Consider the following 115,343-nt stretch of genomic DNA (forward strand, 5'->3'; position numbering starts at 1 on the left):
ACTGTAGGCAAAAGTGTTTATTTCTAATTGTTAAAACAAAGTTGATTGGAACGGAAGGTGCGAGACTCCTGCGGGAAAAGCGTGTCTAAGGGAGACCCCACAGGCGCAAAGGCGCCGAGGAGGCTCCCTGACCGCCCGCGGAAAGCGAGTGCCTGGAGTGGAAATCAACGTTCGAATTTTTACAACCCCTCAAAAAAACTGTAGACAAACTCGATTTTCATCGAGTTTGTCTACAGTCTGAAACCTCTCCCAATATAGGAGAGGTTTTTTGTTTTTTCTTGATTTTACCTATAAATGAAGAAGGGTCATCTATCCTTACTGAAAAGCCCGCATTTATTTCAAGTGGTGGCAGAATTAACATGCTTGCTACTAAGTTCCCGCCTAGTAGAGCTGATACATGTAGCTGTGCCATGTAACAAGAACTTGATGGTGGACTATTTAACCGATATGGCAATGCCTTAAATTAAGCGATGTAGCTTGTGTGTTATTTCAGCAAATTACCTTTGTCTGAATAATGGACTGAGTTTTTTTATATTTGATTGGATGATATTAATGTTAACTAAGGATTCTTCATATATTTAATCGAAGGATAACTTTATTAAAGGATAATTATTTTTGTATTCATAAAGAAGAACAGAAACTATGTTTTTTTTGTTTTTATCTTTTTTAAAATTGACATTGATAATCATTTTCATTAAACTGATATTATTAGACTAATAAGGGGAGTATTTTAATGCGACCAGCTATTAACACACAGTCTTTATCGCTCGGTTATGGTGAAAAATTAATTATAAATGAAATGAATATAGAAATACCTCATGGGGAGATCACCGTATTCATTGGTGCAAATGGATGTGGGAAATCAACGCTTCTTCGTTCGGTTGCCCGTTTGTTAAAGCCTCAATCCGGTTCAGTTTTACTTGAGGGAAAAGCTATTTCTTCCATGTCATCGAAGGATGTAGCAAGGAAGATGGCGATTCTTCCACAATCGCCTATTGCCCCTGAAGGACTTACGGTCTATCAACTTGTTAAACAAGGAAGATATCCATATCAAAGCTGGTTGAAGCAGTGGAGCTCTTTGGATGAGGAAAAAGTTCAAAAGGCAATTGAAGCAACGAACCTAACAGAATTGAAGGATCGGGCGGTCGATGAATTATCAGGAGGTCAGAAGCAAAGGGCCTGGATAGCGATGACCCTAGCGCAGGATACGGACATCATTTTATTGGATGAACCGACTACATATCTTGATATGGCACATCAAATCGACATTTTGGACTTATTATTCGATTTGAATGAATCTGAGAATCGAACAATTGTGATGGTGCTTCATGATTTGAATCTGGCTTGCCGCTATGCGGATAATCTGATGGCTCTTAAAGATGGAGCGATATATGATCAGGGACGGCCAGAGGATATTATCACTCCTGAAATGGTTCATCAAGTATTCGGAATGAAGTGTAAAATTTCGTTTGATCCGATTTTTGGCAGCCCAATGTGTATCCCGTTTGGAAAGGGGCGTTATGCCCAAAGTCAGGTAAAAGCGCTGGCCAATGCATAAACTTTCTTCTTCTATAGAAAAAGAGCTGCAAACGTATCGGATTTCCCTCAAAGATGAAGCTCAAGTTTCCAAGTCGTTTGATCATATTGATGGGTTGCTTCAGTATGCACAGGCCCGGACTGGAGCGGAAACGACAAGAGTTGCAGCCTCAATGTGGTTCAGACGTTATGCCTTTTTTGTTACGGCACAATTGTACATGATCAGCAAGCATCGGCTCACTTGGAATGGTACACTTCAGGACATGGGTGTCTTGGATAATCCCGAAGATAAGAATTGGTTGCCAAACTTTTGGCTGAAAAATAACAGTTGGAGAGATGTTTCGGAAAAGGATAGCCCTTTAGCACTCAAATCCATATTAAGCAGGTTTGGTGCGGAAGCTATTCTTCCACTTTCTAAAGCTACTAAAATATCGAAACTTGTACTCTGGGAGAACATTTGGGGCTATACGGTATGGATGTATGCCGAGTTACTGAAACAGCCAGATATAAAAACACGAGTTGAAACGGACATTGAAAGGCTGCTTGAAGATGAGATTTGGATGAATATAGAAAGGCATTCACCATTTAAACGATTCATTGGAGAAAAAACCATTCCTGAGTCCATGAATCCTTATAAACGAGTGACATGCTGTTTATATTACCAGATTGACGGTCAGGAAAAATGCTCATACTGTCCGAATAAGAACTGTTGAATAGATAATCATAAGAAAACCAGGCTTTGACTTCGAGCCTGGTTTTCTTATGGGATGAAAAGTTTCATCTGTCCAGTCTTTTTCTTTCGGGTTGTCTATCACTTATTATAGAAACTAAACGCATTAAACGGGTTGATATGTTATAATGTTGATATTTAATTGAACGGAGGCAGTCGCATGGGAAATGGGATTATTCACTATGGAATTGGTGAAGTAGTAGATATATATATGTATATTAAAACGAGTACAAAGGCGGTTGCGAGTAATGGAAAGCCGTTTTTAACACTGATTTTGTCTGATAAAACTGGGGAGATTGAGGCTAAGTTATGGGATGTCTCCGAGACTGATGAGAAAACATACAGTGCAGAAGCTACGGTGAAAGTGCAGGGGGAAGTCCAGAATTATCGAGGACGAAGCCAATTGAAGATCCGTAATATTAGACTTACTGCGGATGCTGATGGCATCACAAAAGCGGATTTGATTCAAACGGCACCTTTAAGTCAGGATGAAATGATGGAAACGATTACTCAATTCATTTTCGAAATGAGGAACCCAAATATCCAAAGGGTGACTAGACACCTTATCAAAAAATATCAGAATGAATTCTTGACGTTTCCTGCTGCTACTAAGAACCACCATGAGTATATGTCAGGACTCGCATATCACGTTGTGTCGATGCTGGGGTTAGCTAAAGCCATTTCAAACCTATATCCTTCGCTCAATAAGGATCTTCTTTATGCAGGGGTCATTCTACATGACCTTGGAAAGGTACATGAACTATCTGGACCTGTGTCGACTGTATATACGGTTGAAGGTAACCTTCTCGGCCATATCACCATCATGGTAAATGAAGTCGGTAAAGCTGCAGAGGAATTAGGGATTGATGCAGAAGAAATCATGATCCTCAAGCATTTAATATTAAGTCACCATGGTAAAGCTGAATGGGGCAGTCCTAAACCACCAATGGTAAGGGAAGCAGAAGTACTTCATTATATTGATAACATGGATGCCAAAATAAATATGATGGACCGGGCATTGGAAAAAGTGAAACCGGGAGAATTTACGGAAAGAGTCTTCGCACTCGATAATCGTTCATTCTATAAACCAACATTTTAATGAAATATGTTTCTTTCTCAATCGAGAAAGAAGCATATTTTTTTTGTTTGTGCATATTCTCTAATAAATGACTAGGAGACTTATTTGGGAGGGAAAAGGACATGCCAATATGGATCTGGTTTGTGTTTATTGGAATCATCGTTAGTGCAGTCATGTCAATATGGACAGCTAGGCAAGAACGCCTTATAGATGATGCTTGGATTGAGAAGGAAGGTCAGAAGTATATTGAAAGGATGGAAGAGGAAAGAGAGAGGCGTAAAAAGGATATAAATCAGGGAGCCTAGCATGAAATAAAAAAAGCGACAGGACAAAGTCCTGTCGCTTTTACTATTCAAATTACTTTTCTTCTTTAGTTGTGCCACCAGATATAGCATCTTTTAAATCTTTATCATTAATCTTCACGTCTGCTTTTTTAACTTCTGCATCCAGAATATCTTGAACTTTAGTTTGGTCAATTTGAGCGACCTTCAAATCATATTCAAGATCTTTTTTCATATCTTTGTATGGTTTTTTTTCTTTTGTATCAAGCAGTTGGATAATGTGGTAGCCGTAATCAGATTTAATCGGTGCACTGATTTCGTCTTTCTTCATTTTGTAGGCTGCTTCTTCAAATGCAGGAACCATTTCACCCTTACCGAACCAGCCTAGCTCTCCACCTTTATCTTTTGTGCCTGTGTCAGTAGAGTATTCTTTAGCAAGTTTAGCAAAGTCTTCGCCTTTATCCAATTTTGCTTTAACTTCGTCTGCTGTTTTTTTGTCTTTTACAAGGATATGCCTAGCTTTGATTTGTGGTTTATAGTCTTCATAAGCTTTTTTAACGTCAGCTTCTTTCACGGTAATATCCGCGATGGCTGCTTTCTCTTGAAGCATGCCGATTTTTAGTGCACGTTTAAGGTCATCTTCGCTCTTATATCCGGAAGAGGCTAGAGCTGTTTCGAAATTCTCACCCATTTGTTCTTTAAGCTCGTCCGTTTTAGCTTTAACTTCTTTATCCGTTACCGTATATTTTTCAGAAAGAACTTTTTCATAAACAAGTTCTTGAAGAACTGTATCACCATAACGGTCCTTCATGACATTGTAAAACTCTTCTTTAGATATATCTCCTGCTTTAGTTTCTACGACTGCTTCCTTGTCGCTGTTGCATGCTGTAAGTCCGATCAATCCTGCTGTAACAGCAATCGATAATGCCCATTTCTTCATTAAAAAACAACTCCTAGTTTTAAGTTTCTTGTTTGCTCTTCTTAGTATTTCCACAAAATTAACTATAACATATTCTGGTTACTTTACAAAAAATAATATATTGATGTATGAATAAGAATTTTACGAAAATTGGGTAAATACCTAACCGGATAATAAACCTTAACATATGATAAATCGAGGACAACAAAGGAGGTAGGAAAATGGGTAATGGATTTAACGGAGGTTTCGCTTTGTTAGTAGTGTTATTCATTTTATTAATCATTGTAGGGGCAGCCTTTTGCTAGTTATACTCAAAATTAATAATGGAAAGTGCCCACTCCTTTTGCAATGGAGTTGAATAGGATAGGGTAGCCGCTCAACAAGAAATGAATAAAATGCTTATCAAGCTAATGAAAGGAATGATTCCTTTTAGCGGATATAAGAGTGTGCATGAAATTGCTATTACTTAAGAATGGAAAGGAGGAAGATCAATGTCTGGAGGAATAGGTGGAGGCTTTGCTCTAATTGTCGTTCTTTTCATCCTGTTAGTCATAATTGGAGCTTCTTGGTTATAAACTCATAAACAAAAAGGCGAAGCTGCTCGCTTCGCCCTTTTCTTTATGTGGATAATGCCCCGGGTATCATCAATGTATGTAACAAATGATAATCAACATTTGTTGCTCATCTCTACGTATACAAAATTTCAATATAGGAGGATAATAACATAATAGTAATTAATACATTAATGGTCCTGAATACTTTAGGCTGCCGGTCTTCAGCAATTTCCTTTTGAATACATAAAGAATTTGTCATTCTATTAATATTATAAAGAATCAGTATAGCAAAAATAATAAACCAGAACGAGATCAAAACCTAAAATCCCTCCTTACAAAACATCATGTATAAATACGATACCAAATTATAATGAAAAAAGATACCTAAAAATCTGTCAGTCATCTTTATGAATAAAAAGACAATCAATTACTTTTGGATGAGGATGTCGTATCCTTCTCCGTGTTCTTCAATAAAGGAATGCCCTGGCGAACCAACTAGATTTTTTATATAAATGAAATCCGATACACATAATCCGGTGTGCAGGGAAAATAAAATAGTGAAATAATGGATGTAATGTGGATAACTAAGGGCACACCCAATTAATATGACAGACATAATTAAAAAGGGTAGCACCAGCGTCAAGAGATATAGGTGCTTTCGAATGGGGTAATGCACATTTATTTTGCATGTGAGCACGAGTCTCCACTTCAAAGACCAGGATGTTTTCACTTTTTTACATAGTAATCGTAGAGGTAAATAGTGTAATAGTTTGTGAACAGGATATAATAAGAGCAATAGGCTAAAAAATACCATTGTTTGATCGTCATACAAAACGACATGAGTTGAAAAGACACTTAATAATGTATAGATCATAACAAAAGACATCAATATAGTAAAAACTGAAAAAATAATTAAACGGCAGCTCCCATATTGTTTTGTTACGTCTATTGTTTTCCACGAATTCATTTTGAAATCAGCCCTCCATAGACCGTTGAATTTACTTACATACATTACGATGAATGAGTTGAAAAAGCAATAGAATTTTTGGATTTAGTTTGAATATAAAAAACAGTGCAGAATGAAGAAGTCTACAATAAGATAAAGTCGAGTTCCAAATGAAGAATAAGGTGGATTTTGGGCGGAATAATTGTTTGGAGTCTTTATGCTAAATAATGATTGATTGGGGATTAATAATGTATGAGAAATATAAATGAAGAAATAGAAATACTCCGTTTTCATCAGCAACTATTATTAAACCTTATACGTAATCCGGAGGCAAAGTTAGACTTTCTTTTTGTGGAAAAAAATTTCACGAAGAAGGAAGCGGAAGAGTTGTTGGAGACATGTGATATATTGAGCAAACGCTTTGAAATAGAAAAAGCGGAAGGGTACATGAACTTTCGACCGCTTTTTATTCAATTTGAAAAAAGGTTGAATCCTAAAATAACCATAAAAGAATGTATTAACGCATGCCTCTCACAAGGTTTATATGTATCATTCATGAAGGAAATGAATAGAGTGTGAGATTAAATTAAACTGGCTCAGTTTCTTTCTCTATCTTTTTTTTTGTGATTTTACCTTCAACGTCAGTAAATTCCTGATCAATGTTATCAAATGACCGTTCAAAGATTTGCATGAAATCTTCCCCGTATATGTTACGAATGACAGCCATCATTTCAATCATATCCGGAAATTTACCATAAAGTTCACGAAGTGGAAGTGCACCTGAGAAAGCTGAGTTTTTACTTGGGTCATATGACTCCATTAACTCAAGTAGAACTCTTTCACCTTCTGGAGTTATCTCAATATACGTATTTCTTTTGTCATTCTCTTTCTTGGAGAATGTTAAAAATCCACGTTCCTCTAATTTTTTTGAAAAGTTAAATGCTGTTGAAACATGCATGACCCCAAATTTTGCAACGTCTGAAATGGAAGAGCCATTAAGATGATAAGCAATCCAAAGAATATGGTGCTCATTGATGTTTAAATCATAAGGCTTAATCCATTGCTGCCAATCTTTTTCAATCGATTTCCATAATGCTTTGCTTAATTGTGCAATTCGTTGACTAAAAATCATTGCTTCTTTCATAGAATAATTTTTATTCTGCATTTTATGGGCTCACCTACTTATCAGATTCTGTATATTTATTATGACAATAAAATAAAAATTAATAAAGATAATATTTGCAAAATTTTTAGAAAATTTAAGGTTTTTTAATAGATTCTCCATTTTTCTCTAATAAACTATGTAAATTATTGGGAAAAATGGAGAATCAGCCTTATATGATGGTGTTAACTTTTAGTTTTTAGGAGAAGGTATTACTGTTTCTAATTCTTTCAGAGAATCTTCAATTTCCTGAACATTCTTCAATAATTCCATTTTATTTGGTTCAATTTCCTGCTTCCAGTTCTCAATGACCACCTGAACATCTGAAATGAAGGTTTTCACCGTTTCTTTGCTGATTTGTGTAGCTTCCATTGTGTCATCTTTAATATTTAACAATTTAGCCTTTAACTCATCAATGGTTGCCTTAATTTCTTCCGTGTTTGTTTTGATGCGAGTCCGTAAGTCTTTACCAGAACTTGGTGCAGAAAGTAAGGTCGCTGCTCCCGCTACAACTGTTCCAGTTAAAAAGCCAATTAGTAATGATTTTGCTTTCATTAGGATCACCTCATTTTATAATATTGATTTCGCTTTACATGGTCTAAATCCCTGCTGGAAAAACATCAATTGGAAATTAAGTTATATAGGGATATAAATACTATTGATAACAAAATACCATAATTTTCATCCTTAGGGAAGAGTCTCTACCATTTTATCTTTATATCACAAAAATATTTTTTTAAACTTAGATATTAAATATATAATATTTAAAAATAACTTGAAGATTAATTTATAAATGCTTCATATAAAGGAAAGAACGGCATATAGATAGTAAAAAACTAGCTGTCGGATCATTGATGGCATTGGTGGGTAATAATGAAATTTATATTTTTATTAGGCCTAATATGCCTGTGCGGAATGGGGTATTTTCTAAGGAAAGCAAAAAATCCTGGTATCTATCCTCCTAAGAGGGTGCATCAAACTAGAGCGTTCGCTTTGGGCCTACCTGGGGTCTTTCTGCTTTTTATTTGGTTTATGTGGGTATTGATTCATTAAGCCTCAGAGGATTTGTTTTAATGTCAGAGATAAGTCTAGATGCTGACTAAATCCCAGATTCATAAGGAGAAAAAAAGCACCGGTCATTCCGGTGCTTTTTTAAGTATGATATTCCAGCTGTTTAAGCATGAGCGGGTATATTTGATTTTTTTACAATGCCGTTCACAATTGGATAAATGATAACCATCGCAACTGTATTTAGCAGTACGGCAGGAAGGACAACAGCTCCGAATAGTGCAACGAAAGGCCCTGGTAGGGAGACGATATAATAAGCCGAACCAAGGAAGGCTGCGCCGGAAATAATTGTTCCTATGGCAGTCAATATACTTACGGTGACAACGGATGTTGAAAACTTCTTAAGACTGATGAATAAAAGATAAAACAGAAAAGCTGTTACCAACTTGTCTATGATATTTGGAATTTGTCCTCCGGGGAATGTTGTTGTCATGGCAGAGATAGCTCCAGCAGCCAAGGCTACAATGAATACATTCTTTTTCTCGGGAAACAGTGCAATCGCCAAAAACATCATCAACAGCATCATGTCCGGTTTCATTCCTAGGAAGAACCCTGGAACAATAAAATGCAAAGCAGCCCCAATCCCGATTAAAAGGGATATTGACACAAGAGTTTTCGTTTTCATTTACTCATCTCTCCTATTCTCATCTCAACTAAAATCTTTTCTTCAACAATGCACTACTGCTTGTTGCAAGAAGTTTAAAATAGTATATCATAAGACCTATTTTTTTAGAAGTCTTATATTTGCATTGAAACTAGAGGGCTTGTGCTTCTGTTGCTTTATATGATTCTTGAAACTTTTTCATGAAGTCAGCAAGATCTTGGCAATGGGAAAGCGGTACCGCATTATAAATGGATGCTCTGCAGCCGCCAATAGATCGGTGACCGTTTAGTCCCACAAATCCAGCTTGCTTCGCTTCTTTCAGGAATTGTTTTTCAGCTTCTTCAGTCGGAAGTGTGAACGTTACATTCATATGTGAACGGCTGTCTGGAAGGGCATGGCCTTTGTAAAAACCATTGCTGTTGTCGATAGCATCGTAAATGACTTTTGCCTTTTCTCCATTTACTTCGGCAATCTTCTCTACACCGCCCTGTTCTTTGGCCCAATCCAACACAAGTGACAATAAGTAAATCGCTAATGTTGGCGGTGTGTTATATAATGAGTTATTTTTTGAATGAATAGAATAATTCAGCATGGATGGGATTTTTTCATTATCAGTTATTAAATCTTTACGGATGATAACGACGGTAATTCCAGAAGGTCCTAGATTTTTTTGTGCACCAGCATAAATGATTCCGAATTTACTAACATCAATTTTTTTGCTAAGGATATCACTTGACATATCAGCTACTAGTGGAACGTTACCTGTTTCCGGGAAATGTTTCCATTGCGTTCCGTAAATTGTGTTATTACTTGTAATATGAAGATATGCCGCATCTTCATTCAATTTGATATCCTCAAGTTTAGGAATGAACGTATATTTTTCATCCTTAGATGAAGCAACGACTGCTGTATTACCAACTTTTTTGGCTTCCTTTAAAGCTTTTTCCGACCAAGAACCTGTTAGTACAAAATCTGCGCGTTGTCCCTCATTCAAAATGTTCATAGGAATCATAGAGAATTGAAGACTGGCTCCCCCTTGCAGAAGAAGAACCTCATAATTTTCAGGAATTTCCAAAAGATCTTTTAAGGATTGAATGGCATGGTTATGAATTTTTTCAAATTCAGCACTTCGATGGCTTAATTCCATGACAGACATACCAGAATTCTCAATATTCAACCATTCGTTTTGAGCTCTTTGTAAAACTTCTAAGGGAAGGGCGGCTGGCCCAGCGTTAAAATTGCGTGCACGTTTCAATTTTCTTCCTCCTATACAGCTATGTGTTAAAGTATTTTAGTCTATTTATATCCTACCAGAAAACTAAATTCAATAGGAGGAAAATTTAGAATTTTAGATGGATAATCATTTTGATTTAGGGAGGAATAGAAGAGGAGGAAATAAATAGGTCCTTCACTGTGAGTGAGGACCTATTTAGGGTATATAATTTGTCACGTTATAACTGAACTAATTAGAGGTAGTATTGAACGTAAGTTGTAATCTTCTAAACATTTTGGGAGATAGACAATAACCCTTTACTGGTAGCGGGAGTTTCACTTAATATGCTGTGCAATAGAGTCGGCTATTTGTTTCAGGTCATCGGGTGTATAGTCACGTGTATGTGTTTTCCAAACTGCCCCAAAGCCGTCATTTTCTCCATGTCGTGGAATTAAGTGCATATGAAAATGGAAGACGGACTGTCCGGCTGCTTCCCCGTTATTATTTAAAAGATTCAGGCCGACAGGTTGGAATTCTTGTTTCATGGCACGGGCAATTTCCGGCACGACTTCAAATAGATTTTTGGCGATTTCCGGTGTTAACTCGTAAAGGTTTTCCTTATGTACTTTAGGAATCACCAAAGTATGGCCTTTTGTTACTTGACTGATATCAAGAAAAGCTAGCACATGTTCATTTTCAAAAACTTTCGTACTTGGAATTTCACCATCGATTATTTTGCAGAAAATGCAATCACTCATTAAAAACGCCCCTTTAAAAAAAATTAATGTATTTGGTTAATCGTACCATAGCTTGATTCCCTGAGAAAAGAAAAAACCATAAAAACAGGATGCAACGGAAAGTTGCACCCTGTCTTGTTTGAAAAAGGGGGTTTTGCTTCAATTCGCATTAGCATAAATTCTCTGCGACAAACACCTCATCTACAGTAAAGTAAAATACGGTTATCTGATTAGAGATTTTCCATTCAAAGCAACCATCTCCTATATCTTTAAAGTTTCATCAACTTTCAAAGCATAAATGATAATTATTGAATGATTTTTCTGCTTTGTGCAAGCGAACCATCTCCTTGCTCGATACGATTTTTTATGAAGCTTCTGGTTTAATTCAGTTTATACGTCTTTAACTGACACCTCATTTACAATATGATGTGAATCATTTGTAATAAAACGTTTGGGCATTTCAGTGTAATACGTCTTTAACTGACACCTCATTTACAATATGATGTGAATCACACGTAATGACTAACCCCTTCTTCCTTAATTATGATCGCCATTAAGTAGAAAAAATATAATTGGTTATTTGTGGAAATTTATTTCCGGGGACACTCGACTATATAAAAGCAGAAGAATTTGATAAAATGGAAATAAGAACCTCTATATAGAAAGGATCGTTTATATGTCCTTATTGGAAATTAAGCAACTAGTCGGGGGATACACGAAAACGCCCGTTTTAAAAGGAATAAGTTTTGACATTCAACCCAATGAGCTAGTTGGATTAATCGGGCTTAACGGGGCTGGGAAAAGTACAACAATTAAACATATTATCGGACTCATGGAACCGAAAGGCGGAAGTGTCTCGATTCATGGAAAAACACTTGCACAGGATCCGGATACATATCGAAAACAATTCTCTTACGTACCAGAAACTCCTATCTTGTATGATGAGCTGACACTTGAGGAGCATTTAAAGTTGACGGCCATGGCGCATGATTTGGAAGAAGCGACATATAAAGAAAGGATGAATGTCCTTTTAAAGGAATTCCATATGGAAAAGAGACTGAAATGGTTTCCGGCTCACTTTTCAAAAGGGATGAAACAAAAGGTCATGATCATGTGTGCCTTTTTAATACAGCCATCTTTATATATTGTTGACGAACCTTTTGTAGGTCTTGATCCGCTAGGTATTCAATCGTTGCTTGATTTAATGAGGAAAATGAAAGAGAGTGGAGCCGGGATCTTAATGTCCACTCATATTCTGGCAACGGCTGAGAGGTATTGTGATTCTTTCATCATTCTACACAATGGAGAAATTAGGGCAAAAGGTAATCTAGAGCAACTTCGCGAACAATTCTCCATGCCAGGGGCAACACTTGACGATTTGTATATCCAATTAACGAAAGAAGAAATTGGTCATGAATAGTCAAAATCTCTGGACGGAAAGATATTTAGGCTACATAAAGGAAATGCAAAAATATTTGCGCTATATTTTTAACGGCCATCTTGTCTTTGTAATGGTATTGGCATTTGGTGGTTTGGCTTATTATTACAGTGACTGGGTTAGAACATTAGACAGTAACTTCCCGGCTGAATTGATTATGGCCTTTGTTTTAGCAATCATTGTAACCAGAAGCCCAATAAATACATTTTTAAAAGAACCAGATACAGTGTTTTTGCTTCCGCTTGAAACTAAATTGAAAAGCTATTTCAAAAATTCTCTTTTATTAAGTTGGGTTATGCAAGGCTTTATCCTGCTGATTGTCTTTACTGCATTTATACCGATGTATGCGAAGGTTACGGGTGCAAGCGGTGCAGACTTTGGGGTCATTCTTGTTGTTTTGTTGATAATTAAATATTTAAATTTAATTATGCGTTGGCAAGTGTTGAAATATCAGGATGCATCAGTGAGCCATTGGGACTCCTATATCCGATTTTTACTTAATGGAGTGCTGCTCTATTTTGTTTGCTCAAAAGCCAATATTCTATTTGTACTTATAACCATCATATTATTGGTAGGACTATATAGGTATTACCGTAGTGCAACTAGGGGCTTTGTACTGAAGTGGGAGCGGCTTGTTGATCTTGAAAACAAAAGAATGACTTCCTTTTACAAGATCGCGAATATGTTTACTGATGTTCCTCATTTGAGAGGGAAGGTTGCAAGAAGGAAATGGATGGACTGGCTGTTAGACTTCATACCGTATGGTAAGAAATCAACGTATAATTATCTTTATGCCCGAACATTACTGCGTTCCAATGATTATGTTGGACTTTGCCTGCGATTAACGGTAATTGGCTCAGTTGTTTTGGCTGTTTTTACAAACATATGGGCACATTTGATTGTCTCCTTTATTTTCCTATTTATGACAGCTCTCCAACTTCTGCCGGTTTGGAAGGCACATGAATGGAAAGTATGGGTGTCACTGTATCCTTTGCCAGCAAAAATGAGAGAAGTCGCAGTAATAAAGCTTATTTCTTATTTCCTATTATTTGAGGACCTTGTCTTCAGTATAGTCCTGCTTATAAAAGGGGAATGGATGTCTGCTTTAGCTGCTTTGGCGATGGGGCTTGTTTTCCTGTTGGGCTTTAAAAATTATGCAATAAAGAAAATTAAAAACTTTTAAAGATGAAGCTGATTTTTCAAAAGAAAAATCAGCTTCATCTTTTAAAAAGGCTCTGTTAAACGATAGTAAGTTTTTCTTTCACAATCGTGGCAGAAATGTTGAAGTACAACATAAAATTACTCTGAACGGGTGCTTTAGTTCCTTAAGGTATTTCCAAAAAGACCGGTAACGGCCCTTTTTAATTTAAAATCAACATGTTTGTTTAACTGAGCCTTTAAAAAAGAAAATTGAAACTAAAAGCCATTTCAGGAGTATATACATAAATAGTGGGGGTGGGGAAATGAATGCATACGAACAAACGGCACTTTCTGAACTTGTTTCATGGAAAAAGAAAATTGCTAAGAAATCGGGCATGCTTGAGCGCATGTCCAAAAAGGCTCAAATAAAAGTGAACAGTTATATTCCAAACCGAGTGCATAAAGTAATTGCTGATAGCATTAAAAGTATGGTAGATGCCGTATTATCAGGGTCTAAATATATGTCAAAAGAAAAAAATGTGATGCTGCTATCTTTACAACAAAAGGAAGAATGGGTTGCGGAAACTATAGCGGCCTATCGAAAAACAGCTGTTATTGAAGGTGTTGGAACAGGAGCAGCCGGTCTTTTAATAGGGTTGGCTGATTTTCCTCTCCTTTTAAGCATTAAGATGAAGTTATTATTTGAAATATCACGTTTGTATGGTTTTGACCCAAACAAGTATGAGGAACGCCTTTTTATTCTTCATATTTTTCAGCTGGCTTTTTCAAGCGAGGAAAAAAAGATGGAAACATTACGGTTTATAGAAGAATGGGATTCAGAGAATGTGCACGAAATCAACTGGCAGGAATTTCAACAGGAATATCGCGATCACATAGATGTAATCAAAATGTTTCAGCTGGTACCAGGATTTGGGGCTGCTGTTGGTGCGTATGCTAATCATCATTTGCTTGAACACCTTGGCGAAACAGCAATTAATTGTTACCGAGTTAGACTTCTAACTAAATAAAGGGACGGGGATAACCCGTCCCTATCTTTATTTGTAATAAATATTCATTCACCCTGAGTAGATGAATATTTATTATGATATGTAACCGCTGCAGTGCCTAATGTCTTGGCGGCAATGAGCATCGCCTTTTCATCGATGTCAAACAAAGGATGGTGATGAGGATAGGTATGTACATCATTTTTGGGTTTGGCTCCTGTAAAGAAGAATGTACCTCTCACTTTTTGTAAATAATAAGAAAAATCTTCTCCTGTCATATCTGGGTCAATTTCCTCTGCAACTAGAACTTCTTTGACCGATTTGGTGCATTCGATAAGAAATTTTGTTTCCTCATTATGGGGGATAACAGCTGGATAACCTTGAAAATATTTATAGTCATAGGTGCAATCGGCAGCTAAACAAGTTCCTTTGACAACCCGCTCTATTTCTTCGCTTATAAATGAGCGGAGGTCTTCCTTGAAAGTGCGGACGGTCCCCACAATTTTAGCTTTATCTGCAATGACGTTAAAGGCATTATCGGCCACGAAGGAACCAATGGTGATAACTGCAGAATCTAATGGGTTAAGACGCCGACTTACGATTTGTTGTAATGCGACCACTAGCTGTGAACCTACAACAATCGCATCACGGGTTTTGTGTGGTTGGGCTCCGTGTCCTCCTTGCCCTTGAATCAGGATTTCGAATCGATCAGCAGCAGCCATTATTGGCCCTAAAGTGTATTGAACCGTTCCTGTAGGAGCCGTAGCCCATAAATGGGTGCCAAAAATTACATCCACGCCATCAAGGCAGCCAGCATCAATCATTGGTTTAGCGCCCCCTGGAGCATATTCTTCCGCATGCTGATGAATAAAAATATACTGACCTTCGAGCTCATCTTTCAGTTCATGAAGGTTTTTTGCAAGGACTAGAAGAGTCGCCGTATGGCCATCGTGACCGCATGCATGCATGACCCCTGGAACAGTAGACCTATAGGATACTTCTTTTTCATCTTGAATAGGTAAGGCATCGAAATCAGCGCGCAATGCCACTGTTTTACCAGGTTTACTGCCGGTAATCTTTGCAACTACGCCATTACCTCCCACATTTGATTGACAGTCGATACCTAGATTTTGATAATAATCAGAAATAAAGGCTGCAGTTTTGGTTTCTTGAAAAGAAAGCTCTGGATGTTGATGAAGATATCGCCTAATGGAAACCATTTCTTCATAAGACCCTTCTAAAAGAGCGTGTAATTGGTGTATCATTATGCACCTCCTAAATGATTGTTAATTGTAAATAGTATATCATAATCTGAATAATCAAAAGTATTATAAAACCACTCCGAGGAGAGTTATATCATGATTAAATATGCAAGGATTACCGTAATTTTGCTTTGCATGATCATATTCATTTTTTTGATGAATGAAGTTCAAAATGGGAAGGTTCTAGCGTTTGATGAATTTATTTTGGACCATTTAACCGTGGTGGAGAATACATATTTGTTTACATTTTTTAAATCGATTACATATTTCGGCAGTTCAATATTTATTGGCTTTGGAAGTTTACTTTTTATCCTTTATTTATGGATGAAAAAGAAGGATTATTTGGCTATAGCCGTTTTCTCGATTGGAGTGGCTGGAGGGGACTTGTTGAAGCGAGGGATAAAAAACCTTATTCAAAGAGAAAGACCGGAAAATCATTTGGTCAAGGCAGCTGGCTTCAGTTTTCCAAGTGGCCACTCCATGGTGGGCCTTATTTTTTTCAGTATGATTGCTTACTTTATAATAAAAGAAGTCAAATCGAAAACGTTGAAATGGGGAGTAGGAATTAGTTTCATTCTTCTAGTACTCGTCATAGGAATCAGCAGGATTGCCCTGAAAGTACATTTTCCCACGGATGTCCTAGCTGGTTTTGTGCTTGGTGTTGGATATAGTTTAACGTGTCTGTGTTTGTATCAGTGGCTGGAACGGAGAGTAATATGAAACATTGATATACAGGTGCGATATTTGTAACTAACAAAATCATTTCCCCGGAAATAAAGAAGAAATTTGTCGTATTTCATAGGAATTAATACACTCAAATCCTCATGTCAGTATCATTTTGGAAGACCGCAAGCAGCAAATCCAAATCTAACAATTCGGATTTGAAAGATAAAAAGGCCCATCCTCTTAAGGATGGGCATTTTGTTTTTGATGCGGGGTTGCGACAAGAATACCTTATTCTTCAGAATCCTTCATCAAAGTATATTGCGTCACATACGCTTCCCCCGAGAACATCTTCTGGCTGGAATTCGTTACAGGAGGCTTAGAATCGCCATTATGCGCTTTTTCAAAAGAACTAGATTTTTTCCAATTCAAAAAGTCCGCTTGCTTTTCCCATATAGTTAAGATGACATAAGTTTCTGAATTGGTTGGTCGCAGGACACGAAGGGCGACAAATCCAGGTTCTTTTTCAATGAAGCCTGCTCTGTTTTTAAAACGGTGTTCAAATACCGGACGTCCTTCTTCACTGACAGGGATATTGTTCATAACCACATATCCATGATCTTGAAGGTCACCCTTTCCATCCACTACTTCAAATTTACGTGGTGAGCTAAAAATTGTTTTTCCTGGTGTTTCATGCAAAAGCACTGCAGTTTCAGAATTTTGCATAAGTAATATTTTTTCATTCGGGTGCTTATCTTTTTTGATTTTTAAAAAATCGTATGTGCCTGATGTAATGAACACATTCATATAGATCCCCTCCAAACACTAATAGTAGGTGTATACCCATTTTACCCAATCAATAGTGTTTTTACCATTTCTAATCAAATATAAATCTTCATGTCCAATTCAAATAGCTTTGGAAATTAGTCTGAGAAAATCCTAAAAACGTCGATTTTCTGACAAATAATTAGCTTGGCTATACTTCTATTATAGAAAAAGCTATAGTTTAAGGAGATTCAATTTGAAATTCAACTTCCATCTGATATTCTATGTAAGTATGAATAAAAAAATAGAACGTGACTGCTTGAAAGGTGGATATTAATGTCTAAGGAAATTACGAATGATACATTTTTAAAAGCTGCGAGAGGTGAGAAAACGGATCATGTGCCTGTTTGGTATATGCGTCAAGCCGGCCGTTCACAGCCAGAATACCGTAAATTGAAAGAAAAGTACTCCCTTTTTGAAATTACTCACCAGCCGGAATTATGCGCCTATGTGACAAGATTGCCTGTGGAGCAATATGATGTAGATGCCGCGATTTTATATAAAGATATTATGACACCGCTACCAGCCATAGGAGTGGATGTAGAAATTAAGTCAGGAATCGGTCCAGTCATATCTAATCCAATTCAATCGGTGAAAGATGTTGAAAAATTAGGAGAATTAAATCCTGAGGAAGACATCCCATACGTGTTGGACACCATCAAATTATTAACTACAGAGCAATTGACTGTACCTTTGATTGGTTTTTCAGGTGCTCCATTTACGATTGCTTCTTATATGATAGAGGGCGGTCCTTCCAAAAACTACAATAAGACGAAAGCTTTTATGTATTCTGAGCCGGTAGCTTGGTTTGCTTTGATGGACAAGTTAGCAGATATGATTATCATCTATGTAAAGGCACAAATTAAAGCGGGTGTTAAAGCCATTCAAATCTTTGATTCATGGGTTGGGGCGTTAAATGTTGAAGATTATCGGGTGTTCATCAAGCCGATCATGAATCGCATTTTTGCCTCCTTACGTGAAGAAAATGTACCTTTAATTATGTTTGGTGTTGGTGCAAGTCACTTGGCATTGGAGTGGAATGATCTGCCGATTGATGTGGTGGGATTGGATTGGAGACTTCCTATCTCGGAAGCAAGAAAGATGGGTATACAGAAAACAGTTCAAGGTAACCTTGATCCTGCCCTCCTTTTATCATCTTGGGATGTAATAGAAGAGCGGACGAAACAAATCCTTGACCAAGGTATGCAGCAGGATGGCTACATCTTCAATCTTGGACATGGGGTGTTCCCATCCGTGAATCCGGAAACTTTGAAGAAATTGACCGCTTTCATTCATGATTACTCATCAAATAAGAAGTAAACCTGAGCGAACTGTTTGCTAAAAAACCTTATGTGGATGCACAATTTAAAAGAACGGAATTTTTAAAAGAGGTGTAAATACATGTCAAGAAAAAAAATGGGCCTTTTAGTCATGGCTTATGGTACTCCGTACACAGAAGAGGATATTGAAAGATATTATACACATATTCGTCATGGAAGAAGACCTAGTGAAGAATTGATTGCCGATCTTAAAGGTAGATATGAAGCGATTGGTGGTTTGTCTCCCCTTGCAAAAATCACAGCAGGACAAGCAGAAGCGCTTGAAAAACAATTAAATTCAATTCAGGAAGAGATTGAATTTAAGGCATACTTAGGGCTTAAACATATCGAACCATTTGTTGAAGACGCTGTTAAACAAATGCATGATGATGGGATCTCGGAAGCGGTCAGTATCGTATTGGCACCGCATTTTTCAACTTTCAGTGTGAAGTCTTACAATGGACGTGCGCAGGATGAAGCAGCTAAATTGGGTGGTCTGACCATTACTTCTGTTGAAAGCTGGTATGATGAGCCAAAATTCATTCAATATTGGGTGGACCAACTAAAAGAGACAATTGGAAAAATGACTTCGGAAGAACGCGATAATTATGCTTTGGTTGTTTCTGCACATAGCCTTCCGGAAAAGATTTTACAATTAGGAGATCCATATCCAAAGCAACTTGAAGAAACGGCGAATCTAATCGCTGAAGGCGCAGGGGTTTCCAATTATGCAGTAGGCTGGCAAAGTGCCGGACAAACGCCTGAACCGTGGTTAGGACCGGATGTGCAGGATTTGACTAGAGATCTCTATAAAGAAAAAGGATATAAGGCCTTCATTTATATTCCTGTTGGTTTTGTATCCGAGCATCTTGAAGTTCTTTATGATAATGATTATGAATGTAAAGTTGTTACAGATGAAATTGGAGCCGGTTACTACCGACCTGATATGCCAAATGTAAAACCAGCATTTATCGACGCCTTGTCTACAATTATAATAAACAAATTACAGGAGAAATAATTTTCAAAATAGGGCGATGAATGGTGAATCATACAATGAAAACGATTGTCATAATCGGAGGAGGAATAACTGGTCTTGCAGCTGAGTATTCCTTGCAGGTAGTACATATGACAGGTTCAGTTTGCCGTACTGCATTGATCAATCTGAGGCCGTAGTCGATAAAGTCGTTGAGTTCATTTAACAAAATAACATCTTCATTTCTAATAAGGTGGCTGTCCAGTAACGAGGATAGCCACTGTTTCTATATACGTTGAAGATGAATACTGTGTATGTTCTGTAAGTTTGTAAAAAATTAATTGAAAAAACAGAAAGATTTTGGTAAGATATTATTGAACTTATTGACTATTCTGTTCGTTTGGTCGGAATTGAGGTGGAAAATGTCTGTTGATCGTAAAAAATTAATTTTAGAAGCCGCGACCAAGTCTTTTTCCCTTTTTGGATACAAGGCAACGACAATGGATCAAGTGGCTAAAATTGCCAATGTCGGAAAAGGAACCATTTATACCTTTTATAAAAATAAAGAAGAGCTTTTTAAAGAAATTGTTCAGCGGATGATAGAGGAAATGAAATATGAGGCTGAACAATCCCTGGATGATCAATTCTCCTTTTTTGAAAACCTTCATCGAGCTGTTTATCGTATTTTGGAGTTTAGACAGGAACATCAATTATCTTTAAAACTTCTTCAGGAAGAACGGGAAATTGGCACACCGGCTGTTCAGGAAATGGTTAATGAAATGGAAGAAGCTATTGTTTCTTATATTAAAGAAAAACTTAATTCAGCGATTGATAAAGGCTATATTCAGCCTTGTGATCCAGAAATAACAGCTTTCCTCATGTTAAAAATGTACCTTGCCCTTATTTTCGATTGGGAGAGGAATCATGAACCATTAGGAAAAGAAGAAATTGCTGAGCTATTCAAAATATATTTATTTAAAGGATTATCTGTTACTTGATAATTCTATTTTTTTGCTTATATGACCTGAAACAGCACATTCAAATTGAAGGAAATATAAAAAGACGATCCAATTAATTGGATCGTCTTTTTATATTTGGGGATAGGTCCAGCTGCGAAACTGGAACTTTATATGGGATCATCCTGCTAATTGGGAAGCGGATGGTGAAACACGTAAACTATTACTTTACAGAAAGGCAATGATCACAGTGGTTTCCATAACATTCGTGCTGTTCTTCAATCTTTTTTCCGCATTCCTTGCATTGTTTAGGAGGCAGGTTTTTAAAGAACTCAACGCTACTTTGAATCATGAACATCATCTCCTGAATTTTTTTATTAATTTCTTTTCTATAGTATTCATTGTATTATAACAGAATCAATGTGTCAATGTATGTTTTATAACATAGGTAAAAAAGATGAAAATAGGGGAAGAATAGTTTATATTAATGGGAAGTCATTGAGAGAAAAAAGGAGTGCCTAAGCATGAAAATCACCGTAATTGGTTGTTGGGGCGGATATCCAGCTAAAAATGAGGCAAGTTCTGGCTATTTGCTTGAATATGAAGATTTTCGCATTCTGCTTGATTGCGGTAGCGGTGTTCTATCACAGCTACAAAATCATATGAAGCCGGAGGAACTCGGTGCGGTAGTATTATCCCACTATCATCCGGATCACGTAGCGGATGTAGGTGTCCTGCAACACGCTGCGCTAATTCAGCAAATACTGGGCAGCGAAAAAAGGACTATTCCTATTTATGGCCATGATTTAGATGCTGCCGAATTTGAAAAGTTAACCTATAAAGATATAACAAAGGGGATTGCCTACTCTGCTGATGAGCCTTTAACCATCGGTCCATGCAAATTTACTTTTATGAAAACAAAACATCCAGTTCCATGCTTTGCAATGAGAATAGAGGCTGAAAATCATTCGATTGTATACACAGGGGACAGCTCTTATATGGATGAGTTGGCTGATTTCGCCAAGGATGCAAATGTTTTATTATGTGAAAGCAACTTTTACAGCAATATGGACGGCTCAAATGCCGGCCATATGACAGCTAGGGAAGCGGGCATACTTGCTGATAAGGCAGACGTCCAGCTTTTACTCTTAACTCATCTTCCACATTATGGTGATCTGAATCAACTGAAAAAAGAAGCATCAGAGGTTTTCAAACGGGAAATTGCAGTAGCGAAAAGCAATCTCGAATTTCAACTATAAATGAATCATCAGGGGTATGAATGAAGTCGACAAGGGGGAACAACGGTGCTTTTTATTGATAACAAAGGAATCACAGATCCACAGATTAATCTGGCTATTGAAGAGTATGCACTCAAACACTTAAATATAGATGAAACCTATCTTTTATTCTATATTAATCGTCCTTCAATCATCATAGGGAGAAATCAAAATACGATTGAAGAAATTAATGCCGATTATGTTGAAGATAACGGTATTACTGTTGTCAGACGTCTTTCCGGGGGTGGAGCGGTTTATCATGATTTAGGAAATCTCAATTTCAGTTTCATCACGAAAGATGATGGGGATAGCTTCCATAACTTCAAGAAATTCACTCAACCTGTGGTAGAAACGCTTGAAAAACTAGGAATTCATGCTGAATTAAGTGGACGTAATGATATTCTTGCTGAAGGAAAGAAAATCTCTGGCAACGCGATGTTTTCAACGAAGGGCAGGATGTTCAGTCATGGGACATTGTTGTTTCAATCAGAAATGGACCATATTGTTTCCGCTTTAAAAGTGAAAAAAGATAAAATTGAGTCAAAAGGGATTAAATCGATTAGAAGCCGTGTCGGTAATATCGTTGATTTTCTAAAAAAACCGATGACTGTTGAGGAATTCCGTTCTTTCCTTCTGAAAAATATTTTTAAAGATAGTGGAGAAGTTACGGAGTATGTTTTAACAGAAGAAGATTGGGATAAGATTCATAAAATCTCAGAGGAAAGATATCAAAACTGGGAGTGGAACTACGGAAAATCACCTAAATTCAACTTGCAAAACTCACATAGGTTCCCGGTTGGATCGGTTGATATCCGTCTTGAAGTGAATAGGGGAATCATTGAGAACTGTAAAATTTACGGTGACTTCTTTGGAGTTGGCGAAGTTATTGACATAGAACAAAAGCTTACTGGAACTCGTTATGAAAAAGAATCTATCAGCTCGGTATTAGATGAAATAGATGTTCGACATTATTTTGGCAATGTAACAAAAGATGAGATATTAGCTTTAATATATTAATTTTGAAAAGCCGTCCGAGCCTATAAGGACGGCTTTTGTGTCTAATAATGACATTAATTGCTTGAATTTGGATAAAAATGTTGCTGTAATCATTTACTTTTAATATAATAAAACTGTATTTAGTTTGAGCTAAAAATGAATGATTATTCATTCATGCTTTTTACAGGGGAGGGAGAACGATGAATTTATCTGAACAGCTTCATCAAACGGCTTTAAGAAAGGCTGATAAGCCAGCTTATTATTTTATGGATCAATCCACTTCATATGGAGAATTGGATGAAGCCGTAACAAAGTTTGCAGACGAACTACATAAGCTTGGTGTTTCAACTGGTGATAATGTTGCGTTGGTTTTAGGCAATTCTCCACATTTTATTATTTCGTTGTATGGGGCTTTACGAGCAGGGGCGACCGTAATACCAGTAAATCCAATTTACACACCTGATGAAATTGGGTACATCCTGAATAATGGCGATGTAAAGGTCGTTGTAGCTTTAGATAAGCTTTTACCCTTATTAAAGAATATGAACCCCATTCTTTCAAGTGTTGAACAATATGTAATTTGTGAAACGCAACTGGCTAATGGGGATATAAGTAAACTGAATATTTACCCTAAAATGAAATCGTTTACAGAGATGCTGAAAAAGGGGGATGTCCACTTTTTAGGACCGAGACTGGATCCTGAAGATACGGCAATCATTCTATATACTTCTGGGACCACTGGAAAGCCAAAAGGTGCCATGCTCTCACATACAAATATTTACTCCAATGCACATGATGTCGGCGAATATTTAAAAATCACGGAAAATGACCGTGTTGTTACTACACTGCCAATGTTTCATGTTTTCAGTTTAACAGTCGTTGTGAATGCTCCATTGTTGAGTGGGGGTACACTTTTAATTGTCCCGCAATTCAGTCCAAAGGAAATATTCAGGCTAATCAAAAAATTTAATGCGACTGTTTTTGCTGGCGTACCAACAATGTATAATTTCCTTTTCCAATATCAAGATGGTAAAGAAGAAGATTTGAATTCGTTACGAATATGTATTTCAGGTGGGTCTGCCATGCCAGTTTCGCTGCTGGAATCCTTTGAACAGAAATTTAATATTATTGTTTCAGAAGGTTACGGCTTGTCTGAAGCATCACCTGTCACATGCTTTAATCCTTTGGATCGTCCAAGGAAGGCCGGATCAATCGGAACATCAATCCTTCATGTTGAAAACAAAGTTGTAAATGAGCTTGATGAAGAAGTGCCTGTCAATGGAGTGGGCGAATTGATTGTCAGAGGTCCGAATGTAATGAAAGGGTATTACAAAATGCCGGAAGAGTCGGCTGCTGTTTTAAAAAACGGCTGGCTTTATACTGGTGACCTAGCCCGGATGGATGAAGAAGGCTACTTTTTTATTGTAGATCGTAAAAAGGAATTAATCATTGTCGGTGGTTATAATGTCTATCCGCGTGAAGTCGAAGAGGTTTTATACGCCCATCCTGAAGTGATTGAAGCCGCAGCGATTGGCGTGCCGGATCCTAATCAAGGTGAAGTAGTTCATTGCTTCGTGGTGAAAAAAAATAATGCATTGACCGAGGAAGAATTACTTGCTTATTGTTTAGAACATTTAGCTAAATATAAGGTTCCAACAAAAATTGAGTTCTTAGATCAACTTCCAAAAAATACGACAGGAAAAATTTTACGTCGTTCCTTGAAAACTCATGTAACTCAAAACTAAATATGATTTGTATCTAAGGAGATTATTGCCTTTCACATGCAATAGTCTCCTTTTTGTACAAGCAAAGTGTATCGCCATGCATAAAGTATATAGTGGGGAGCTTAAAGTCTTGATTCTTGTTTCAAAAAGAGTTATGATTGTCATTAAAAATTTCACTACATGTAAGGAGGGGTAAGATGAGAGATGTAGAGCTTTTAGATATTTTTACACATCCTATTGCTCAAAAATACTTGAACAGATCAGGCCTTGCACACGCGATTGCCGTTGCCTATCATGCGTTTCACCTAGCAAACGAATATAACGTAGATCCTGATATTGCTGCCAAAGCTGGTCTTTTGCATGATATGGGTCATTTCACCTGGTACCGCAATGGAAAATGGGATTATGATTTGTACAAACAAAATGATATCCATCCTATTAAAGGTGCAGAAAGAGCTCATAAACTGTTAATCCGGCTTGGAGAAAATCCGGTTAAAGCCAAGACTATTTCCCTCGCCATTTTATTTCACACCGATTCATTTTTACCTTCAAATGATATTATTCGAACACCGCTTCAGCAGGTCGTCAAATGGGCCGACGAAAAAGATGAAGAAGAAGGTGGAAAACACCATTATCGCAAAATTGATTTCCAGCGTGCAAAGGAAAGCATAATCCAACTAGACAAACTCATTGATGAGGAACAAAGAAAAAGGCTATCATCCTGAAAATATACGGTGATAGCTTTTTTTGTGATTAAAAACAGGAGTTCTATATGGAGTATGAAAGGGTTACTACTCAAGAGGGTCCTTTTTTGCAATTAATCGACTTCTTTCAAAATGGCTTTATACACTGCCTCTTTATCGAAATCAAATTCACCCATTCCAAAAACTTTGACGACACGATTTTCAACATCGAGTAAATAGGTTGCGGTAGTATGGACAAATTCGCCGGTTCCTGAATCTCGAAAAAGAAAATCAAATTGGTCAGTTAGCTTTTTGGTATCTTCAGGTGAACCTCGTAATATCTCCCAGCCATCCGTTTTATTTACTTCAAATGTATTTGCATACGCATCTATTTTTTTAGCTGAATCCTTTTCCGGATTAAAAGTGATAGTTAAAAACTCCACTTTACTTCCAAAAATATTTTTCTTAACTAATTGATCTCGAATATTTTGCATTTGAAATGTGGTATTTGGACATAAATCTGGACAATCAATATACATAAACTCCAATAGCCGGACTTTAGGTTCTAATTCAGAGAAGCTGAATGTTTCACCCTCTTGTGTTTTCATCACTATATCATCTGGAAAATACATTTTTGACTGACGATATTCTGTAAAATAAAAGATACCTGATCCAATGCCCATCACTAATAAAATTGTAAAAATAATATAAATTTTTTTCATCTTTGTTTGTCACCCCAAGTCTTTATAATTATCTATCTTCACTATACAGGACTGAATTCTAAACAATGGAATGAAAACGGGCGAAATGATGAAGATTATTTGAACATTTATTGTCATTATATGATATGGAGACAGAAATACGGTTCTAACATGTCCATTTTGGATTAAACTATAAGAGGTAGGTTAGATTTAAAGGAGGGTCGTAATGGTTAGGAAATGGGCAGGAAGAGCGGTTCTTTTATATATACTTTTCGTAGCAGTGATGTATTGGTATATTTTCTATGGGGCAGATACCTCTATTCCCCAAGCATTACGTGGTACTGCAGCAGATCCTGCAACATTTCTGAATGCAAGGGAACTAAAGCTTAGCGAAGAGTATTCAGGGTTGCGGAATTTTCTTTTTTTCGTTTCGACTCCATATGAATGGCTATTGTATTTTTTTGTTTTATTATTTGGGTTTTCAAAAGCATTTGAAAAATCGGCTTTGGGGACCTCTAAATGGAAAGTGATCCAAACAGGTATTTATTTATTTTGGCTTTCGTTGGTTTCTTATCTAGCGCTGTTTCCAATCAGTTTCATTGGTTACAGGATGAGTAAAAGTTACCATATCAGTACCCAGAGTTTCTCTTCGTGGATGAAGGATGAAGTCATCGATTTCTGGGTGAACTTTGGGATGATGTTCATCATCGTTTCAGTTTTATATTGGTTAATGAAGAAAAGTGTGAAGAAGTGGTGGCTTTACGCTTGGTTGTTGTCGATTCCATTTTCATTGTTCCTGATGTTTTTACAGCCTGTATTGATTGATCCGCTGTATAATGAATTTTATCCACTGAAAAATAAAGAATTAGAAACGGAAATATTGGCACTTGCCGCACAGGCCGAAATTCCGGCGGAACATGTATATGAAGTAAATATGGCAGAAAAGACAAATGCCCTGAATGCATATGTAACTGGTATAGGTTCGAACTCAAGAATTGTTCTTTGGGATACGATCTTGAACAAACTAGAGGAAGATGAAATACTTTTTATCATGGCACATGAAATGGCTCATTATGTTGAAAAACATATATATATTGGTATAGCAGGTTATTTAGGAATGACTTTAGTTGGTTTGTGGCTGACATCGAAAATCATGAATTACTTTATTAGACGTTGGGGCAACATGTTAAAAATACATTCGATTGATAGCATCTCTTCACTTCCATTATTTCTCTTAATTACGGGTGTATTACTGTTTGCCTCCAGTCCGCTGTCCAATTATGTTTCCAGATATCAAGAAACAAGGGCTGACCGTTATGCTATTGAAATGACTGGTGATAAAGAATCGGCAATCACAACGTTCCAGGAACTCACGAGGGCGGGGTTGAGTCAGGTGAATCCCCCATTACTAGTTAAATGGCTGCGTTATTCCCATCCAACGATGCTTGAGCGGATTTCTACTGTTGAAAACGATGATACAAAGGATTATTGAAAGCCAGCTGAAAATCAGCTGGCTTTTTTACTTGCCTTATTTCGGGGGAAGTGGAAGTTTGTAGTTTGTTTTCAGAAAAAACTTTTAATTTATAAATCTTAGGTTCTCTACTATAATAAATTAAATTCCCAGTTGGTTTATAAGGAGATCAGTTATGTATAATGTACTTTTCATCATTATAGGCTCAGTGCTTGTTGCATTAGCCTACAATCTATTTTTGATTCCTCATTTAATTTTGAGCAGCGGACTTAGTGGGCTTGCGATTATGTTAGGAATCATTACCCCAGTTAACACAGGGATATTGAATTTCCTGTTAAATCTGCCACTGTTGATTCTGGGATATATAAAATTAGGAAGACGTTTTATCACATATACGATATTATCAGTTGTCGTAATATCTGTCAGTTTGTATATCATTCCGATTCATGGAGTGTCCACTGAACCAATTCTGTCTTCTTTATTTGGAGGAATCATTTCGGGGGTTGGTATCGGTATCATCTTCCGTGCTTCAGGATCTTCCGGCGGATTTGATATCATTGCAATGCTTTTGGCTAAGAAAAGCGATTTTCCACTTGGTTCATTACTATCGGTGATGAATGCAGTTGTGGTTGTTATCTCAGGGTTCATCTTTGGTTGGGATGCCGCATTATATACATTGATTTCAATATATGCAGCAGGAAAAGTGATCGATACAATTCATTCTAATCACATTAAATTAACATTAATGATTGTTACGAAACAGAGTGACGAATTGAAAGAGAAGCTTCTTACCAACTTATATCGGGGAATTACTGTCATGGATGGTGAAGGTGCATACTCCGGAGAAAAGAGTAAAGTAATGATGACCGTCATTACTCGTTATCAATTAACCGATGTAAAAGCTATGATAAAAGAAGTGGATCCGAATGCTTTTGTAAATATAACTGAAACAGCCGAGGTCATGGGGATGTTTCATAAAGAATGATAAAGAAATAGAAAAGCCTCCCGACATTTGGGGAGGCTTTTTGATTATTTAGCTATTTTTAATTTCCAAACTGTTTTAGCAAAATGTTCATTTCAGAACTTAGTTTTAGGAATAAAGGTTTGTCTTTCGTATCTAACGCTTCATCAATTTGTTTCGCAAGGATATTCTTTTTGGTATTAAGGACGGATTCTAGAATAATCATATCAATTAACAATTCCTGAACTACAGCATCGTTTTTCATTTCGCTCATTGATAAGGACTTCACTGACTCTGAATAAGATTTTTCATTTTTCAAAGTAACCACCCCTGACCCTTTTTATTAGTATATGGATTTAAGCGGATAAAATCAACAGAAAATTTTAAATATTTGGATGTTAAAAGGGAATGTGTCGTTTAGATGACGAAATGACCACGTTTGAAAAGAATTTTTAATTTTTTGTGAACTTGCTTATAACCTATTCTAATTGTGCTATTATAGTGAGGAATTTAACACATATAAACTAACTGTCCTATATTCTATAGCCATTTGAGGTATTAGGGAGGGGCAGGGTAAAAGGTTTGATCGAAATCTTAGCTGTTTTCTCAGTAGAGGGAAAATAATAACCAAATGCTGAAAGTTACACTTTTAATAGCAGTAAGGAAGAGGTGGTTGTAAGTTGAAGGAAAGTTGTCAGGGAATTATCGAAGAATATGAAATCACTCCCTATACTTTAATGGTTATGCCAATCAATTATGGAAGTAAAATATACGCCCAAATCGTTGAATTGGAGGACGAGTTCATTTCCCCATTCAAACCTTTGGAAATTGTCAAGAAAAGCTGTGAGTACTTTGGATCAAGTTATGAGGGCCGAAAGGATGGAACGAAGCAGCTTATAAATATCACTCATAAAGCGCCGATTGCGATTGATCCAACTAGTTCAATTTTCTTCTTTCCGACTACATCTCCCTTACGTCCTCAATGCATCTGGTTATCTCATGAGCATGTGGTATCCTATGATCGCTTAGATTCAAAACATACAAAGGTTACATTCCGAAATAAACAAACCATCGATATAGAAGTATCATGCAGTTCTTTTGAAAACCAGCTGCATCGGACATCTTTTTTAAAAACTAAACTAATCCAAAGGATTGAGGAAACAAAGAGAAAGTCTTTCTATTTGTTCACCGATGCAAATGGGGGAAAAGCTTCAGAGATGATGTCAAAGTATAATCCACGCTAGAGCACAAAGGGTAGTATATTTGGTAAAGGTGCCGTGAAGTATATCTTAATGGTATGTTAGAGATTCATACTTTCATACAATCATACATATCAGAAGATAATAAATACTTGCTCTAGCAAAATGGATTAGTGTACAACAACTAAAGCCCTTCTCATTTGAGAAGGGCTCCAGAATTAATCTTCAAATAACTCATCCATTAAATCGTCAATTTCTTTTCTTAATTTTTCAGTGCCTTCTTTGGAAATGGTGATGTTATCACCATCGATAATCAGCATATCTCCTACTTTGGCTCCCTTAGGAAGAGAACTTTTAGGAAAATCCTTCAAATCTCCTCCATCGATTTCAACGACAGCAATCTTTCCTTCGAAGCGATCAATAATTCCTTGTACCATTTATTTCACCGTCTTTACAGTAATTTTCTGACCTGTAGAAGTAAAAATAATGTTACCTGATTTATCTGTACGATATGTTTTAGCTTTAACCGAATTTAATCGTTTTACAACTGTAGAAGTAGGGTGCCCATATCCATTTTTCCCTACACTGATTACTGCGTATTTCGGTTTTGTTTTCTTAATAAAAGCAGAGCTTGATGATGTTTTTGCGCCATGATGGCCAACTTTAAGCACATCCACACTAGGTACTAGATTTTTAGCCAGCATATCTTTTTCAGACTTCTCTTCAGCGTCACCAGTAAACAAGAATGTCTTTTTGTCGTGTTTAAGTAAAAGAACAGCACTCCAGTTATTTAAATCAGACTTAGCATAGTCTTTAACAGGTGCAATGAATTTTAATGAAATATTCTTTGCCTTCGTTGTAATTTCTACGCCAGTCGTCGCTTTTTTTATTGTAAGTTTCTTCTTCTTAACAGCCATTAAAAAGTCTTTGTATGCTTGCGTAGTGTGAGAAACTTTAGGTGCATACACAGATTTTACATTAAGCGATTTAATCACATAAGCTAATCCACCTACATGATCAGCGTCTGGATGAGTTGAAACTACGGCATTAAGAGTTTTTACCTTCTGTTTTTTTAGGTAGGCAACAACCTCGTCGCCCTTGCCTTTACCGCCACCATCGATTAAAACGTTTTCGTTACCGGTTTGAATAAGGATTGAATCTCCTTGTCCAACGCTGATAAAGTGTACCTTCACATTTGATGCTGCCTCAGTTGTTTTGATTCCTGTAAATAAAGATAAAACAAGAACAGCTACTAGTAGAATATTAATTTTTTTCATTTTTTCGCCTCCAAGTATAAATTTATCATGTGTGATGAGGAAAATGGGGATTTAGGCATAATATTTTTGGAACAAGCACCTCATTAAGTAATATGAAAAGAAATTGTAAGTAACGAAATAAAGCAAGTTAATAAAATTCCAGTTAAATAATCCTGGGTATTTACGATTAATCGTGTTTGAATCCCTGGCCTGTCAATTGAAATCCATATCAGAAATTCTTTCATTTTCAAATTATTATTAAATAAGAAAAACCATGCAAATAAAACATTTGCATGGTTTTTTATTAGAAATAAGGGGATAGGAGAAACTTTTCACGATCAAACAAAGGGGTATAAGTTTGTTAGTGATTCCCTTCATAATTAATAATATAATAGGTAACCTCTATGTTTCAACTATTATGTTCAATATTTCACAAAGTTTTCACAAAGGTTTTTTACACATAATGATAGTGTTTAAGAGATTCTATTGATTTGCCGTTTTATTCATTCCCATTATATAAATAGCCCGTAATAATGACCAAGTTAAATATAAAATAATAGATAATATATCCATTTGTTCCTAATATATACTTATAACATTCTTTGTAAAAATGTCGAGTTAACCCTAAAATGATATTATTGAAAAAAGGTATATAAAATGTATAAGGCGGGGTTATCTTTATATTGGGGTGATTTAACTGACAATTAATTATGAGCATACGAGCCCTACCTAATATTCGTTGCGATCTGTGTCCTCGAAAATGTTTGCCTTAATCAGTAAGCGACTAAATAACGGGTGTTACTCCAACCTTTGCTTAGGAGCAGGTAAATAATGTTGATTTAAAAAATCTCAAAACTAAAATGGTGAAGGATATTCAGTATGCTCTTGATTACATAGGTTATGCCTTAATCGAGAAGTAATATTTCATAGCACCTGTTATCTATTAAAGCTAGGAGAAAATATAGATGTTGTTCAAAAAGTGATGGAAGGTGAATACGAGAGATTGAAATAGTTGGGAATGTTACTAGTGTTTTGATAAAGAAAGATACAACAGTTCTTCAACACTTTTATATTTTTGATAAGCCAAATGAAAAGGATATGGAATTCGAGAATAAGAATTTATGAAAATATGGAAAAATAAAATTCCAGATAGATACAAAGAAAGAGAGGATTGAATTATATAGATTAGGATTGAGAGGTGGAATAGCCAAAGGTTAAAGGGTAAGTTGATAAAACTGAGATAGTGGTCTTATCAACTTTATTTTTGGTTATACTTCCATATTCCTTAAAGGCAGTGAAAGAAATTATCTATCATTCCCTTTATAGTTTTAGGAGGACGTCTGAACTAAGCTAATTCCGCTAAATTTTCTTGGGGCGGTGACTTCATTCGAAAAAGTAATTACACAATAAGTCTTCGGTTTTGTTGCGAAGGCGGGGATTGAAATAATTATGATGTTCCTCGTATCCTTTATATAAAAAACAATACATCGTAAAGGATTCATCGCGTTTAATTTCACTTACCTTAATATTCTCCTTACGCAAATAGCGCCGCACCTCGGCAAGCTCTTCCTGAACGGCTTTTAAAACAAGTTCCACTAGTTCTGAATAGGGCCTTTTTAATTTAAACGGACTTATTTCGATGACCTTGAGATCCCGGTTTAAGACTGTAATCACCATAGGAAGGTAGATGGCTTTTTCAATCATATTTCGGTCATCCTCTGGAATGCGGGTCATCATGACCGCTCCTTTCTAAAAAAGCAGGTTTTCATATTAATATGTATGCTTCATACAAACGAGAACATACGTTCTTTAATCCATCTTAATGGATTATCAGCTGATATGCAAGCGGTTTGTTGAAATGATGAAATTTTTGTTAATAAGATTATGTTTTCCTGAGATAGGGAAAGTATGATTATATATGGTTAATAATTCTTGCAATTTCAGAGGAAAGTGATATATCTAAAATAGAACAGCTTTTTAATAAGTTTATGCTGCTTTAATAGTCGGCATGTCGAGGGAGATAATTATGGACTTGGATACTATACGTGAGTGGTTTACACTTGATAATATATCGGCACTTATTCAGCAATATCGCTCATTCGGTCCAATCCCGGGAATTTTGCTACCGATGCTGGAAGCTTTTTTGCCCTTTTTACCCTTAGTTGTGTTTGTACTCGCTAATGCAACGGCTTTTGGTCTCTGGTGGGGTTTTTTATTTTCTTGGATTGGGGCGGTAGCGGGAGCTTTTCTGATCTTTTTAGTTATTAGAAGATATGGTCAAATGAGGCTTTTTCGACTTTTGCAGAAACATAAACAGGTGCAAAGGCTAATGGTTTGGGTAGAAAATCATGGATTCGGACCTCTGTTTATACTGCTCTGCTTCCCTTTTACACCATCAGCTATTGTGAACATAGTGGCGGGGCTTTCAAAGGTCAGCCCGTTGCAATATGGACTAGCTGTCATAGGAGGGAAAGCAGTGATGATCTTTACGATTAGCTTCGTAGGGTATGATCTTGTATCCCTTATTCATAAGCCTGTGCGTACAATCATCATAGGTATTGTCATTTTTATCCTATGGTATGTAGGAAAAAGACTGGAGGTCCGGATAAATAGAAGCATGAAGAGAGAAGAAGGGAAATAAGTATTAGAATATAAATGCAGCAGTAGGGGTTGAAATAGATGGAAAAAACAAACAGAAATTCTTTATCCGACTGGGTAAAAGCAGCCATGATTGCTTTTGTTATTTACATCTTAATCCGTACATTTTTCTTTTCAAGCTATGATGTTGAAGGGGAGTCGATGCAGCCGACACTTGAAGAAGGTAACAAACTTGTAGTGAATAAAATTAATTATCAAATCAGGGATATCAACCGATTTGACATAATTGTTTTTCATGCGAATTCACACGAAGATTATGTTAAACGAGTTATAGGGATTGCAGGTGACCGCATTCGTTACAAGGATGATTGGCTTTATGTAAATGGTGAGAAAGTGAATGAGCCTTATCTTGAGAAGTTTAAGGAGGGGTTCCCGGGGCAGAACTTTACGGGTGATTTTACATTAAAAGAAATCACTGATACGACCACTGTCCCAGATGGCAAGCTGTTTGTCATGGGGGATAATCGTCTTGAAAGTGCGGACAGCCGCCACTTTGGTTACATACCAGTTGAAAATGTAGTTGGTAAAGTTGATGTGCGATATTGGCCAATCAAAGAATTTAATTTGCAGTTTAAAGGTGAATGATTGCGGAAGCCCGAAATTATTGAGGGCTTTTTCTTTTGATTAAAACACGAACGTACGATTGGTATTATTAAGGAAACGGTAAAATAATAGGAAACAAATCGAAACTGGAAACAGAAACCATGTCAAAAAGACGGCAGTATTTCTGGTATGATAGGTCTAGATATTATGTTGTATAAGGGGGAAAAAGATGTCACTACGTTTTTTACTAGGAAGATCGGGTGCAGGGAAAACTTCGAATGTTTTGGACGAAATTCGCTCCAGATTGGATAAGGACCCCGAAGGCAATCCAATAATTTACCTCGTTCCTGATCAGATGACGTTTCTATCGGAATATAAATTAATTAAAACGCCAGGCCTCGCTGGAATGATACGGACACAGGTATTCAGTTTTAGTAGGCTAGCTTGGCGCGTTCTGCAGGAAACTGGCGGAATGAGCCGTCTTCATTTGGACAGTGTTGGCGTTAATATGTTGATACGAAAGATTATGGATGATAAAAAAGAAGATTTGAAAATGTTTCGCCGATCTGCTGATAAGCAGGGATTCATTGCTCAAATGGAACAAATACTGGCTGAATTCAAGCAATATTCCATCCAACCGGATGACATTCAAAACTATTTGACCGAAACATCACCGGGAGGCAATGGAATTCAGGATAAACTACATGACCTTGAACTGGTTTATCAGGCTTTTGAGGATGAAATGATTGGAAAATATTTAGATTCTGAAGACTATTTTACTTTACTTATAGAAAAAATGTCAGAGTCTTCATATATAAGAGACTCGGATATTTACATCGATGGTTTTTACAGCTTGACACCACAGGAATTATTGATTGTAGAAGAAATGATGAAGCTGTGCAAGAGTGTAACAATTGCGTTGACATTAGATCAGCCCTACAGACAATATGCGCCTGATGATCTGCAGCTTTTCAGGCAAACAGGGAATCTGTATCATCAGCTTTATCAAGCGGGATTAAGGGCTGGAATTCCAATAGCAGAAGATCGCATTCTAAACGGTACAGCAAGGTTTGGTGGGAGTCCGGGGCTGAATCATCTGGAAACCTATTTTGCCCAACGTCCTGCGCGAATTTTTGAGAACCCCTCTGAAGTAACGATTGCTCAGGCAGTTAACCGCAGGGCTGAAATTGAAGGGGTCGCCCGGAACATCTTGACACTTGTCAGACAAAAACAGCACCGCTTTCGGGATATTGCGATTTTAGTTCGCAATGGAGAAGCATACGAAGATATTTTACAAACAGTTTTTCGGGATTATAAAATTCCACTGTTCGTGGATTCTAAACGAACTATGCTCAATCATCCCCTGATTGAACTGATTCGATCGACATTGGAGATCATAAATGGCTATTGGCGTTATGAACCTGTATTTCGGGCAATCAAAACGGAGCTACTATTCCCGCTTCAAAAAAGCCACGACCGAATGCGTGAGCAGGTAGATAAGCTTGAAAATTATGTGCTTGCTCGTGGGATTAAAGGAGGTAAGTGGACTTCTAAAGACCGATGGACCTACCGCCGCTTCCGTGGACTGGAGCTCGAAGACCGAGCCCAAACGGATAAGGAAATGAAGCTTGAGCAGGAACTGAATGAGCTGAAGCAATTATTTACTGAGCCCATTTTGAAGCTCTCAAAACGAGTGAAAAAGTCTCAAAATGGTAGAGAAATATGCGAAGCCCTTTATCTATATCTTGAAGAATTACATGTACCGGAAAAATTGGAAAAGCTAAAGCTGGAGGCCGAAGAAGCAGGAGATTTGGTTTCAGCTAGAGAGCATGAACAATCGTGGAATGCAGTCGTCGACCTGTTAGATCAATTCGTCGAGCTGTTAAGCGAAGAAGAGCTTTCTATGAAACAGTTTGCGGTAATCATTGAAGCAGGTCTGGAGTCCCTTGAATTTTCTTTAGTACCGCCGGCAATTGACCAAGTGCTTGTCGCTAATCTTGATCTATCTCGTCTTGATGATGTTAAGACAGCTTTTGTCATTGGTCTAAATGAAGGGGTCTTGCCAGGAAAAGCTGTATCTGATGGAGTATTTTCCGATAGTGATCGCGAAACGCTTTTGGCAAGTGGACTTGACGTTGCCCCAAGTTCGAAGGTTCGCCTCTTGGATGAAGAGTTTACAGCGTATAAAGCATTTACTACACCGGCTGAAGCGCTCTATTTATCGTATCCGCTTGCCGATGAGGAAGGAAAAGCTCTCTTACCCTCTTCTTATTTAAAGAGGGTAAGGGACGTCCTGCCGCACGTTACCGATTCTTTTTATATGAACGACCCATCGGACCTGCCTGCTGAGGAGCAGGTGAAGTATGCCGCGAATTATGATGTGGCCCTGTCTTATCTGGCTGCCCAATTGCAGTTGAAAAAACGAAACTACCCCATCCATTCACTCTGGTGGGATGTATACAATACCATTATTGAAGATGAAATGGTTGGTCCCGCAGCAGCTAAGGTATTATCGAGTCTTTTTTACCAAAATAAAACGAAGAAATTATCTGAAGAAACAAGTAAGCAATTATATGGTGAAAGCATTCTTACAAGTGTATCGCGGATGGAAATGTTTAATAGCTGCCCGTTTTCCCATTACGCTGCTCATGGTTTGAAATTAAGGGAAAGGCAGATTTTCCGTCTGGATGCACCGGATATTGGTGAAATGTTCCATGGAGCGCTAAAAATGATTTCGGATTATTTAAAGGAAAATGATATTCCTTGGTCTTCATTGACAAAAGAGCAATGCTTGGAATTGGCTAGAAACGCAGTGGAAAGGCTTGCTCCAAAGCTTCAAAATCAGATTTTGTTAAGTACGAACCGGCATCATTATTTGCGAAGGAAATTGGAACATGTAATTGGGCGGGCATCAATCGTCTTAAGTGAACATGCCAAGGTGAGCGGATTTGCTCCAATAGGATTGGAACTTGGCTTCGGGAAAAATGGAGAGCTGCCGCCACTTTCGTTCACACTGAAAAACGGCACGGAAATGGAATTAATTGGGCGGATTGATCGCGTTGATAAAGCGGAAGAAGGTGAGGGTGTCTATTTGCGTGTGCTCGATTATAAATCGAGTGAAAAGGAGCTAAACATGAGTGAAGTGTACTATGGACTTGCTCTGCAAATGCTGACATATCTCGATATCGTCGTTACCCACTCCCATTCACTTATCGGCAAAGAAGCGATTCCAGCCGGTGTTTTGTATTTTCATGTTCATAATCCGGTTGTTAAATCAAAGGGTATGCTCAGTTTGGATAAAATTGAGGAAGAGATCTATAAGAGCTTTAAAATGAATGGACTTGTATTAGATCATACAAATGTTATTCAGATGATGGATACATCGCTTGATATAGAGACTTCCAGTAAATCTGACATCATTCCAGCTGGATTTAAAAAGGATGGATCGCTTTTAGCAGCTTCCAAAGTTGCGAGTAGGGAAGAGTTTTCACTTTTGAATCATCACGTACGCCGGGTCTATCAGGAGGCTGGTGATCGAATGGTCGATGGTGACGTAGATATCACACCATATAAATTAAAGGAAAAAACCCCATGTACCTTCTGTTCGTTTAAATCAGTATGTCAATTCGATCAGTCTTTGGAGGAGAATCAATTTAGGAATTTAGCACAGAAGAAACAAAATGATGTTCTGGATTTATTAAGAGGGGAGGGTGAAAGATGAGCAAAACAATAATTCCTGCGCTTCCGGGTGACGTTACTTGGACGGAAGATCAATGGAAAGCGATTTGGGCTAAAAATCAGGACATTCTGGTTGCAGCGGCGGCAGGTTCAGGGAAAACTGCGGTGCTAGTCAATCGAATTATTCAAAAGGTTGTTTCAGAAGATGATCCGATTGATGTTGATGAACTCCTTGTTGTGACATTCACGAATGCTTCGGCTGCCGAGATGCGTCACAGGGTCAGCGAGGCATTAGAAAAAGCGATTAATGAAAATCCGCATTCACAGCATCTGCGTAAGCAGTTGAGCTTGATTAATCGAGCTTCGATCTCCACGCTTCACTCTTTTTGCTTAGAGGTGATTAGGAAGTATTATTATCTGACGGAAATCGACCCAGGCTTTCGAATTGCGGACTCTACAGAAGCACAGCTATTACGTGATGAAGTAATGGAGGTGCTTTTCGAAGAGCAGTATGGTCAGAGTGATAATGAAGAGTTCTTTAATTTGGTTGATGCTTTTACAAGTGATCGAAACGACGATGCACTTCAGAATATAGTCCGATCTCTCTATGATTTTTCGCGATCGAATCCAGATCCAAATCAATGGCTAAATAGTGCCGCTGCCATGTATGATCTGGCTGATGATACAGGAATAGACGATCTTACATTTATCGAGTCCTTGAAATTCGATATTGGTTTGCAGTTGGATACAGCCAAGGATTTATTGGAGCGCTCCCTCGAACTGACAAAGGTACCAGGGGGGCCAGCACCAAGGGCAGAGAATTATTTAGCTGACCTTGATCTTGTTGCCAAATTATCGGGAGTTAAAGATCACTCTTGGAACGCTCTTTATGAAGAAATCCAAAACGTGAAGTTTGGTACGGCAAAACGCTGCACGGGAGCAGACTTTATCAAAGATATTGCGGATGAGGCTACCAAATATCGTGATAAGGCAAAGAAAATTATAAAATCGTTGCAGGAAGAGTTATTTTCTCGTAAGCCCGAAAGTTATCTACGTGATATAAGAGAACTGAAGGGATATGTCGATACCCTGGTTATGCTCGTTAAACAGTTTGACGAAAGATTCTTCGCCGCAAAAGCGGAAAAAAACTTGGTCGATTTTGCTGATTTGGAGCATTACTGTCTTCAAATCTTGACAGAGGAAACCGTAGATGGTGAACGAAAGCCATCAGCAGCCGCTATTGAATATCGGAAACAGTTTAAAGAGGTACTTGTCGATGAATATCAGGATACGAATCTAGTTCAGGAATCAATTTTAAAACTGGTGACGGCAGATGGAGAATATAGTGGGAATCTGTTTATGGTGGGCGATGTCAAACAGTCGATTTACCGATTCAGGCTTGCAGAACCTAATCTTTTCCTTGGAAAGTACACACGCTTTACCCATGATGGGAACGAATCCGGTCTGAGGATCGATTTAAATCGGAATTTCCGGAGCCGTAAGGAAGTTCTCGATGGAACGAACTTCTTATTTCAACAGCTGATGGGGATTACAGTCGGTGAGATTAATTATGATGAGGACGCCCAGTTGAAAAAAGGAGCGCCGTATCCCGAAGACAAACCAAACCCTATTGAACTCCATTTAATTGATGGAGCAGAATCCCATACAGAAACAGAAGAGTCGGAAATCGGATTCGAGGCCGAGGAACTTGAAAAGGCTCAACTCGAAGCAAGATTGATGGCCAAGCTCATTAAAAAGACTATAAACGAAAAGCATCAGATATTTGATATGAAAACCCAACAATACCGTTCTGCGACTTATCGTGATATGGTCATTCTCCTTCGTTCTATGCCATGGGCACCGCAAATTATGGAAGAATTTAAGAAGCAGGGGATTCCTGTTTATGCTAACTTGTCATCAGGATATTTTGAGGCGACAGAAGTAGCAATCATGATTTCCTTATTAAAAGTGATTGATAATCCCCAGCAGGATATTCCTTTGGCTTCCGTTCTGCGTTCACCTATCGTCGGGATGGATGAAGAAGAAATGTCGCAGGTCCGTTTATTCCATACAGGTAGCTATTATGAAGCATTAGCTGATTTTTACAGAAAGAGTGACTCAGATGAGCATCCTGGGCTTTATGAAAAGGCTTCATCATTTTATAAAAAGCTAGTAAAGTGGCGAAAGCTTGCCAGGCAGGAGGCGTTGTCCGACTTAATCTGGTTGCTGTATCGTGAAACTCAGTTCTATGATTTTGCAGGAGGAATGCCGGGTGGCAAACAGCGTCAGGCCAATTTAAGGGCATTGTACGACAGGGCAAGGCAATATGAAGCGAGTTCATTCCGTGGTCTGTTTCGTTTTCTGCGTTTCATTGATAGAATGCAGGAACGTGGTGATGATTTAGGGGCAGCTCGGGCTTTAGGTGAACAGGAAGATGTAGTCCGCCTGATGACGATTCACTCCTCAAAGGGTCTGGAGTTTCCGATTGTGTTTATTGCCGGACTTTCAAAACAATTCAATATGATGGATTTACGAAAGCCTTATTTACTGGATAAGGATTATGGTTTTGCGGCTAAGTATGTGAATTCTGAATTGCGGATAACGTATCCATCCCTTCCACAGTTGGCTTTTAAGAAGAAGAAGCAGCTTGAATTAATTGCAGAGGAGATGCGTGTCCTCTATGTTGCGCTTACAAGGGCTAAGGAAAAGCTGTATTTAATTGCCAGTATCAGTGATGCAGAAAAAATGCAGCATAATTGGGCAAGTAATGCGACACACGGTGATTGGTTATTAAAGGACTATGTACGAGCTGGTGCAAAAAGCTATCTTGATTGGATCGGTCCATCCCTTGTCCGTCATAGAGACTTTCAGGGGGCAGCTGGTCTTGGCTGGGAAATGGAGTCACATCCATCAAATTGGTCCATCTCTGTCATTCCTAGTGAAGAGCTGGCAGTTCTGGATGATGAAGAGGCACTCGCACAAGAGCAATTACTAGAGCATGTTCAGAAGTCAGAGAAGGTCGAAATGGTTTCCGAGTTTTCTCAGGATATCAAGGAACAGCTTAAATGGGAGTACCCAGAACATGAGGCTTCCGTGCATCGTTCCAAGCAGTCCGTTTCTGAACTAAAACGTCAATATGAACTGAAGGATGAGCAAAGTTCCACAGAGTTGTTGAGAAAATTTAAGCGGCCAATCACGAAGCGTCCGACTTTTATGCAAGAAAAGTCACTAACTCCTGCTGAAAGAGGAACGATTACCCATTTAGTCATGCAGCATATCGATTTATCAAACGAGATTACCATTCAATCGATTCAGCAATTGATGGTTGAACTGATTCAACGCGAGTTGTTGACCGACGAACAGAAAGAAGCTGTGAATCCGGATACGATTGTTGATTTCTTTGACAGTGATATCGGTCAAAGAATGCAGAAGGCTCAAAGTATTCGCCGTGAAGTGCCATTTACAATGTCATTGCCGGCTAAAGAGGCTTACAGTGATTGGGCAACTGGAGAAGAGGAAATTCTGATTCAGGGTGTTATTGATTGTATTTTTGAGGATGAACAAGGGCTTGTGTTGCTTGATTATAAAACGGATACAATAACCGGTCGTTTTGCTAGTGGGTATGAAGGGGCAAAAGAGATTCTTGCCGATCGATACCGGATGCAGCTACAGCTTTACACAAGTGCTGTCGAAGGAATATTAAATAAAAAAGTAACGAGCCGTTATTTATTTTTCTTCGATGGAGCGCATTTATTGGAAGTATAAAGAGAAGTGCGTAAAACCCTGGAAAATAGACAATGAAAAAAGAATAGATTAAGCTACGGTCTTTTCTCGGTATTCAATCGGGGAAAGACCGTTTTTTTTGAAAATGCCATATAAAAATCCCCACATAGGTAGACAGTAGGTGATAATACTAAGGCACTCTTTTTACTAAAATAATAAAACAGAATTGTTTGAAAAATGTTGCAAGATTGCTATATACTAATTATAAAATACCTTTTTAAAGGAGAAGAGTTGAGTATGACGAGTAGGATGGAGAGTAGAGGATATTTTGGTGAGTTCGGGGGAAGCTTTGTACCGGAAGAACTTCAACAAGTTATGGATATTTTAGAAGCAGAATTCTTGAAATATAAAGATGATCCGGAATTTAAAGAGGAGTTTCAATACTATCTAAAAGAATATGTAGGACGTGAAAATCCTTTAACCTATGCACAAAATTTAACGAAAAAGATGGGTGGAGCCAAAATTTATTTAAAGCGTGAAGACCTAAATCATACGGGTGCTCACAAAATCAATAATGCGATTGGCCAAATCCTGCTGGCTAAACGGATGGGTGCTAAACGCATCATCGCAGAAACAGGAGCGGGGCAGCACGGTGTAGCGACTGCGACAGCTTGTGCGATGTTTGGTTTAGAGTGTGTTATCTATATGGGCAAGCTAGATACAGAGAGACAAGCGCTGAATGTCTTTCGGATGGAATTGTTGGGTGCCAAGGTTGTTGCAGTCGAAAAAGGACAAGGACGATTAAAGGATGCTGTTGATGAGGCGTTAAATGACTTGGTCCAAAACTACAAAAATACTTTTTATTTACTTGGTTCAGCTGTAGGGCCACACCCTTATCCATCTATCGTCAAGCATTTTCAAGCAATCATAAGTGAAGAATCAAAACGCCAGATTCTTGAAAAAGAAGGCAAGCTGCCTACTGCGATTATTGCCTGTGCGGGTGGTGGAAGTAATGCCATCGGTGCCTTTACTCACTATATCGATGAAGAAAATGTCCGTTTAGTTGGTGTCGAACCGGCTGAAGCCCCAAGTATTTCACAAGGTGTACCGGCAGTATTGCATGGATTTAAAAGTTTGACGTTATTGGATGAAAAGGGAGACCCACAGCCAACTTTTTCGATTGCTGCAGGTTTGGATTATCCAAGTGTGGGTCCGGAACATAGCTTCTTGAAGGATAGTGGTCGAGCGGAGTATGTAACAATAAAAGGTGAAGAAGCTCTTGAGGCCTTTCAAATTTTGTCCAAAACAGAAGGGATTATTCCGGCTCTCGAAAGCTCTCATGCTGTAGCGCACGCGCTGAAATTGGCAAAAGAGTTAACAAAGGATGACATACTAATTGTTAATTTATCAGGACGCGGTGATAAAGATGTAGAGCAAGTATTTAAAATGCTAAAATAGGTGAAATTTTAAAAGCCTCCTGGAAATAGGAGGCTTTTGTTTGGCTAATTATTCCCTGTAATGGGTTGATCGACTCCATTGACATCAAGGATATTGTTTCCGTTCAGCCCACTGGCCGTAAAGACGATTGCAGCTGTGTTCGCTGAGCCGGAGCCGGTGACAGTTTTGTTGGAAGATTTCGGCGAAATGACGGCTGCATCACCGAATAATAGATTTCCATCCGCTACATTAAATACTTGAACTGGGCCGACAATGGCTGGCATATGAATTCCTCCTTTTTCATTTTAAGTTTCATTCGATCCATTCTCGTTTTGTGTCTCTTCATTTTTTTTAGGAATCTGTCGAGTGTGATGCACTCTGGATTCCATGCGTATATGGCCGACATTCCCCACACCGACAAAGGATGAAGTTGATATCCCAATAATGTGGACATTGCCAACACGGATAAAGGGATTAGGGTTTGAAAATTGTGGAAGAAAAGGTTCATCAATCCTCGGAATATAGAGGGGCCTCTTAAAGATGCTGAAATCGCTGAATTGAAATTCTTGTGGCTGGAAATTATCGCTTCTCTTCTGAATTGCCAATACTTGTGAATTTCCGTCAATATAAGAACAGTCTCCGATTTGTATGGTGGAACTGAATATTAACGTCTTGTTAGAAATGGACTTTACTTTTGATATTCTTGAAAACATGTCTTTTATCCTTTTGGAGCAAGCGGAACGAATGGTCCGACGATAAAAGATTCCGGGGGTGTATCGAATGCGGAAGATAGTTGGACGGTTTGAACGTCCCCAATGAGAAATAAAGCAGAGCTTGCTACCCCGATAATTTTAATATCGCCGACACAAAGCTGGTGATTGATTACATTAAACTCCATTTGGATTTCCTCCTGTCTCGGCTTGTGAATTGGTAATGAATTGAATCAAAGCTGCCTGAATATCAGACTTTACTTTTTCTCTGATTTTTTCTTTAACGTTATCCCGCTGCTGCGGTGCGCGTTCTGGAAACGTAAGGTTATCAAAATACATGTTGATGCGTTGATGTAGCTGGCGCTCCACATCCTGTCTCATGAAGTCGTGATAGGCAGGTTCAAGTGATATTTTCAATTGTCCTTCCGTATCACTGATCATATTTTCTAAGTCTGAAAGAATCTCGTTGTAGATTTCCTGTGCGACAATCTCCCGGCCAGGAAATAGATAAGGTGCAGGTGGGACCGCTTGGTTATTTACAGCAAATTCATCAATGTTATTTAAATCATTAGGGTTTAAACCGATATTCAGCGTTCCATCTAAAGATTCGACCTTTAATTGATCAAATTTATATTCAATTTTATCAACGTGGATTGGCGGTTTTTTTTTCAACTCGGCAAGTTCATCTGTCAGGCGTTTGAGTTCGTGTTCAAGTTTCATAATCCGCTTATCCTGGGCATCAAGAAAACGCTGCATTTGTATGGAATATGAATATAAATCATGATTCACGATTCAACACCTCACCTTTATTCTGATGATAAATTTTATATATGACAGTATATGAAATTTGATAGATGTAGGTGAATGCCTATGAATTAGGAGGTCTAAAGTGGGACGAAACTAGGTTCTGGAACTACATCAGCCCCAATCTGAGGAGCGGCTTCAGTGTATCCGCCGGTATTGGCTAATGCGGAGTATGGTTTAATCACTCCGGCGCTGCCTATTTGAAAAACGGATGAATTGGCTATGCTTTCAATTTTTATCATATTGATTTGAATTGTTTGGTGGATATTGAAGATCATGGTGACCTCCTTTCTAAAATAATACGGCTAGAGATTTAATACCAATGGCTGATCAACACCATCAGAATCATACGTATTTGTGGTACTGTAGGCATTATATAGTGAAATGGATTCCCCTGTATTAAAAGAGCCAGCACCTGCAAATGTTTTTGCAGTGGTATATGGACTTATCTTAAAGACGTCGCCAATATGGACAACTCCACTGCTACCGACGTTAATAACTTGAACAACTCCTACGATAGCCGGCATGAAAAATCACCCTTTTTTTCTGTTTTTTCCCGAGTGCATAGGCAGTAAGCCTACCTTATTGTTGGAAGTTTCAATGTATTGTATGTTGTTTCCTTTTTGATGTGATTCATCTGTCTATTTCACATTGTTATAGAACAGTGATAAATGTCATTGGATAATAAGATACAGATATGGTAATATAATGATAAATTCGCAATTTTCAAATAAAATAAGAGGTGATGAGATGAACGTACCTTTGGTATTATCGCATTTTTTGGATCGAGCAGCCTTACTTTATGGCGATAAGAAAGCTATTATTGGAGATGATAAGCTCTTAACGTACTTGGAGTTAAATGGCCGTGTCAACCAGCTTTCTAATGGGTTAAGGGATATTGGAATTAAAAAGGGAGATAAAGTGGCTTATTTGGCACCGAATTCGATTGAAATGCTTGAGGGCTTTTATGGGGTATTTCAACTTGGAGCCGTAATTGTTCCTTTGAATATCCGGTTAACTCCTGCTGATTATGTATTCATTTTGAATCATAGTGAGTCCAAGGTGCTTTTCGTAGACCAGGATTTGTACCATCTTATTTCATCTGTTAAGGACCAACTTGAATCAGTGGAACATATCATTGTGCACTATAAAGAGGAAGAAATAAATGAAACCGATTACAACAAATGGTTGGAGCATTTTGATAAAGAGAGCTTCGATCGGGAGCAAGTTGATGAAAATGATGTTTCGAGTCTCCTTTATACAAGCGGAACGACCGGTAACCCTAAAGGGGTCATGCTGACTCACCGCAATAACTATTTGCATGCACTAGGTGCGATGCATCATATCAGAGTTAATGATCGCGATACATATTTGCACGTTCTGCCAATGTTCCACGTGAATGGCTGGGGTGCTCCATTTTATTATACGGCCAATGGTTCCACTCAAGTTTGTTTAAGAAAAACTACCCCTGAATTGATATTTAATGCGCTTGAAAAGCATAAGGTTTCCATTATGCATATGGCACCAACTGTTCTTAATTCATTGTTTCAATATTATGAACAGAATGTGCCCACATTAGAGCAGGATATCCGTATAGTTGTTGCGGGTTCCGCTCCGCCGCCTGCATTTGTCACAAGGGTAGAAAAAGAGCTAGGGTGGGAATTTATCCAAATATACGGAATGACTGAATCAACCCCGATTAGTTTGATTTCATTGATTCGTTCTGAATTCGACGATCTTTCTGAAAAAGAAAAATACAAAATGAAAGCGAAAGCCGGTTATCCTATCATAGGCAGTGAAGTAAAGGTTATTCATGACAGCGGTGAGGAAGTAGCTCATGATGGCGTGGATATCGGGGAGCTCATTATCCGCAGTCACGGGGTAATGTTAGGTTATTGGAAAAATGAAGAAGCGACCATGCAGGCACTGAAAAATGGCTGGTTGCACACAGGAGATATGGCGACAATTGATAAGGATGGGAATGTCGATATCGTCGATCGTAAGAAGGATATAATTATAAGCGGAGGAGAAAACATCTCTTCCATTGAAGTCGAGGGAATACTATATGAACACCCGTATATTCTTGAGGCGGCAGTCATAGCCGTTCCTCATGAAAAATGGGGAGAGACGCCACATGCCTTTATTGTGCTAAAATCGGGGGTGGAATTAACCGAAGAGGATATCAAGACCTATACACGAGAAAAATTAGCTCACTTCAAGTCAGTCACCAGTGTAACTTTCGTTAAGGAACTGCCAAAAACGGCATCCGGAAAAATACAAAAAATCCATCTTCGTAATGATTATTGGGAAGCTAAAGGAAAATCAGGTAGATTCGTTAATTAATGCTCGTAAACGCTGCTCAGTGATGGGCAGCGTTTTTTCATGTTCGACGACTAACACTGCTAAATTGTATTATAGATCCAGAGATGTGGAAGTTGGAAAATGAAATAAAATTGGGAGGATCTGCACTTATTTTAATTGTGTTTCCAGCTTGATTATTTGTTTCCTATTCTAAATAGTTAGAGAAAGTGCCTCACAAAAAAATATACATACTCTCTTTCGAATATCAAAATCCCTTTTATAATGTACAGTAGGAATGGCACCTATGACCACTTTAGCGGCCCAACATTTCCCTGCATGTAAAACAATCTTTGTATCAGAAAGCTCCTATTCAATTAGTAAAATAAAGGTAATTTTAACCTATTGGCAATTTTCCAAAGTATAATTGTAAACCATTCCTCTAAGCTCATTTTTCTAATATTCTTTATTTTATTAGATATTATCCTTGAATTTGTTCAATAAAAAAGCTCCTGTTGAACTATATAGTGTTAATATTATAAATATTTCAAATTATTGAGAATGTGGGTGTGGGCATGAATCGTTTTCATTATAGCTGGATTATTTTAATCATTACATTCTTCTCCATTATCGTAGCGGGAATTGTTAGGTCATCATCAGGGGTATTCATCGTACCATTTGAATATGAGTTCGGATGGGATCGTTCCGTCATTTCTTTAGCCTTTGCGATAAGTCTTTTTCTATATGGATTATCAGGCCCATTTATGGCCGCTTTAATTGAAGTGCTTGGATTAAAGAAAATGATGGTGTTTGCCATGTCAACTTTATTGGCAGGGGTTTTTCTCACATTTTTCATGGAGCATGAGTGGCAACTAATTCTAATTTGGGGGATTATTATTGGATTAGGGTCCGGACTATTTTTAACGGTATTAAGTCCATATGTGGCGAATCGTTGGTTCGAGAAGCGAAGGGGTCTAGCAGTAGGGATATTAACAGCAAGTACGGCTACAGGTCAGCTGGTTTTACTGCCTGTTTTAGCCATTATTATAGAGAATTATTCTTGGAGATGGGCGATTGGCTTAATTATGGTCCTTAGCTTAATCATGCTAGCAATCATCCTATTATTTATGAAAAACAACCCGAAGGAAGTTGGCATTCTTCCATATGGACTAGAAGAGGAAAGCCAAGAGGCTAATTTAGTTCAAAAGATGAATCCCATTGTTATGGCTTTCCAGTCTTTAATTGAAGCAGTGAGAGTAAAGGAATTCTGGTTATTAGCAGGAAGCTTTTTTATATGTGGACTTTCAACGAGCGGATTGATAGGGACTCATTTCATTTCTTACTGTATTAGTTTTGGATTACCTGTTGTTACGGCTGCGTCTCTGCTTTCTTTTATGGGAATCTTTGATCTAATTGGTACGACTGTATCTGGCTGGTTATCAGATCGTTTCGATAACCGTTGGTTGTTGTTTTGGTATTACGGTCTAAGGGGGGCTTCTCTCGTATTACTACCTTTTGCGCTACAAGAAGGCTCAATTATCCTACTGATTATCTTCTCTGTGTTTTACGGATTGGATTGGATAGCGACTGTACCTCCAACCATTAGCATCTCAAGACAAGTCTTTGGGATAGAGAAAAGTGGAATTGTATATGGTTGGATATTCGCGTCCCATCAGGCAGGTGCAGCAGCGGCGGCGTATGGCGGGGGACTTATCTTTAAAATATTCAGCTCCTATACATGGGCATTCTTTCTTGCAGGAATCTTTTGCGTATTGGGTAGCTTGTTTGTCATACTAATAAAAAAACAAAAATCGGATTTATTGGTTAAAGATGATGCAATGAGGCTATAAAATATTCGTGTACGCTCCATTTCTTATTCTGTACTTGCAACAAGGACTGGAGCTAAATCTGAATGAAAGAGGGTAAAACTGTGAAGGACACGATGGTTCCATTGCAGGAAAGTAAACGGATTGTCAGCATTGATATTTTACGAGGATTAGCCATTTTGGGGATCTTTTTAGTGAATATGCCTTCTTTTCATTCTCCGCTCTTGTATATAGATGGTGTTGAACGATGGACTGAAGGTTGGGACCGGATTTTGTACAGATTCAGTGATATTGTTGCGCAAGCCAGTTTCTATCCGCTATTTGCGTTTCTATTCGGTTTCGGGGCAATCATACTAGCGGTACGGTGTGAGGAAAAGGGTGTCTCATTTCCTTCCCTATATATGAAAAGACTCTTTTTTCTACTAATGCTTGGGTGCATTCATGCCTTTGCCATCTGGCATGGGGACATACTTATTAATTATGCGATATTTGGATTTGCATTTTTACTTTTTTATAAGGTGCGGGGAAAGAATTTGATTTTGCTGGGCTCGTTTTTTTATGTCATCCCTTTTGCGATATTGGGCTCGCTTTTTCTTATTATAGGAGTTTTTGATAGGGAAGAGATGGAGATTACGACTGATTTGACGATGATGAAACAGTCTCTTCAAATTTATCAATCTGGTACATTTACGGAAATAATAAGTCAAAGGGCACTAGATTGGTATAGGGTGAATAACCCATTTAATGCTATTATCCTCTTTTTATCCATTTTTCCGTTCTTTTTACTTGGTGCTGGCGTAGCAAAGCAAGGCTGGCTACATAATCCAGTTCGGTATAAACGACAATTGAAGGCGATATCGATCGTAAGCTTGATATTAGGATTGTCGATTAAGGTTCTGCCATATGTGACGGTATACCATTTTGGCACGATATTTGTGCAGGATTATTTTGGTGGACCGCTGCTGACGATGTTTTATATCACTGGGATTACTCTGCTGGCTGAAAAAACCAGAGCTTCTCGCCTGTTCCAAGCGCTTTCGTATGTCGGTAGGATGTCGATGAGTAATTACTTATTTCAATCGATTGTTTGTACGTCCATTTTTTACTCGTATGGCCTAGGCTTATATGGCACAGTCTCTTACACAACAGGGTTTATCTTACTTCTTGGTGTGTTTTCCGTTCAAATTCTACTCAGCCTATTGTGGATGAAAATGTATAGATATGGACCAGTTGAATATGTATGGCGTTTTGTTACATATGGTAAAAAACCAATTATGAGTCGGAGAGGACTAGTGGAGAAGAAATGTAAATGATGTTCATTAAATTGTTGGTTTTAACTAATTAGGCGAAACCTTAGTTTTGTTTTTTTGTAAAGGCCTATGATATGATGAAATAGAAACTGAACGAGGGGGCAAAAAAATGACTCATATACACATTACAGCTTGGGTTATCGGAATCATTCTTTTCTTTGTCACATATTCGATGCTTAAAAGTGGAAATCCGAAAGCAAAAATGGTACATATGATAACACGTTTATTCTATCTATTGATTTTCCTTACTGGCGGAATGCTGATTACAGATTTTGGTGTTTACGCAGTGAAAATGATTGTCGGAATCATCGTTATTGCCGCTATGGAAATGGTGTTGGTCCGTACGAAAAAAGGAAAAGGCACGAGTGCAATGTGGATATTGTTCATCGTTGCATTTATTTTCGTCCTTTATTTAGGACTCTCCCTTCCACAAGGAATGGACTTTTTTTAAGACATAATGAAAACGGGTGAATGAGGATATCTCATTCGCCCGTTTTTTTTATACTCGAAACTGGTGGGAATTGTAGTTATATTTTTTTATTGTGAATTCACTTTTTCTATGATGATCCGTTTTCCTGTGTTCAGGGTGAACTCAAAGCGATCGTGATCCTTTTTACCATATGAAAAGTGGTGCTGAACGAGGCAAATTTGGGCTTCATTATCAAAGGTGAAGAAGTTTACCCCGGACTGGTTAGAGAGTGCCCTTAAAAAAGTGAGCTGATTATAGCTATATATACAATCATAAATAGAAAAATCGAGTGAATTTAAGGTCGTTACAAATTGAAAAAAAGAGTCGTCGTTCAATTCTTCCAATAATCTTTCAAAAGAGTAAAGCAGTTTTTTGCGAATCCGGATGGGTTCATTTTCTCTTAAGAAGGTTATTTCTCGATGAAGGAGGATTTTCCCCTCTTCTTCTACCACTCCTTGCTGCCAACGGCCCCCCCTGTACACTTCGATGATACTGTCAATGTGGTCTTCAATGGAACAAGCCTCATCAGTTTCATCATCAAAAAAAATCCATTGTTGATTGATATTTTCCACTGTTCCTTCGGTAAAAGCTCTCGTTTGTCTGTTCATTAAATTAGCTCGTTGTTGCTGACTCATACATATACCTCCAATAGTGGAATCCTCACCTACTTTTTAGTCAAAATCCAATGAAAATATAACTGTATATTTTAAAATATTATGGACAAATAACCAACTTTCCGTCTTTGCATAGGCTATGTTTAAACAGTGGATGCTTTGCTCAACAATTCATTATCTACATGAACGTTGAGGGTAGGGGAGTCCCACGGAATCATGCTAATAAATACTTAAGATTTCTTTGCAATTGGCGCTCAAATTCAGAAATATAGGGACGGATATATTTTTTGATAGACCGGATAGAAAGGATGAAGTGTGATGTGTGGGATTACAGGCTGGGTGCATTTTCAAAAGGATTTACGGACAGAAACAAAAACACTTGAAAATATGACAAAAACGTTGGCAAAGCGGGGCCCGGATGAGGAAAATGTTTGGAGCGAAGCCCATGTTGCTTTTGGTCATAAAAGGTTGACGGTTGTTGATGCAGAAGGCGGAAAACAGCCGATGACGAAAGAACACGAATACGGCAGATATACGCTTTGTTATAATGGAGAGCTATATAACACCGAAGACATTCGAAAACAGCTATTATTAAAAGGATATTCCTTTAAAGGTCATTCTGATACAGAAGTTTTACTAACTTCTTATATAGAATGGAAAGAAAAATGTGTCGACTTGTTTAATGGGATTTTTGCGTTTGCGATTTGGGATGAAAAAGAACAGAAATTATTCATTGGAAGAGATCGGATGGGAGTAAAGCCATTCTTTTATGCCGAAAGAGACGGTGGGCTCATTTTTGGTTCGGAATTAAAAGCAATCCTTGCCCATCCTGACGTCAAAACGGAGATCGACCGCGAAGGCTTATCTGAAGTGTTTGGCGTTGGTCCTTCCCGAAAGCCAGGATCAGGTGTATTTCATAATATCCAGGAGTTAAGACCTGCCCATGCGCTTACCTTATCAAGGAAAGGGCTCCGGATTTGGAGGTATTGGAATGTGAAAAGTGAAGACCATCGAGATACCCTCGATGAGACGGCTGAGAAGGTCCGCTTCCTTGTTAAAGATGCAGTGACGCGACAACTCGTATCTGATGTTCCACTATGTACCTTCTTGTCAGGAGGACTGGACTCAAGCGCTATTACGGCTATTGCTGCAAATGCCTATCAAAAAGAAGGGAAAGGCCCGCTTCATACGTATTCTATTGATTATGAAGATAATGAAAGATATTTTAAGGCTAATGATTTCCAGCCTAACTCTGATGGGCACTGGATTAAAAAGATGTCGGATACCTTTAATACGGTGCACCATTCATCGATAATTACTCAAGAACAGCTAACAGATTATCTAACCGAAGCGGTTCATGTCCGTGACCTCCCCGGCATGGCGGATGTCGATTCTTCTTTGCTTTGGTTTTGTAAGGAAATTAAGCAGGATTTTGTCGTGGGTCTATCTGGAGAGTGCGCGGATGAAATCTTCGGCGGTTATCCATGGTTTCATCGTGAAGACGATTTGAATCGTGCTGGGTTTCCATGGATGAGATCGACCGGAGAGCGGGTATCTTTATTGAAAGCGGGCTGGCGTGAGAAATTAAGGTTGGAAGAATATGCGCAAGAAGCCTATTTAACAACTGTTGCTGAAACACCTAGATTGGAAGGAGAAAGTGGTGAAGCGGCAAAGCGCAGGGAGCTTTTCTACGTGAATTTATTATGGTTTATGACGACACTTCTTGATCGGAAGGATCGAATGAGTATGGGAGCCAGCCTCGAGGTTCGCGTGCCGTTTGCCGATCATCGCCTTGTGGAATATGCATGGAACATTCCTTGGGAAATGAAAATGGCTGGAAACCGTGAAAAGGGGATACTGCGAAAAGCATTGGAAGGATTGTTACCGGATGAGGTTTTGTACCGTAAAAAAAGTCCATACCCTAAAACCCATAACCCGATATATACGGACCGTGTTCAAGGGTGGCTGAAAGACTTACTAACGGACAAAAGTTCGGTCCTGCATGAGTTTTTCGATAAACAGAAGCTAACCGATATTGTAGATTCTAAAGGTGCTGCCTTTAAGGTACCGTGGTTCGGGCAATTGATGTCTGGCCCTCAGTTACTGGCCCATTTGGCGCAAACTCATGTGTGGTTCAAGGAATATGATATTCAGATTATTGAATGAAAAAACGGGGCAGGATGATATTCTTTGCCCCGTTTCTCTTTTCTCAATGATTAAATGCGAGAATTTTATATTGATAGCCATCTATTTCAAATTGACTATCCTTCGTTGTTTCTTTTGTCCTTAAATCTGTAAGTGAACGGCCTTCTAAATCAAAAGGAAGCGTAAATGATTGCTGGACATCCGTCGGATTAATTAGTATCACGACAGAACGAGCATCGTTGTACTTTTGGTAGGCAACTATATTTCCGTTTCCGGTTGTATCAAGGAATTTAAACTTTCCATCATTTGCAAGCAATCGTTCCTCTTTTCTTAACAGAATTAAAGCTTTAATTTCATTAAGAAGCTCGCTATTCTGTTTTTCTTCTTCCCAAACCATACATTTGCGGCAACCTGGATCTTGGCCTCCGGTTAAGCCAATTTCATCTCCGTAATATATACAGGGACTGCCATTGAATGTCAGCAAGATAGCGTGGATGAGCTTAGCTCGAGCTACGTCTTCCCCACAATCCGTGAAAATCCTAGGTGTATCATGGCTACCGAGAAGATTGAACATCACGTCAAAAACATTAGTGGGATAACTTTGATAGACCGCTGTCATTTCCTCAATAAACTGGCGCGCATGGATGGTTTGCGAAGCGACCAGGCGGAAAACATGGTTAGTAAAAGGGTAATTCATGACGGCATCAAACTGATCGCCGCGTAGCCACGGCATGGAGTCGTGCCAAATTTCACCGAGAATATAAAGATCAGGTTTGATATCTTTAACCGTTTTTCGGAATTCACGCCAGAATGGTTGATCTACTTCATTGGCTACATCGAGTCTCCAGCCGTCTATATCGAACTCCTCAATCCAATAAGTTGAGACTTCGAGCAGATATTTTTTTACATCCGGATTCGCAGTATTCAATTTTGGCATCGATTCAAAAAAACCGAATGTTTCATAATTAGGTCTTTCCCCTCCTTTTAGAGGAAAGCCGTGAGGATGAAACCAATCCTTATATTCTGAGATCTCGCCTTTTTCAAGGAGATCCTGGAAAGGAGGAAAGTAGTATCCACTATGGTTAAAAACGGCATCCAGCATGACACGGATATTCCGTTTATGGCATTCCTCGATTAGTGTTTTCAAAGTCTCCTTTGTTCCGAATTGCGGATCAATTTCCCGATAATCAATCGTATCGTATTTATGGTTAGAGTATGCTAGGAAGATCGGCGTAAAATAGATTCCGTTAATGCCAAGTTCCTCTAAATAATCAAGGTGTTCAATGATTCCTTCGAAGTCTCCACCAAAAAAATTATCTACGGTCGGGTCTTCACTACCCCAAGGTTTTGCACCTTCAGGATCGTTGTTAGGGTTTCCGTTCGCAAAGCGTTCGGGGAATATTTGATACCAAATAGTATCTTTGACCCATTCTGGTGCCCCAAATACTTCATTTTGATGAAGATAGGGGATGGCGAAATAGCTCCCGGGGTCATTCGGAGGTTCATTAAAGAATCCCTTTTCCGTGTAAATGACCTCTTCATCTCCGGAGTGAACTTTAAATCCATACCGAATCCTTCGATAGGGAGGCTTCACATAAATATGCCAATAATCATAATGGTTATCGCTGCCGGAGATGCTCATTGCTTTTTCTTCATGCTGCCATTGTCCTTTATCCGAAATATATGGGTCTCCAAAAATAAGTCCGGCGTATGAGATATCCTGTTTTTTTGTACGAAGTCGGATATGAAGAGTTTCAGCGTTGGTGGTATAAGCGTAATTGTCATTAGCTCTATGATGGATGGATGAACGTTCCATAGAAAACCACTCCAATTCTTAAAAGAGTATTTGAGGAAATTAATATTGAAAACAGGGAATTTTAGGCTGTTATGAGGTTTCTATATGTAGTTAAAATTAGCCATTTTTAAGTAGTATTAAATGCTATTTTTCCAATATGGTTATATACCCAATTAATAGAAAAAAGCACCTATTAATTAAAAAATAACAAAAAGTACTCATCACTACAAGAAAATAAATAGATAAAGGAAAATGTTGTAAAAATCGAAGCCTTTCATATAATGATAACAGAAGGATCTGGTGCCGCTTTCATTATTAAAAAACTTTATTCGATTAGATGGGCTGGCAAACTGAAGTGTAAACAATCTGGTGCTTTTGGACATGATAGAATAAACATTTTAAAAAGGAGAATGAAAGTGAAGAAGTTGATTTTTCATTTATTCATGTCCATGTTCTTGATTGTTATTGGAAGTGCTTGTGAATCCAGCTCAGAATTGGAAAGTAAAATAGTAAAAGAAAATAAAAAAATCGAAAAAGAAGACACGAATGAAGCGAAGCCAGAAAAATTGATCGTTTGGGAGGAAAAAGGTAAAGCAAATGGTCTAAAGCCGGCGATTGAAGCATTTGAAAAGAAATACGGAATCAAGGTTGAATATGAAGAGATAGAAATGGCTAATGAGATGTATGATCAACTTCGTCGCAATGGGCCAATCGGGAAAGCTCCAGATGTAGTGACTTTTTCGCATGAAAAGGTCGGGCAGATTGTAGAAGAAGGTCTGATTCAGGAACTGAAGGTGAATGAAGACGTACTAAATACCTTTATTGAATCCTCAATCCCAGCCGAAATGTATCAAGGAAAGGTTTTTGGACTTCCAAAGTCCGCTGTATCCTCTGTTTTAATTTACAACAAAAAATTAATGGCTAACGTTCCTGAAACGATGGATGATTTATATAAAAAGGCGAAGGAATTGAGAAAAGGAAAAGTATATGGTTTCTATGCTGACTGGAATGACTTATATGATGCGTATGGAATAATGGCCGGGATGGGCGGTTATGTATTTAAAGAAAAAGATGGGAATCTAGATCCTACGAACATCGGATTAAATAATAAAAGTGCTGTAAAGGGTGCTAAGTATATTCAAAAATGGTATAAAGCAGATGTGATGCCAAAAGGGGACGAAGCAGGGATAGAGAAGTTGTTTATAGAAGGGAAATTGGCTTCTTTCATGAGTAGAGGTAGTACACTTTCTGATAGGAAGAATACAGGGGTGGCGCCATTGCCTGTATTGCCAAATGGCCAGCCGATGAAAACGTTCATGGATATCAAAGGATGGCATGTAACAGCCTTCACAAAATATCCTTACTGGTCTACAAAGTTAGTAGAATTTTTGACAAAAGATAAATATGCAATGCTCCGCTATAAAAAAACAGGAGAAATACCTCCTGTAAAATCTATCATGAACAATGAAGCAATCAATGAAAGTGAAAGAGCACAAGCCTTAAGCATACAATTACAATATGCTGAACCTGTGCCTAATATACCGGAAATGAATGAAGTATGGAAGCCGATGAAATCTGCCATGAAAGAGATAGCTTCTGGAAAAACAAAGCCGAAAAGGACTTTAGATGAAGCAGTAAAGAGGATAAAAAAAGAATATTAATTGCGAATTACTTTTTCCAATTCGACAACGTTCATTTGTATCTCCATTTTGTCCCTTTAGTGTAAAGATTTTTATAATTTGGATTTGACGTTATGGGGGCAAAAGGCTAATCTTAAAGGCGTAAAGAGATAGCTAGGAGGAGAGCGGATATGAGAAAAAGAGTGTTATCACTCGCTTTAATTCCGTTGCTTCTTTTTTACGCCATTCCAGTAGGAGCAGCTGAAAAAGAACAACGAACATGGAAGGACGAAATCGTATATTCATTAATGATCGACCGATTTTTCGATGGTAATACACAAAATAATGGAGATGCGGATGTAAATAATCCTTCTGCTTTTAATGGTGGAGATTTTGAAGGTATTACAAAGAAACTAAATTATTTAAAAGATATGGGATATACCGCTATCATCCTATCGCCGATTTTCGCTAATGAAGAAAATGGCTATCATGGGGATTGGGTTAACGATTTTTATAAAACAGATAAGCACTACGGTACGATTAAAGAATTTAAAAAACTTGTGAATGAGGCTCATAACCGTGATATGAAAGTAATTATTGACTTTCAGGCCAATAATGTGGGACCTAATCATTCTTGGTTAACTGATCCTAATAAACAAGACTGGTTCCATGAAGAAAAAGAGATTTCTAATGACAGTAATCAGGAAGATTTGGAAACAGCCTGGATCGATGGCCTTCCGGATTTGAATCAGGATAACAAGGAAACGCGAGATTATTTGCTTGATGCTGCCAAATGGTGGATTACGGAAACGGATATTGATGGGTACCGTCTGAATAAAGTCCAATACGTAGCAAAGGATTTCTGGAAGGATTTTGTCGAAACTGTCAAGTCTGAAAAATCAAATTTCTATACAATTGGCGATGTTCAAGGTGATGCCGACTTGATTTCAAGCTATAAGAAAACGGGTATCGATGCTTTTATGGCTTATCCGCAAAATGTTGAGTTAAAGGAGACATTTGCTGCGCCAGATAATGATTTGAACCCGGTGTTTGATGCATTTGTGAAAAGTGAAGATGTAAGCGAGAGCAAAGGTTCGCAGGGATTGTTTATGGATACTCAGAACATGCCTCGTTTTACGAAGGCTGCAGCTGATCATAATGAAAACCCAGGTACACGGTGGAAAATGGCGTTATCATATCTTTATACGATACCAGGAGTACCAATCGTATTTTATGGATCGGAAATTGCCTTAAACGGCGATAAGGCCCCTGATAATCATAAATTAATGGATTTCAAGACGGAACAGGAATTAGTGGATTATATAACGAAGCTTTCTGAACTTAGAGACATGTATCCTGCTTTGACAAAAGGGGATATGGAGCTTTTATATGAAAAGGGAGGAACAGCGGTATTCAAGCGCGTCTATGGTGATGAAACAATAGTTGTCGCTATGAATAATACGACTGAAACTCAATCGATAATCCTCACTGATAAGGAACTTGAAAAGAATAAAGAGTTGAGAGGTATGCTGAATGGGGATCTGGTCCGTAGTAAGGACAACAGCTACTCAATCGTAATCGACAGGGAGACGACAGAAGTCTACACTCTATCACCTAAGTCGATTATAAATATTCCTTACCTGTTTGTTATAGGATTGGTTCTTGTTATATTTGGTATATTTATTGCTTTGGTTATTAAACGTTCAAAACGAAACCAGCCAAAATAATCATATACCTCTCGATTTTTGGTAGCTGCAAAACATTGTCCCCTTGGCTTTGTGGAAAACAGAATCGGGAGGTTACAACATGAATAAGACCTGGTGGAAAGAAGCGGTTTGTTATCAAGTCTATCCCCGTAGCTTTATGGATAGTAATGGTGATGGAGTGGGAGATTTAAGGGGGTTAATTTCAAAGCTGGATTATCTGCAGGAACTTGGAATCGATGTTATTTGGATTTGTCCATTTTATAAGTCACCCAATGCAGATAACGGCTATGATATTAGTGATTATCAGGCAGTTTCTGAAGAGTTTGGTTCGATTGAAGACATTGAACTTCTGTTGAAAGAGGTTCACCAACGTGGCATGAGAGTGATACTTGATCTTGTTTTGAACCATACAAGTGACGAACATCCATGGTTCGTTGAGTCGCGTTCCTCCCGAGATAATCCGAAACGAGATTGGTATGTTTGGAGAGATGGCCAAGATGGCCGGGAACCGAATAATTGGGAAAGTATTTTTTCCGGAAGTGCTTGGAAATTCGATGAATTGACCAATCAATTCTATTTACACCTATTTGCAGAAAAGCAGCCAGACTTAAACTGGAAAAACAAAGATGTAAGGCAGGCTCTGTATAAAATGGTTAATTGGTGGCTCGATAAAGGCATTGATGGCTTTCGAATAGATGCAATTACACATATTCATAAGCGTGAAGGCCTACCGGATATGCCTAATCCGTATTGGCATCAGTATATACCTGCCTTTGAAATGCATACCAATCAGGAAGGGATTCTGGATTATCTACAGGAATTAAAAGATGAGACTTTTTCTAAATATGATATCATGACGGTCGGTGAGGCCAATGGTGTCAGGATTGAGCAGGCGGAAGATTGGGTCGGAGAAGTGAATGGAAAGTTCAACATGATTTTTCAATTCGAGCACCTTGGACTTTGGAATCGTGGACAGAATCAGAATGTTGACGTTAATGGTCTAAAACGTACCATGACTAAATGGCAAAAAGGGCTGCAAAACAAAGGATGGAATGCTTTATTTTTTGAAAATCATGACCAACCTAGAAGTGTATCGACATGGGGAAATGATCATCAATATTGGTTGGAAAGTGCGAAAATGATTGGGGCCCTATACTTTTTCATGCAGGGGACTCCGTTTATTTATCAAGGTCAGGAAATAGGTATGACGAATGTCCAATTTGATTCGATAGATGATTATGATGATGTCGGAATGAAAAATTTTTACCGGATTGAGACCTCCAAAGGTCGTTCACATGATGAAATCATGCACATCATATGGCATAGCGGCCGTGATAATTCTCGAACACCAATGCAATGGAACGATAAGAAAAATGGTGGGTTTACGGATGGCACACCGTGGATGAAGGTCAACTCCAATTATCGGGCCATTAACGTAGAACAGCAGAAGAATAATCCATCTTCTATTTATCATTTTTACAAAAAGATGATCGAACTTCGAAAAAAACACCAGGTTTTTGTTTACGGAGAATATGAATTATTATGGGAAGACCATCCTGAACTTTATATTTATACAAGGAATATGAATGGTGATTCAGCCAAGGTTGTATGCAACTTTAGCACAAATCATCATCAAATTGACCTGTCTCATTGGGGGAAAATGGAACTTTTACTAGCGAATTATGATAATTGTCCGGAAGAAACAATGGTTAATTTGCGACCATATGAAACAAGGATTTATCGTTATTAACCTGTAATACCTTTCTGAATTTTAAATGGAAATAAGCTTTAAATCCAGTATTGTTAGTCGTCTGACTTCTGTCCTCACCCAAAGACACCTGCTGTTTTTTAGAAGCTGATCTTAAATCAGCTTCTTTTTGATTTTTAAAAGAGAAGTAAAAAATAAAAAAGTAAGTATTTTCTGAAAATTGTTGAAAACAGTTAAAAAAGTATGGATATAACTATTGAAGTGAGTGTATTATAGATACATACAAATGTATAATTATAAAATAAATTAGAAAAGTGTTTATTGGTTTTCACCTTTTTTTTGAATGAAGTCAATAAAGGCTAAAGAGGGGAGAGGGGAAACGCATGGCCGTCACGATAAAAGATGTGGCACAACTGGCGAATGTTGCTCCTTCAACAGTTTCTCGAGTGATTGCTAATAATCCTCGGATAAGTGAAAAAACAAAGGTACGAGTTCGTAAGGCAATGGAAAAGTTAGGATATCATCCAAACTTCATTGCTCGTAGTCTTGCTAATCAATCAACTAGGATCATTGGATTGGTGTTACCAAGTTCGTCAAACGTTTTTTATCAAAATCCATTTTTTCCGGCTATCCTCCAGGGTCTTAGTGAAGGGGCTCAGGAAGAGCATTACTCTCTGTTACTAAGCACGGGGAAAACAGAGGAGGAAGTCTACGAAGGAGTCGTGAATATGGTTCAAGGGGGAATGGTGGATGGAATTATCCTTATGTATTCAAGGATGAATGATCACATTCTAACCTATTTACAAGCAAGGGATTTTCCATTTGTTGTCATTGGGAAACCCTATGATTTTATTGAGGAGATAACGTATGTTGATAACGATAATGTCTTGGCTGCCGAACAGGCAACTGACTATCTCATTCAATTAGGCCATGAAAGGATTGGATTCATTGGAGGAGATGTAACTTTTGTGATGACCCTCGATCGATTATTAGGATATGAACGTGCATTAAAAAGGGCTGGTATCGTTCCAAGAAGGGAATATACTATACATGAGGATTTTTTACATGAAGGTGGACTAGCAGCAGCGAAAAGATTACTATCGATTGACGAGCCACCAACCGCTCTTATCGTCAGTGATGATCTTATGGCACTAGGAGTCGTACATTCTCTTCGAGCGATGGGCGTACGGACTCCTGAGGAAATGTCAATTGTCAGCTTTAATAATGTTCTTTTCTCTGAGCTATCGCTACCTGCCCTAACTTCTGTAGATATTAACATTTTCGATTTAGGATATCAGGCCGCTAAAAGCATCATTCAAAAATTACAGAATGGTGATACTCCGGCAGGGTCCATTATTCCCCATCATTTTGTGGAAAGACATTCTTGCAGACCAATAAAGCAAGGAGCGATGGCTATGACTTATTAAACAAAAAGAGCATTGTGTAAAAGCAATGTTCTTTTATTAAAATTGTACACTGAAGCTTTTGAATGTATGGACACCGGTTCCGTGTTTGGCTAGTTTGTTCTCTTTAAGGTACTGAACGGCTTCCAGGACTTCATCAAAAATCTTTGGTTCGAGACCGAGTTGGTTATGTCCTCCGTAGATTTTGGAAACTCCTTTGATCTTAGCAATTTTTTTCAATGAATTAACAAGGTCTACTGGGTCTGTTGAGGGATAAAAGGCGTAAATTGGAGTCTCGGCATAAAGTAAATCACCGGTAAATAAATATCCTGTTTTATAATCTAAGATTGAGATGTGTCCCGGGGAATGCCCCGGTGTGTGAAAAATACGTAAGATCCGGTTTCCTATATCAATAGTATCCCCATCTGAAAGGAGCTTATCAGGATGCCCTTGGTATGGCTTGTATGTAAAAGGATCAAATAATTCTGGGACGGGTATGGTGATATCGCGAGACATATCCTTTCTTATTTGTTTCAATGACAATCCTTTAATTCCGTTAATCAGCCAGTCGGCATCATCATTATGAACATAAATAGTATCAAAATCACCGTGACTCCCAATATGATCTGCATGCACATGTGTCGTCAAGACGATAATAGGAAGATCTGTTAACTGGTCTGTTATCCGTTTAATCGTATCTATGCCTAACCCTGTATCAATTAACGCAGCTTGGTTCTCTCCCAGCAGTAAAAAAGAATGTACCTTCTCCCAATGACCATATTCACTGATCGCAAACGTTTTCGAGTCTAATTCTTGAACGGTAAACCATGGATCCACAATGTACGTCAAATAAAATCACTCCTCACTTAGACTTAGATTTCTATATGTTCAGTCAAAATCCTTCGTAAATAATGAAAAAAACAGTGGTTTTCATATACGAAAACCACTGCTTTTGAAGTTTATTTCATTATCCGTTTACAACGGTACCACCGTTAACATGGATAACTTGTCCACTGACATAGGATGAATCATCGCTTGCCAGATATACATAGGCAGGTGCTAATTCTTCTGGCTGGCCAGCGCGGCCCATAGGTGTATTTTGACCGAATTTGGCAACATCTACTTCCCCGAATGAGGCAGGAATAAGTGGAGTCCAGATTGGACCTGGAGCAACACCATTAACTCTGATTCCATCTTTTGAAATAGAATTCGAAAGTGCTCTTGTGAATGCTAAAATTGCGCCTTTAGTTGATGAGTAATCGATTAATTTTGGATTACCTTGATAGGCTGTGATAGAGGTTGTATTAATAATGCTGCTTCCTTTTTTGAGATGTTTCAACGCAGCTTTTGTTAAGTGGAACATCGAGAAGATATTAGTACGGAACGTTTTTTCTAATTGTTCAGCTGAAATATCAAGAATGCTTGTCTGAACGTGTTGTTCACCTGCGTTGTTGACTAGAATATCCAAACCGCCGAACTCATCGATAGTTTTTTTAACGACATCCTGACAAAAGGCTTCATCACCAATATCTCCGGAAATGAGTAAACATTTCTGTCCCTCTTTTTCGACCAATTCTTTTGTTGTTTTAGCATCCTGATGTTCATCCAAGTATGCAATTGCAACATTAGCTCCTTCTTTTGCGTAATAGATAGCGACGGATTTACCTATTCCGCTATCTCCGCCAGTTATGATTGCGGTTTTCCCTTTTAATTTGCCGCTTCCTTTATATTCAGATTTAACCGACTTGGGGTTCGGATTCATTTTTGTTTCCACACCAGGCTGATGCTGTTGATGTTGCGGTGGAAATCCTTGTTTATTTTGGTTTTGACTAGTCATTAAAACCCCTCCTGTTTAATTATCTACACTATTTCTATTCCTTGCTTTTGGAATATGAAAACATGGTAAAAATAACTAATAAAATAAATCTGGCGTAAAATCCCCATTACTTTAACTTAAAACAATAGATTAAATCATTTTTTATATAAGACCTGTAGAAAGCCTAGAAGAAGGGCATAATGTCTAAGTAAAAAGTATATGAGATTCTTCGGATATAAGGGAACATGAATAGCATTTACATATTCCATTAAGGTGATTCATTCGAAAAAAGGACTGAGAGCGTCCTAGAACATAAAAAGAGACCCACCCATAGTGGGTGAGCCTCTAATATTAGCGGTAATTTAAAAATTGTACGTCAATGGATAGGTCAGCGCCTCGGATAGCAGATATAATACCTTGTAGATCATCCCTGTTTTTTCCAGTTACACGGATTTGGTCATCTTGTATTTGACTTTTCACTTTAAGTCCGCTGTTTTTAATGATGGTATTGATTTTTTTCGCTTGTTCCTTATCGATGCCTTGAATGAGTTTAGCCCGTTGGCGAACAGTACCACCAGAAGCGCCTTCTAATTTTCCGTAATCCAGGTTCTTAATAGGTACGTCACGTTTAATGAGCTTACTAATTAAAACATCCTTTAATTGATCGAGTTTATACTCATCGTCAGATACTAAAACTAAGTCTTCTTTATCAATGGTAATGCTACTTAAGCTTCCTTTAAAATCATACCGGGTCTGAATTTCTTTCATTGCCATAGTCACTGCATTTGTTACTTCTGAAAAGTCTACTTTGGATACAATATCAAATGAATTTTCCTTTGCCATCACTTACCTCCAGCAGGGTTTATTTCCTTTATTATAGAGAAAGTAGGATAGGAAGACAACCATATAGGCTGTATATGTATATATCGACAACTTCATATAAAAAAGCAGGGGACAGCCCCCTGCCTCATTTATGGTCTGTTTTCTTCGAATAAGAGTGCTTACCTGCTTCGAGGTTTTCCTGATAAGTGATATTTCTTTCAGTATTTATAGCTTGGTTATCTTTTGGCTTTTTATTGTTATCAGTTGTTTTTGACATAATAAAACTCCCTTTCATAATCATGATCAATATATATTGTTCACAATTATGAAAGAGAGTATGTATGTTTATGATTTCACAGGGGTATCGTTTAAGAAGAAGAGAGCAATTGTTCCAGGACCGGCATGTGCACCAATTACGGAACCTATTGAATGAATCATGAACTCAGTTGTCCCAAATTCATGTTGTATGGCGTCCTTCCACTCCAATGCGGTTTCTGCATCGTCACCATGACTGATAGCAATCGTTTGGGTTGTCAAATTTTTGCCTCGTTCATGCATTAATTCGATAACTCGTTTAATCAATTTCTTTTTACCGCGTATCTTTTCAAGTGGAACCAGCTTTCCTTCTTCAACATGCAATAACGGTTTAATGTTTAATAATCCGCCAACAAGGGCAGATGTTTTGGATATACGTCCGCCACGAGCTAAGTATTCAAGATTATCTACTGTGAATAGATGCTCCATATGATGAGTGCGGAATTCGATGTCAGCTAAAATCTCTTCTTTAGAGGCGCCGCTTGCTGCTAGTTCGGCTGCCTTTTTTACGATTAACCCGACTCCCATTGACGCACATTTCGTATTGACGATTTCAATGTCCAGGTCAGGGTATTCATCTTTTACCTGATTATGAATCATTACAGCTGTTTGATAAGTTCCTGATAACTCAGAGGAAAATGCAATATAGATACCTTGTCTTTTCTCCTTAGCAAACTGTGTGAAAAGTTCTATAAAGTATTCCGGAGAAGCTTGCGATGTTTTTGGAGCTTTTCCGTCAATCATCGCTTGATAGACTTCATGAGAATTAATAGTAAGTAGGTCTTCATAATTCTCCCCATCAAGATGAACTTGTAAAGGGATTAATGATACATTGTTTTCCTTATAGAAAGACAATGGCAAATCACATGCACTATCTGCAAGAATTGTGATAGCCATAATACACCTGCTTTCTTTTTACAATTTTTAGTAAATGAGTTTTGCTCTTTTTTAGTGTAGCACGTCACGGCAAAATTTCAATCTCTTCATAAATAGAATAAATAATTAAGGGTAAAAAGATAATAGAATTAGGGTGAAATGGAGGTTTTTAGGATGTATAGAAGTGAAATAAGGAAAATTCTCATAGTAATAGTTGGTGCATTTTTGAATGCCATCGCGATGAACTTTTTTTTAATCCCGGCTAACGTATATGCGAGTGGATTTACTGGGGTGGCACAGCTCCTATCAAGGATGATTGGGTCTTTTGCACCTTTTAATATATCGACCGGGATTTTATTGCTTTTATTAAATATCCCAGTAACCATCATTGCTTGGAGAAAAGTTGGAAAGTCCTTTACCTTTTATAGCTTTCTCAGTGTTATCTTAATGTCTCTTTTCATGGAAATCATTCCAATTACCCGCTGGTCACCGGACATATTATTGAACGCGGTGTTTGGCGGAGTTATAGCTGCAGTAGGAGTTGGGATTACCTTGAAATTCGGGGCATCAACAGGCGGGATGGATATTATCGCGATGCTTCTGTCACGGAAGAAAGATAAGCCTGTGGGTACTTATTTATTTCTGTTAAATGGCGTGATTATTGTAACGGCAGGCGCTGTATATGGACCGGAAAAAGCATTATATACACTTGTTACGCTTTACACATCAACCCGTGTGGTGGACGCGATACATACACGTCATGAAAAGCTTACAGCTATGATTATTACAAAGAAAAGCGAAGAACTTAAACAGGCAATTCATGCTAAGTTAGTTCGCGGTATTACAAGGATACCTGCAAAAGGAGCATTTACAAACGAAAGTAAGGAAATGCTGTTGATAGTCATTACAAGGTATGAACTGTATGATCTGGAACGGATCATTAAAGAAGTTGATCCACATGCTTTTACCAATATCATCGAAACTTCTGGAATTGTTGGTACTTTCCGAAGGGAATAAGAATATTAACAAAAAGTTTAAGGCCATTACACTTCTATGACAAATGGAGTTAGGGCGGTGTTTTACGTTTATTGCCAGTACAAATCGGCTAATTTTAATAATGTAGCGCCAATATTAAATCTTAATGAGGAGTGATAGTAATGGCTAACAAAGAAAAAATGAGTAGAGAAGAAGCAGGACGTAAAGGCGGCGAAGCCACCTCGAAAAATCACGATAGAGATTTTTACCAGGAGATTGGACAAAAAGGCGGCGAAGCTACATCGGACAACCATGATAAAGAATTTTATCAAGAGATTGGACAAAAGGGAGGAGAGGCTACTTCCGATTCTCATGGAAAGGATTTTTATAAAGAAATCGGTGAAAAAGGTGGAAAAGCACGAAACAATTACTAATAAAATAAGTAAAAGCCTCCAGAATCCTGGAGGCTTTTACTTATTTTGGATGGTTTTCCAGTTCCTCTTGAAGTTCGCGTAATTGTTCTTTTTCAGCCTCATTCGTATTGGCAAAAGCCGATGAAAGAGCATTTTTAGCGATTTCCTCAGTTTTTTGCTGGTCACCATCATGCTCAGAGTGGAGAGCTTCTTCAACAAATTCTCTAGCTTTCTGGAATAATTTGTTTCCCATTAGAAGCCACCATAGCTTTGTTCTGACATAATTCTCAATCTGTCTTTTTCAGCTTCTGCAAACGTAGTGTGATAAGGGATTCTTTCGGCATGCTTGGCAACACTTTGTTTGCCTTGCTGTACAAATCGTCTGCTTTTACCCATGCTTATCTCCTCCGATTCTGAGCGTTTGACAACATAACAGGAAGCTGTTGTCCATATTAGTTTGGCTTCAAAAAGAGATTTTATAAAGGTAAAAAATGGCGGATTAGGATTTGGATTTCAAGTTGAATTTTTCCTCAAGAAATACTGCTATGCCATCTTCTTCATTTGTCAGTGTCATTGTATTTGCGACAGTTTTAACTGGGGAAATAGCATTTCCCATTGCGACACCAGTTCCAGCGTAATCAAGCATTTCCAAGTCATTATCTTCATCACCGAAAGCGATAATTCTATCTTTTGGGATGTCTAGATAGTTGGAAACACGTTGCAGACCAACCGCTTTACTTAATCCGCTCTTAATAATTTCGATGATATGAAATGGTTCTGCCCAGCGGCGATGATCAACTAATTCTGCATGAACATCAGATAAATGCTGGCGGATCTGGCCGACATGTTGACTATCTGTATGAATGAGCATCGATGTGGGTGAATCCTCAAGGAAATTACGTAAGTCACCCGTCTTCATTATCGGATTTCCTACATTGAACATGTCCATCAACTTTTCATCATGATAATGGACATATACCTCATCACGAACTTCAGCAATTATGTTGTGATATTCAAATTGATCACAAGCTTCTACAATATCTTTCGCAACACTAATATCCAGTGGTGAATGGTATACCCCCCAGCTTGTCTGTAATGGGTGATGCACGAAAGCACCATTGAAATTAACGATTGGTGTAGTCAATCCCAATTCCCGGTAATAAAGTTCACTTGAGCGAAAAGGACGCCCAGTAGCGATCATAACCTCGTGCCCATTTTCTTTTAGTTTTAGGAGTGTTTGTTTAGTCCTAGGAGAAATTGTTTTATTATCAGTAAGTAAAGTACCATCAAGATCCAATACGATTAAATGTTTCTCATTCATGTACACACCTTCTGTTCTTTTTGATTTCATTATATGCATATATTGTTAAGACTATTTTAAAGTAATTGTAAATCTTTTTCATTCTTTATGCATTCCTGTATGATATTACTATATGAAGGATTATAATATTTAAAGCATAGTACATGACTGGGAATCAGCAAAGGGACATCGAAAGATTTGTTGAGAAAGCTTCTGAAGCTTCTTTAATGAAAAAACCGACAGTATTTAAATATTCGGAGGGATTATCTTGATAATAATTGAAAAAGAAAAGATTGGACATATTCCTGTTTTACACTTAAGTGAGCAGTCGGCTTTCAATCAAGAACTGCCGCTTATTATTTTTATACATGGTTTTCAAAGTGCAAAAGAACACAATCTTCATTATGCTTATTTAATGGCTGAAAAGGGTTTTCGTGTGCTTCTTCCTGATGTAATTTATCATGGGGAGAGGGAAGTTGGATATAGTGATTCGCAATTGATGCCCCGTTTTTGGGAAATGGTATTACAGACCATCAAGGATTTAGCTTTGATTAAGGATGATTTATTAGCCAGAAAATTAATTGACTCTAAAAGAATTGGTGTAGCGGGTACCTCAATGGGAGGTATTGTGACCAACGGAGCTCTGGCGGCCTATGATTGGATTACAGTTGGAGTTAGCTTAATGGGTAATCCGTCCTATGTAGCGTATGCGGAGCTTCAAATAGAGGAGATTAAGAAAAGGAAAGTGAATTTCCCAATCACGGATGAGGAAGTAAATAAAGTGATTGAAAAGCTCAAACCATTTGACTTAAGCCTCAATCAAGACAAGCTTTCAAACAGACCGCTTCTATTTTGGCATGGTGCTAAAGATCCTGTTGTACCATATCAACATGCATATCGCTTTTATGAAGGAGTAAAAGCGGGTTATAATGAAGCACATGAAAAAATTGATTTTATCCTCGATCAGAAGGCTGGGCATAAGGTAAGTAGAGAAGGTGTGCTTCGGACTGCGGAATGGTTCGAGAAACATTTACGACCAGCTGTGCAAAAAGCTTAAGCACACATGGGAAATCTGGTATGATTCTATTAAGGACATTGTGTAAAGTCTGAATCGGACATTTATTGCCGCAACCGACTATAAACCGATTATTACAAATCGGGGAGTATTATTCATAAAAGGAGTGATTGAAGTGGATCAAGATACAAAAGACATTATTTTTGGAGCTTTAGAGCAGGTCATTGACCCGGAGCTTGGAATAGATATCGTGAATTTAGGCTTGGTGTATGATGTGGATATGGATGATGCAGGACTAACGACAGTAACGATGACATTGACTGCCATGGGTTGTCCGCTAGCTGGAACGATTGTCGATCAAGTGAAACTAGTGCTGGAAGATATTCCAGAAGTTAAAGAAACAGACGTGAAGATTGTGTGGAGTCCGCCATGGTCTAGGGATCGCATGTCCAGATATGCCAAAATCGCGTTAGGAATTAAATAATTAACAGGTAATAATTATAAAGCCAGTCAAAAAACAGTGAACCATTGTTATGGAGATACTTTTTATTGGTCTGGCTTTTTCTAATACGTCCGGTTAGGGGTGGAAAATTGAACCGTCATATAAAGGATTCATTAGACAGGCCATTAAGGGATTTAAGAATTTCTGTCATTGATCGTTGCAACTTCCGCTGTCAGTATTGTATGCCGGCTGAAATTTTCCACGAAGATTTTCAGTTCCTTCCTAAAAGTGAGCTTTTATCTTATGAAGAAATCGTAAGGATTTCTAAAATATTTGCAAGCTTAGGGGTTAAAAAACTAAGATTGACAGGCGGGGAACCGTTGCTGCGAAAAAATCTTTCTACGCTCATTTCCGAACTTGTTTCAATTGAAGGAATAGAAGATATTGGATTGACTACGAATGGTGTGTTTTTGAAAAAACACGCGGCAGATTTAAAGGCAGCTGGATTACAGCGGGTAAATATCAGCTTAGACAGCCTCGATGATGTGCTTTTTAAGCAGATGAACGGAAGAAATATCGGGACAAAGCCGGTTATGGAGGGAATAGCTGCTGCAAAAGAAGCAGGGCTTGGTGTTAAGGTAAATATGGTTGTTAAAAAAGAAACCAATGAATCTCAAATCCTGCCGATGGCCCGTTTTTGCAAAGAAGAGGGTATTCAATTACGTTATATAGAATTCATGGATGTTGGGCATACAAATGGCTGGCAGTTGAAAAACGTCATTACGAAAAAAGAATTGCTCGAAATGCTGCAGGCTGAATTCGAGCTGGAACCGGTGGAAGAAGATTATTTTGGAGAAGTCGCGAAGCGCTTCCGCTATAAGGGGACGACTACCGAAGTAGGTTTCATAACATCCGTCTCTGAGTCTTTTTGTTCAAGCTGCACCCGTGCTCGTCTTTCTGCTAATGGCAGTTTATATACATGCCTATTTAATGGAAAAGGACATGACTTGAAGTCATTGCTTCGTTCAGAGATGTCAGATGAAGAATTGACTGACTTTATCATTTCACTTTGGAACCATAGAGACGACCGCTATTCAGATGAGCGGGCTGCCGGAACGAGAAAGAAACAGGAAAAAATAGAAATGTCATTTATTGGCGGCTAACTTTCAAAGAGCTCAGAAGAACAATGATTTATTTAACTATGTGAAATTATTGTGATTGAAGAGTCTATAGATAAGAAAATACGGGATGGCAACTATGCCATCCCGTATTTTCTTACGTATAGTTGGAAGGCCATGAATGCCTGTCTTGATTTGAATTAATTTAGCTTAAATGTATTTTTATACTAAATTTATACATTTTCATAATGCTATATCATAATAACTATCCATTTTTATTAAAGTAAAAATAAATCAAATGACCCAGTAAAGAAAGAGATGAGCAAGGACTTTAAAATGAATCTAATCCCTTACATATATATTTAAGGTACTGGTCAGTACATGAAGTATTCTCTGCTAATTATGGAGGGCGGGGGGTTATTCGATAGTACAGATTTCTATTGGGCAATTTTCACAGTCAATTTCCTGCTTTAAATACTCAAGGTTAAGTATCTTAATGCGTCCTTTTTTAATAGAAACTACATTGTTTTTTCTTAATTGAGAGAGCATTCGATTGACTACCTCACGGGATGTGCCGCAAAAATTAGCAAGCTCTTGGTTTGTAAAGGGAAGAGTGATGACTATACCGTCTTCAACTTCAGTACCATAGCTATTTGATAAGCGAATGAGAGTGGAGTAAAATGCGCCTTTCTTACCGTGCAGGAGCATATCGCGGAATTTAGCCTGATTTTTACGATTTTGAGCGGATAACCATGTCATCATTTCAACTGCAAGATGACTATCCGACGCGATTTTCTCTTCTAATAATTCTTTAGAAATAACCGCTACAACACCATCTTCTAACATTTTTGCATTCATCATATATTTAGGGTTCTGAGAAAAAAGGACAGTTTCTCCAACTAGGTCATTCTCTGAACAAATACGCATTGTCAATTCTCGACCGTCTGGAACAACCTTACTCACTTCAACTTTGCCTTTTAAAATGTAATACAAATCACTAGCAAGGGTGTTCTCCTGAAAAAGGAGGCACCCTTTTTCTATACGTTTAACATGATGTCTATTATCAAAAAATGCATGCATTCGATTAGATAACGTAAATTCGTTCATTTATTACAACCGCCTTTCAGATACCGTTATAACTCAGTTACTACCTTATTTGATTTAAACGGAAAAAACACTAGTAGTCAACAACTTTGGATAAAACTAGAAGTTTTCGCAGTGGAACTTGTTTTTAAAATTTAAGTTTAGAATTTTATAAAAATACATTTGATTTTATTTTTATTCAGTCTTATAATAATAGAATCAAAGAATTGCAGGGACTTAAAATCTAGGAGATGGTTTTTGTGAACGTATCAATAGTAGGCGCAACAGGGTATGGAGGAGTGGAATTGATAAGATTCCTGAATAATCATCCTCATTTGAAAATAAAATCACTGCATACGTCATCCCAATTTGGTCGAAGTTTATATGAAGAAAATGCACATTTAATGCATATGAAAGATAAATTAGAAGAAATTGACCCGGAAGCAATTGCAAAAAAATCTGATATTGTTTTTCTTGCTACTCCTTCGGGTGTTTCCTCACAATTAATTTCGGAATTTTCCGACCTTAATATTAAAGTAATCGATTTGTCAGGGGATCTTAGGCTTCAAACTCCAGGTGAATATGAACACTGGTATAAAAAAACAGCCGCGCCTCAGCATATTATTGAAAAAGCTGTATACGGATTGGCTGAATGGAATGCTGAAGAAATTAGAGAATCAACTATTATTGCGAATCCAGGATGTTACCCAACTGCTGCATTACTTGGTCTTGCTCCTTTATTCACAGAAGGATGGGCTACAGCCACAGATGTCATTATTGATGCTAAATCCGGAGTGTCCGGGGCAGGAAAATCACTTTCATCCGTTACACATTACAGTGAAATGAATGAAAACTTTAAAATATATAAAGTGAATCAGCATCAACACATACCGGAAATCGAACAACAGCTTGGAAGATGGTCATCAGATTTACAACCTATAACATTTAATACCCATCTTGTTCCTATGACTAGGGGTATCATGGCTACGATGTATATTAAGGTAAACCGGCAGACTTCAACAGCTGAACTAAGAGATTTGTATGAAACTGTTTATGAGGATCATCCATTTGTCCGGGTACAGCCGCTTGATCGATTCCCGTCTACGAAACAAGTGTATGGTTCCAACTTTTGTGATATAGGCGTCGCATATGATGAAAGAACAGGTAAGGTAACGATTGTTTCAGTTATTGATAATTTAGTAAAGGGTGCTGCAGGGCAGGCCATTCAAAATGCAAATATATTAATGGGGCTAGAGGAAACAGCAGGACTATGGAGCAGCCCACTATATCCGTAAAATTATTGGAGGTAAATAATGAATACACTACAGCCAGTTGAAGAAATCAAACAAATTCAAGAAGGAAACATCTTAATGCCTAAAGGGTTCAAAGCCTCAGGCGCTCATGCAGGGTTGCGCTACTCAAAAAAAGACATTGGAATTATTTATACAGAAACTGCAGCATCATCCGCTGCGGTTTATACACAAAATGTAGTTCAAGCGGCTCCAATCAATGTAACGAAGGATAGCATAGCAGTTACTGGAAAGCTTCATGGCATAGTAGTTAATAGTGCATGTGCGAATGCTTGTACTGGAGAGCAAGGGTTAAAGGATGCTATTGAAATGAGAAAGCTTGCTGCTCAAAAGTTCGGCTTGGAAGATCATTCATTTGCAGTTGCTTCAACTGGAGTTATTGGCGAATTTATGGAAATGGATAAAATTAAAAACGGCATAGATTTATTGGAGCCAACAGATACAGCTGAAGCTGCTGAAGACTTTGGTACTGCTATTTTAACAACGGATATAGTAACTAAAAGTTGCGGTTATGAAACATTCATTGATGGTAAATGCGTGAAAATGGGCGGAGCGGCGAAAGGGTCAGGGATGATTCATCCGAACATGGCTACAATGCTCGGTTTCATTACAACGGATGCTGTCATTGAACCGAATGATTTACAGGAAGCGTTATCTTCTATAACGAATGATACATTTAATCAAATAACTGTTGACGGTGATTGTTCGACGAATGACATGGTGCTGGTCCTAGCAAATGGAGCAGCAAGAAATGAACCTTTGACAAATACGCACCCAGAATGGTCTGTATTTTTGGAATTATTAAAACAGACTTCTGAAAATTTAGCTAAACAAATTGCGAAAGACGGAGAAGGCGCGACAAAATTAATTGAAGTGAATGTCCATGGCATGAATTCCAAACAAGATTCACAAATGATGGCGAAAACGATTGTTGGTTCAAATTTAGTGAAAACGGCTGCTTTTGGAGCGGATGCAAACTGGGGACGTATTATTGCTGCAATGGGTCGAAGCGGAGTAGGGTTCCAACCGGAACAAACAACGATTTCATTTGGTGAAATCATTGTACTGAAAGATGGCGAGCCTATACAGTTTTCTGAGGAAGATGCAAAGGCATACTTGGAAAATGAAAGTATTATCATTAATGTTTACTTGAAAGATGGTAATGAATCAGGAACGGCATGGGGCTGTGATTTAACCTATGATTATGTAAAAATAAACGGAAGTTATCGATCATAAGGGGTGTTGAAAAGAGTGAACATTTTAGTCATAAAGTGCGGCGGTAGTATTATTAACGAGTTATCAGAGTCGTTTTTTACAAGTGTTAAAGAGTTACAAAGCCGCGGTTACCAGATTGTCTTTGTTCATGGAGGCGGCCCTGATATCAATTCGATGCTTGAAAAATATGAAATTGAACCGGTCTTTGAAAATGGTTTAAGAAAAACGACCACTGAAGTATTGGAAGTTGTAGAACTGATGTTGGCAGGCAAATCTAATCGATGTCTCGTCCATAAATTGGAGGCACATGGTATTAAGGCTGTCGGTCTAAATGGTTCGGACGGCGGAATCCTGACTGGTGAGTATATTGATGAAAAGAAGCTAGGGGCTGTTGGTGAGATTCATCAAGTCGATACGGAATTACTTGGACTTCTATTTGAAAAAGGCTATTGCCCGGTATTGACTCCGATTTCGATTACAGAAGATGGAAATAAGTTAAATGTGAATGCGGATATGGCTGCAGGTTCTGTAGCGAAGGCACTCTCGGCTGAAATGTGCTTATTTGTCACAGACGTTAAAGGGGTCTTAAAGAATCAGCAGATTATCGAAAAACTGACTGAAACGGAGACACAGGCTTTAATTACAGATGGCAGTATCTATGGCGGTATGATTCCGAAAGTTAACACAGCATTGTCGGTGTTGAATAAAGGAGTTGAGAAAGTGATGATTGTAAGCGGCAAGGATCACTTCTATGAAAACGGGCAATTTATCGGAACGAAATTTCTACAGGAAGAAGGGGTATTTTAATGAGTTCTTTATTTCCTACATATGCAAGGTGGAACATTGAACCGGAAACAGCGAATGGGATGAAACTTATCAGTACAACAGGTAAGGAGTATCTTGATTTTACATCGGGAATCGGAGTTTTAAACCTTGGCCATAGTCATGAAAAGGTGAAAAAGGCTGTTACGGAGCAACTTAATAAATACTGGCATGTATCGAATATGTTTCAAAGTTCTTTACAGGAACGGGCAGCAAAAATGCTAGTAGATGCCTCAGGATTAGGTCAAGTTTTCTTTGCCAACAGCGGCGCTGAAGCAAATGAGGCAGCTATCAAACTTGCTCGTAAAGCTACAGGAAAAAGTAAAATTGTCACATGTCTGCAGTCATTCCACGGCCGTACATTTGCAACGATGGCAGCAACGGGACAGGAAAAAATCAAGATTGGTTTCGGGCCGATGCTAGCTTCGTTTGAATATGTGCCATTCAATGACAACGATGCTTTAGAAACTGCAGTAGATGAGGATACGGCAGCGGTAATGATCGAAGTAGTTCAAGGAGAGGGCGGCATTCATGTTGTTCAGCAATCGTATTTGGACGCAATTCAAGCTCAATGTAAAAAATACGGATCACTTCTTATTATCGATGAAATACAAACGGGAATTGGCCGTACAGGCAAACCATTTGCATTTCAGCATTTTAATATCCAACCAGATATCATTACTTCGGCCAAGGGGCTAGGAAATGGTCTACCTATCGGGGCGATGATTGGCAAAGAAACGTTGTCAGAATTCTTTAGTGCTGGAAGCCATGGATCCACTTTTGGCGGTAATCCGGTAAGTGTTGCAGCAGCAGAAGCTGTTTTAAAAGAAATTTTCCAATTGGGATTCTTAAAAGAAGTCGTGGAAAAAGCTGAATACCTTGAATGTGAATTGACAAAGGCATTAAAGGATTCAGAAGAAGTCAAAGAAATTCGTGGACTTGGGATGATGGTCGGGATCGAATGCAAACAAGATGTTCAGTCGTTTTTAATGGAGCTTCAAGAAGATGGCCTACTCGTATTAAGTGCAGGACCTAATGTTCTTCGTTTACTTCCACCTCTGACAGCGACTAAATCAGAGATTGATACTGCAATTAAGAAAATAAAAAAAGTATTAGCAATAAAACAAACAATCTAAATTTAATGAATTTTTATAGAATAAAATGAATAATTATGCTATTCTATATATAAATATACGTCATCTACAGAGGTGAAGAACATGAAAAACTATCTACATTTAGAGAATGGTTCCGTCTTTGAAGGGGAACTGTTGACTAAATCAATTAAAAAAGCAATCACTGGAGAGATTGTCTTTTTTACAGGAATGACCGGATATCAAGAAGTATTGACAGATCCTTCATATAAGGACCAAATTGTCATTTTCACATATCCTTTAATCGGAAATTATGGAATTAATGAAAATGATTTCGAAAGTAAGAAGCCGCATGTTGCCGGTGTTATTGTATATGAAGGAAATATGAGCCATTCTCATTATCAAGCTAAATATTCCATTGCTGAATATTTAGACAAATGGAACATCCCTCTTTTGAGTCATGTGGATACGCGAGCGGTAGTTAAAAATATACGACAAGAAGGCTCCATGCAGGCAGCCATCACAGCAGAAACTGCATTCACATTCGAATCCAGTTTGAATGATTTAGAAGCGCACGTAGCCGCAGTTTCTACTAAAGAGATTGAAAGCTTCGGGAAAGGTTCCAAACACGTTGTAATGATGGATTTTGGTTATAAAAAATCCATATTAAATTCATTGCTTGAACAGGGGTGCCGAGTTTCAGTCGTTCCCTTTGATACTAAATTCGAACATATCAAGGACTTGAATCCGGATGGTATTTTGCTTTCAAATGGGCCTGGGGATCCAAAACAGCTTGAATATCTATTGGAAAATATTAAGAAAATCATTACGAATTTTCCTACAATGGGCATCTGCCTAGGTCATCAATTAACGGCCCTTGCTTTTGGGGGAAATACAAAAAAAATGCTGTTTGGACATCGCGGTGCGAATCAGCCCGTGGTCGATTTGAAAACGAAAAAGGTGTATATGAGTTCTCAAAATCATAGCTATGAAGTGGATGAGCCAAGCTTACAAGGAACATCACTTCAAGTTCGCTTCCGGAATGTGAATGATAGTACCGTTGAGGGACTTATGCATAAAGATTTACCGATATTTACGACTCAATACCACCCTGAAGCGAATCCAGGACCGATAGAAAGCTCACTATTGTTTAACGACTTTTTACAAATGATAAATGAATATAGCGGGAGAGAAAAAGCATATGCCTAAGGACAACACGATACAGACTATTTTAGTAATTGGTTCAGGGCCGATTGTAATAGGGCAGGCTGCTGAATTCGATTATGCAGGTACACAGGCCTGCCTCGCTTTAAAAGAGGAAGGATATAAAGTCATCCTGGTTAACAACAATCCGGCAACGATTATGACGGATGATATGAACGCGGATGCTGTCTATTTCGAACCTTTAACAGTAGATGTACTGGAAAAAATCATTGCTAAAGAAAAGCCGGATGGCCTGCTTGCTACATTAGGGGGGCAAACTGGATTGAATCTTGCTTATCAATTGGATGATGCAGGAGTGCTTGAAAAATATAATGTCAAACTATTAGGAACACCAATAGACTCCATCAAAAAAGGAGAAGATCGTGAACTGTTTCGTGAACTAATGTTTGAAATTGATGAACCTGTTCCTGACAGTACAATTGTCCATACTTTAGAAGAGGCGCAAGCTTTCGCCGACAAAATTGGTTTCCCCATAATCGTTCGTCCTGCCTATACACTTGGAGGTACTGGCGGAGGGATTGCTGAGACCATGGAGACATTCAAGGAACTTGTACGAGGCGGACTTCAAGAAAGCCCGATTACACAGTGCTTGATTGAAAGAAGTATAGCAGGGTATAAAGAAGTCGAATATGAGGTTATGCGCGATGGAAACAATACATGCATTACCATCTGTAATATGGAAAATATCGATCCTGTCGGTATTCATACAGGTGATTCCATTGTTGTAGCTCCATCTCAGACCTTATCTGATGATGAGTTTCAAATGTTACGTGCGGCCTCTATAAAAATTATCTCTGCTTTAGGTATCATTGGCGGCTGTAACATTCAATTTGCACTTGATCCGAATAGCAAACAGTACTATTTAATAGAAGTAAATCCACGTGTTAGCCGTTCATCGGCATTAGCATCCAAAGCAACCGGTTATCCGATTGCACGCATCGCTGCAAAACTTGCTATCGGCTATCATTTATCTGAACTTATCAATCCTGTAACGAAGAGTACTTATTCAAGCTTCGAACCTGCTCTTGATTATGTAGCAGTAAAATTTCCACGGTGGCCATTCGATAAATTCACGACTGCCCACCGCAAATTAGGAACTCAGATGAAGGCGACAGGCGAAGTTATGGCATTACACCGTAGCTTTGAAGGTGGAGTCCAAAAAGCTATCGATTCATTAGAATTAAAAACGAATGGACTGCAACTTTTATCATTAAAAGATAAAACTGTTCCAGAACTTTGGGAAAAGCTCGCTGAAAAATCTGACGAACGCATTTTTGTCATTTTTGAAATGCTTCGTAAAGGTGTGACAGTTGAAGAAATCCATAAAGCAACCATCATTGATTATTTCTTCCTTCAATCTTTTGCTTCGCTGATCGAGAAAGAAAATGAAATCACTGCTAAGACAATCGATTTGGTCACCAAAGAAGAACTGCAGCTGTACAAGGAAAAGGGCTTCTCTGACCGTTATCTTGCCTCCGTATGGAAAGTAAGTGAAATCGAAGTGAGAGCACACCGTAAATCACTAGGCATTACCGCCGTTTACAAAACGGTTGATACATGTGCAGCTGAATTTGAATCACATACGAATTATCATTATTCAACATATTTTGGAGAGAACGAGCAGAAAAAAACAGATAAAAAGAAAGTATTGATGATTGGCAGTGGCCCAATCCGAATCGGACAGGGAATTGAATTCGATTACTGTTCCGTTCATGGTGTTTATGCACTTCAGGATGAAAATGTTGAAACGATCATGATTAATAATAACCCAGAAACGGTAAGTACGGATTTCGCAACAGCAGATCGTCTTTATTTCGAGCCATTAACCTTGGAATATGTACTGAATGTTATAGAAGCGGAAGATATTGAGGATGTAATTGTCCAATTTGGCGGACAGACAGCCATAAATCTGGCAAAGGGACTGGAAGATTACGGAATTAATTTATTGGGTACCTCATTTGATACGCTTGACCAACTAGAAGATCGCGATCGCTTTTATCAGCTTCTGCAAAAGCTGGAGATTCCACATGTGCCGGGTTCGATGGCCAATAGTGCAGAGCAATTAATTGAGTGTGCTGAGGCGATTGGCTTCCCAGTTCTATTACGCCCATCTTATGTAATTGGTGGTCAGGGGATGGAAATTATCCGGTCGAAGAAAAGCTTACTGAATAGAATTGAAAATGGAACGGCACTTGTATTTCCTGTGTTAATCGATTCTTATATTCCAGGTAAAGAAGCGGAAATCGATTTGATTGCGGATGGCAATGAGATTTATATTCCAATTATTGCTGAACATGTAGAAAAAGCAGGCGTCCATTCGGGAGATAGCATGGCATTACTACCAGCTCAATCCTTATCAGAGGATATCAAAAATAAAATGACTATTTTTGCACAAAAGTTAGTAGTAGAGCTTGGTTATAAAGGTCTTATGAACATCCAATTTGTGATTGAAGGCAATGACGTATATGTTTTGGAAGTAAACCCGCGTGCTAGCCGGACGATTCCAATCATCAGTAAAATCACTAATGTTTCTTTAGTACAGATTGCGACAAAAATATTGCTTGGGAAATACTCGTTGTCGAATGTGTTCGAAAAAACAGGGTTAATGGAAGAAATTCCGTATTCAGTTGTAAAATATCCAGTATTCTCAACGTTTGCACTAAGCGGACTTGATTCAAAAGTAGGGCCGGAAATGAAATCAACTGGTGAAGGCATCGCTATCGGAAAAACGATGACAGAAGCATTAACAAAAGTATTTCATGCTCAAAAGGCTAAACATACTTCAGGTGTGTATCAATCCGAATCAGTCCAATTAAGTGAAGAATTGCTTGTACTAATCAATGAAGCTGGGTTGACATTGACGGATTCCGATTTTGACAAATGGCTTAATGAAGGAAATGCAGCTGTTGTTTTAGCTTATGGAACTACAGAAGAAGATAAGAAGCTAAGATTATTGGCTGCAAAATATCGACTTCTAGCATTTACAGAAGAAGAGACTTTTAAAGCCTATCTTCAATCGTTAGAAAATGCTGATCCAGGCGTTACCGCGCTGCAGGAATGGATTGTAACATATTCGAAAGGAGTGTCACACGTATGAGTTCACTAACGGCACCGACACAAGCGAAGATTTTAAACGGGAAGGATTTTTTGACCATGAAGGAGTCTACACCCACGGCCATTGCAGATCTGTTAAAGCTAGCGCAGACCATTAAAGCCAAATTACAAGCGGGCGAGGAATATACGCCTTTAAAAGGGAAAACGCTGGGGATGATTTTTGAAAAATCCTCCACCCGTACCCGCGTGTCTTTTGAAGTGGGCATGATGCAGCTTGGCGGGCACGCTTTGTTCTTAAGTGGTAATGATTTGCAAATCGGACGTGGAGAATCTATTTCCGATACGGCCAAAGTCCTTTCCGAATATATTGATGGCATCATGATTCGTACCTTCGAGCATGAAAAAATTATGGAATTGTCTGAAAATGCTTCTATTCCAGTCATCAATGGGCTAACAGATCTTGCCCATCCTTGCCAGGTGATGGCGGATTTCTTGACAATTATAGAGTTAAAAGGACAATTAAAAGGCTTGAAAATGAGCTACATCGGTGATGGTAACAATGTGGCACAATCATTGATGGTTGGCTGTGCAAAAATGGGTATGGATTTTTCTATTGGATGCCCAGATAACTATAAACCTGATGTAGATGTTGTCGCCTATGCTCAAAAAGTGGCAAAGGAAAATGGATGTGAAATTGTTGTGACGAATTCAGCAGTTGAAGCTATTAAGGATGCAGATATCGTCTATTCTGATGTATGGACCTCTATGGGGCAGGAAATCGAAAATAGTATCCGTTTAGAGGCGTTTAAGGATTATCAAATCAATAGTGAACTTGTAAAGTATGCAAAGGATAATTATATATTTATGCATTGCTTGCCTGCACACAGAGAAGAAGAGGTAACCGCTGAAGTCATCGATGGACCGAATTCCGTCGTTTTCCACCAAGCTGGAAATCGTCTTCATGCTCAAAAGGCGGTTCTTGTGGATTTAATGTCTTAAAAAAAAGCGTCTACTCTAAAGAGCAGACGCTTTTTTTTTATCAATACGATTTATTTCCCATGGACTAATTTCCTTTTTGCCCTGAATTTTTCAGACATGAAAGAAGTGAACCCGGTAATAATAAAATGGAAAGCATGTAAAGGGGTGAAATCTATGGGGCAAAATCGTCAATTTAAGCCAGGTCAGAAGGCACCTAATAATGGGGCTTACGTAGAAATCGGTGAAACGGGTAGCACGGTATTAAATCCGAAAAAGGTAAAGCTAGAAGCAGGAGATACTTTTCCTGAAACTTCAAATCATAACAGGATATGGACCTATCAGCGAAAGCCATAATAAAATAAAAAGCAGGAAAAGGGACAATTCACTTCCTTTTCCTGCTTTTTTTATGGGAAATAACCTATCCTATTCTTCAGAATAACCGAAAATATTCGAGATTTCTAAAAAACTCTTTCTTAAATATTGGCTTAAGGGATCTTCATAATGATCCGGTATACTTTCAGTGAAGCCAACAGCAGTAATCGCTCCCAATAATTCTGCATTATAATTAAAAATCGGAATGGACATGGAAGAAACAGAAGGTACTAAAGGCTCTTTTGCAAAAGCAATTTTGTATTTCTGTATCGCTTGATATTCCTTAGTTCCTCTAAGGAAGGCCGCGGAAACATTATTATCTTTTTCTATCCAGTCTGCCGTTATGGAAGAATCCTGGAATACAGTGAATACTTTGCCGGAAGAAGAAGATGGGGGAAGGCGCGTGCCTAGCTGGGCCCCAATATTTAAGTTTTGATTGGAATTCCATATCTTTGCTGTGATTGGTCCATCGTATGTCCAAACGGAAAATAACACTGTGCAGGAGGTATGATGGCTGATTTCCTGTAAATAAGGAGTAATTCGGCTTGTGACGTCCTCATTCCCTATAGCTGCCATACCATATTGAATTAGTTTGCTCCCGAGGGAATACATACCAGTTGTCTTATCGCGATATAGTAACTCGAGTTGGGTCAAAGTATTTAAATACTTATAAAGGTTACTTTTAGTTATTTCTGTAGATTCTTGAATATCAGAGAATCTTAAAGGATTTCTTTGTGAAGCGAGTAAATCAATAATGCTCATCCCGATTTGCAAGGATTGAATGGTTGAACCAGATTTTACGATTTCCATATGACAATCTCCCTAATCTGTTTTAATTTAGGTCTAGTATATCAGAGTATGTAAAGTTTAAATGAAAATAAATAAAAAGTATGCTCCATAACGTCCGCATAAACACATCTGTTAAATATACTTCTAGTTTTCGATAAGTCTAGTCATATTTGTATTTGTTAAATTTGCTACTAAAAGCTTCATAATGATGTTGATAATATCATTTTCATAAAAATTTTTGCAATACTTCCTTGACAATTTTCCGAAAATTAAGTTATCATGTATATAAATAGTGAACTAAGTTATCTATAAGTGAAAAAATAAAAATTGATGCGAGGTATAGTTACCATTTGTCCTCTAGTTTGTAAAAGGACATTCTTTTTATAAACAATGCCTTGTTTCAAACAAAGATAGGTGCATCAATAAAACTAAAAGACAGCTTTTAAAAAATAATGATAAATAAAGGAGAATGAAAAATGAAATTAGTAACTTTTAGCCGTGAAGGATTTACACGTATTGGCGCAATTTATCCAAATAAAGAGATTGTAGACCTAAACTATGCTTATCAAGCACTTCTTGAAAGTGAAGGGAAACTTCGCAGTGAACAAATCGCTGAAGCTTATGTACCTTCAACTATGGAAGCATTTCTACAGGGTGGGAATGAAAGCCTTTCCATCGCAAGAAAAGCTGCGGATTATGCATTGAATAATCGCGATTCATTCAAACGTACTCTGGTACATGCTGTTGAAAACGTAAAACTTGAGGCACCTGTCCAAAAGCCAGGGAAAATTATTTGCGTAGGACATAACTACCGTGAACACATTGCAGAAATGGGTCGCGAACTGCCTCCATTCCCGGTCGTGTTTGCCAAATTCGCTAATACAGTAATTGGACCTCAAGATGATATTCCGTTTTTCCCCATTTCAGAACAACTAGATTATGAAGCAGAATTTGCTTTTGTAGTGGGCCAACGGGCACGCAATGTTTCTCAAGATGATGCACTTGATTATGTAGCAGGTTATACAATTGCGAATGACGTCACGTATCGTGATATTCAACGCCGTACACTTGAATGGCTTCAAGGGAAAACAGTCGAAGGCAGTGCACCAATGGGACCTTGGCTAGTTACATCAGATGAGTTATCTGATCCTTCTGGATTAAATGTCCGCTTAACTGTAAATGGTGAAGAACGCCAAAAAACGAATACATCTAACTTCGTATTCGATGTGAAATATTTAGTTGAATTTTTATCGAACTTAATGACTCTTGAACCAGGTGACATCGTCCTAACTGGAACGCCGGGTGGAGTAGGAGTAGCCCGCGATCCACAAGTGTTCTTAAAAGATGGTGACGTTGTCAAAATCGAAATCGACAAAATCGGTTATCTCGAAAACCGTGTGAAACGTGCTGGGGAGGGAAAATAAGAATGGCTTATCAGTCAATCGGTACATCGATCAAATCGTTTCAACAATCAATCGATCACATTCTTGAGACAACAGCTAACCTTTCAGAGAAAACAATCCGTTGCAACCCGACAGAGGAAGAGTGGTCAATCATGCAGATCCTTTCTCATATAGCGGAAGCCATTCCTTACTGGCTAGGTGAAGTGGAAACGGTAGTAGCCACTCCGGGCTCAAAATGGGGACGTGGATTGCAAGATCCAGCTCGACTAGCAGCGGTTACTGATACGGAAAAACTATCAGTTGATGAAGTTTTAAAACAAGTGGATGAACTGAAATATAAAGTTGAGAGTGGCCTCGGGAAATTAGATGAAGAAACACTATCTAAAGAATCACCGCACCGGAACTTTGCCAAATTCGGTAACAAACCTGTTTCTTATATCGTAGATCATTTCATCGATGACCATGTTTCAGGGCACTATGACCAAATTAAGCGAAATCTTTCTAAAATTAAGTGATAAAAAATGAAAAAAGAAAGTAGGGAGTAATGTGGCTGAAAAATCAGATTACATGAACAGTTCAATTGTAAAAGATTTTACAAGGGATATTCAGCAGTACAATCTTGGACCCCTATGGGAAGCTATTCCGGCTCTAATGGATCATGAACCTAAACCACATGCCCATGCTTATTTGTGGAAAGAAGAGCTTCTGACAAAAAAGTTGATGGAGGCAGCTGAAATCTTCACACCTGATCGCGGCGGTGAGCGCAGAGCCATTTATTTTCAAAACCCTGGCCTAACTTACCGCCAGCCTTGGGGCTGGGCTTCAACAACCCAAACGCTTTATGCAGCGGTTCAACTATTGTTGCCAGGTGAAGTAGCTCCTTCTCATCGTCACTCTCAAAGTGCTCTTCGGTTTATTACGAATGGTGAAGGTGCCTACACAATTGTTCAAGGAGAAAGAATCTTCATGGAAGAAGGAGATTTCTTGATCACACCTAAAAATCTTTGGCATGGACATGGTCATGTTGGAGATAAACCGATGATTTGGATGGACGCTCTTGATATCCCTACTATCTATTCTATTGGCGGTACTTTCTTTGAACCATATCCAGACCGTATTGAAACGCCGAAACGTCCGGATAATTTTTCGGAACTTCGTTATCAAGGAGGAATGGTTCGTCCGGTATCCGATCGTTATTCACAAGTAGCTCCGCTTGCAAACTACAAGTGGAAAGGCACGAAAGCAGCGATTGAAGGGTTAATGAACTTTGAACCAGATCCATATGAAGGCTTTGCCGTTGAATATATCAACCCATCTAATGGACAAACGGCTAATCCGACGATGGGAGCTTGGATGCAGAAGCTTTCAAGAGGTTTCCATTCTAAAGCACATCGCCATACTCATTCAACAATCTATCAGGTGCACGAGGGTTCCGGCTATACGGTTATTAACGGAGTACGGTTTGATTGGTCTAAGGGTGACTACTTTGTAGTTCCAAACTGGGCTTGGCATGAGCACGTTGCAGAAGTGGATTCTTACTTATTCTCGGTAAACGATCTTCCAATTATGGAGCGATTTGATTTAGAACAACAGCAGGTACTTGATATAAACAATGGTTTCCAAAAAGTTGAAAGTGAATTTAAGGCTGTATTAGTATAAAAAAAATCAGGTTGGAGCTTCCAGCCTGATAGTCATTGATATTATGAGAATGCAGCTTGAATGAAAACGCTTACTATGTTAATGGTCTACAACTGGGCTTATGACAACTTATTTTTAGGGGGAATTGAATAATGAACACAGAAAAAAAACCATTCATTGTGATCGGTGGAGGAATAGGCGGGTTGGCAACGGCTCTAGGAATTGCAGAAACAAAACAGTATGTAAAAGTCTTGGAGCAAGCTCCTGAATTTGGTGAAATTGGAGCTGGAATTCAGCTTGCTGCGAATGCAACAAATGTTTTACAACGTTTAGGCGTTATGGATAAAATCAACGAAATTGCAGTTTTTCCAAAAAGATTAGTTTTGATGGATGCTTTTTCAGGCAAAGAGCTTTCCGCTTTAGATTTAGGTGACGTATATAAAGAAAGATATGGAGCACCGTATGTTGTGTTACATCGCTCTGATTTGCATAGAGTGCTAGCTGAAGCGTGTGAAAGTAGCCCTTATATCGAACTTGTAACGAACCAAACAATTATCGAAACGGTAGAAAATGAAGGTCAAGTTACAGTTACTTCTGCAAAGGGAGATCAACATATAGGAACGGCCGTTATTGGTGCGGATGGTTTATGGTCTAATGCCCGTAAATTATTTGTGGAGGATCAACCAGTATGTTCTCAATATGTTGCATACAGAGGTGCTCTTCCAATGGAAGAGGTAACGAGTCACGGAGATTTAGATGATGTATATATGTGGATTGGACCGAATCTTCATCTTGTTCAATATCCGGTTAGAAGAGGAGAGCTTTACAATCAGGTAGTTGTTTTCAAAAGTTCTCAATACACCGAAGAAAATGAAAAAACAGATCAATGGGGTACCCCGGAAGAAATGGACCGTGTCTTTGCAGGAACTTGTGAGCCTGTTCAAAATGCGATTTCATTCATTCAGCGTCAACGTCGCTGGCCGATGTACGACCGTTTGCCAATTAATAACTGGACAAAAGGCAGGATCACACTTACGGGAGATGCTGCACATCCAATGCTTCAATACTTGGCACAAGGAGCTTGCCAAGCTTTAGAAGATGCGGCTTATTTGACTGATATGCTTCATAAGAATGGGAATAATGTGGAGCAGGCATTTTTGGAATATCAAGAAGAACGCATTCCACGTACAGCGAATGTTCAAACAAGTGCAAGAATGTGGGGAGAAATTATCCACAATACTACCGATGCGGGGATACTGCTTCGTGATACGATTCTATTAAATCGCACGGATAAGGATTTTAAATTTGTTGATGATTTCCACGGTTACAACAAAGCGTTTGTAAAAGCATAATAACCTGCATTTGCTTCATTCATCCAAAAGTTTTGGTTAGCATATTTTTTAAATCAATATTAGATTCTTGCCTTTCTTCCTTATGAAGAGAGGCTTTTACTATTTATCCCTTAATAACCTTTGTATTTTTTATAACATTTCTTTACAAGGGAAAAATAAAAAGTATAATGAAACCATAAAGGTCAAAAATGGTCAAACGTTGTAAGAGTTCGTTCATGGAATTGATGAATGGGAGGTTTTAAGATGGATATTAATAAAATGACAGAGAGAACCCAACAGGCGTTTATTGGCGGGCAGGAACTAGCCAAGGATAGGGGAAATCCGGAACTGACGGAGCTTCATTTATTAAAAACCTTAATGGAACAGGACGAGAGTTTATTAATTAGAATTTTATCTGATTCCGATAAAACGGTCAGTCGTTTTGAAATAGAGCTAAATAAGGAACTTAATAAATTGCCGGTAGTGAGCGGCAGTGTTGCTCAGGTGTATATGTCAGCTTCCCTACAACAGTTATTGACGGTTGCAGAAAAAGAAATGCAAGTGTGGGAGGACGAATATTTATCCGTCGAACACATCCTGCTGGCGTTGTTAAAGGAAAAAAAACCGAATATAAACAGGCTGTTTTCAACTTGTGGAATAGATTACGATAAAGCAAAACAAGTTATACACGATATAAGGGGGAATCAACGAGTGACTAGTCAAAATCCAGAAAGCACATATGAAGTCCTAAAAAAATACGGCAGAGATCTCGTTGCTGAAGTTAAATCGGGGAAGGTTGATCCTGTCATCGGGCGTGATACGGAAATTCGCAATGTCATCCGGATTCTATCACGAAAGACGAAAAATAATCCAGTATTGATTGGGGAACCTGGGGTAGGTAAAACAGCGATTGTCGAAGGATTGGCGCAAAGGATTGTCAGGAAGGATGTCCCGGAAGGACTAAAAGACAAAACAGTTTTTTCACTTGATATGAGTGCTCTAGTTGCCGGGGCCAAATTCCGTGGTGAATTTGAGGAACGTTTAAAAGCTGTACTGAATGAAATTAAAAAGAGTGATGGTAAAATTCTTTTATTCATTGACGAATTGCATACAATTGTAGGAGCAGGCAGAACGGATGGTGCACTTGATGCAGGGAATATGTTAAAGCCGATGCTTGCTCGTGGTGAGTTGCACTGTATCGGTGCAACAACCCTGGATGAATATCGCCAGTATATTGAAAAGGATCCCGCTCTAGAACGCCGTTTCCAGCAAGTTCTCGTTCCCGAGCCAGATGTGGAAGATACTATTTCAATATTGCGCGGATTAAAGGAACGGTTTGAAATTCACCATGGCGTCAGGATACATGATCGGGCGATTGTTGCTGCCTCTGTCCTTTCCAACCGTTATATAACGGAGCGATTTTTACCAGATAAAGCGATTGACCTAGTGGATGAAGCTTGTGCGATGATCAGAATGGAAATTGATTCAATGCCTTCAGAGCTAGATGAAATCACAAGAAAGGTTATGCAGCTTGAAATTGAAGAAGCGGCCTTGAAGAATGAAGAGGATCCTCAAAGTAAAGCAAGGCTAGGTGTACTCCAAAAAGAACTTTCAGAACTTAAGGATCAAGCGAATAGCATGAAAGCAAAGTGGCAAATGGAGAAATCTGCGCTTCAAAAAGTACAGGACCAACGTGAAGAGCTCGAGAAGCTTCGTCATGAACTGGAACAGGCAGAGAATGACTATGACCTCAACAGGGCTGCTGAACTACGGCACGGACGGATTCCACAGCTTCAAAAAGAATTGGATGCTATGGAAGATGAATTGGAAAAGGAAAAGCAGGATTCACGATTGCTTCGCCAAGAAGTGACGGAAGAGGAAATCGCATCGATTGTTGCGAGGTGGACGGGTATTCCGGTAAGCAAGCTGGTGGAAAGCGAAAGAGAGAAGCTGCTTCGCCTTTCGGAAATTCTTCACGAACGCGTAATAGGCCAAGGAGAAGCGGTGGAACTTGTATCTGATGCTGTTTTACGGGCAAGGGCAGGAATTAAGGATCCAAACAGACCGATTGGTTCGTTTATTTTCTTGGGACCGACCGGAGTGGGTAAAACTGAACTGGTCAAAGCGTTGGCAGAAACGTTATTCGATAGTGATGAACATATGATTCGAATCGATATGTCGGAATACATGGAGAAACATTCCGTTTCCCGACTAGTCGGTGCGCCTCCTGGATATGTTGGTTTTGAGGAGGGCGGACAACTAACCGAAGCTATTAGAAGAAACCCATACTCCGTCGTGCTACTAGACGAAATTGAAAAGGCACATCCGGAGGTCTTCAATATTTTGCTGCAAATGTTGGATGACGGACGTATAACAGACTCCCAAGGTAGAACCATCAACTGTAAAAATACGGTTATTATCATGACATCCAATATTGGCTCCCATTTCTTGTTGCAGTCCAACCGTAGCGATGGAGCCATTGAAGAAGAAATAAAGGATCAAGTGTTCAAAGAATTAAGAGGACATTTCCGCCCTGAATTTTTGAATCGAGTAGATGACATTGTGTTATTCAAGCCGCTTACTCAACATGAAATCGTTGAAATTGTAGAGAAAATGGTTCAGCAATTACAAGTGCGGTTATCTGAACAAAATATAAACCTCCACGTCACCGAAGCGGCTAAAGAATTCATTGCCGAACAAGGGTATGATCCAGTATATGGGGCAAGACCGCTTAAGCGATTTATTCAAAAGCATTTGGAAACAAAAATCGCTCGCCGAATTATAGCGGGGACAGTTGAAAACGAAGAAGGAATAACGATTGATTATGTTCATAACGAATTAGTACTAATTTAAAGTTTATGAAATGTAGTTTAATCAAAAGCAAAGAACGGTATAACAAAAAGGACATCCCCAAAGGATGTCCTCTTTTGCTTCTTAATGTTGATGAGAGTCTTTTGTTGGCCCAGCAGGCATAACAGCAGGGATAATACATATTAGAATAGCCGCAGCGATTCCTAAAATTGTTCCCTGTGCAGCATCGTATGAAACTCCGATCATGGAAGAAACAACATATACAGTCATATGCACTAATAAGAATGTCCAAAAAATAGTCCAAGCATAACGCATCGAATTTCACCTCATTCCACTACATTCATTTTTATCTTACCATAATTAATATACAGTTAAAACGGCTTTTTCATAATAACCATTAAATAATTAAATACAGTATAACAAAGTAATCTTTTCTGACAGATGGGTTGGGAATGAAAAGTTGTCTTTAGTAAGAAGAAAAACGATATTATTTCGAGATCTTCACAAAATTATTCCAGCTTGATTAATTTATGAAAAGAAAATAGGCGTCTCCCCTGACCTTTTCAATATTTCGACATAAATTAAGTAGTAGTAGTATTTGTAGGAATATTCCTTAAAGGAGTTTAAAAGATGGAACTGGAACAGCGAACTTTTCAAATTGATGACCAATGGAGTATCGTCTATTATCCGGAGCAGCCCAGTGGTTTTTCCGTAATGGTAATCGGAGACCGTAGTCATTTTGTCGAAAAAGACAGCAGCTTTTGGCTCCAGCATCCTGGCAGGTTACGAATATTGGAGTATTTAAAAGAATGCGGATACACACTATTTTCATCCAATTTCCACGGAGCCAGTTGGGGTAGTCCAAAAGCTCTTGATCTTTCCCTTAAACTATATATTCTCTTCATGAAAAAGGAAATAGTCAATCAAAGGATTCATGTGTTGGCAGAGGGGACAGGCGCACTTCTCGCATTAAGGCTAATGAATGAACTAGGAAGTAAAATACGTTCTGTCGTTCTTATTGATCCAGTTTTTTCATTGAAAGCACAACTGGAAAAAGAAAAGGAAAATAAGTTTTTTTATAAAAAGTGGTTGACTGAGGTTTCGGCTGCTTATGAGATGAACCCAGCCGAATGTGAACAGCATATTCTGGATTCTGAAGATCCGTTAATTGAGGAGAACATCCCTGTAAAAGTAATTCAGGTTTTTGGAAGCTTGCGTAAAGAACAAGCCTCCTTTTATCGGAAAATCCAACTGGCTAGAAAGGCTGACTTGCAGCTAACTTATTTATTACCTGAAAAACGCTATAAAATACCTTATCAAATTCAGAAGTTTTTTAATGAGAATGAAGAGTCTTTATAAGAGTGGATATATTTTCACATTAGTTTGCATACGATACAGCATCTAAAAAAACTTGACGTGCCGGATGAAGCGAGCTTGATGGCATACGAGGAGGCTGTATTTATGCAAACATTCATTGTCATTGGCGCTTATCAATTTGTAGGTTTCTATGTGACCCAATATTTATTGAATCAGGGCGAAGAGGTAATCGGAATTGATTGGACAGATTCCCAAGCAAGTCAGTATATTATAGAAGAAAAGGAACTTGAAATTGGTCGAAGTGCTAATTTTATATATTTTCCGATAAATAAACTTAGATTATTAGATATTTCCCAGCAGGACACTGTTTTTATATCTTGTTACGATATTAGAAAAGGTAAAATAGGTAGAATCAATTGTCTTATAGACGATATCGTTTTCTTTCTTGAGAAATGCAAAAAAAATGGCTTAGATGAAACGCCAAATATTGTGATTCTCATGCCTGTTGAAGAGGATGTGGAGGATTTCCAGTCAATAATAACCTCAATCGAAGGAATTGCTTCTGTTAAAATCATATTTTTACCGACCATTTATGGCCCCTGGCAACCCGAAAGCATGTGCTTTGAAGCCGGAATCAACCAACTTGAACAATCAGCTATCAAAGCTACGCTTGCTCGTGAATATACCGAGGATGCGCTCTTTATTACTGATTTTGTGAACGCTTTAGAAAGAGTTGCTACCTTATCAGATAGAAAAATCCAGCTGTGCAGCAGTATAGATGATCACTGGAATAAATGTGCCAAGTTTATTTTTGGAGAAAGTATTGATTACTTATTTATTCAACCAGCAACTAAGATAATAAAAGGGACCGTCTATGAGGTGCAAAGTAAAACGGGTCCAGAAGAAGGTGTTTCCTTACAAAGGAAACATAATAAACGATTAAACTTACTTAAAAAGTGGAGAATGCATGATTAAAGAGAGCCTTTGGTTAAACTCTAGAAGCACTGTTAAAAGGGGTACGAGTAATTCAAGAAACTAAAAACATGAATATCAAATCCTATTTTGGGTAAGTGTATATGACAAGGCAGGTACAGTATCGAAAGACATTAATTCTAGGAAAAGTCCATAACCTGTTAATTTGGCCTGTATCTTATATGCGTCGTACTTTAATGAATGGAATAAAACTATCAGGAAATTCATTTTTTAATGTCTGTGCCTTTACGAAAGGGCTAAGGGGAATTATGATAATAATGAGATATTCTTTAAGTGAAAAAATGATTATCTGGTAAATTATCAAGTAGATAAGGAGGCAACTAAAAATGAGTTCAGATAAAACACTTGAATTTATGGGAATCGCTATGAAATACTTCCCAGAGGCTAAAGCAAAGCTGGAGGCAAACGGAATTCCTTTTTCAATGGATATGGCAGAGCCGTTCATGGACCTGTTTAAAAAAGTGATGCAAGAAGCTTATGAGCTTGGTAAACAAGATGCTCAGCGTTAATTAAGCTTAGGCTGTCCAGTCATGCGGACAGCCATCATTTTTTTCAGTTAATCTTTGTTTAAGAACTTGGTAATCAATGGGTTCATTTTCTGAATGGTTGGTTTGTATTGGTCATATAATCCCATTAATGTTTCTACGCTCACCATCAATTGCATGTAGTCAACTTTTGATTCCTCCTTTTGGAGTTCAGGCTCCGCTTTTCTACCAAACATCAAATCTGAAAAATGATCATCTTGTGTACTTCGATTGTTGCGAGTGAAAATGTCCATAATAAATTCCTCCTTTTTTCTATAATGTATGTCTATAAAACACCTTGGCGAAGGCCCTTGTCCGATTCAAGAAACAGATTCTTTTATACTTTCAAACTGTTAGCTCTTGCAAGGAAGAGTTTTTTTATATAAAATTAGTACCAGGTAATAATAGATGATGATAATTATTTATTAAAATAAATAAGGGGATGGCAAAATGAACGCTGGAATATTAGGGCTTGGACGCTACTTACCCGAAAAAATCGTTACAAATGCGGATTTAGAAAAAATCATGGACACTTCTGACGAGTGGATTCGGACTAGAACAGGTATCGAGCAAAGAAGAATTGCCGATGATAATACGAATACTTCTGATATGGCTTATGGAGCGGCAAAAGCTGCATTGATAAATGCAGAAGTCTCAGCGGACGAGATAGATTTAATTCTTGTAGCTACCGTGACACCTGATCAGTCGTTTCCTTCTATTGCTTGTATGATTCAGGAGAAATTAGGAGCAAATAAGGCGGCGGCTATGGATGTTAGTGCTGCATGCGCTGGCTTTATGTATGCGATGATTTCAGCACAGCAATTTATTCAGACAGGTGCTTATAAGCATGTGCTAATTGTTGGTGTTGAAAAGCTTTCAAAAATAACAAATTGGGAAGACCGCAATACTGCTGTCCTATTTGGGGACGGAGCCGGTGCTGCTGTCCTTGGGCCTGTTGCAGATGGGAAAGGGATTCTTTCCTTCGAATTAGGTGCAGATGGAACTGGTGGTAAGCATTTATTACAGGAAGGAGATTTTATTTCTATGAACGGACGTGAAGTGTTTAAGTTTGCTGTCCGTCAGATGGGAGAATCTAGCCTGAGTGTACTAGATAAAGCGGGATTGACAAAAGAAGATGTGGATTTACTTGTCCCTCATCAAGCTAATATTCGAATTATGGAAGCTTCGAGGGAACGTTTGGGTCTGCCAGTTGAAAAAATGACAAAGACGGTTCATAAATATGGAAATACCTCTTCAGCATCGATTCCGATTGCTCTTGTAGAAGAAATGGAAGCGGGCAGGATTAAGGAAAATGACCTAATCATTATGGTCGGTTTTGGTGGAGGACTCACTTGGGGAGCAATTGCTCTTAGGTGGGGGAAATAAAAATAGAAAACAAAATAATCGTACGAGCTTTAAATAAGGAAGGAGCCATTTCTAATGACTAATCGCCGTGTTGTTGTAACAGGTATTGGAGCAATCTCTCCAGTTGGTAATGATGCAGAAACTGGATGGAAGAATATAATTGAGGGGAACTCAGGGATAGGGCCATTAACACGCTTGAATGCTGAGGAATTTCCTGTAAAAGTGGCTGCTGAAATAAAAGACTTCGATATTGAGACATATATCAATCGTAAAGAAGCGCGTAAGATGGACCGTTTTACGCATTATGCCATTGCTGCATCAGTTATGGCATTTAATGATAGTAAGCTAGAAATTACAGATGAAAATGCCACACGTGTTGGTGTTTGGATTGGTTCAGGTATTGGTGGACTAGAGACGCTTGAAACACAACATGAAAACTTTTTAAACAGAGGCTATAAGCGTGTAAGTCCATTTTTCGTGCCAATGATGATTCCGGATATGGCTGCTGGCCAGGTTTCTATCTTGTTAGGAGCTAAGGGAATCAATTCTTGTACGGTAACAGCTTGCGCAACTGGAACAAATTCAATTGGTGACGCGTTTAAAGCAATTCAACGTGGCGATGCCGATGTAATGATCACAGGTGGTGCCGAAGCGCCGATCACGAAAATGTCGGTTGCAGGCTTCTGTGCGAACACGGCTTTATCGACAAATCCTGATCCAAAAACGGCAAGCCGTCCTTTTGATGCAAACCGTGATGGGTTTGTAATCGGAGAAGGAGCTGGGGTTATTATTCTTGAAGATTTAGAACATGCATTAAACCGTGGAGCCAAGATTTATGCTGAAATAGCTGGATATGGATCGACTGGAGATGCTTTCCACATTACGGCACCAGCGCCTGGTGGAGAAGGTGGAGCAAGAGCGATGAAGATTGCGATTGATGATGCAGGTTTGAAACCGGAAGACATCCAATATGTAAACGCCCATGGAACAAGTACGCCTTACAATGATAAATATGAAACGATGGCAGTCAAAGAAGTCTTTGGTGACCATGCATATAAACTTGCATTAAGCTCTACAAAGTCAATGACTGGACATATGTTAGGGGCAGCAGGTGGAGTCGAAGCAATTTTCACCATTCAGGCAATCAGAGACAGCATTTTGCCACCGACTATTAATATTGAAACACCGGATTCTGAGTGTGATTTGGACTATGTGCCAAATCAAGCAAGGAAAAGTGAAATTAATGCGGCCATCAGCAATTCACTTGGGTTTGGCGGTCATAACGCAACTATTCTTTTCAAAAAATATCAATAATTAATGTTAAGAGCAAATCTTTAGAGATTTGCTCTTTTTTTGTTTGTGATGGTCCATGGACCGAACTGGTTACCTTCTTTGATAGAAAGCTTTTTTTCATTCTTAAACATGTATAGGGAAATAATATGTGTCACCCGCAATTATAAAATCATACGATAGTTAAAAGAGGCGGGGGTGTATGGGATGGGTGTTATTTCAACAAATGAATGGTTGAAGAAGGACTTCGACCGCCCGGTTCAGATGATGGACAGACTGAAAGATAAATTCAACAACAATATTAATGGAGATATGATTTATCGCCACTTACAAAAGCACGGCATGTATTCTCCAAATCAAAAAACGAAAAATACATGGGGAAACTTAACAGAAAATAATGTTTGGGAAAAGACACAAAGCCTTTTTACTTCTTATAAGAAGTTATGGGAAGGTCCAGACGTTCCCATTTATATTTTTCCTCTTATGTCTTCAGGGATGTGGAAGCAATCTATTGAAACGAAATCAGGATTGGCTTTTAAAGATAAATTGTTTCTTTTTTATGACAATGGTATAGCGGAAAAGGAAATGGAGGCCCTTTTGATTCATGAATATCATCATGTTTGCCGATTACACCAATTGAAAAAAGAACAGAAAGATTATACACTTCTCGATACGATGATTATGGAAGGGCTCGCTGAAAGAACTGTTAGTAAATATTTAGGAACGGGATATTTAGCGAAATGGACAAAGTTATATCAGGAAGACAAACTCCGGGGATTTTGGAGTAAGCACTTAAAAGCAAAGCATACCATAAAGCGTACAGACCCGCTTCATGATGTTCTTCTGCTGGGGAAGAAAGGGTATCCGTATATGCTAGGATACTGTACAGGATACTATCTGGCGAAAAATGCTGAAAAGCTCTCTGTAAAAAAATCATTCATTATCCAATCTGAAAAATTCTTAACAGAAAAGAACTAATTTATACGTTCTATTTTTCTTAATCTGTTTTCTAGAATAGGAATAAAATGTCTGGTTCCTGCCTATACTGATTGACAAACAGAAATTTGTTTAAGTGAGGGATGAATGATGTTATATCTTCATGATGTATGGGTTAATTGGTTTGAAGGAGAAGAAAACGGCTATAATATTTGTCATTTTCATGAATGGAGGAAGGATGATGGTATCGAGCTATTAGATCAAGTTCCTCTGTTGAAAGTCTCAGCAACACTCTTCCACTACATAGAAAATGACTTATCAGAATTACCTAAGCCATTGCTTAGCGATGTCTATCAAAAAGCGTATGCAAGGAAAAACCATGAACGAATTCAGCTTGACTATTGTTTTATCGTTACCGATGGAAATGGAATTCTAGCTGTAGATACAATAGGTTATCATATTCCGATTCGGAAAAGCAGAATAATTCCTCGGCAGGAACAAATTGTTTATGACATGATAGAAAACCATGATGAGATGGATTACACTTTTACTGAAAAACCTACATCTGAGAAAGAATATCATATTTTATCGCCGTCACCCTTATTTATGAATGGATTGACAAGAAAAGAAAGACAGCTTAAGCAGCTTCTATTCATGGCCATGGATCAATTATTTACAGCGAAAAACACTGCTGAAATCCGTTATTGGTATACAGAATGGGCTCCAGAAAAATATGAAAGCATTCAAGAAATGGATTTTCAAATAGCTTGGCTTGAGTTATATGAGGAAATGAAGGAAGGCTGGTCAGAAAAACACCTACAACTATGCGAAAATTTAGTAAAGGGGCAGCCATTTTTTGAAAAGCTTTGGCAAGTAGAGACAGGAGATAGTCCATCGATATTATAGGAGCATTTAACATTCACAAAAAGAAAAGACGATCCGATTAGGATCGTCTTTTTCTTTTATCTTTTTCTGCCAAGCCCCATACCGTTATACATTTTTCTGATCATTTTATTCGCTTCAATGTTCGCTTTTTCTGCACCACGGTCAAGAATTTCATCCAATTCAGGAGAATCAATTAATTTGTAATAGCGCTCTTGGATTGGTAAGATTTCTCCAAGTACCACTTCAGCTAAATCACTCTTAAAGTCTCCGTAACCCTTCCCTACGTATAATTCTTCAATTTCGGGGTAGGTTTTCCCGCTAAAGATGGAGTAAATCGACATTAAGTTGGAAACCCCAGCTTTGTTTTCCTTATCATAACGGACAATACCCTCGGAATCGGTAACCGCGCTCTTGATGTTTTTTTCGATTTGCTTTGGATCATCTAATAGGGCAATCGTAGCCTTTTTGTTAGAATCTGATTTACTCATTTTCTTAGATGGTTCTTGAAGCGACATTATACGCGCCCCTGCCGTCGGAAGGCTGATTTCCGGAATCTTGAAAATCTCGTTGTACTTATTATTGAATCGTTCAGCTAAATCACGTGTTAATTCAAGATGCTGTCTTTGATCTTCGCCGACAGGAACAACATCTGTACTATAAAGAAGAATATCGGCAGCCATCAGCGGAGGATAGGTCAGCAGTGCTGAAGAAACCCCTTCTTTACCGGCTGATTTGTCTTTAAATTGAGTCATACGCTCAAGTTCGCCAATATAAGAGATACTTTGTAATATCCAGCCTGCTTGAGCATGCGCAGGTACCTCTGATTGAATAAAGATTGTATTCTTTTCCGGATCGAGGCCAATAGCCAAATATAAAGCGGCTAATGTTTTAATGTTTTTTCTTAATTTAAGACGATCTTGTGGAACTGTAATTGCATGCTGGTCAACGATACAAAAGAAACAATCATATTCATTTTGTAAGTTAACAAATTGTTTCATTGCTCCGATATAATTCCCTAAAGTAACGGAACCGGATGGCTGAATGCCGGAGAAAATCCTTTTCAACTGCTAGTCACTCCTCTAAATACGTTTATTAAGTAAATGGATATTCGCTCTTCATTATTGTAAAGGATAAATAGAAAATGAAGCCACTTTTTTTGAAAGTAACTGGCGCCTTATTTAAGATAGGAAAGCGCTCATTTATATCTCGTGGAGGGGCCGTTTTGAAGTGATCACTTCTTGTATCGACGTCATTCCAGAAATACGAATTGTCCACTATAAATGTATTTTAGCATTTATTCATATTAAATGTATAATCGAAACAGCATAAAGACTATTATCGAGCCCGTGAAAGGAAATTTTATTTCCTTCTATAACCATTCTGAATTATATAAGACGATTTCAAAAATGTGAGATTGTTTTTTATTTTTCAATGTGTAGACGATTTTGGGGAAGGATACAAGGTAATACGTTTCGAACAAAATTATCGTGTATGACAACGTAATTCAAAGTACACATAGGTTTTATTGCCTTTTTTGAGACTAAAACCCAAAGTTTTTTTATTAATTAACTAGATATAGGAGTAAAGTTCAATCGTTGTGGTATTAAAGAAAGGGGTCTGTTGTATTTGTAAAATAAAATTGAAGACTGATGGCGAATGAGGTGGAGAAATGAAACCAATGACAAAATGGTTGATGACAGGGATGTGTATGTTCCTGATTCAACAGCCTGTTCATGCAGAAAGTATGAACGAGACTAGATATGTAGCACTTGAAAGTAAAGAACTGCCTGAGAGAGCCCCGCGTTTTGTATTTGATTCGGGTTTGAAGTTTGACTATCCGGATGCTGTGCGCGGAATTTATGTGACTGGACCTGCAGCGGGCGGCAACAAATTCAACGAACTTATTAAATATGTAGATGAAACCGATTTGAATGCGATGGTCATTGATATTAAGGATGACTGGGGAAACGTTACGTATAAGTCAGAAGATCCTGATTCTCCTTATGCTGGGATTGGTAAAGACCATATAAAAAATCCTAAGGAAATGCTGGGAAAAATGGAGGATAAACAGATTTATCCGATTGCTAGGGTGGTTGTGTTCAAAGATACCCTTCTCGCAAAAGAGAAGCCGGAATGGTCATTTTTAGATGGAAAAAAGGTATGGGAAAATGGTCGTGGAGAATCTTTCGTTAACCCATTCATGAAAGAGGTATGGGATTATAATGTTGGAATAGCTATTGAAGCGGCAAAGATGGGATTCAAAGAAATTCAGTTCGACTATGTCCGTTTTCCGGAAGGGTTTGAAAAAAAAGAAGACGAATTGAAATATAATATGGGTGACTATGATGAAGCAAAAATAAGTCATACTGCAAAAAGGGTACAGGCAGTAACGGATTTCGTCAGTTATGCGAAGAAACAACTAGAACCATACGGAGTGGATGTATCAGTGGATATTTTTGGCTATGCCGCTACGTTACCGGAAGCTCCGGGAATTGGTCAAAATTTTACCAAAATATCTGAAAATGTTGATGTCATTTCCTCGATGATATATCCAAGTCATTGGACATCTTATTTCGGTATCGAGAAACCTGATTTGGAGCCTTATGACCTTGTTAAGGAATATGCCAAATTGGAGAATAGGAAGCTGAAAGAACTGGAAGCACCACCGACTTCCAGACCTTGGCTACAAGACTTTACAGCTTCTTATTTAGGGGCGGGGAATTATCAAAAGTATGGTAAGGAAGAAGTGGAAGCCCAAATTAAAGCTTTAAATGAAAATGGAATTGATGAATTTTTATTATGGAATGCAGCGAATCGGTATACCAAAGGGGTAGATTATACGCCGTGAAAAATGGATGACCGTTAGGGAATAGCTTTCGGTCATCCAATTTCTGTAGGAATTACCGTTTCTTATTTCCACCAACTTGATTCCATCCTGACTGAATTCGCTTTGATTGATCGAAAATATGAGAGTGACGTTTACCGCCAAACCATTTTTCGCCGATCCCATTCGTCACTACGCCATTCACGGCTGTAATGCCAATTACGCAAACCGCGACCAAAATCAGGTCTGTAAAATAACTAATCATCCTAACCCTCCTAATATTTTCAAGTTATTTAAGTTCTATTGTAGTGGATAAGAAAAATTGTGGAAAGTAAAAAGTAGTAAAAGAGGAGATTAAATTATGAATTGGTATGAAAAGTTAAATCAGTATTTTCCAATTGAAGAAATGAAGTCAAAAGAGCATATAGAAATTCTTTTAACGGATAAGCAGGAAATTTACAAAAAAGATGAAGGTCCTGACCATGTTTTATTATATGTGGAAGGGGATGAGTTTATTTTCATTGATTACCTATTTGTTTCCAAGAAATCAAGGGGGCAGGGGTTAGGAAGAAAATTGATTCAAAAGTTGCAAAATAGGCAAAAAACAATATTACTTGAAGTCGAGCCTGTGCAAGAACATGATGATGATACATTAAAACGACTACGGTTTTATAAAAGGGAAGGGTTCAAGCATGCTTCTTCTATATCATATAGCAGGAAATCGCTTGCTACCAAGGAGAATACACCGATGGAAATCTTATATTGGCCATCTGATTCATCCATAGAAGACGAAGACGTATTTAATTTCATGAAAGAGATTTACTCTGAAATTCATACCTATAAGGACAATCACCTTTATGGAAAGTCTTATCAAAATGTAGAGGATGTACTGAGTATAAGTATGGGGTATGAAACGGATATATTTGAAGAGATAAGCATGAATAACTAGAGCCGGTATATTCAGGCTCTACAGTCTTTTTTTGTTTTTAAAATTTGACCGTTGATTTCCACTCCAGGCACTCGCTTTCCGCGGGCGGTCCGGGAGCCTCCTCGGCGCCATTGCGCCTGCGGGGTCTCCCTTGGACGCGCTTTTCCCGCAGGAGTCTCGTACCTTCCGTTCCAATCAACTTTGTTTTAACATTTAGATAGAACTCCTTTTGTCTACAAACTGAGAGTCGGTATATTACCGGCTCTTTTCTTATGTATTTTTTGCTGGGCTACCGAATAAGAATTAACTTCTTGAATATTTACAAATCCACCCCATTCTGATTCTTTTGATTTACCTTTTTTTTATGTTTATGGTTATATGTGCTAAAAGAATGGTTTTTTAAAAGAAAGGAGGAATTTGTTCTTCATTAAAGAAAATATATTAAAATGAACTTGTTTATTGACAAGGAATGGGGGTAAATAAAAGTAACGAACTAATTATAAAAATATGAGGGTTAAGATGAGAGTTAAATGAGAATGATAGCTAGGTATTTTCAATTAGAAAAAGTGGATTAAAATGTATTACATAAAAAAATGAATTAGCTATAGTACAGGCTAAACAAGAAGTTTTAAAGGATTTTTTCAATTTTGAAAAAGGGTATTCATTTTAAATAAATTAGTGTATAATTAACATTATGAAATACTTATTTAAAATTATTTCAAATTAGAGTGGTACTTATGAATACTAATAGTAGATTTCCCCTCATAGATCACCGATTCTATATTTAGGGAGTGTGAGTAAACATGGTAACATTATATACATCGCCTAGTTGTACTTCATGCAGAAAAGCAAAAGCATGGTTAGAGGAACACGAAATTGGATATAAAGAGAGAAACATTTTTTCAGAACCGCTTACTATTGATGAGATTAAAGAGATTCTGCGTATGACTGAAGATGGTACGGATGAAATCATCTCAACAAGATCAAAAACTTTCCAAAAATTAAACGTAAATTTGGAGAGCCTGCCTCTTCAAGAATTATATAAATTGATTAAGGAAAATCCAGGACTGTTAAGACGTCCAATTATCCTTGATGAGAAAAGGCTTCAAGTTGGATATAACGAAGATGAGATTAGACGCTTTTTACCACGTAAAGTTCGTACGTTCCAGTTACGAGAAGCACAACGTATGGTCAATTAATAAGGTTTTCAAGCTCTGCCGAGAATTGTGCAGAGCTTTTTCTTTATACATAACTGAATTCGCACTTAAATTTCACCTTTTAATCTGGATTTTAGGAAAATGCACCTTTTTGATATTCGCATTCGATTTGGCTACAGTTGGTCACCTTTAAAGATAAAAGGTGAATGTAACTCGCGATTTTGTGTATATAATAGAACATAAACTTTAGCATTAACTAAAATTAAAGGAAGCTCCGATATAGTTGCATGCGGATGAATTTTTTTATAGAATGAATGGAATATTAGGCAAACAATTGTTTTTTAGAAAAGTAATGTTTTTTATTTCCCTTCTTAAAGGTTTTGTCATAAAATGATGTAAAATAGTCTGTTTTAATGACTAACATGATTTACAGTATTCACTTACGGGTAAAGAGCTTTTAAGAGCAATTTTCGCTTGGGGGTTATTATCCCTTCAAAATGAGAAAGGAAGGGAGAGGGGAATCATGGAAATCGAACGCATTAATGACGATACAGTTAAATTTTATATTTCCTATATAGATATTGAGGAAAGAGGCTTTGATCGCGAAGAGATTTGGTACAGTCGTGAAAGAAGTGAGGAGCTTTTTTGGGAAATGATGGATGAAGTGCATCAAGAAGAGGAATTCATGATTGAAGGACCTTTATGGATTCAAGTTCAAGCTCTTGAAAAAGGCTTGGAAGTTTTGGTCACAAAAGCCCAACTTGCCAAAGATGGTCAGAAACTCGAGCTGCCTCTTTCAGAAGATAAATTAAAGGATTTGAATGTATCAGAGAAGATGGATACACTTCTTGACCAACATTTTCATGATAAGGATGAAGAAAGCGGTATTACCTTTGAAGATGGAATGATTGAGTTCATCACAATATTCGAAGATTTTGAAGATGTTATTTCTTTAAGTAAGCGTCATGGCTTGGATAGCTGGACAACGAAACTTTATGTTTATCAAAATAAATATTACCTCTATATCGAATTTTCCGAGGCCGAAATTGACGAGGAAGAAATTGATAATATTTTAAGTCTTTTATTGGAATACAGTCAGGAGTCACCGATAACCGTACACATGCTAGACGAGTACGGTAAAATAGTGATAGAAAATGATGTATTCGCAACGGTTGATAAATATTTCGTATAACTAATAACTGTGGAGCCGATTTCAGTAGAAATCGGTTTTTTCGCCCTAGAATGAATATTTTTACCTTAGACAGGAAGTTCTTATTAGAGTGTGCCTGTGTTTGTTAATTGGAGGTAGTCTAGGTGAAGAATAAAGTCGGCATTAGTCTGCTTATTCTCTTGTTGGGTAGCACATGGTATTTTCTATTAAAGGAGGTCAATGGAGGGCTTTTCGGTTATTTCAGTCTGATATTGACTCTTTTCTTGGTGATTATTGGATTTATCATCTTCCTCGAAAATCGGGATCCCGCCCATACCATAGCGTGGCTTGTTGTATTTGGTGCTTTCCCAATTATCGGTTTCATGTTTTATTTTTTGTTTGGACGTAATTTCCGGAAAGAACGGATATTTCGTAAGAAATATTTTTTAGATAAGCAAAGTTTCGTAAAAATAGACAGCGAAGCAGAACTTAATTATCGGAAATTTAAGGAGATGGAGGAGCACCCCCAGAAGTTATTTTCTCTTGCACAAAGGCTTGGGAATAGTCCCATCTCATTTACAACTGAAACTCGAATTTTAACAAATGGAGAGGAAACATTTTCTAATATCATCCAGGAATTAAAAAAAGCCAAACATCATATCCATTTAGAATATTATATTGTTAGGGATGACCATATTGGTGGTGTTCTAAAGGATGTATTGATACAAAAAGTAAGAGAAGGGGTAAAGGTTCGTTTTATATATGATGCGGTTGGCTCTTGGAAGTTAGCCAGATCCTATATTTATGAGCTGAGGAATGTAGGGGTCGAAATTGTTGCTTTTGGCCCGCTGCGTCTCCCTCTATTAAATAATAAATTCAACTTTCGTAACCATCGAAAAATAATTGTGATAGATGGGTCTGTCGGTTTTATGGGGGGACTCAATATAGGTGATGAATATTTGGGACGTAATCCGAATTTTGGATTTTGGCGTGATACGCATCTTATGGTGAAGGGAGAAGCAGTAAGGACGTTACAGCTCATTTTTTTACAGGACTGGTATTACAGTACCGACCATAGCTTTTTATCGGATGAATATCTCCAAACGAGCCTGCCGCTTCATCATGAACATGGTGGTGTACAAATGATTGCAGGTGGTCCGGATAGTGAGTGGACAATCATTAAGAGCATTTTTTTTAAGATGATTACATCTGCAGAAGAGTCTGTATGGATTGCATCTCCTTACTTCGTTCCTGATGACGATATTTTTCAGGCATTAAAGGTTGCCGCTTTGAGTGGTTTGGATGTCAGGCTGCTCGTTCCGAAAAACCCTGATAAGCGTATTGTATTTCATGCTTCCAGAACGTACTTTCCAGAAATGCTTGCGGCTGGAGTCCGGATTTTTCAATATAATGAAGGGTTCATGCATAGTAAAATTGTCATCGTTGATCATCAACTGGCTTCAATTGGGACAACCAATATGGATATGAGGAGTTTTCACTTGAATTTTGAGGTCAATGCCTTTCTCTACCGGACGGAAAGTACACAACACCTGGTGAATGACTTTTTGGAAGATATAAAGGTTTCACAAGAAGTGAATATAGATGAGTTCACCAAACGGAATATGGGGTTGAAAATACTTGAGTCCACTTGCAGATTACTTTCACCACTTCTTTAAGTGCTTACATCTTTTAATGCCGATCAGGCATTTTTTTTTTTGCTTAAATTTAAAAGGAATCCTATGTGATAATAGCGAATGGATATAAATTAAAGAGGTGATGTATGATAACTGCGATAAAAAAGGATGGGACTTGGATTACCCTTCCTGAAAAAATGACAGCAAACTTGCTTGCTGAATTGAGAATGTCAACAGATTATTACTGTCCGTGCTGCAAAGCAGAAATGACAATCAAGGCTGGAATGATTAAAATCCCCCATTTTGCCCACAAAAATAAATCTTCGTGCCGCGCTTCGTCGGAACCGGAATCCGCTTATCATTTAATGGGGAAAAGAAAATTGTTTCATTGGTTTTTATCACACCACTATCAAGCTGATTTAGAAGCCTACCTTCCTGAAATAAGGAAAAGGGCAGATATCTTAGTAACGATAGGAGGTATACGCTATGCAGTAGAATTCCAATGTTCCGTTATTTCCGAGACTGAATTCATAGAACGAACAAACGCCTATCAAAGTGTCGGTATCAAACCAATTTGGATCCTAGCAGCTAAACACTTGAAAAGAAGGAATCTGCATGAATTCAGTTTATCAGGCTTTCATTGGTTGTTTGTTACTGGCAGCTACCATCACCCGTTTCTTTGGATGTATTGTCCAGAAACTAACCAATTATCAGCTTTAAAAAACCTCACCCCTTTTTCCCCTAGAAACGTGTTTGCCGAATTAACTACAGCTTCATTAGTGATACTCCCACCTAGTCAGATATCGCCTCGAAACTGCTTCAGCTTTCCTTTTCTACCTGCTTGGAGAAGTAAACGAAAAAACTGGTGCCTTCACCGTATGAAAACTGCACAGAGAAGTGATTCATTTTTCCAGGGACTCTATTCACATCATATTTCGCCTGCGACGATTCCTATTGAAATAGGGGTGCCGGTTAGAGGAATGCTTTTGATCGAAACACCGCCGATAGAATGGCAAGCGTGGCTTTACATGGACGTGTTTCAAAAGAAAAGGCCTGGGGAAAAGATTATTATGAATGATGTTATCTATTTTTTTAAGAAGCGGGCAAAAAACGGAGGAATAAGGTTCAGATCATTGCCCTTGCTTAAGAAAATAGACATAGAGTATCCTGTTAGGCAATATATTCAGCTTTTAGAGCAAATGGGTTTAATATCAGAGTTGGAAGAAGGGGTTTTTAAAGTTGTGAATCATTTCTCCCTTCCTTCGAATAGTGATGAAAGTCAAGTGATGGAAAGAATTTTTTATAATGAGCATAGGTTGATGATAGAAAAGGGGAATATCCATAATAATGAGTGATACCATCGCGATTTACCTTGAATTCAGATGAAAGGGCAGGATTATTTTTGTTAATGGAGAAATAGTAAGAAGAAGGATTTTTATACTTTAAGAAAGCGTGATTGTTGTATATAGTAAATACAACGTTCAATCCGGTTTAAGGAAAGGGTTAGCTAACTGGAAAGTTTTCTATAGAATGGAGAGGAAATTATTATGACACAAGAAACAAAAGTAAATACATTGCCCTCAAGAAGTGAAATTGCAGCTGAAGATACTTGGAGGCTGGAAGATATCTTCGCGACTGAAGAAGACTGGGAAGCTGCCTTCAAAGCTGTAAAAGAAGACCTTAAGAAAGCGGATGTGCACAAAGGAACATTAGGTGAAAGCGCTGAAAAGTTATTTAGAGCCCTGCAATTCCAAGATGAAGTATTTGAGAAGCTAGGGAAAGTTTATTCTTACTCACATATGCGCAATGATCAAGATACAACCAATCCTTTTTATCAAGGAATGGAAGACCGTGCAAAAGCTTTATACGCCCAGGCAGCAGCGGCATTTTCTTATATGGTTCCTGAACTATTGAGTATTGACGAAAGCAAAGTGGCTGGATTTTTAGGAGAAAAAGAAGAATTGAATTTATATAAACATTCATTGGAGGAAATTAGTCTTCAGAGGCCTCATATCTTGTCTGCTGAGCAGGAAGCTTTATTGGCACAAGCATCAGAAGTACTCGATGCATCAGGTAATACTTTCGGCATGCTTAACAATGCAGATTTGAAATTCCCGACCATCAAGGATGAAGAGGGGAATGAAGTGGAAATAACTCACGGAAGGTACATTCGTTTCCTTGAAAGTGAAGATCGTCGTGTACGTGAGGATGCATTTAAAGGGGTATATAGTAAGTATGGAGAGTTTCGCAATACATTTGCTTCAACCCTGTCAGGTGAAGTGAAGAATCATAATTTCAATGCGACAGTTCGAAAATATGATTCGGCACGCCATGCGGCTTTAAGTAACAATAACATTCCGGAGACCGTATACGATAATCTCGTTAAAACAGTCAATGACAATTTGCCGTTACTGCACCGTTATCTTGAATTACGTAAAAAAGTATTAGAATTAGATGAACTTCATATGTATGATTTATTCACTCCGCTTGTAAAAGAAGTGAAAATGGAAGTGACATATGAGGAAGCGAAAGATTATGTCCTTAAAGGCCTTGCTCCACTTGGGGAAGACTATTTAAATGTTTTAAAAGAAGGATTTGAAAATCGTTGGGTTGATGTGCATGAGAACAAAGGGAAACGAAGCGGTGCCTATTCCTCTGGTACATACGGGACGAATCCTTATATTTTAATGAACTGGCAGAATAACGTGAATAACTTATTCACTCTCGTTCATGAGTTTGGGCATTCGGTCCATAGCTTTTATACACGTAAATATCAGCCATACCCATACGGAAATTACTCTATTTTTGTAGCAGAAGTTGCATCGACATGTAACGAAAATCTATTGAATGATTATTTATTAAATACAATCGAGGATGAAAAGAAACGCATCTATTTATTAAATCATTATTTAGAAGGCTTCCGTGGTACGCTGTTCCGCCAAACGATGTTTGCTGAGTTTGAACATACAATTCATTTGAAAGCTCAAAATGGAGAGGCATTAACAGCAGATATGCTTACGAAGGAATATTATGAACTAAACAAGAAATACTTTGGAGAGAATGTAGCCATTGATGAGGAAATCGGTCTGGAATGGGCTCGAATTCCACATTTCTACTACAATTACTACGTTTATCAATATGCGACTGGTATCAGTGCAGCTACAGCCTTAAGCAAGCAAATTCTAGAAGAAGGAGAACCAGCTGTCAAAAGGTATTTGGAGTTCTTAAAATCAGGAAGCTCCGATTATCCAATTGAAGTTCTCAAAAAGGCTGGCGTCGATATGACAAAAGCAGAGCCAGTGCAAGAAGCCATGAATGTATTTGAAGAAAAATTAAATGAGTTGGAAGAACTTTTGGCTAAATAAGAATCGGAAAAAGGACCCGCATAGATGCGGGTCCTTTTCAGCTTTCGTTATAATCCTCTAAAACGATTTCTTTGATTCAAACTGTGAAGAATAATGAAAAAAACAAAAAATAAAATAGGGGAGGTGAAATACAGAGGAATGAGATTCATGATACCGAGTAGCTGGACGAACAGCGACCCTATTAAGAGAATTAGTAAAATAGTGCCTTTCAATTTGGCCACCTCCAACCTGATAGAAGTAGAAAATCTGAAGCCTCCTTATAAGATTTTATGTTTTAGAATAGGCAGTATTCTAAGAATATGACAATAATGTGAAATGACGCACAAAGTGCTTGCGTTAGATAAGTATTATCTGATATAGTACAGATATAGAAGTTATCACATCCAAACATATACCCCTTTGTTTGATCGTCGTGAAATTTCTCCCATCCCCTTTGTTCGTATAAATAGATGAAAACTCCGGCAAATTTCGCGATTTGCCGGGGTTTTTTTCATTAGAAAATATACAATCCATACTTTCAGTGATAAATATAGTAAAAAATGCAGGTATTTAAGGGAATTCACTTCTGTAAATTGATTTTGAGATCTGTGAATACGTTTGCAAAAAATATTATGTTTTATTAATAAAAAATATACAAATACATAAAAAATAAGAAGGGTGGCGTGAATATATTGTGAACTTTTTCACAATATATTCACGCCATCTTCAATTATAAAATGAATTTTCAACACTTATTTTGAAAAAGGCTCCAAATCAAGGGTTTTTTGATTATATTAATAAGGAACTGCAAATATAGAAAAAATATTTTATGTACAAATTGTGAAATGTTACACAATGTAGTTGAAATAAAGGTGGGTTATCTGTTATATTATTTATTGTGAAGTGAATCACAAACAAACTTATACCCCTTTGTTTGATCGTGAAAAGTTCTCCGATCCCCTTATTTCTTATAAAAAAACCATGCAAATGATTAATTTGCATGGTTTTTCCCTTTTTATAGTTAAAAAAGAAGCAGTCATTCTAATGACTGCTTCTCTGTATATCTCCAAAATGTTCCGTATTTAGCTGGGATTTTTTCAGCAACTTGTTTTAAAACAAGTTTCTTCATTTCTAACTCGACGTTATTTTTGTTCATATTGTAAACCGTTTCGATTTCTTTAGTAGCAACTAGTTTAAAACAACTTAAAAATGCTTCGAGCGATGGCGGTTCAGCAGGGGCAGGAAGACCATTCAGCATGTCTTCCAAAATTTGTACATATACCTCGTAAGAATAGACACCCGAAACTTTTATTCCTTCTTCTTCAATATTTTGATTAAAAAAGACAAGCGATGGTATTTCTGTTACTTCCATTTCGCTTGTGATTTTTAAGTCACATTGAAAGCCCTTTGCTGCACTGGAAGAATTGATATCATGTAGAAATTCCTCAACATCTAATCCTACGGTTTTGGCACAATCGGTCAGGACTTCAATATTAGAAATATCCCTTTTTCCAATGAATACATGCTCTTGAAGCTGTCTTAAAAAGCGAATCGCTAGTTTTCTGCCCTGTAATTCGGCTGCTTTAATGGCAATGGAAGCTGAATATGGAGAAGAGATTGGGTTTTCTAACCAAAGGCTTCCGTCACAGGACATTCCCGAGCGGCTGGCAGTCTTTTCCCAAACTTGAGCAAGGTTTTCGTAATTTTTATTTTTCCCCATATTAAGAGAATCGATTTTACCGCTTAAAACATGGCGTAAGCTGAATAATTGGCCATATTCTATCTGTAATTTTCTTATAATTGGTTCTAAGCCCCAGCACTCGGGACAAAGTGGATCAACAAAAACATAAATTTCAATTGGCTTTTTTCCTATATCATAACAATGCTGTGTCTTTATCCAATCGGAAATATTGAAAACTGGTTTATGTGCGCTCAACTGTCTTCTCCTTTCCCGTCCATACCGGATGTATTGATCATATGTTGTGCCGTCAAATAGAGGCGGTGATAGAAAAACTCCCGTATTTCACCCTCAAGGCCTACTTCGTCCATAGCTTGATACATGCAGGAAAGCCATGCTTTCGCACGTTCTGGTGTTATTTCAAAAGGTATATGTCGAGCCCGCAACATAGGATGACCGTGTTCTTCAGTATATAAAGAGGGTCCACCTAAATATTGAGTCATAAATTGTTTTTGTTTACGGACCGTTTCTGTTAAGTCGTCAGGGAAAATCGGCTGCAAATCCGGGTGTTGACTAACGTTGGAGTAAAACACATCAATTAACTTGTGTAATTGCCCTTCTCCAATTAATTCATATGGTGTAGGGTTCCCTTGCATCATGCTGATTACTCCTTTTAAAAGAAAGATGGTTGATATTTATTCATATTTTAACAATGACGTACTCATAAAACAATTATATAGCTTGAAGAAAGTTTTACATCTGTATTATGACAAGGGAAAATAAATAAAAAAACCGCTTTTTTGGCGGTTTTTTAAATCTGTGTGAGGTGTAAATATAGCTATATCTTTCCACTAAAAAAAGCTGACCCAATTAAAATTAAGGGCCAGCTTTTTTTAGCTAGAAAATGTGGTGAAAACTTTTTGAACATAGTTTTGTGTTTCTTTAAAAGGTGGAATGCCGTTATATTTATCGACATTACCTGGTCCGGCATTATAAGCAGCAAGGGCAACTTGGATATCTCCGTTATAACGAGTTAGCATTTGGCTCAAATATTTACTCCCACCCATAATGTTTTGTTCTGGATCTGTGATATCATCCACACCTAGGCTACGGGCAGTTGCGGGCATTAACTGCATAAGGCCTGCAGCACATGCATAGCTAGTAGCTTTAGGATTAAAGTTCGATTCTTGTTTAATAACTGATTTAATTAGTTTTTCTGGGAGATTATATAAAGTGGCCGCCTGCCTGATGATGTCATCATAATTTGTAACAGTTTCGCTAGTTTTATGGCTAGTATTGGTGGTTTTTAACGGATTTATAGATGTCAGGTTGGTGGATTGAAGAATGGATTTTGCTTCAGTTTCCACATTAGACAGCAAGGATCCCAATGACTGCGATGTACCTTTTAAAGTATCACTCGAAACCAGTTCCGACAGCATGTCCTGGAAAATGGATTGAGATGAATTAGTATTTGTGATGTCGCCAGTTGTGAATTTCTGGATGGACAGCAGTTCAATAAATGTCTTGAAATCTTGGATTTTCAAACGCTCCACCTCCAAATTTGGGTTTGGTCAGGATTAGTCCTGGAATTTGGCCATATAAAACCTCTTAACTTTATTTTCGGTTTTTCTTACCGGAATTTGAAGGGTTTCTAGGAGAGTAAGGAAAATTTTTTTTCCAGTTTCAGCATCTGTTACTTCGTATTCAAGCTCAAAGTCTTCCTGATTCACATACAAACTGTGGTCTAAAACAAGAATCCCTCCTTGGTATGGAAATTCAAAACGGTCTGTTTGTAGGGTCCCAAAGCAAGTAAACTCATTAGGATTGAGCCCGCTTTTGAGAATTAGATGCTTGATTGGCCCTTCAGGAAAAGTATTATGGTTTAGAAATAAATAAGCGGTTTCCTTAGTTATATCTTGATTCGTTTCTAATAGTCCTTCTGTTGCCGGTTGTTTTAATGTTAGCTCGTATCGTTCATTTTTTTCCCTGATTCGAAGTGCAGAGTTTTGATTTTTTAAATTGAATTTCAATGTATCAAAATAATGATTTTGCTGAGATTTAAAGTTCGAGGTGTTGATTTGAAAATAATCAATTAGTTGACTAAACTCCTTTTCATTTAAAAGGTTTTTAAATTCAATTTCAATATGCTGGTTCATGTGTTTCCTTCCTTTCTGCCTGTTATCTTAGATTAATCATATAAGAACCATTCCTGCTGTCAAATTGACTACAATAATTTTTAGTTATTGTACTTGAATATTTAGGAATCAATTGCCGGATATGATAAAATATAAACGTTAAGCATGATGAAGTGGATTACAGTATATAGGGAAATTATACATATAATTATTTCTGGACGATTTTAAAGATCCATGTGTAAAGGCAGTTAGCTATAGAGCTGCCGGATTAGAGAGAAGAATCGAAGCGTCCTGCCCATACCAGAGTTGAACAGGCGCTTTTTCGATAGATATAGGTGGTGTGGCAATGGAGAGTTGGGACGATTTCTTGGCGCCTTATAAACAGGCTGTTGAAGAATTAAAGGTTAAGTTAAAGGGATTAAGGAAACAGTTTGAAAGAGAGAATATTCACTCGCCTATCGAATTTGTAACAGGCAGAGTAAAGCCGATTGTCAGCATTTTGGATAAGGCGAGTCAGAAGGATATTCCGATTGATAAATTAGGCACTGAAATACAAGATATCGCAGGCCTTCGGATGATGTGTCAGTTCGTGGATGATATCGAACAGGTTGTAGAGCTTTTACGCGGTCGCAATGACTTCGAAATAGTCGAAGAGAGGAATTATATTTCTCATAAAAAAGCAAGCGGCTACCGTTCTTATCATGTTGTCATACGCTATCCGGTTCAGACAATTCATGGCGAGAAAAACATTCTTGCTGAAATTCAGATTAGGACCTTAGCGATGAATTTTTGGGCGACGATTGAACACTCGTTAAATTATAAATATAAAGGTATTTTTCCGGAAGATATTCAAATACGGTTGAAACGAGCAGCAGAAGCAGCATTTCTGCTGGATGCAGAAATGTCGCAAATACGTACGGAAATTCAGGAAGCACAGCGTCTTTTTTCAAGAAAAAAAGATTCTTAAAAACGATAATAGTGAAATAAGAAGAAATCTAAAATAGTAAGGTGGGATTATATGAAATTTGCGATTACGTCAAAAGGAGATGCGAAATCTAATACTTTAATGCAAAGGATGAGAACGTATCTTCAGGACTTTCATTTGGAATATGACGAAGATCAGCCGGATATTGTAATTTCGGTCGGTGGTGATGGTACATTGTTATATGCTTTTCATCGTTATAAGAACCGCTTAGATAAGACAGCCTTCGTTGGAGTACATACAGGTCATCTTGGGTTTTATGCAGATTGGACCCCGGATGAAATTGAAAAATTGGTGATAGCATTAGCAAAAACACCATTTCAAATTGTTGAATATCCGCTACTTGAAACTATTGTCCGATATCAGCATGGAGGGCGTGAAGCAAGATTTTTGGCATTAAATGAATCTACAGTCAAAAGTGTTGAAGGAACCCTTGTCATGGATGTGGAAATACGTGGCCAGCACTTTGAGACGTTCCGTGGTGATGGTTTATGTATTGCGACACCGTCAGGAAGCACAGCTTATAATAAAGCGCTTGGGGGAGCGATTGTCCATCCTTCGATTGATGCAATCCAGATTACCGAATTGGCATCCATTAATAACCGGGTGTTTAGGACGGTCGGATCACCACTTCTGCTGCCGGCTCATCATACATGTATGTTCCGGCCGGTCAATGCCGTCAATTTTCAAATCACGATTGATCATTTAACCCTGCTTCAGGAAGATGTAAAATCGATTCAATGCCGTGTTGCTGATGAAAAGATTCGTTTCGCTAGATTCCGCCCATTTCCATTCTGGAAAAGAGTTCATGATTCATTTATTGCTAACTAAGGAGCTCAGATCACTACATGTCAAATCAAAACTTTTCTTTAACTTGGTCGGTTTCTGAAGAGGATTCTGGCTCTTTACTGCGGGAATTTCTCAGCAAATACGATATCTCAAAACGAGCATTAACGGATATTAAGTTTAAAGGTGGTTTAATCAAGGTGAACGGCTTAGAAGTGACAGTGAGGGAGCGAATTAAAACTGGTGACAGCGTCACAGTCATATTTCCTCCGGAACAGGCAAGTGAGGGCCTTCTGCCGGAACCCATCCCACTTCTTGTCAGGTACGAAGATGAATTTGTATTGGTAGTTGTCAAGCCTCCTTCTATGAACACCATTCCATCTCGTGAGCATCCCAATGGCAGTCTTGCGAATGGGTTGGCAGGGTATTATAAGAAGATGGGAATCCATGCAACGATTCATATTGTTACAAGACTTGACCGTGATACCTCGGGTTTGGTTTTAATTGCCAAACATCGACATATCCATCATCTTTTAAGTGAGCAACAAAAATCTGGACAAGTTAAACGGCGATACCAAGCAATTGCTGAAGGACTTGTTAACGGACCGAAAGGAATGATAGAGGCGCCAATCGGACGGAAATCGACCAGCATTATTGAAAGGGAAGTTCGGGAGGATGGTCGCTATGCCTGTACTCTTTTTGAGGTATTAGCCCAAACTGAAACCTATACATTTCTTAATTTGGAGCTCCTAACTGGGAGGACACACCAAATCAGGGTCCATATGGCTCATATTGGACACCCGCTTGCTGGGGATGATTTATATGGAGGACACAGGGAAATGATCGCCCGTCAGGCCCTGCATTGTTTCGAATTAAAATTTCTTCATCCTTTTACCAAGAAGGTGATGTTGTTTCAAGAAAAATTACCGCAGGATATGATACATTTGCTTGATGGGAATTAATGGTTGAGAGGTCATTGCATTTGTAATGAAGGTAAAGCGTCAAAAATAAGAATATAATTTAAATCTGTCGTCACAAAAGAACTCACCAAAATGGCGAGTTTTTTTTGGTTAATCAAAAGAAGTCCTGAACTTCTCTGCTATATAAGGCATTGTTGAAGGCACATCTTGAAGATCCATTTCAGGATAACGGACAGCAGTTAGTTTTCCACCGAAGACACAGCCGGTATCAATGTTGTATGTATGATTGACTTGTCTTGCCTCCGGAACCGGTGTATGCCCATACACAATCCAGGCTTTCCCTTTGTAGGACTGGGCCCAGTCCTTTCTGACCGGCGAGCCGTCTGGATGCTTGGTGCCATTGATATCTCCGTAAAGGACAAAAGTTTTTACTTTACTTCCATATTGACCGATATAATCGGCGCGAATACCAGCATGCGCAATAATTAAACGGCCCTCATCGATGAGCTGATAGAGTGGGGATCGTTCATACAAATCGATGAATTTTTTTCGGATTTTCTTCTGCTCCCGAACGTTTAAGGATTGATATTCAGCTACTGTAGTTTCTAAACCATGAGATACTTGCACTTTATTGCCTGAAAAGTAACGATACAGTTTATTGCAATGATTACCTGGAGCATATAGCGCAATATTTTGGTTAATGACTAATTCATAGACCACTTCAATTACACGGAGAGAATTTGGGCCGCGATCGGTTAAATCCCCTACAAAGCCAAGAATTCTTCCCGAGGGATGAACAGGTATGCCTCTTTCCCAGGTATATCCCATTTTTTCTGTCAGCTGCCTAAATTCGGTGAAACATCCATGGATGTCCCCAATGATATCGATGTTCATTTGTCACACCCTTTGTTTGTTTTGTATATGTTTATGGTATTAGTATAGTATTATTTAAAAAAATAAAATATAAACGAGGAAATTAAAAAATAAGTTTATTGGAGGTGTTTAGTTATGGAAGAGTTGAGGGAACTGGAAAGAAATCAAATGAATAATGAACTATTGCTTGACGCACTTAAAACAGAAAACCTAGATCAGTTCCGCACGGAGTTCCTAGAAATGCATCCATACGATCAGGCTCAATTTTATACAAGCTTGTCGGATGA

At 38.1% G+C, this 115,343-nt stretch carries 114 protein-coding genes and 1 pseudogene (1 of these 115 running past the window's edge); 72 read left to right on the plus strand and 43 right to left on the minus strand.

The window, feature by feature from the left end:
- The first annotated feature begins 733 nt into the window (after nt 1-733).
- From AKG34_RS04150 to AKG34_RS04165, 4 genes are all read left to right on the plus strand, one after another.
- Complete coding sequence (locus AKG34_RS04150; RefSeq protein ID WP_053344911.1) at nt 734-1,558, plus strand: ABC transporter ATP-binding protein; 825 nt, start codon at nt 734-736, stop codon at nt 1,556-1,558.
- A complete protein-coding gene (locus AKG34_RS04155) occupies nt 1,551-2,249 on the plus strand; it encodes a (2Fe-2S)-binding protein (protein WP_053344912.1) in 699 nt (232 codons plus the stop codon). The genes AKG34_RS04150 and AKG34_RS04155 overlap by 8 nt, the downstream gene beginning before the upstream one ends.
- Before the next feature lie 177 nt (nt 2,250-2,426).
- Nucleotides 2,427-3,365 (plus strand): 3'-5' exoribonuclease YhaM, encoded by a 939-nt coding sequence (yhaM, locus tag AKG34_RS04160; RefSeq protein WP_053344913.1) that lies wholly within the window; start codon nt 2,427-2,429, stop codon nt 3,363-3,365.
- Nucleotides 3,366-3,466: 101 nt separating this feature from the next.
- A complete protein-coding gene (locus tag AKG34_RS04165; protein ID WP_053344914.1) occupies nt 3,467-3,649 on the plus strand; it encodes a sporulation YhaL family protein in 183 nt (60 codons plus the stop codon).
- A gap of 52 nt (nt 3,650-3,701) precedes the next feature.
- Here AKG34_RS04165 and AKG34_RS04170 read toward each other — a convergent pair whose 3' ends face one another.
- On the minus strand, nt 3,702-4,565 hold the full coding sequence (locus AKG34_RS04170; RefSeq protein WP_053344915.1) for a peptidylprolyl isomerase: 864 nt from the start codon (nt 4,563-4,565) through the stop codon (nt 3,702-3,704).
- Between the two features lie 200 nt (nt 4,566-4,765).
- On the opposite strand from AKG34_RS04170, the gene AKG34_RS26525 reads away from it, so the two are divergent.
- Together AKG34_RS26525 and AKG34_RS04175 are read left to right on the plus strand one after the other, a co-directional pair.
- Nucleotides 4,766-4,849, plus strand: a complete 84-nt coding sequence (locus AKG34_RS26525; protein ID WP_083450669.1) for a YjcZ family sporulation protein — start codon at nt 4,766-4,768, stop codon at nt 4,847-4,849.
- A 186-nt stretch (nt 4,850-5,035) separates the two neighbouring features.
- The gene (locus AKG34_RS04175; RefSeq protein ID WP_034314699.1) at nt 5,036-5,119 is read left to right on the plus strand and encodes a YjcZ family sporulation protein; all 84 of its coding nucleotides are present in this window, start codon (nt 5,036-5,038) and stop codon (nt 5,117-5,119) included.
- A 112-nt stretch (nt 5,120-5,231) separates the two neighbouring features.
- On the opposite strand, the gene AKG34_RS28605 is transcribed toward AKG34_RS04175, so the two are convergent.
- Nucleotides 5,232-5,414 (minus strand): hypothetical protein, encoded by a 183-nt coding sequence (locus tag AKG34_RS28605; protein WP_034314696.1) that lies wholly within the window; start codon nt 5,412-5,414, stop codon nt 5,232-5,234.
- Between the two features lie 111 nt (nt 5,415-5,525).
- On the minus strand, nt 5,526-6,110 hold the full coding sequence (locus AKG34_RS29555; RefSeq protein ID WP_082527656.1) for a DUF3267 domain-containing protein: 585 nt from the start codon (nt 6,108-6,110) through the stop codon (nt 5,526-5,528).
- Between the two features lie 186 nt (nt 6,111-6,296).
- On the opposite strand from AKG34_RS29555, the gene AKG34_RS04185 reads away from it, so the two are divergent.
- Nucleotides 6,297-6,623: a DUF1878 family protein gene (locus AKG34_RS04185; protein ID WP_053344916.1), complete on the plus strand. Its 327-nt coding sequence runs from the start codon at nt 6,297-6,299 to the stop codon at nt 6,621-6,623.
- A 7-nt stretch (nt 6,624-6,630) separates the two neighbouring features.
- Here the strand turns inward: AKG34_RS04185 and AKG34_RS04190 are convergent, their stop codons facing one another.
- The 5 genes from AKG34_RS04190 to AKG34_RS04215 all read right to left on the minus strand — a co-directional run bounded on the left by AKG34_RS04190 (nt 6,631) and on the right by AKG34_RS04215 (nt 10,849).
- On the minus strand, nt 6,631-7,209 hold the full coding sequence (locus AKG34_RS04190) for an HTH-type transcriptional regulator Hpr (RefSeq protein WP_053344917.1): 579 nt from the start codon (nt 7,207-7,209) through the stop codon (nt 6,631-6,633).
- Nucleotides 7,210-7,398: 189 nt separating this feature from the next.
- Nucleotides 7,399-7,761 (minus strand): YtxH domain-containing protein, encoded by a 363-nt coding sequence (locus AKG34_RS04195; protein ID WP_053344918.1) that lies wholly within the window; start codon nt 7,759-7,761, stop codon nt 7,399-7,401.
- Nucleotides 7,762-8,380: 619 nt separating this feature from the next.
- The gene (locus AKG34_RS04205; RefSeq protein ID WP_053344920.1) at nt 8,381-8,899 is read right to left on the minus strand and encodes a tryptophan transporter; all 519 of its coding nucleotides are present in this window, start codon (nt 8,897-8,899) and stop codon (nt 8,381-8,383) included.
- A gap of 130 nt (nt 8,900-9,029) precedes the next feature.
- A complete protein-coding gene (gene serC, locus AKG34_RS04210; RefSeq protein ID WP_053344921.1) occupies nt 9,030-10,133 on the minus strand; it encodes a 3-phosphoserine/phosphohydroxythreonine transaminase in 1,104 nt (367 codons plus the stop codon).
- Between the two features lie 293 nt (nt 10,134-10,426).
- Nucleotides 10,427-10,849 (minus strand): HIT family protein, encoded by a 423-nt coding sequence (locus tag AKG34_RS04215; RefSeq protein ID WP_053344922.1) that lies wholly within the window; start codon nt 10,847-10,849, stop codon nt 10,427-10,429.
- 655 nt (nt 10,850-11,504) lie between these two features.
- Here AKG34_RS04215 and AKG34_RS04220 point away from each other — a divergent pair.
- The 3 genes from AKG34_RS04220 to AKG34_RS04230 all read left to right on the plus strand — a co-directional run bounded on the left by AKG34_RS04220 (nt 11,505) and on the right by AKG34_RS04230 (nt 14,434).
- On the plus strand, nt 11,505-12,248 hold the full coding sequence (locus tag AKG34_RS04220) for an ABC transporter ATP-binding protein (protein WP_053344923.1): 744 nt from the start codon (nt 11,505-11,507) through the stop codon (nt 12,246-12,248).
- On the plus strand, nt 12,241-13,449 hold the full coding sequence (locus AKG34_RS04225; protein WP_053344924.1) for an ABC transporter permease: 1,209 nt from the start codon (nt 12,241-12,243) through the stop codon (nt 13,447-13,449). The genes AKG34_RS04220 and AKG34_RS04225 overlap by 8 nt, the downstream gene beginning before the upstream one ends.
- A gap of 280 nt (nt 13,450-13,729) precedes the next feature.
- On the plus strand, nt 13,730-14,434 hold the full coding sequence (locus AKG34_RS04230) for an EcsC family protein (RefSeq protein ID WP_053344925.1): 705 nt from the start codon (nt 13,730-13,732) through the stop codon (nt 14,432-14,434).
- 44 nt (nt 14,435-14,478) lie between these two features.
- Here the strand turns inward: AKG34_RS04230 and AKG34_RS04235 are convergent, their stop codons facing one another.
- Nucleotides 14,479-15,675: a M20 family metallopeptidase gene (locus tag AKG34_RS04235; protein ID WP_053344926.1), complete on the minus strand. Its 1,197-nt coding sequence runs from the start codon at nt 15,673-15,675 to the stop codon at nt 14,479-14,481.
- A 93-nt stretch (nt 15,676-15,768) separates the two neighbouring features.
- On the opposite strand from AKG34_RS04235, the gene AKG34_RS04240 reads away from it, so the two are divergent.
- Nucleotides 15,769-16,392, plus strand: a complete 624-nt coding sequence (locus tag AKG34_RS04240) for a phosphatase PAP2 family protein (protein WP_053344927.1) — start codon at nt 15,769-15,771, stop codon at nt 16,390-16,392.
- Nucleotides 16,393-16,626: 234 nt separating this feature from the next.
- Here the strand turns inward: AKG34_RS04240 and AKG34_RS04245 are convergent, their stop codons facing one another.
- Nucleotides 16,627-17,142, minus strand: coding sequence for an antibiotic biosynthesis monooxygenase family protein (locus tag AKG34_RS04245; protein WP_053344928.1), 516 nt, complete (start codon nt 17,140-17,142; stop codon nt 16,627-16,629).
- A 294-nt stretch (nt 17,143-17,436) separates the two neighbouring features.
- Here AKG34_RS04245 and hemE point away from each other — a divergent pair, with 294 nt between their 5' ends.
- The 4 genes from hemE to AKG34_RS04260 all read left to right on the plus strand — a co-directional run bounded on the left by hemE (nt 17,437) and on the right by AKG34_RS04260 (nt 20,450).
- Entirely contained in the window at nt 17,437-18,480 is a 1,044-nt protein-coding gene (gene hemE, locus AKG34_RS04250) for a uroporphyrinogen decarboxylase (protein WP_053344929.1), read from the plus strand.
- An 81-nt stretch (nt 18,481-18,561) separates the two neighbouring features.
- Nucleotides 18,562-19,497 (plus strand): ferrochelatase, encoded by a 936-nt coding sequence (gene hemH, locus AKG34_RS04255; protein ID WP_053344930.1) that lies wholly within the window; start codon nt 18,562-18,564, stop codon nt 19,495-19,497.
- A 23-nt stretch (nt 19,498-19,520) separates the two neighbouring features.
- Nucleotides 19,521-19,652, plus strand: a complete 132-nt coding sequence (locus AKG34_RS29230; protein ID WP_269083721.1) for a hypothetical protein — start codon at nt 19,521-19,523, stop codon at nt 19,650-19,652.
- 222 nt (nt 19,653-19,874) lie between these two features.
- Nucleotides 19,875-20,450, plus strand: a complete 576-nt coding sequence (locus AKG34_RS04260) for a TetR/AcrR family transcriptional regulator (RefSeq protein ID WP_053344931.1) — start codon at nt 19,875-19,877, stop codon at nt 20,448-20,450.
- Nucleotides 20,451-20,631: 181 nt separating this feature from the next.
- Here AKG34_RS04260 and yhfH read toward each other — a convergent pair whose 3' ends face one another.
- A complete protein-coding gene (yhfH, locus tag AKG34_RS26535) occupies nt 20,632-20,760 on the minus strand; it encodes a protein YhfH (protein ID WP_083450670.1) in 129 nt (42 codons plus the stop codon).
- Between the two features lie 172 nt (nt 20,761-20,932).
- On the opposite strand from yhfH, the gene AKG34_RS04265 reads away from it, so the two are divergent.
- The 4 genes from AKG34_RS04265 (at nt 20,933) to AKG34_RS04280 (ending at nt 25,130) form a co-directional block, all read left to right on the plus strand.
- Entirely contained in the window at nt 20,933-21,667 is a 735-nt protein-coding gene (locus tag AKG34_RS04265; protein WP_053344932.1) for an MBL fold metallo-hydrolase, read from the plus strand.
- 45 nt (nt 21,668-21,712) lie between these two features.
- Complete coding sequence (locus tag AKG34_RS04270) at nt 21,713-22,702, plus strand: lipoate--protein ligase (protein WP_053344933.1); 990 nt, start codon at nt 21,713-21,715, stop codon at nt 22,700-22,702.
- A 179-nt stretch (nt 22,703-22,881) separates the two neighbouring features.
- On the plus strand, nt 22,882-24,426 hold the full coding sequence (locus AKG34_RS04275) for a fatty acid--CoA ligase family protein (RefSeq protein ID WP_053344934.1): 1,545 nt from the start codon (nt 22,882-22,884) through the stop codon (nt 24,424-24,426).
- 176 nt (nt 24,427-24,602) lie between these two features.
- Nucleotides 24,603-25,130, plus strand: coding sequence for an HD domain-containing protein (locus AKG34_RS04280; RefSeq protein ID WP_053344935.1), 528 nt, complete (start codon nt 24,603-24,605; stop codon nt 25,128-25,130).
- Nucleotides 25,131-25,222: 92 nt separating this feature from the next.
- Here AKG34_RS04280 and AKG34_RS04285 read toward each other — a convergent pair whose 3' ends face one another.
- Nucleotides 25,223-25,810, minus strand: a complete 588-nt coding sequence (locus AKG34_RS04285) for an SCO family protein (protein WP_053344936.1) — start codon at nt 25,808-25,810, stop codon at nt 25,223-25,225.
- 205 nt (nt 25,811-26,015) lie between these two features.
- On the opposite strand from AKG34_RS04285, the gene AKG34_RS04290 reads away from it, so the two are divergent.
- A complete protein-coding gene (locus tag AKG34_RS04290; protein WP_053344937.1) occupies nt 26,016-27,281 on the plus strand; it encodes a M48 family metallopeptidase in 1,266 nt (421 codons plus the stop codon).
- 154 nt (nt 27,282-27,435) lie between these two features.
- Complete coding sequence (locus AKG34_RS04295; RefSeq protein WP_053344938.1) at nt 27,436-28,245, plus strand: YitT family protein; 810 nt, start codon at nt 27,436-27,438, stop codon at nt 28,243-28,245.
- A 58-nt stretch (nt 28,246-28,303) separates the two neighbouring features.
- Here AKG34_RS04295 and AKG34_RS04300 read toward each other — a convergent pair whose 3' ends face one another.
- Nucleotides 28,304-28,540 (minus strand): IDEAL domain-containing protein, encoded by a 237-nt coding sequence (locus AKG34_RS04300; RefSeq protein WP_053344939.1) that lies wholly within the window; start codon nt 28,538-28,540, stop codon nt 28,304-28,306.
- A 361-nt stretch (nt 28,541-28,901) separates the two neighbouring features.
- On the opposite strand from AKG34_RS04300, the gene AKG34_RS04305 reads away from it, so the two are divergent.
- A complete protein-coding gene (locus AKG34_RS04305) occupies nt 28,902-29,465 on the plus strand; it encodes a competence protein ComK (protein ID WP_053344940.1) in 564 nt (187 codons plus the stop codon).
- A gap of 173 nt (nt 29,466-29,638) precedes the next feature.
- Here AKG34_RS04305 and AKG34_RS27390 read toward each other — a convergent pair whose 3' ends face one another.
- From AKG34_RS27390 to AKG34_RS04320, 3 genes are all read right to left on the minus strand, one after another.
- Entirely contained in the window at nt 29,639-29,857 is a 219-nt protein-coding gene (locus tag AKG34_RS27390; protein WP_053344941.1) for a DUF3006 domain-containing protein, read from the minus strand.
- Nucleotides 29,858-30,697, minus strand: coding sequence for a ComEC/Rec2 family competence protein (locus tag AKG34_RS04315; RefSeq protein WP_053344942.1), 840 nt, complete (start codon nt 30,695-30,697; stop codon nt 29,858-29,860).
- A gap of 1,362 nt (nt 30,698-32,059) precedes the next feature.
- Nucleotides 32,060-32,410, minus strand: coding sequence for a YhjD family protein (locus AKG34_RS04320; RefSeq protein WP_053344943.1), 351 nt, complete (start codon nt 32,408-32,410; stop codon nt 32,060-32,062).
- Between the two features lie 292 nt (nt 32,411-32,702).
- On the opposite strand from AKG34_RS04320, the gene AKG34_RS04325 reads away from it, so the two are divergent.
- From AKG34_RS04325 to trpB, 5 genes are all read left to right on the plus strand, one after another.
- On the plus strand, nt 32,703-33,317 hold the full coding sequence (locus AKG34_RS04325) for a TVP38/TMEM64 family protein (RefSeq protein WP_053344944.1): 615 nt from the start codon (nt 32,703-32,705) through the stop codon (nt 33,315-33,317).
- 38 nt (nt 33,318-33,355) lie between these two features.
- Nucleotides 33,356-33,919: a signal peptidase I gene (gene lepB / locus AKG34_RS04330; RefSeq protein ID WP_053344945.1), complete on the plus strand. Its 564-nt coding sequence runs from the start codon at nt 33,356-33,358 to the stop codon at nt 33,917-33,919.
- A gap of 187 nt (nt 33,920-34,106) precedes the next feature.
- Nucleotides 34,107-37,598 (plus strand): helicase-exonuclease AddAB subunit AddB, encoded by a 3,492-nt coding sequence (addB, locus tag AKG34_RS04335; RefSeq protein WP_053344946.1) that lies wholly within the window; start codon nt 34,107-34,109, stop codon nt 37,596-37,598.
- A complete protein-coding gene (gene addA / locus AKG34_RS04340) occupies nt 37,595-41,320 on the plus strand; it encodes a helicase-exonuclease AddAB subunit AddA (protein ID WP_053344947.1) in 3,726 nt (1,241 codons plus the stop codon). The genes addB and addA overlap by 4 nt, the downstream gene beginning before the upstream one ends.
- A gap of 255 nt (nt 41,321-41,575) precedes the next feature.
- Nucleotides 41,576-42,736 carry a tryptophan synthase subunit beta gene (gene trpB, locus AKG34_RS04345; RefSeq protein ID WP_053344948.1) on the plus strand — a complete coding sequence of 387 codons (1,161 nt, stop codon included), beginning with the start codon at nt 41,576-41,578 and terminating at the stop codon, nt 42,734-42,736.
- 44 nt (nt 42,737-42,780) lie between these two features.
- Here the strand turns inward: trpB and AKG34_RS04350 are convergent, their stop codons facing one another.
- The 6 genes from AKG34_RS04350 to AKG34_RS04375 form a co-directional block, all read right to left on the minus strand.
- Nucleotides 42,781-42,999 (minus strand): spore germination protein, encoded by a 219-nt coding sequence (locus tag AKG34_RS04350; protein ID WP_053344949.1) that lies wholly within the window; start codon nt 42,997-42,999, stop codon nt 42,781-42,783.
- A gap of 21 nt (nt 43,000-43,020) precedes the next feature.
- Nucleotides 43,021-43,428: a spore germination protein GerPE gene (locus tag AKG34_RS04355; RefSeq protein ID WP_053344950.1), complete on the minus strand. Its 408-nt coding sequence runs from the start codon at nt 43,426-43,428 to the stop codon at nt 43,021-43,023.
- A 5-nt stretch (nt 43,429-43,433) separates the two neighbouring features.
- Nucleotides 43,434-43,613: a spore germination protein GerPD gene (locus AKG34_RS04360; protein WP_053344951.1), complete on the minus strand. Its 180-nt coding sequence runs from the start codon at nt 43,611-43,613 to the stop codon at nt 43,434-43,436.
- Nucleotides 43,603-44,214, minus strand: a complete 612-nt coding sequence (gene gerPC / locus AKG34_RS04365; protein ID WP_053344952.1) for a spore germination protein GerPC — start codon at nt 44,212-44,214, stop codon at nt 43,603-43,605. Before gerPC ends, AKG34_RS04360 begins: the two co-directional genes overlap by 11 nt.
- Before the next feature lie 95 nt (nt 44,215-44,309).
- Nucleotides 44,310-44,507 (minus strand): spore germination protein GerPB, encoded by a 198-nt coding sequence (locus AKG34_RS04370; protein WP_053344953.1) that lies wholly within the window; start codon nt 44,505-44,507, stop codon nt 44,310-44,312.
- 27 nt (nt 44,508-44,534) lie between these two features.
- Nucleotides 44,535-44,756 carry a spore germination protein gene (locus AKG34_RS04375; protein WP_053344954.1) on the minus strand — a complete coding sequence of 74 codons (222 nt, stop codon included), beginning with the start codon at nt 44,754-44,756 and terminating at the stop codon, nt 44,535-44,537.
- Between the two features lie 223 nt (nt 44,757-44,979).
- On the opposite strand from AKG34_RS04375, the gene AKG34_RS04380 reads away from it, so the two are divergent.
- The 4 genes from AKG34_RS04380 (at nt 44,980) to AKG34_RS04395 (ending at nt 50,114) form a co-directional block, all read left to right on the plus strand.
- Entirely contained in the window at nt 44,980-46,572 is a 1,593-nt protein-coding gene (locus AKG34_RS04380; RefSeq protein ID WP_053344955.1) for a long-chain-fatty-acid--CoA ligase, read from the plus strand.
- 530 nt (nt 46,573-47,102) lie between these two features.
- Complete coding sequence (locus AKG34_RS04385) at nt 47,103-48,377, plus strand: MFS transporter (protein ID WP_053344956.1); 1,275 nt, start codon at nt 47,103-47,105, stop codon at nt 48,375-48,377.
- A 62-nt stretch (nt 48,378-48,439) separates the two neighbouring features.
- Nucleotides 48,440-49,666: a DUF418 domain-containing protein gene (locus AKG34_RS04390; RefSeq protein WP_083450671.1), complete on the plus strand. Its 1,227-nt coding sequence runs from the start codon at nt 48,440-48,442 to the stop codon at nt 49,664-49,666.
- A 106-nt stretch (nt 49,667-49,772) separates the two neighbouring features.
- Nucleotides 49,773-50,114, plus strand: coding sequence for a YisL family protein (locus tag AKG34_RS04395; RefSeq protein ID WP_053344957.1), 342 nt, complete (start codon nt 49,773-49,775; stop codon nt 50,112-50,114).
- A gap of 86 nt (nt 50,115-50,200) precedes the next feature.
- Here AKG34_RS04395 and AKG34_RS04400 read toward each other — a convergent pair whose 3' ends face one another.
- Nucleotides 50,201-50,767 carry a DUF2777 domain-containing protein gene (locus tag AKG34_RS04400; RefSeq protein WP_053344958.1) on the minus strand — a complete coding sequence of 189 codons (567 nt, stop codon included), beginning with the start codon at nt 50,765-50,767 and terminating at the stop codon, nt 50,201-50,203.
- 297 nt (nt 50,768-51,064) lie between these two features.
- On the opposite strand from AKG34_RS04400, the gene asnB reads away from it, so the two are divergent.
- Complete coding sequence (gene asnB, locus AKG34_RS04405) at nt 51,065-52,912, plus strand: asparagine synthase (glutamine-hydrolyzing) (protein WP_053344959.1); 1,848 nt, start codon at nt 51,065-51,067, stop codon at nt 52,910-52,912.
- Between the two features lie 43 nt (nt 52,913-52,955).
- Here the strand turns inward: asnB and AKG34_RS04410 are convergent, their stop codons facing one another.
- Nucleotides 52,956-54,707, minus strand: coding sequence for a glycoside hydrolase family 13 protein (locus AKG34_RS04410; protein ID WP_053344960.1), 1,752 nt, complete (start codon nt 54,705-54,707; stop codon nt 52,956-52,958).
- A 395-nt stretch (nt 54,708-55,102) separates the two neighbouring features.
- On the opposite strand from AKG34_RS04410, the gene AKG34_RS04415 reads away from it, so the two are divergent.
- The 4 genes from AKG34_RS04415 to AKG34_RS04430 all read left to right on the plus strand — a co-directional run bounded on the left by AKG34_RS04415 (nt 55,103) and on the right by AKG34_RS04430 (nt 61,146).
- Nucleotides 55,103-56,347 carry an extracellular solute-binding protein gene (locus AKG34_RS04415; protein ID WP_053347986.1) on the plus strand — a complete coding sequence of 415 codons (1,245 nt, stop codon included), beginning with the start codon at nt 55,103-55,105 and terminating at the stop codon, nt 56,345-56,347.
- 149 nt (nt 56,348-56,496) lie between these two features.
- Nucleotides 56,497-58,032 carry an alpha-amylase family glycosyl hydrolase gene (locus AKG34_RS04420; protein ID WP_053344961.1) on the plus strand — a complete coding sequence of 512 codons (1,536 nt, stop codon included), beginning with the start codon at nt 56,497-56,499 and terminating at the stop codon, nt 58,030-58,032.
- A gap of 79 nt (nt 58,033-58,111) precedes the next feature.
- Nucleotides 58,112-59,761: a glycoside hydrolase family 13 protein gene (locus AKG34_RS04425; RefSeq protein ID WP_053344962.1), complete on the plus strand. Its 1,650-nt coding sequence runs from the start codon at nt 58,112-58,114 to the stop codon at nt 59,759-59,761.
- A 341-nt stretch (nt 59,762-60,102) separates the two neighbouring features.
- A complete protein-coding gene (locus AKG34_RS04430; protein ID WP_053344963.1) occupies nt 60,103-61,146 on the plus strand; it encodes a LacI family DNA-binding transcriptional regulator in 1,044 nt (347 codons plus the stop codon).
- A 36-nt stretch (nt 61,147-61,182) separates the two neighbouring features.
- Here the strand turns inward: AKG34_RS04430 and AKG34_RS04435 are convergent, their stop codons facing one another.
- The 5 genes from AKG34_RS04435 to AKG34_RS04450 form a co-directional block, all read right to left on the minus strand.
- A complete protein-coding gene (locus AKG34_RS04435) occupies nt 61,183-61,971 on the minus strand; it encodes an MBL fold metallo-hydrolase (RefSeq protein ID WP_053344964.1) in 789 nt (262 codons plus the stop codon).
- 118 nt (nt 61,972-62,089) lie between these two features.
- Nucleotides 62,090-62,959: an SDR family oxidoreductase gene (locus tag AKG34_RS04440; protein WP_053344965.1), complete on the minus strand. Its 870-nt coding sequence runs from the start codon at nt 62,957-62,959 to the stop codon at nt 62,090-62,092.
- 330 nt (nt 62,960-63,289) lie between these two features.
- On the minus strand, nt 63,290-63,781 hold the full coding sequence (locus AKG34_RS04445) for a YajQ family cyclic di-GMP-binding protein (RefSeq protein WP_053344966.1): 492 nt from the start codon (nt 63,779-63,781) through the stop codon (nt 63,290-63,292).
- 124 nt (nt 63,782-63,905) lie between these two features.
- Entirely contained in the window at nt 63,906-64,037 is a 132-nt protein-coding gene (locus AKG34_RS27395) for a DUF3941 domain-containing protein (RefSeq protein WP_152952240.1), read from the minus strand.
- Between the two features lie 68 nt (nt 64,038-64,105).
- The gene (locus tag AKG34_RS04450) at nt 64,106-64,972 is read right to left on the minus strand and encodes a DegV family protein (RefSeq protein ID WP_053344967.1); all 867 of its coding nucleotides are present in this window, start codon (nt 64,970-64,972) and stop codon (nt 64,106-64,108) included.
- 153 nt (nt 64,973-65,125) lie between these two features.
- On the opposite strand from AKG34_RS04450, the gene AKG34_RS04455 reads away from it, so the two are divergent.
- Nucleotides 65,126-65,968 (plus strand): YitT family protein, encoded by an 843-nt coding sequence (locus AKG34_RS04455; RefSeq protein WP_053344968.1) that lies wholly within the window; start codon nt 65,126-65,128, stop codon nt 65,966-65,968.
- Nucleotides 65,969-66,108: 140 nt separating this feature from the next.
- A pseudogene (locus AKG34_RS04460) lies at nt 66,109-66,354 on the plus strand (KGG domain-containing protein); the annotation flags it as partial.
- 46 nt (nt 66,355-66,400) lie between these two features.
- Here AKG34_RS04460 and AKG34_RS04465 read toward each other — a convergent pair.
- From AKG34_RS04465 to AKG34_RS04470, 3 genes are all read right to left on the minus strand, one after another.
- A complete protein-coding gene (locus tag AKG34_RS04465; protein ID WP_053344970.1) occupies nt 66,401-66,592 on the minus strand; it encodes a DUF3813 domain-containing protein in 192 nt (63 codons plus the stop codon).
- Nucleotides 66,592-66,735, minus strand: a complete 144-nt coding sequence (locus AKG34_RS28220) for a hypothetical protein (protein WP_169787511.1) — start codon at nt 66,733-66,735, stop codon at nt 66,592-66,594. Before AKG34_RS28220 ends, AKG34_RS04465 begins: the two co-directional genes overlap by 1 nt.
- A 103-nt stretch (nt 66,736-66,838) precedes the next feature.
- Complete coding sequence (locus tag AKG34_RS04470) at nt 66,839-67,690, minus strand: Cof-type HAD-IIB family hydrolase (protein WP_152952241.1); 852 nt, start codon at nt 67,688-67,690, stop codon at nt 66,839-66,841.
- Between the two features lie 217 nt (nt 67,691-67,907).
- Between AKG34_RS04470 and AKG34_RS04475 the strand changes: the two genes are divergently transcribed.
- The 3 genes from AKG34_RS04475 to moaA all read left to right on the plus strand — a co-directional run bounded on the left by AKG34_RS04475 (nt 67,908) and on the right by moaA (nt 70,259).
- Entirely contained in the window at nt 67,908-68,696 is a 789-nt protein-coding gene (locus AKG34_RS04475) for a prolyl oligopeptidase family serine peptidase (RefSeq protein ID WP_053344972.1), read from the plus strand.
- 133 nt (nt 68,697-68,829) lie between these two features.
- Nucleotides 68,830-69,138: a metal-sulfur cluster assembly factor gene (locus tag AKG34_RS04480; RefSeq protein WP_053344973.1), complete on the plus strand. Its 309-nt coding sequence runs from the start codon at nt 68,830-68,832 to the stop codon at nt 69,136-69,138.
- Nucleotides 69,139-69,245: 107 nt separating this feature from the next.
- Nucleotides 69,246-70,259 (plus strand): GTP 3',8-cyclase MoaA, encoded by a 1,014-nt coding sequence (gene moaA / locus AKG34_RS04485; protein ID WP_053347987.1) that lies wholly within the window; start codon nt 69,246-69,248, stop codon nt 70,257-70,259.
- Between the two features lie 372 nt (nt 70,260-70,631).
- On the opposite strand, the gene AKG34_RS04490 is transcribed toward moaA, so the two are convergent.
- Nucleotides 70,632-71,321 carry a Crp/Fnr family transcriptional regulator gene (locus AKG34_RS04490; protein ID WP_083450672.1) on the minus strand — a complete coding sequence of 230 codons (690 nt, stop codon included), beginning with the start codon at nt 71,319-71,321 and terminating at the stop codon, nt 70,632-70,634.
- Between the two features lie 236 nt (nt 71,322-71,557).
- Here AKG34_RS04490 and argC point away from each other — a divergent pair, with 236 nt between their 5' ends.
- The 8 genes from argC to AKG34_RS04530 all read left to right on the plus strand — a co-directional run bounded on the left by argC (nt 71,558) and on the right by AKG34_RS04530 (nt 81,345).
- Nucleotides 71,558-72,592: an N-acetyl-gamma-glutamyl-phosphate reductase gene (argC, locus tag AKG34_RS04495; protein ID WP_053344974.1), complete on the plus strand. Its 1,035-nt coding sequence runs from the start codon at nt 71,558-71,560 to the stop codon at nt 72,590-72,592.
- Nucleotides 72,593-72,610: 18 nt separating this feature from the next.
- Nucleotides 72,611-73,843, plus strand: a complete 1,233-nt coding sequence (gene argJ, locus AKG34_RS04500; RefSeq protein WP_053344975.1) for a bifunctional ornithine acetyltransferase/N-acetylglutamate synthase — start codon at nt 72,611-72,613, stop codon at nt 73,841-73,843.
- 15 nt (nt 73,844-73,858) lie between these two features.
- Complete coding sequence (argB, locus tag AKG34_RS04505) at nt 73,859-74,629, plus strand: acetylglutamate kinase (RefSeq protein WP_053344976.1); 771 nt, start codon at nt 73,859-73,861, stop codon at nt 74,627-74,629.
- Complete coding sequence (locus AKG34_RS04510) at nt 74,629-75,780, plus strand: acetylornithine transaminase (RefSeq protein WP_053344977.1); 1,152 nt, start codon at nt 74,629-74,631, stop codon at nt 75,778-75,780. The genes argB and AKG34_RS04510 overlap by 1 nt, the downstream gene beginning before the upstream one ends.
- 81 nt (nt 75,781-75,861) lie before the next feature.
- Nucleotides 75,862-76,944 (plus strand): carbamoyl phosphate synthase small subunit, encoded by a 1,083-nt coding sequence (locus AKG34_RS04515; protein ID WP_053344978.1) that lies wholly within the window; start codon nt 75,862-75,864, stop codon nt 76,942-76,944.
- Entirely contained in the window at nt 76,937-80,056 is a 3,120-nt protein-coding gene (locus tag AKG34_RS04520; protein ID WP_053344979.1) for a carbamoyl-phosphate synthase (glutamine-hydrolyzing) large subunit, read from the plus strand. The genes AKG34_RS04515 and AKG34_RS04520 overlap by 8 nt, the downstream gene beginning before the upstream one ends.
- Complete coding sequence (argF, locus tag AKG34_RS04525; protein WP_053344980.1) at nt 80,053-81,012, plus strand: ornithine carbamoyltransferase; 960 nt, start codon at nt 80,053-80,055, stop codon at nt 81,010-81,012. The genes AKG34_RS04520 and argF overlap by 4 nt, the downstream gene beginning before the upstream one ends.
- Before the next feature lie 153 nt (nt 81,013-81,165).
- Entirely contained in the window at nt 81,166-81,345 is a 180-nt protein-coding gene (locus tag AKG34_RS04530; protein WP_053344981.1) for a YjzC family protein, read from the plus strand.
- Between the two features lie 69 nt (nt 81,346-81,414).
- Here AKG34_RS04530 and AKG34_RS04535 read toward each other — a convergent pair whose 3' ends face one another.
- Entirely contained in the window at nt 81,415-82,173 is a 759-nt protein-coding gene (locus tag AKG34_RS04535) for an IclR family transcriptional regulator (RefSeq protein WP_053344982.1), read from the minus strand.
- Between the two features lie 455 nt (nt 82,174-82,628).
- On the opposite strand from AKG34_RS04535, the gene AKG34_RS04540 reads away from it, so the two are divergent.
- From AKG34_RS04540 to clpB, 5 genes are all read left to right on the plus strand, one after another.
- Nucleotides 82,629-83,576: a fumarylacetoacetate hydrolase family protein gene (locus AKG34_RS04540; RefSeq protein WP_053344983.1), complete on the plus strand. Its 948-nt coding sequence runs from the start codon at nt 82,629-82,631 to the stop codon at nt 83,574-83,576.
- Between the two features lie 2 nt (nt 83,577-83,578).
- Nucleotides 83,579-84,070: a DinB family protein gene (locus AKG34_RS04545; protein ID WP_053344984.1), complete on the plus strand. Its 492-nt coding sequence runs from the start codon at nt 83,579-83,581 to the stop codon at nt 84,068-84,070.
- Nucleotides 84,071-84,101: 31 nt separating this feature from the next.
- The gene (locus AKG34_RS04550) at nt 84,102-85,214 is read left to right on the plus strand and encodes a cupin domain-containing protein (RefSeq protein ID WP_053344985.1); all 1,113 of its coding nucleotides are present in this window, start codon (nt 84,102-84,104) and stop codon (nt 85,212-85,214) included.
- Nucleotides 85,215-85,345: 131 nt separating this feature from the next.
- Nucleotides 85,346-86,545 carry an FAD-dependent monooxygenase gene (locus AKG34_RS04555; RefSeq protein WP_053344986.1) on the plus strand — a complete coding sequence of 400 codons (1,200 nt, stop codon included), beginning with the start codon at nt 85,346-85,348 and terminating at the stop codon, nt 86,543-86,545.
- Nucleotides 86,546-86,788: 243 nt separating this feature from the next.
- A complete protein-coding gene (clpB, locus tag AKG34_RS04560; protein WP_053344987.1) occupies nt 86,789-89,377 on the plus strand; it encodes an ATP-dependent chaperone ClpB in 2,589 nt (862 codons plus the stop codon).
- Nucleotides 89,378-89,458: 81 nt separating this feature from the next.
- On the opposite strand, the gene AKG34_RS04565 is transcribed toward clpB, so the two are convergent.
- The gene (locus AKG34_RS04565; protein ID WP_053344988.1) at nt 89,459-89,650 is read right to left on the minus strand and encodes a YjzD family protein; all 192 of its coding nucleotides are present in this window, start codon (nt 89,648-89,650) and stop codon (nt 89,459-89,461) included.
- 315 nt (nt 89,651-89,965) lie between these two features.
- Here AKG34_RS04565 and AKG34_RS04570 point away from each other — a divergent pair, with 315 nt between their 5' ends.
- The 3 genes from AKG34_RS04570 (at nt 89,966) to AKG34_RS04580 (ending at nt 92,154) form a co-directional block, all read left to right on the plus strand.
- Nucleotides 89,966-90,694 carry an alpha/beta fold hydrolase gene (locus AKG34_RS04570; RefSeq protein ID WP_053344989.1) on the plus strand — a complete coding sequence of 243 codons (729 nt, stop codon included), beginning with the start codon at nt 89,966-89,968 and terminating at the stop codon, nt 90,692-90,694.
- A 102-nt stretch (nt 90,695-90,796) separates the two neighbouring features.
- Complete coding sequence (locus AKG34_RS04575; protein ID WP_053344990.1) at nt 90,797-91,627, plus strand: Rossmann-fold NAD(P)-binding domain-containing protein; 831 nt, start codon at nt 90,797-90,799, stop codon at nt 91,625-91,627.
- Nucleotides 91,628-91,971: 344 nt separating this feature from the next.
- On the plus strand, nt 91,972-92,154 hold the full coding sequence (locus AKG34_RS04580) for a ComZ family protein (RefSeq protein WP_053344991.1): 183 nt from the start codon (nt 91,972-91,974) through the stop codon (nt 92,152-92,154).
- 47 nt (nt 92,155-92,201) lie between these two features.
- Here the strand turns inward: AKG34_RS04580 and AKG34_RS04585 are convergent, their stop codons facing one another.
- Nucleotides 92,202-92,423 (minus strand): hypothetical protein, encoded by a 222-nt coding sequence (locus tag AKG34_RS04585; protein ID WP_053344992.1) that lies wholly within the window; start codon nt 92,421-92,423, stop codon nt 92,202-92,204.
- A gap of 196 nt (nt 92,424-92,619) precedes the next feature.
- Between AKG34_RS04585 and AKG34_RS04590 the strand changes: the two genes are divergently transcribed.
- The 4 genes from AKG34_RS04590 to AKG34_RS04605 all read left to right on the plus strand — a co-directional run bounded on the left by AKG34_RS04590 (nt 92,620) and on the right by AKG34_RS04605 (nt 96,666).
- Nucleotides 92,620-93,555, plus strand: a complete 936-nt coding sequence (locus AKG34_RS04590) for a beta-ketoacyl-ACP synthase III (protein ID WP_053344993.1) — start codon at nt 92,620-92,622, stop codon at nt 93,553-93,555.
- A gap of 54 nt (nt 93,556-93,609) precedes the next feature.
- The gene (gene fabF / locus AKG34_RS04595) at nt 93,610-94,848 is read left to right on the plus strand and encodes a beta-ketoacyl-ACP synthase II (RefSeq protein ID WP_053344994.1); all 1,239 of its coding nucleotides are present in this window, start codon (nt 93,610-93,612) and stop codon (nt 94,846-94,848) included.
- 183 nt (nt 94,849-95,031) lie between these two features.
- Entirely contained in the window at nt 95,032-95,802 is a 771-nt protein-coding gene (locus AKG34_RS04600) for a DUF2268 domain-containing putative Zn-dependent protease (protein ID WP_053344995.1), read from the plus strand.
- 108 nt (nt 95,803-95,910) lie between these two features.
- On the plus strand, nt 95,911-96,666 hold the full coding sequence (locus tag AKG34_RS04605) for a YjbA family protein (protein ID WP_053344996.1): 756 nt from the start codon (nt 95,911-95,913) through the stop codon (nt 96,664-96,666).
- A 56-nt stretch (nt 96,667-96,722) separates the two neighbouring features.
- Here AKG34_RS04605 and trpS read toward each other — a convergent pair whose 3' ends face one another.
- A complete protein-coding gene (trpS, locus tag AKG34_RS04610; RefSeq protein WP_053344997.1) occupies nt 96,723-97,709 on the minus strand; it encodes a tryptophan--tRNA ligase in 987 nt (328 codons plus the stop codon).
- Between the two features lie 644 nt (nt 97,710-98,353).
- Between trpS and AKG34_RS04615 the strand changes: the two genes are divergently transcribed.
- The gene (locus tag AKG34_RS04615) at nt 98,354-99,493 is read left to right on the plus strand and encodes a putative glycoside hydrolase (RefSeq protein ID WP_236694993.1); all 1,140 of its coding nucleotides are present in this window, start codon (nt 98,354-98,356) and stop codon (nt 99,491-99,493) included.
- A gap of 52 nt (nt 99,494-99,545) precedes the next feature.
- Here the strand turns inward: AKG34_RS04615 and AKG34_RS04620 are convergent, their stop codons facing one another.
- Nucleotides 99,546-99,734 carry a hypothetical protein gene (locus tag AKG34_RS04620; RefSeq protein WP_053344998.1) on the minus strand — a complete coding sequence of 63 codons (189 nt, stop codon included), beginning with the start codon at nt 99,732-99,734 and terminating at the stop codon, nt 99,546-99,548.
- A 96-nt stretch (nt 99,735-99,830) separates the two neighbouring features.
- Between AKG34_RS04620 and AKG34_RS04625 the strand changes: the two genes are divergently transcribed.
- From AKG34_RS04625 to pepF, 6 genes are all read left to right on the plus strand, one after another.
- Nucleotides 99,831-100,418: a GNAT family N-acetyltransferase gene (locus AKG34_RS04625; protein ID WP_053344999.1), complete on the plus strand. Its 588-nt coding sequence runs from the start codon at nt 99,831-99,833 to the stop codon at nt 100,416-100,418.
- A gap of 782 nt (nt 100,419-101,200) precedes the next feature.
- A complete protein-coding gene (gene spxA, locus AKG34_RS04630) occupies nt 101,201-101,596 on the plus strand; it encodes a transcriptional regulator SpxA (RefSeq protein WP_034314502.1) in 396 nt (131 codons plus the stop codon).
- A 481-nt stretch (nt 101,597-102,077) separates the two neighbouring features.
- Complete coding sequence (gene mecA / locus AKG34_RS04635) at nt 102,078-102,746, plus strand: adaptor protein MecA (protein ID WP_053345000.1); 669 nt, start codon at nt 102,078-102,080, stop codon at nt 102,744-102,746.
- A gap of 122 nt (nt 102,747-102,868) precedes the next feature.
- A complete protein-coding gene (cls, locus tag AKG34_RS04640) occupies nt 102,869-104,380 on the plus strand; it encodes a cardiolipin synthase (RefSeq protein ID WP_053345001.1) in 1,512 nt (503 codons plus the stop codon).
- A 104-nt stretch (nt 104,381-104,484) separates the two neighbouring features.
- Nucleotides 104,485-105,693, plus strand: coding sequence for a competence protein CoiA (locus AKG34_RS04645; protein ID WP_053345002.1), 1,209 nt, complete (start codon nt 104,485-104,487; stop codon nt 105,691-105,693).
- A 192-nt stretch (nt 105,694-105,885) separates the two neighbouring features.
- A complete protein-coding gene (pepF, locus tag AKG34_RS04650) occupies nt 105,886-107,703 on the plus strand; it encodes an oligoendopeptidase F (protein ID WP_053345003.1) in 1,818 nt (605 codons plus the stop codon).
- A gap of 1,015 nt (nt 107,704-108,718) precedes the next feature.
- Here the strand turns inward: pepF and AKG34_RS04655 are convergent.
- From AKG34_RS04655 to AKG34_RS04670, 4 genes are all read right to left on the minus strand, one after another.
- On the minus strand, nt 108,719-109,618 hold the full coding sequence (locus tag AKG34_RS04655; protein WP_083450675.1) for a ClpXP adapter SpxH family protein: 900 nt from the start codon (nt 109,616-109,618) through the stop codon (nt 108,719-108,721).
- Nucleotides 109,615-110,019: a globin domain-containing protein gene (locus AKG34_RS04660; protein WP_053345004.1), complete on the minus strand. Its 405-nt coding sequence runs from the start codon at nt 110,017-110,019 to the stop codon at nt 109,615-109,617. Before AKG34_RS04660 ends, AKG34_RS04655 begins: the two co-directional genes overlap by 4 nt.
- A gap of 234 nt (nt 110,020-110,253) precedes the next feature.
- Nucleotides 110,254-110,913 carry a lytic transglycosylase domain-containing protein gene (locus AKG34_RS04665; RefSeq protein ID WP_407946274.1) on the minus strand — a complete coding sequence of 220 codons (660 nt, stop codon included), beginning with the start codon at nt 110,911-110,913 and terminating at the stop codon, nt 110,254-110,256.
- A 24-nt stretch (nt 110,914-110,937) separates the two neighbouring features.
- Entirely contained in the window at nt 110,938-111,516 is a 579-nt protein-coding gene (locus AKG34_RS04670; RefSeq protein ID WP_053345006.1) for a CYTH domain-containing protein, read from the minus strand.
- A 325-nt stretch (nt 111,517-111,841) separates the two neighbouring features.
- Here AKG34_RS04670 and AKG34_RS04675 point away from each other — a divergent pair, with 325 nt between their 5' ends.
- The 3 genes from AKG34_RS04675 to AKG34_RS04685 are packed head-to-tail and all read left to right on the plus strand — an operon-like array spanning nt 111,842 to nt 114,225.
- Nucleotides 111,842-112,462: a GTP diphosphokinase gene (locus AKG34_RS04675; protein ID WP_053345007.1), complete on the plus strand. Its 621-nt coding sequence runs from the start codon at nt 111,842-111,844 to the stop codon at nt 112,460-112,462.
- A gap of 51 nt (nt 112,463-112,513) precedes the next feature.
- A complete protein-coding gene (locus tag AKG34_RS04680) occupies nt 112,514-113,308 on the plus strand; it encodes an NAD kinase (RefSeq protein ID WP_053345008.1) in 795 nt (264 codons plus the stop codon).
- Between the two features lie 17 nt (nt 113,309-113,325).
- Nucleotides 113,326-114,225, plus strand: a complete 900-nt coding sequence (locus tag AKG34_RS04685; protein ID WP_053345009.1) for an RluA family pseudouridine synthase — start codon at nt 113,326-113,328, stop codon at nt 114,223-114,225.
- Between the two features lie 108 nt (nt 114,226-114,333).
- Here the strand turns inward: AKG34_RS04685 and prpE are convergent, their stop codons facing one another.
- The gene (gene prpE / locus AKG34_RS04690) at nt 114,334-115,077 is read right to left on the minus strand and encodes a bis(5'-nucleosyl)-tetraphosphatase PrpE (protein WP_053345010.1); all 744 of its coding nucleotides are present in this window, start codon (nt 115,075-115,077) and stop codon (nt 114,334-114,336) included.
- 114 nt (nt 115,078-115,191) lie between these two features.
- On the opposite strand from prpE, the gene mgtE reads away from it, so the two are divergent.
- Nucleotides 115,192-115,343: the start of a magnesium transporter gene (gene mgtE, locus AKG34_RS04695; protein WP_053345011.1), read on the plus strand. The gene runs 1,222 nt beyond the window's last position; only the first 152 of its 1,374 coding nucleotides appear in the window; its start codon is at nt 115,192-115,194; the stop codon falls past the right edge of the window.

It is taken from the genome of Peribacillus butanolivorans (assembly GCF_001273755.1).
Classification (GTDB): Bacteria; Bacillota; Bacilli; order Bacillales; family DSM-1321; genus Peribacillus; species Peribacillus butanolivorans.

What these genes read in the sequence shown, in the direction of transcription:
- AKG34_RS04150 (WP_053344911.1), top strand. Translation starts at nt 734, where the DNA reads ATGCGACCAGCTATTAACACACAGTCTTTATCGCTCGGTTATGGTGAA.
- AKG34_RS04155 (WP_053344912.1), top strand. Translation starts at nt 1,551, where the DNA reads ATGCATAAACTTTCTTCTTCTATAGAAAAAGAGCTGCAAACGTATCGG.
- yhaM (WP_053344913.1), top strand. Translation starts at nt 2,427, where the DNA reads ATGGGAAATGGGATTATTCACTATGGAATTGGTGAAGTAGTAGATATA.
- AKG34_RS04165 (WP_053344914.1), top strand. Translation starts at nt 3,467, where the DNA reads ATGCCAATATGGATCTGGTTTGTGTTTATTGGAATCATCGTTAGTGCA.
- AKG34_RS04170 (WP_053344915.1), bottom strand. Translation starts at nt 4,565, where the DNA reads ATGAAGAAATGGGCATTATCGATTGCTGTTACAGCAGGATTGATCGGA.
- AKG34_RS26525 (WP_083450669.1), top strand. Translation starts at nt 4,766, where the DNA reads ATGGGTAATGGATTTAACGGAGGTTTCGCTTTGTTAGTAGTGTTATTC.
- AKG34_RS04175 (WP_034314699.1), top strand. Translation starts at nt 5,036, where the DNA reads ATGTCTGGAGGAATAGGTGGAGGCTTTGCTCTAATTGTCGTTCTTTTC.
- AKG34_RS29555 (WP_082527656.1), bottom strand. Translation starts at nt 6,110, where the DNA reads ATGTATGTAAGTAAATTCAACGGTCTATGGAGGGCTGATTTCAAAATG.
- AKG34_RS04185 (WP_053344916.1), top strand. Translation starts at nt 6,297, where the DNA reads ATGAGAAATATAAATGAAGAAATAGAAATACTCCGTTTTCATCAGCAA.
- AKG34_RS04190 (WP_053344917.1), bottom strand. Translation starts at nt 7,209, where the DNA reads ATGCAGAATAAAAATTATTCTATGAAAGAAGCAATGATTTTTAGTCAA.
- AKG34_RS04195 (WP_053344918.1), bottom strand. Translation starts at nt 7,761, where the DNA reads ATGAAAGCAAAATCATTACTAATTGGCTTTTTAACTGGAACAGTTGTA.
- AKG34_RS04205 (WP_053344920.1), bottom strand. Translation starts at nt 8,899, where the DNA reads ATGAAAACGAAAACTCTTGTGTCAATATCCCTTTTAATCGGGATTGGG.
- AKG34_RS04215 (WP_053344922.1), bottom strand. Translation starts at nt 10,849, where the DNA reads ATGAGTGATTGCATTTTCTGCAAAATAATCGATGGTGAAATTCCAAGT.
- AKG34_RS04220 (WP_053344923.1), top strand. Translation starts at nt 11,505, where the DNA reads ATGTCCTTATTGGAAATTAAGCAACTAGTCGGGGGATACACGAAAACG.
- AKG34_RS04225 (WP_053344924.1), top strand. Translation starts at nt 12,241, where the DNA reads ATGAATAGTCAAAATCTCTGGACGGAAAGATATTTAGGCTACATAAAG.
- AKG34_RS04230 (WP_053344925.1), top strand. Translation starts at nt 13,730, where the DNA reads ATGAATGCATACGAACAAACGGCACTTTCTGAACTTGTTTCATGGAAA.
- AKG34_RS04235 (WP_053344926.1), bottom strand. Translation starts at nt 15,675, where the DNA reads ATGATACACCAATTACACGCTCTTTTAGAAGGGTCTTATGAAGAAATG.
- AKG34_RS04240 (WP_053344927.1), top strand. Translation starts at nt 15,769, where the DNA reads ATGATTAAATATGCAAGGATTACCGTAATTTTGCTTTGCATGATCATA.
- AKG34_RS04245 (WP_053344928.1), bottom strand. Translation starts at nt 17,142, where the DNA reads ATGAATGTGTTCATTACATCAGGCACATACGATTTTTTAAAAATCAAA.
- hemE (WP_053344929.1), top strand. Translation starts at nt 17,437, where the DNA reads ATGTCTAAGGAAATTACGAATGATACATTTTTAAAAGCTGCGAGAGGT.
- hemH (WP_053344930.1), top strand. Translation starts at nt 18,562, where the DNA reads ATGTCAAGAAAAAAAATGGGCCTTTTAGTCATGGCTTATGGTACTCCG.
- AKG34_RS04260 (WP_053344931.1), top strand. Translation starts at nt 19,875, where the DNA reads ATGTCTGTTGATCGTAAAAAATTAATTTTAGAAGCCGCGACCAAGTCT.
- yhfH (WP_083450670.1), bottom strand. Translation starts at nt 20,760, where the DNA reads ATGATTCAAAGTAGCGTTGAGTTCTTTAAAAACCTGCCTCCTAAACAA.
- AKG34_RS04265 (WP_053344932.1), top strand. Translation starts at nt 20,933, where the DNA reads ATGAAAATCACCGTAATTGGTTGTTGGGGCGGATATCCAGCTAAAAAT.
- AKG34_RS04275 (WP_053344934.1), top strand. Translation starts at nt 22,882, where the DNA reads ATGAATTTATCTGAACAGCTTCATCAAACGGCTTTAAGAAAGGCTGAT.
- AKG34_RS04280 (WP_053344935.1), top strand. Translation starts at nt 24,603, where the DNA reads ATGAGAGATGTAGAGCTTTTAGATATTTTTACACATCCTATTGCTCAA.
- AKG34_RS04285 (WP_053344936.1), bottom strand. Translation starts at nt 25,810, where the DNA reads ATGAAAAAAATTTATATTATTTTTACAATTTTATTAGTGATGGGCATT.
- AKG34_RS04290 (WP_053344937.1), top strand. Translation starts at nt 26,016, where the DNA reads ATGGTTAGGAAATGGGCAGGAAGAGCGGTTCTTTTATATATACTTTTC.
- AKG34_RS04295 (WP_053344938.1), top strand. Translation starts at nt 27,436, where the DNA reads ATGTATAATGTACTTTTCATCATTATAGGCTCAGTGCTTGTTGCATTA.
- AKG34_RS27390 (WP_053344941.1), bottom strand. Translation starts at nt 29,857, where the DNA reads ATGGTACAAGGAATTATTGATCGCTTCGAAGGAAAGATTGCTGTCGTT.
- AKG34_RS04315 (WP_053344942.1), bottom strand. Translation starts at nt 30,697, where the DNA reads ATGAAAAAAATTAATATTCTACTAGTAGCTGTTCTTGTTTTATCTTTA.
- AKG34_RS04320 (WP_053344943.1), bottom strand. Translation starts at nt 32,410, where the DNA reads ATGACCCGCATTCCAGAGGATGACCGAAATATGATTGAAAAAGCCATC.
- AKG34_RS04325 (WP_053344944.1), top strand. Translation starts at nt 32,703, where the DNA reads ATGGACTTGGATACTATACGTGAGTGGTTTACACTTGATAATATATCG.
- lepB (WP_053344945.1), top strand. Translation starts at nt 33,356, where the DNA reads ATGGAAAAAACAAACAGAAATTCTTTATCCGACTGGGTAAAAGCAGCC.
- addB (WP_053344946.1), top strand. Translation starts at nt 34,107, where the DNA reads ATGTCACTACGTTTTTTACTAGGAAGATCGGGTGCAGGGAAAACTTCG.
- addA (WP_053344947.1), top strand. Translation starts at nt 37,595, where the DNA reads ATGAGCAAAACAATAATTCCTGCGCTTCCGGGTGACGTTACTTGGACG.
- trpB (WP_053344948.1), top strand. Translation starts at nt 41,576, where the DNA reads ATGACGAGTAGGATGGAGAGTAGAGGATATTTTGGTGAGTTCGGGGGA.
- AKG34_RS04350 (WP_053344949.1), bottom strand. Translation starts at nt 42,999, where the DNA reads ATGCCAGCCATTGTCGGCCCAGTTCAAGTATTTAATGTAGCGGATGGA.
- AKG34_RS04355 (WP_053344950.1), bottom strand. Translation starts at nt 43,428, where the DNA reads ATGTTTTCAAGAATATCAAAAGTAAAGTCCATTTCTAACAAGACGTTA.
- AKG34_RS04360 (WP_053344951.1), bottom strand. Translation starts at nt 43,613, where the DNA reads ATGGAGTTTAATGTAATCAATCACCAGCTTTGTGTCGGCGATATTAAA.
- AKG34_RS04370 (WP_053344953.1), bottom strand. Translation starts at nt 44,507, where the DNA reads ATGATCTTCAATATCCACCAAACAATTCAAATCAATATGATAAAAATT.
- AKG34_RS04375 (WP_053344954.1), bottom strand. Translation starts at nt 44,756, where the DNA reads ATGCCGGCTATCGTAGGAGTTGTTCAAGTTATTAACGTCGGTAGCAGT.
- AKG34_RS04380 (WP_053344955.1), top strand. Translation starts at nt 44,980, where the DNA reads ATGAACGTACCTTTGGTATTATCGCATTTTTTGGATCGAGCAGCCTTA.
- AKG34_RS04385 (WP_053344956.1), top strand. Translation starts at nt 47,103, where the DNA reads ATGAATCGTTTTCATTATAGCTGGATTATTTTAATCATTACATTCTTC.
- AKG34_RS04390 (WP_083450671.1), top strand. Translation starts at nt 48,440, where the DNA reads ATGAAAGAGGGTAAAACTGTGAAGGACACGATGGTTCCATTGCAGGAA.
- AKG34_RS04395 (WP_053344957.1), top strand. Translation starts at nt 49,773, where the DNA reads ATGACTCATATACACATTACAGCTTGGGTTATCGGAATCATTCTTTTC.
- AKG34_RS04400 (WP_053344958.1), bottom strand. Translation starts at nt 50,767, where the DNA reads ATGAGTCAGCAACAACGAGCTAATTTAATGAACAGACAAACGAGAGCT.
- asnB (WP_053344959.1), top strand. Translation starts at nt 51,065, where the DNA reads ATGTGTGGGATTACAGGCTGGGTGCATTTTCAAAAGGATTTACGGACA.
- AKG34_RS04410 (WP_053344960.1), bottom strand. Translation starts at nt 54,707, where the DNA reads ATGGAACGTTCATCCATCCATCATAGAGCTAATGACAATTACGCTTAT.
- AKG34_RS04420 (WP_053344961.1), top strand. Translation starts at nt 56,497, where the DNA reads ATGAGAAAAAGAGTGTTATCACTCGCTTTAATTCCGTTGCTTCTTTTT.
- AKG34_RS04425 (WP_053344962.1), top strand. Translation starts at nt 58,112, where the DNA reads ATGAATAAGACCTGGTGGAAAGAAGCGGTTTGTTATCAAGTCTATCCC.
- AKG34_RS04430 (WP_053344963.1), top strand. Translation starts at nt 60,103, where the DNA reads ATGGCCGTCACGATAAAAGATGTGGCACAACTGGCGAATGTTGCTCCT.
- AKG34_RS04440 (WP_053344965.1), bottom strand. Translation starts at nt 62,959, where the DNA reads ATGACTAGTCAAAACCAAAATAAACAAGGATTTCCACCGCAACATCAA.
- AKG34_RS04445 (WP_053344966.1), bottom strand. Translation starts at nt 63,781, where the DNA reads ATGGCAAAGGAAAATTCATTTGATATTGTATCCAAAGTAGACTTTTCA.
- AKG34_RS27395 (WP_152952240.1), bottom strand. Translation starts at nt 64,037, where the DNA reads ATGTCAAAAACAACTGATAACAATAAAAAGCCAAAAGATAACCAAGCT.
- AKG34_RS04450 (WP_053344967.1), bottom strand. Translation starts at nt 64,972, where the DNA reads ATGGCTATCACAATTCTTGCAGATAGTGCATGTGATTTGCCATTGTCT.
- AKG34_RS04455 (WP_053344968.1), top strand. Translation starts at nt 65,126, where the DNA reads ATGTATAGAAGTGAAATAAGGAAAATTCTCATAGTAATAGTTGGTGCA.
- AKG34_RS04465 (WP_053344970.1), bottom strand. Translation starts at nt 66,592, where the DNA reads ATGGGAAACAAATTATTCCAGAAAGCTAGAGAATTTGTTGAAGAAGCT.
- AKG34_RS28220 (WP_169787511.1), bottom strand. Translation starts at nt 66,735, where the DNA reads ATGGGTAAAAGCAGACGATTTGTACAGCAAGGCAAACAAAGTGTTGCC.
- AKG34_RS04470 (WP_152952241.1), bottom strand. Translation starts at nt 67,690, where the DNA reads ATGAAATCAAAAAGAACAGAAGGTGTGTACATGAATGAGAAACATTTA.
- AKG34_RS04490 (WP_083450672.1), bottom strand. Translation starts at nt 71,321, where the DNA reads ATGAACGAATTTACGTTATCTAATCGAATGCATGCATTTTTTGATAAT.
- argJ (WP_053344975.1), top strand. Translation starts at nt 72,611, where the DNA reads ATGAATACACTACAGCCAGTTGAAGAAATCAAACAAATTCAAGAAGGA.
- AKG34_RS04510 (WP_053344977.1), top strand. Translation starts at nt 74,629, where the DNA reads ATGAGTTCTTTATTTCCTACATATGCAAGGTGGAACATTGAACCGGAA.
- AKG34_RS04515 (WP_053344978.1), top strand. Translation starts at nt 75,862, where the DNA reads ATGAAAAACTATCTACATTTAGAGAATGGTTCCGTCTTTGAAGGGGAA.
- AKG34_RS04520 (WP_053344979.1), top strand. Translation starts at nt 76,937, where the DNA reads ATGCCTAAGGACAACACGATACAGACTATTTTAGTAATTGGTTCAGGG.
- argF (WP_053344980.1), top strand. Translation starts at nt 80,053, where the DNA reads ATGAGTTCACTAACGGCACCGACACAAGCGAAGATTTTAAACGGGAAG.
- AKG34_RS04530 (WP_053344981.1), top strand. Translation starts at nt 81,166, where the DNA reads ATGGGGCAAAATCGTCAATTTAAGCCAGGTCAGAAGGCACCTAATAAT.
- AKG34_RS04535 (WP_053344982.1), bottom strand. Translation starts at nt 82,173, where the DNA reads ATGGAAATCGTAAAATCTGGTTCAACCATTCAATCCTTGCAAATCGGG.
- AKG34_RS04540 (WP_053344983.1), top strand. Translation starts at nt 82,629, where the DNA reads ATGAAATTAGTAACTTTTAGCCGTGAAGGATTTACACGTATTGGCGCA.
- AKG34_RS04545 (WP_053344984.1), top strand. Translation starts at nt 83,579, where the DNA reads ATGGCTTATCAGTCAATCGGTACATCGATCAAATCGTTTCAACAATCA.
- AKG34_RS04555 (WP_053344986.1), top strand. Translation starts at nt 85,346, where the DNA reads ATGAACACAGAAAAAAAACCATTCATTGTGATCGGTGGAGGAATAGGC.
- clpB (WP_053344987.1), top strand. Translation starts at nt 86,789, where the DNA reads ATGGATATTAATAAAATGACAGAGAGAACCCAACAGGCGTTTATTGGC.
- AKG34_RS04565 (WP_053344988.1), bottom strand. Translation starts at nt 89,650, where the DNA reads ATGCGTTATGCTTGGACTATTTTTTGGACATTCTTATTAGTGCATATG.
- AKG34_RS04570 (WP_053344989.1), top strand. Translation starts at nt 89,966, where the DNA reads ATGGAACTGGAACAGCGAACTTTTCAAATTGATGACCAATGGAGTATC.
- AKG34_RS04575 (WP_053344990.1), top strand. Translation starts at nt 90,797, where the DNA reads ATGCAAACATTCATTGTCATTGGCGCTTATCAATTTGTAGGTTTCTAT.
- AKG34_RS04580 (WP_053344991.1), top strand. Translation starts at nt 91,972, where the DNA reads ATGAGTTCAGATAAAACACTTGAATTTATGGGAATCGCTATGAAATAC.
- AKG34_RS04585 (WP_053344992.1), bottom strand. Translation starts at nt 92,423, where the DNA reads ATGGACATTTTCACTCGCAACAATCGAAGTACACAAGATGATCATTTT.
- AKG34_RS04590 (WP_053344993.1), top strand. Translation starts at nt 92,620, where the DNA reads ATGAACGCTGGAATATTAGGGCTTGGACGCTACTTACCCGAAAAAATC.
- fabF (WP_053344994.1), top strand. Translation starts at nt 93,610, where the DNA reads ATGACTAATCGCCGTGTTGTTGTAACAGGTATTGGAGCAATCTCTCCA.
- AKG34_RS04600 (WP_053344995.1), top strand. Translation starts at nt 95,032, where the DNA reads ATGGGTGTTATTTCAACAAATGAATGGTTGAAGAAGGACTTCGACCGC.
- AKG34_RS04605 (WP_053344996.1), top strand. Translation starts at nt 95,911, where the DNA reads ATGTTATATCTTCATGATGTATGGGTTAATTGGTTTGAAGGAGAAGAA.
- AKG34_RS04615 (WP_236694993.1), top strand. Translation starts at nt 98,354, where the DNA reads ATGTTCCTGATTCAACAGCCTGTTCATGCAGAAAGTATGAACGAGACT.
- AKG34_RS04620 (WP_053344998.1), bottom strand. Translation starts at nt 99,734, where the DNA reads ATGATTAGTTATTTTACAGACCTGATTTTGGTCGCGGTTTGCGTAATT.
- AKG34_RS04625 (WP_053344999.1), top strand. Translation starts at nt 99,831, where the DNA reads ATGAATTGGTATGAAAAGTTAAATCAGTATTTTCCAATTGAAGAAATG.
- spxA (WP_034314502.1), top strand. Translation starts at nt 101,201, where the DNA reads ATGGTAACATTATATACATCGCCTAGTTGTACTTCATGCAGAAAAGCA.
- mecA (WP_053345000.1), top strand. Translation starts at nt 102,078, where the DNA reads ATGGAAATCGAACGCATTAATGACGATACAGTTAAATTTTATATTTCC.
- AKG34_RS04645 (WP_053345002.1), top strand. Translation starts at nt 104,485, where the DNA reads ATGATAACTGCGATAAAAAAGGATGGGACTTGGATTACCCTTCCTGAA.
- pepF (WP_053345003.1), top strand. Translation starts at nt 105,886, where the DNA reads ATGACACAAGAAACAAAAGTAAATACATTGCCCTCAAGAAGTGAAATT.
- AKG34_RS04660 (WP_053345004.1), bottom strand. Translation starts at nt 110,019, where the DNA reads ATGATGCAAGGGAACCCTACACCATATGAATTAATTGGAGAAGGGCAA.
- AKG34_RS04670 (WP_053345006.1), bottom strand. Translation starts at nt 111,516, where the DNA reads ATGAACCAGCATATTGAAATTGAATTTAAAAACCTTTTAAATGAAAAG.
- AKG34_RS04675 (WP_053345007.1), top strand. Translation starts at nt 111,842, where the DNA reads ATGGAGAGTTGGGACGATTTCTTGGCGCCTTATAAACAGGCTGTTGAA.
- AKG34_RS04680 (WP_053345008.1), top strand. Translation starts at nt 112,514, where the DNA reads ATGAAATTTGCGATTACGTCAAAAGGAGATGCGAAATCTAATACTTTA.
- AKG34_RS04685 (WP_053345009.1), top strand. Translation starts at nt 113,326, where the DNA reads ATGTCAAATCAAAACTTTTCTTTAACTTGGTCGGTTTCTGAAGAGGAT.
- prpE (WP_053345010.1), bottom strand. Translation starts at nt 115,077, where the DNA reads ATGAACATCGATATCATTGGGGACATCCATGGATGTTTCACCGAATTT.